General features: G+C 42.4%; 110 protein-coding genes and 1 tRNA gene (1 of these 111 running past the window's edge). 51 read left to right on the top strand and 60 right to left on the bottom strand.

Annotated elements, in window-relative coordinates; all coding sequences use genetic code 11:
* The 13 genes from M3P07_RS08965 to M3P07_RS08905 form a co-directional block, all read right to left on the bottom strand.
* A protein-coding gene (locus tag M3P07_RS08965) for an amidohydrolase family protein (protein ID WP_249969569.1) crosses the window boundary here: on the bottom strand, positions 1-1127 show its 5' portion. Its footprint begins 223 nt before the window's first position; 1127 of the gene's 1350 nt are visible here — the first part of the coding sequence; its start codon is at positions 1125-1127; the stop codon falls past the left edge of the window.
* A gap of 27 nt (positions 1128-1154) precedes the next feature.
* On the bottom strand, positions 1155-1643 hold the full coding sequence (locus M3P07_RS08960; protein ID WP_249969568.1) for a GDYXXLXY domain-containing protein: 489 nt from the start codon (positions 1641-1643) through the stop codon (positions 1155-1157).
* Positions 1640-2698, bottom strand: coding sequence for a DUF4401 domain-containing protein (locus tag M3P07_RS08955; protein WP_249969567.1), 1059 nt, complete (start codon positions 2696-2698; stop codon positions 1640-1642). The genes M3P07_RS08960 and M3P07_RS08955 overlap by 4 nt, the downstream gene beginning before the upstream one ends.
* The gene (locus M3P07_RS08950; protein ID WP_249969566.1) at positions 2677-3636 is read right to left on the bottom strand and encodes a DUF2157 domain-containing protein; all 960 of its coding nucleotides are present in this window, start codon (positions 3634-3636) and stop codon (positions 2677-2679) included. Before M3P07_RS08950 ends, M3P07_RS08955 begins: the two co-directional genes overlap by 22 nt.
* A 157-nt stretch (positions 3637-3793) precedes the next feature.
* Positions 3794-4129, bottom strand: a complete 336-nt coding sequence (locus tag M3P07_RS08945) for a 7(1) septoil knot domain-containing protein (protein WP_249969565.1) — start codon at positions 4127-4129, stop codon at positions 3794-3796.
* Between the two features lie 39 nt (positions 4130-4168).
* Positions 4169-5356 carry a hypothetical protein gene (locus M3P07_RS08940; protein ID WP_249969564.1) on the bottom strand — a complete coding sequence of 396 codons (1188 nt, stop codon included), beginning with the start codon at positions 5354-5356 and terminating at the stop codon, positions 4169-4171.
* Positions 5357-5359: 3 nt separating this feature from the next.
* Positions 5360-6985 carry a S41 family peptidase gene (locus tag M3P07_RS08935; RefSeq protein ID WP_249969563.1) on the bottom strand — a complete coding sequence of 542 codons (1626 nt, stop codon included), beginning with the start codon at positions 6983-6985 and terminating at the stop codon, positions 5360-5362.
* On the bottom strand, positions 6966-7352 hold the full coding sequence (gene rnpA / locus M3P07_RS08930; protein WP_249969562.1) for a ribonuclease P protein component: 387 nt from the start codon (positions 7350-7352) through the stop codon (positions 6966-6968). The genes M3P07_RS08935 and rnpA overlap by 20 nt, the downstream gene beginning before the upstream one ends.
* A gap of 53 nt (positions 7353-7405) precedes the next feature.
* Entirely contained in the window at positions 7406-9256 is a 1851-nt protein-coding gene (locus tag M3P07_RS08925; protein ID WP_249969561.1) for a M1 family metallopeptidase, read from the bottom strand.
* Between the two features lie 4 nt (positions 9257-9260).
* A complete protein-coding gene (locus M3P07_RS08920) occupies positions 9261-10910 on the bottom strand; it encodes a S8 family peptidase (protein ID WP_249969560.1) in 1650 nt (549 codons plus the stop codon).
* A 28-nt stretch (positions 10911-10938) separates the two neighbouring features.
* Positions 10939-11805: an MBL fold metallo-hydrolase gene (locus M3P07_RS08915; RefSeq protein WP_249969559.1), complete on the bottom strand. Its 867-nt coding sequence runs from the start codon at positions 11803-11805 to the stop codon at positions 10939-10941.
* 87 nt (positions 11806-11892) lie between these two features.
* A complete protein-coding gene (locus M3P07_RS08910) occupies positions 11893-14082 on the bottom strand; it encodes a SulP family inorganic anion transporter (RefSeq protein ID WP_249969558.1) in 2190 nt (729 codons plus the stop codon).
* 29 nt (positions 14083-14111) lie between these two features.
* The gene (locus M3P07_RS08905) at positions 14112-14966 is read right to left on the bottom strand and encodes a universal stress protein (protein ID WP_249969557.1); all 855 of its coding nucleotides are present in this window, start codon (positions 14964-14966) and stop codon (positions 14112-14114) included.
* A 117-nt stretch (positions 14967-15083) separates the two neighbouring features.
* On the opposite strand from M3P07_RS08905, the gene M3P07_RS08900 reads away from it, so the two are divergent.
* Together M3P07_RS08900 and M3P07_RS08895 are read left to right on the top strand one after the other, a co-directional pair.
* Positions 15084-16910 (top strand): cation:proton antiporter, encoded by a 1827-nt coding sequence (locus M3P07_RS08900; RefSeq protein WP_249969556.1) that lies wholly within the window; start codon positions 15084-15086, stop codon positions 16908-16910.
* A gap of 152 nt (positions 16911-17062) precedes the next feature.
* Positions 17063-17377 carry a hypothetical protein gene (locus tag M3P07_RS08895; protein ID WP_249969555.1) on the top strand — a complete coding sequence of 105 codons (315 nt, stop codon included), beginning with the start codon at positions 17063-17065 and terminating at the stop codon, positions 17375-17377.
* A 5-nt stretch (positions 17378-17382) separates the two neighbouring features.
* Here M3P07_RS08895 and lepA read toward each other — a convergent pair whose 3' ends face one another.
* Positions 17383-19179 (bottom strand): translation elongation factor 4, encoded by a 1797-nt coding sequence (gene lepA, locus M3P07_RS08890; protein WP_249969554.1) that lies wholly within the window; start codon positions 19177-19179, stop codon positions 17383-17385.
* Positions 19180-19334: 155 nt separating this feature from the next.
* Here lepA and M3P07_RS08885 point away from each other — a divergent pair, with 155 nt between their 5' ends.
* The gene (locus tag M3P07_RS08885; protein WP_249969553.1) at positions 19335-21752 is read left to right on the top strand and encodes an outer membrane beta-barrel family protein; all 2418 of its coding nucleotides are present in this window, start codon (positions 19335-19337) and stop codon (positions 21750-21752) included.
* 51 nt (positions 21753-21803) lie between these two features.
* Entirely contained in the window at positions 21804-22796 is a 993-nt protein-coding gene (gene dusB, locus M3P07_RS08880; RefSeq protein ID WP_249969552.1) for a tRNA dihydrouridine synthase DusB, read from the top strand.
* Here dusB and M3P07_RS08875 read toward each other — a convergent pair.
* Together M3P07_RS08875 and rbfA are read right to left on the bottom strand one after the other, a co-directional pair.
* Complete coding sequence (locus M3P07_RS08875) at positions 22793-24001, bottom strand: ABC transporter permease (protein WP_249969551.1); 1209 nt, start codon at positions 23999-24001, stop codon at positions 22793-22795. The genes dusB and M3P07_RS08875 overlap by 4 nt on opposite strands.
* A 2-nt stretch (positions 24002-24003) precedes the next feature.
* Positions 24004-24396: a 30S ribosome-binding factor RbfA gene (rbfA, locus tag M3P07_RS08870; RefSeq protein ID WP_249969550.1), complete on the bottom strand. Its 393-nt coding sequence runs from the start codon at positions 24394-24396 to the stop codon at positions 24004-24006.
* 105 nt (positions 24397-24501) lie between these two features.
* On the opposite strand from rbfA, the gene mce reads away from it, so the two are divergent.
* Positions 24502-24909, top strand: a complete 408-nt coding sequence (gene mce / locus M3P07_RS08865; RefSeq protein ID WP_249969549.1) for a methylmalonyl-CoA epimerase — start codon at positions 24502-24504, stop codon at positions 24907-24909.
* Positions 24910-24969: 60 nt separating this feature from the next.
* Positions 24970-25043 (top strand) — tRNA-Ile (locus tag M3P07_RS08860).
* Positions 25044-25142: 99 nt separating this feature from the next.
* On the opposite strand, the gene M3P07_RS08855 is transcribed toward M3P07_RS08860, so the two are convergent.
* Together M3P07_RS08855 and M3P07_RS08850 are read right to left on the bottom strand one after the other, a co-directional pair.
* A complete protein-coding gene (locus M3P07_RS08855; protein WP_249969548.1) occupies positions 25143-25664 on the bottom strand; it encodes an ImmA/IrrE family metallo-endopeptidase in 522 nt (173 codons plus the stop codon).
* The gene (locus M3P07_RS08850) at positions 25657-26004 is read right to left on the bottom strand and encodes a helix-turn-helix transcriptional regulator (protein WP_249969547.1); all 348 of its coding nucleotides are present in this window, start codon (positions 26002-26004) and stop codon (positions 25657-25659) included. Before M3P07_RS08850 ends, M3P07_RS08855 begins: the two co-directional genes overlap by 8 nt.
* A 435-nt stretch (positions 26005-26439) precedes the next feature.
* Between M3P07_RS08850 and M3P07_RS08845 the strand changes: the two genes are divergently transcribed.
* From M3P07_RS08845 to M3P07_RS08835, 3 genes are read left to right on the top strand one after another with little or no spacing between them, the layout of a single operon-like run.
* Positions 26440-27102, top strand: a complete 663-nt coding sequence (locus tag M3P07_RS08845) for a multiubiquitin domain-containing protein (RefSeq protein WP_249969546.1) — start codon at positions 26440-26442, stop codon at positions 27100-27102.
* Complete coding sequence (locus M3P07_RS08840) at positions 27077-28234, top strand: ThiF family adenylyltransferase (protein ID WP_249969545.1); 1158 nt, start codon at positions 27077-27079, stop codon at positions 28232-28234. Before M3P07_RS08845 ends, M3P07_RS08840 begins: the two co-directional genes overlap by 26 nt.
* Positions 28224-28658 carry a ubiquitination-like system serine protease family protein gene (locus M3P07_RS08835; RefSeq protein ID WP_249969544.1) on the top strand — a complete coding sequence of 145 codons (435 nt, stop codon included), beginning with the start codon at positions 28224-28226 and terminating at the stop codon, positions 28656-28658. Before M3P07_RS08840 ends, M3P07_RS08835 begins: the two co-directional genes overlap by 11 nt.
* Before the next feature lie 41 nt (positions 28659-28699).
* Here the strand turns inward: M3P07_RS08835 and M3P07_RS08830 are convergent, their stop codons facing one another.
* Positions 28700-28936 (bottom strand): helix-turn-helix domain-containing protein, encoded by a 237-nt coding sequence (locus tag M3P07_RS08830; RefSeq protein WP_249969543.1) that lies wholly within the window; start codon positions 28934-28936, stop codon positions 28700-28702.
* A gap of 100 nt (positions 28937-29036) precedes the next feature.
* On the opposite strand from M3P07_RS08830, the gene M3P07_RS08825 reads away from it, so the two are divergent.
* Positions 29037-29429 carry a hypothetical protein gene (locus M3P07_RS08825; protein WP_249969542.1) on the top strand — a complete coding sequence of 131 codons (393 nt, stop codon included), beginning with the start codon at positions 29037-29039 and terminating at the stop codon, positions 29427-29429.
* Between the two features lie 251 nt (positions 29430-29680).
* Here M3P07_RS08825 and M3P07_RS08820 read toward each other — a convergent pair whose 3' ends face one another.
* From M3P07_RS08820 to M3P07_RS08810, 3 genes are read right to left on the bottom strand one after another with little or no spacing between them, the layout of a single operon-like run.
* Positions 29681-32143, bottom strand: a complete 2463-nt coding sequence (locus tag M3P07_RS08820) for a TonB-dependent receptor (RefSeq protein ID WP_249969541.1) — start codon at positions 32141-32143, stop codon at positions 29681-29683.
* Positions 32144-32183: 40 nt separating this feature from the next.
* Positions 32184-33095, bottom strand: a complete 912-nt coding sequence (locus M3P07_RS08815; RefSeq protein WP_249969540.1) for a FecR family protein — start codon at positions 33093-33095, stop codon at positions 32184-32186.
* Between the two features lie 47 nt (positions 33096-33142).
* Complete coding sequence (locus tag M3P07_RS08810; protein ID WP_249969539.1) at positions 33143-33667, bottom strand: RNA polymerase sigma factor; 525 nt, start codon at positions 33665-33667, stop codon at positions 33143-33145.
* A 117-nt stretch (positions 33668-33784) separates the two neighbouring features.
* Between M3P07_RS08810 and M3P07_RS08805 the strand changes: the two genes are divergently transcribed.
* From M3P07_RS08805 to M3P07_RS08775, 7 genes are all read left to right on the top strand, one after another.
* The gene (locus tag M3P07_RS08805) at positions 33785-34864 is read left to right on the top strand and encodes a DUF4847 domain-containing protein (RefSeq protein ID WP_249969538.1); all 1080 of its coding nucleotides are present in this window, start codon (positions 33785-33787) and stop codon (positions 34862-34864) included.
* 73 nt (positions 34865-34937) lie between these two features.
* Positions 34938-35828: a hypothetical protein gene (locus M3P07_RS08800; RefSeq protein WP_249969537.1), complete on the top strand. Its 891-nt coding sequence runs from the start codon at positions 34938-34940 to the stop codon at positions 35826-35828.
* Positions 35829-35974: 146 nt separating this feature from the next.
* The gene (locus M3P07_RS08795) at positions 35975-36592 is read left to right on the top strand and encodes a Crp/Fnr family transcriptional regulator (RefSeq protein WP_249969536.1); all 618 of its coding nucleotides are present in this window, start codon (positions 35975-35977) and stop codon (positions 36590-36592) included.
* A 169-nt stretch (positions 36593-36761) separates the two neighbouring features.
* A complete protein-coding gene (locus tag M3P07_RS08790) occupies positions 36762-36971 on the top strand; it encodes a YgaP family membrane protein (RefSeq protein ID WP_249969535.1) in 210 nt (69 codons plus the stop codon).
* 417 nt (positions 36972-37388) lie between these two features.
* Complete coding sequence (locus tag M3P07_RS08785) at positions 37389-37757, top strand: ArsR/SmtB family transcription factor (RefSeq protein ID WP_249969534.1); 369 nt, start codon at positions 37389-37391, stop codon at positions 37755-37757.
* A gap of 4 nt (positions 37758-37761) precedes the next feature.
* Positions 37762-39036: a mercuric transport protein MerTP gene (merTP, locus tag M3P07_RS17880; RefSeq protein ID WP_470299687.1), complete on the top strand. Its 1275-nt coding sequence runs from the start codon at positions 37762-37764 to the stop codon at positions 39034-39036.
* 4 nt (positions 39037-39040) lie between these two features.
* Positions 39041-39253, top strand: coding sequence for a GDCCVxC domain-containing (seleno)protein (locus tag M3P07_RS08775; protein ID WP_249969533.1), 213 nt, complete (start codon positions 39041-39043; stop codon positions 39251-39253).
* Positions 39254-39801: 548 nt separating this feature from the next.
* On the opposite strand, the gene M3P07_RS08770 is transcribed toward M3P07_RS08775, so the two are convergent.
* From M3P07_RS08770 to M3P07_RS08745, 6 genes are all read right to left on the bottom strand, one after another.
* Positions 39802-40464, bottom strand: coding sequence for a hypothetical protein (locus M3P07_RS08770; RefSeq protein WP_249969532.1), 663 nt, complete (start codon positions 40462-40464; stop codon positions 39802-39804).
* Between the two features lie 313 nt (positions 40465-40777).
* Positions 40778-42160 (bottom strand): hypothetical protein, encoded by a 1383-nt coding sequence (locus M3P07_RS08765; RefSeq protein ID WP_249969531.1) that lies wholly within the window; start codon positions 42158-42160, stop codon positions 40778-40780.
* Between the two features lie 4 nt (positions 42161-42164).
* Complete coding sequence (locus M3P07_RS08760) at positions 42165-42566, bottom strand: hypothetical protein (RefSeq protein WP_249969530.1); 402 nt, start codon at positions 42564-42566, stop codon at positions 42165-42167.
* A gap of 9 nt (positions 42567-42575) precedes the next feature.
* On the bottom strand, positions 42576-42860 hold the full coding sequence (locus M3P07_RS08755) for a helix-turn-helix domain-containing protein (protein ID WP_249969529.1): 285 nt from the start codon (positions 42858-42860) through the stop codon (positions 42576-42578).
* 74 nt (positions 42861-42934) lie between these two features.
* Positions 42935-43678, bottom strand: a complete 744-nt coding sequence (locus tag M3P07_RS08750) for a hypothetical protein (RefSeq protein ID WP_249969528.1) — start codon at positions 43676-43678, stop codon at positions 42935-42937.
* Positions 43678-44988 (bottom strand): phage integrase SAM-like domain-containing protein, encoded by a 1311-nt coding sequence (locus tag M3P07_RS08745; protein WP_249969527.1) that lies wholly within the window; start codon positions 44986-44988, stop codon positions 43678-43680. The genes M3P07_RS08750 and M3P07_RS08745 overlap by 1 nt, the downstream gene beginning before the upstream one ends.
* A gap of 340 nt (positions 44989-45328) precedes the next feature.
* Between M3P07_RS08745 and M3P07_RS08740 the strand changes: the two genes are divergently transcribed.
* From M3P07_RS08740 to M3P07_RS08715, 6 genes are read left to right on the top strand one after another with little or no spacing between them, the layout of a single operon-like run.
* Positions 45329-46096: a DUF6597 domain-containing transcriptional factor gene (locus M3P07_RS08740; RefSeq protein ID WP_249969526.1), complete on the top strand. Its 768-nt coding sequence runs from the start codon at positions 45329-45331 to the stop codon at positions 46094-46096.
* 22 nt (positions 46097-46118) lie between these two features.
* Positions 46119-47423: a ferredoxin reductase family protein gene (locus tag M3P07_RS08735; protein ID WP_249969525.1), complete on the top strand. Its 1305-nt coding sequence runs from the start codon at positions 46119-46121 to the stop codon at positions 47421-47423.
* 12 nt (positions 47424-47435) lie between these two features.
* Positions 47436-48170 (top strand): hypothetical protein, encoded by a 735-nt coding sequence (locus tag M3P07_RS08730; protein WP_249969524.1) that lies wholly within the window; start codon positions 47436-47438, stop codon positions 48168-48170.
* A 27-nt stretch (positions 48171-48197) separates the two neighbouring features.
* Complete coding sequence (locus M3P07_RS08725) at positions 48198-48728, top strand: hypothetical protein (RefSeq protein ID WP_249969523.1); 531 nt, start codon at positions 48198-48200, stop codon at positions 48726-48728.
* Between the two features lie 18 nt (positions 48729-48746).
* The gene (locus M3P07_RS08720; RefSeq protein ID WP_249969522.1) at positions 48747-49499 is read left to right on the top strand and encodes a hypothetical protein; all 753 of its coding nucleotides are present in this window, start codon (positions 48747-48749) and stop codon (positions 49497-49499) included.
* Between the two features lie 3 nt (positions 49500-49502).
* Complete coding sequence (locus tag M3P07_RS08715) at positions 49503-49997, top strand: enoyl-CoA hydratase (RefSeq protein WP_249969521.1); 495 nt, start codon at positions 49503-49505, stop codon at positions 49995-49997.
* Positions 49998-50142: 145 nt separating this feature from the next.
* On the opposite strand, the gene M3P07_RS17860 is transcribed toward M3P07_RS08715, so the two are convergent.
* Positions 50143-50220, bottom strand: coding sequence for a plasmid mobilization protein (locus tag M3P07_RS17860; protein WP_417952744.1), 78 nt, complete (start codon positions 50218-50220; stop codon positions 50143-50145).
* A 259-nt stretch (positions 50221-50479) separates the two neighbouring features.
* Here M3P07_RS17860 and M3P07_RS08710 point away from each other — a divergent pair, with 259 nt between their 5' ends.
* A complete protein-coding gene (locus tag M3P07_RS08710; RefSeq protein ID WP_249969520.1) occupies positions 50480-51688 on the top strand; it encodes a DUF4249 domain-containing protein in 1209 nt (402 codons plus the stop codon).
* Between the two features lie 12 nt (positions 51689-51700).
* Here M3P07_RS08710 and M3P07_RS08705 read toward each other — a convergent pair whose 3' ends face one another.
* Complete coding sequence (locus tag M3P07_RS08705) at positions 51701-52876, bottom strand: heparan-alpha-glucosaminide N-acetyltransferase domain-containing protein (RefSeq protein WP_249969519.1); 1176 nt, start codon at positions 52874-52876, stop codon at positions 51701-51703.
* A 100-nt stretch (positions 52877-52976) separates the two neighbouring features.
* The gene (locus M3P07_RS08700; RefSeq protein WP_249969518.1) at positions 52977-53732 is read right to left on the bottom strand and encodes a sulfite exporter TauE/SafE family protein; all 756 of its coding nucleotides are present in this window, start codon (positions 53730-53732) and stop codon (positions 52977-52979) included.
* 75 nt (positions 53733-53807) lie between these two features.
* Here M3P07_RS08700 and M3P07_RS08695 point away from each other — a divergent pair, with 75 nt between their 5' ends.
* Together M3P07_RS08695 and M3P07_RS08690 are read left to right on the top strand one after the other, a co-directional pair.
* Positions 53808-55616: a sodium:solute symporter family protein gene (locus M3P07_RS08695; RefSeq protein WP_249969517.1), complete on the top strand. Its 1809-nt coding sequence runs from the start codon at positions 53808-53810 to the stop codon at positions 55614-55616.
* A gap of 6 nt (positions 55617-55622) precedes the next feature.
* The gene (locus M3P07_RS08690; RefSeq protein WP_249969516.1) at positions 55623-56711 is read left to right on the top strand and encodes an acyltransferase family protein; all 1089 of its coding nucleotides are present in this window, start codon (positions 55623-55625) and stop codon (positions 56709-56711) included.
* Positions 56712-56769: 58 nt separating this feature from the next.
* On the opposite strand, the gene M3P07_RS08685 is transcribed toward M3P07_RS08690, so the two are convergent.
* The gene (locus tag M3P07_RS08685; RefSeq protein ID WP_249969515.1) at positions 56770-57360 is read right to left on the bottom strand and encodes a riboflavin synthase; all 591 of its coding nucleotides are present in this window, start codon (positions 57358-57360) and stop codon (positions 56770-56772) included.
* 59 nt (positions 57361-57419) lie between these two features.
* Between M3P07_RS08685 and pdxA the strand changes: the two genes are divergently transcribed.
* The 7 genes from pdxA (at position 57420) to M3P07_RS08650 (ending at position 63692) form a co-directional block, all read left to right on the top strand.
* Positions 57420-58472, top strand: coding sequence for a 4-hydroxythreonine-4-phosphate dehydrogenase PdxA (gene pdxA / locus M3P07_RS08680; protein ID WP_249969514.1), 1053 nt, complete (start codon positions 57420-57422; stop codon positions 58470-58472).
* Positions 58473-58581: 109 nt separating this feature from the next.
* The gene (locus M3P07_RS08675; protein ID WP_249969513.1) at positions 58582-59115 is read left to right on the top strand and encodes a YceD family protein; all 534 of its coding nucleotides are present in this window, start codon (positions 58582-58584) and stop codon (positions 59113-59115) included.
* An 8-nt stretch (positions 59116-59123) separates the two neighbouring features.
* Entirely contained in the window at positions 59124-59324 is a 201-nt protein-coding gene (gene rpmF, locus M3P07_RS08670) for a 50S ribosomal protein L32 (protein ID WP_249969512.1), read from the top strand.
* A gap of 176 nt (positions 59325-59500) precedes the next feature.
* On the top strand, positions 59501-60496 hold the full coding sequence (locus M3P07_RS08665) for a beta-ketoacyl-ACP synthase III (RefSeq protein ID WP_249969511.1): 996 nt from the start codon (positions 59501-59503) through the stop codon (positions 60494-60496).
* A gap of 28 nt (positions 60497-60524) precedes the next feature.
* Positions 60525-61016 (top strand): acetyl-CoA carboxylase biotin carboxyl carrier protein, encoded by a 492-nt coding sequence (gene accB, locus M3P07_RS08660; protein ID WP_249969510.1) that lies wholly within the window; start codon positions 60525-60527, stop codon positions 61014-61016.
* Positions 61017-61096: 80 nt separating this feature from the next.
* Positions 61097-62449: an acetyl-CoA carboxylase biotin carboxylase subunit gene (gene accC, locus M3P07_RS08655; protein ID WP_249969509.1), complete on the top strand. Its 1353-nt coding sequence runs from the start codon at positions 61097-61099 to the stop codon at positions 62447-62449.
* A gap of 127 nt (positions 62450-62576) precedes the next feature.
* Positions 62577-63692 carry an NAD(P)/FAD-dependent oxidoreductase gene (locus tag M3P07_RS08650; protein ID WP_249969508.1) on the top strand — a complete coding sequence of 372 codons (1116 nt, stop codon included), beginning with the start codon at positions 62577-62579 and terminating at the stop codon, positions 63690-63692.
* 59 nt (positions 63693-63751) lie between these two features.
* On the opposite strand, the gene M3P07_RS08645 is transcribed toward M3P07_RS08650, so the two are convergent.
* From M3P07_RS08645 to M3P07_RS08595, 11 genes are all read right to left on the bottom strand, one after another.
* Complete coding sequence (locus M3P07_RS08645; protein WP_249969507.1) at positions 63752-64414, bottom strand: ABC transporter ATP-binding protein; 663 nt, start codon at positions 64412-64414, stop codon at positions 63752-63754.
* A 17-nt stretch (positions 64415-64431) separates the two neighbouring features.
* Positions 64432-66801 (bottom strand): ABC transporter permease, encoded by a 2370-nt coding sequence (locus M3P07_RS08640; RefSeq protein WP_249969506.1) that lies wholly within the window; start codon positions 66799-66801, stop codon positions 64432-64434.
* A 51-nt stretch (positions 66802-66852) separates the two neighbouring features.
* Positions 66853-69249: an FtsX-like permease family protein gene (locus M3P07_RS08635; RefSeq protein WP_249969505.1), complete on the bottom strand. Its 2397-nt coding sequence runs from the start codon at positions 69247-69249 to the stop codon at positions 66853-66855.
* Between the two features lie 59 nt (positions 69250-69308).
* Positions 69309-71708, bottom strand: coding sequence for an ABC transporter permease (locus tag M3P07_RS08630; RefSeq protein WP_249969504.1), 2400 nt, complete (start codon positions 71706-71708; stop codon positions 69309-69311).
* A gap of 66 nt (positions 71709-71774) precedes the next feature.
* The gene (locus M3P07_RS08625) at positions 71775-74147 is read right to left on the bottom strand and encodes an FtsX-like permease family protein (RefSeq protein ID WP_249969503.1); all 2373 of its coding nucleotides are present in this window, start codon (positions 74145-74147) and stop codon (positions 71775-71777) included.
* A gap of 35 nt (positions 74148-74182) precedes the next feature.
* Positions 74183-76618 (bottom strand): ABC transporter permease, encoded by a 2436-nt coding sequence (locus M3P07_RS08620; RefSeq protein WP_249969502.1) that lies wholly within the window; start codon positions 76616-76618, stop codon positions 74183-74185.
* A 21-nt stretch (positions 76619-76639) separates the two neighbouring features.
* Positions 76640-79039 (bottom strand): ABC transporter permease, encoded by a 2400-nt coding sequence (locus tag M3P07_RS08615; protein ID WP_249969501.1) that lies wholly within the window; start codon positions 79037-79039, stop codon positions 76640-76642.
* A gap of 23 nt (positions 79040-79062) precedes the next feature.
* Positions 79063-81447, bottom strand: coding sequence for an ABC transporter permease (locus M3P07_RS08610; RefSeq protein WP_249969500.1), 2385 nt, complete (start codon positions 81445-81447; stop codon positions 79063-79065).
* A gap of 94 nt (positions 81448-81541) precedes the next feature.
* A complete protein-coding gene (locus tag M3P07_RS08605) occupies positions 81542-82237 on the bottom strand; it encodes an ABC transporter ATP-binding protein (RefSeq protein ID WP_249969499.1) in 696 nt (231 codons plus the stop codon).
* 105 nt (positions 82238-82342) lie between these two features.
* Positions 82343-83593 carry an efflux RND transporter periplasmic adaptor subunit gene (locus tag M3P07_RS08600; protein ID WP_249969498.1) on the bottom strand — a complete coding sequence of 417 codons (1251 nt, stop codon included), beginning with the start codon at positions 83591-83593 and terminating at the stop codon, positions 82343-82345.
* An 8-nt stretch (positions 83594-83601) separates the two neighbouring features.
* The gene (locus M3P07_RS08595) at positions 83602-84945 is read right to left on the bottom strand and encodes a TolC family protein (protein WP_249969497.1); all 1344 of its coding nucleotides are present in this window, start codon (positions 84943-84945) and stop codon (positions 83602-83604) included.
* Positions 84946-85147: 202 nt separating this feature from the next.
* Here M3P07_RS08595 and M3P07_RS08590 point away from each other — a divergent pair, with 202 nt between their 5' ends.
* Genes M3P07_RS08590 through M3P07_RS08580 form a run of 3 tightly spaced genes read left to right on the top strand, consistent with a single transcriptional unit; the run spans position 85148 to position 88324 of the window.
* Positions 85148-86512, top strand: coding sequence for a sigma-54-dependent transcriptional regulator (locus tag M3P07_RS08590; RefSeq protein ID WP_249969496.1), 1365 nt, complete (start codon positions 85148-85150; stop codon positions 86510-86512).
* Positions 86512-87861, top strand: a complete 1350-nt coding sequence (locus M3P07_RS08585; RefSeq protein WP_249969495.1) for a sensor histidine kinase — start codon at positions 86512-86514, stop codon at positions 87859-87861. The genes M3P07_RS08590 and M3P07_RS08585 overlap by 1 nt, the downstream gene beginning before the upstream one ends.
* 10 nt (positions 87862-87871) lie before the next feature.
* On the top strand, positions 87872-88324 hold the full coding sequence (locus M3P07_RS08580) for a 3-oxoacyl-ACP synthase (RefSeq protein ID WP_249969494.1): 453 nt from the start codon (positions 87872-87874) through the stop codon (positions 88322-88324).
* A gap of 46 nt (positions 88325-88370) precedes the next feature.
* Here the strand turns inward: M3P07_RS08580 and arfB are convergent, their stop codons facing one another.
* From arfB to M3P07_RS08545, 7 genes are all read right to left on the bottom strand, one after another.
* Positions 88371-88775 carry an alternative ribosome rescue aminoacyl-tRNA hydrolase ArfB gene (gene arfB, locus M3P07_RS08575; RefSeq protein WP_249969493.1) on the bottom strand — a complete coding sequence of 135 codons (405 nt, stop codon included), beginning with the start codon at positions 88773-88775 and terminating at the stop codon, positions 88371-88373.
* Positions 88738-89751, bottom strand: a complete 1014-nt coding sequence (locus M3P07_RS08570; RefSeq protein ID WP_249969492.1) for a sulfate/molybdate ABC transporter ATP-binding protein — start codon at positions 89749-89751, stop codon at positions 88738-88740. Before M3P07_RS08570 ends, arfB begins: the two co-directional genes overlap by 38 nt.
* A gap of 58 nt (positions 89752-89809) precedes the next feature.
* Positions 89810-91963, bottom strand: coding sequence for a prolyl oligopeptidase family serine peptidase (locus M3P07_RS08565; RefSeq protein WP_249969491.1), 2154 nt, complete (start codon positions 91961-91963; stop codon positions 89810-89812).
* Between the two features lie 82 nt (positions 91964-92045).
* Positions 92046-93059, bottom strand: coding sequence for an aspartate-semialdehyde dehydrogenase (locus M3P07_RS08560; RefSeq protein ID WP_249969490.1), 1014 nt, complete (start codon positions 93057-93059; stop codon positions 92046-92048).
* A 190-nt stretch (positions 93060-93249) separates the two neighbouring features.
* Complete coding sequence (gene mscL, locus M3P07_RS08555) at positions 93250-93651, bottom strand: large conductance mechanosensitive channel protein MscL (protein WP_249969489.1); 402 nt, start codon at positions 93649-93651, stop codon at positions 93250-93252.
* 77 nt (positions 93652-93728) lie between these two features.
* A complete protein-coding gene (gene alr, locus M3P07_RS08550) occupies positions 93729-94838 on the bottom strand; it encodes an alanine racemase (protein ID WP_249969488.1) in 1110 nt (369 codons plus the stop codon).
* Positions 94831-95475 (bottom strand): thymidine kinase, encoded by a 645-nt coding sequence (locus tag M3P07_RS08545; protein ID WP_249969487.1) that lies wholly within the window; start codon positions 95473-95475, stop codon positions 94831-94833. Before M3P07_RS08545 ends, alr begins: the two co-directional genes overlap by 8 nt.
* Before the next feature lie 159 nt (positions 95476-95634).
* On the opposite strand from M3P07_RS08545, the gene M3P07_RS08540 reads away from it, so the two are divergent.
* The 8 genes from M3P07_RS08540 to M3P07_RS08505 all read left to right on the top strand — a co-directional run bounded on the left by M3P07_RS08540 (position 95635) and on the right by M3P07_RS08505 (position 100470).
* Positions 95635-96309, top strand: coding sequence for a hypothetical protein (locus M3P07_RS08540; protein ID WP_249969486.1), 675 nt, complete (start codon positions 95635-95637; stop codon positions 96307-96309).
* A 61-nt stretch (positions 96310-96370) separates the two neighbouring features.
* Complete coding sequence (locus M3P07_RS08535) at positions 96371-96727, top strand: DoxX family protein (protein WP_249969485.1); 357 nt, start codon at positions 96371-96373, stop codon at positions 96725-96727.
* 9 nt (positions 96728-96736) lie between these two features.
* Positions 96737-97408 (top strand): 16S rRNA (cytidine(1402)-2'-O)-methyltransferase, encoded by a 672-nt coding sequence (rsmI, locus tag M3P07_RS08530; RefSeq protein WP_249969484.1) that lies wholly within the window; start codon positions 96737-96739, stop codon positions 97406-97408.
* Positions 97409-97459: 51 nt separating this feature from the next.
* Positions 97460-98527, top strand: a complete 1068-nt coding sequence (locus M3P07_RS08525; protein ID WP_249969483.1) for a helix-turn-helix domain-containing protein — start codon at positions 97460-97462, stop codon at positions 98525-98527.
* 77 nt (positions 98528-98604) lie between these two features.
* On the top strand, positions 98605-98955 hold the full coding sequence (locus M3P07_RS08520) for a hypothetical protein (RefSeq protein ID WP_249969482.1): 351 nt from the start codon (positions 98605-98607) through the stop codon (positions 98953-98955).
* Positions 98956-98964: 9 nt separating this feature from the next.
* Positions 98965-99315, top strand: coding sequence for an SPW repeat domain-containing protein (locus tag M3P07_RS08515; protein ID WP_249969481.1), 351 nt, complete (start codon positions 98965-98967; stop codon positions 99313-99315).
* A gap of 26 nt (positions 99316-99341) precedes the next feature.
* The gene (locus M3P07_RS08510) at positions 99342-99815 is read left to right on the top strand and encodes a YHS domain-containing (seleno)protein (protein WP_249969480.1); all 474 of its coding nucleotides are present in this window, start codon (positions 99342-99344) and stop codon (positions 99813-99815) included.
* Between the two features lie 79 nt (positions 99816-99894).
* Positions 99895-100470, top strand: a complete 576-nt coding sequence (locus tag M3P07_RS08505) for a uracil-DNA glycosylase family protein (protein ID WP_249969479.1) — start codon at positions 99895-99897, stop codon at positions 100468-100470.
* Between the two features lie 221 nt (positions 100471-100691).
* Here the strand turns inward: M3P07_RS08505 and M3P07_RS08500 are convergent, their stop codons facing one another.
* Positions 100692-101276, bottom strand: coding sequence for a Crp/Fnr family transcriptional regulator (locus tag M3P07_RS08500; protein ID WP_249969478.1), 585 nt, complete (start codon positions 101274-101276; stop codon positions 100692-100694).
* A 202-nt stretch (positions 101277-101478) separates the two neighbouring features.
* Here M3P07_RS08500 and M3P07_RS08495 point away from each other — a divergent pair, with 202 nt between their 5' ends.
* Positions 101479-102243, top strand: coding sequence for a hypothetical protein (locus M3P07_RS08495; protein WP_249969477.1), 765 nt, complete (start codon positions 101479-101481; stop codon positions 102241-102243).
* A 117-nt stretch (positions 102244-102360) separates the two neighbouring features.
* Here M3P07_RS08495 and M3P07_RS08490 read toward each other — a convergent pair whose 3' ends face one another.
* Positions 102361-102639 carry a hypothetical protein gene (locus tag M3P07_RS08490; protein WP_249969476.1) on the bottom strand — a complete coding sequence of 93 codons (279 nt, stop codon included), beginning with the start codon at positions 102637-102639 and terminating at the stop codon, positions 102361-102363.
* A gap of 380 nt (positions 102640-103019) precedes the next feature.
* Here M3P07_RS08490 and M3P07_RS08485 point away from each other — a divergent pair, with 380 nt between their 5' ends.
* Positions 103020-103673, top strand: a complete 654-nt coding sequence (locus M3P07_RS08485; protein WP_249969475.1) for a hypothetical protein — start codon at positions 103020-103022, stop codon at positions 103671-103673.
* A 171-nt stretch (positions 103674-103844) separates the two neighbouring features.
* Here the strand turns inward: M3P07_RS08485 and M3P07_RS08480 are convergent, their stop codons facing one another.
* Entirely contained in the window at positions 103845-104411 is a 567-nt protein-coding gene (locus tag M3P07_RS08480) for a DinB family protein (protein WP_249969474.1), read from the bottom strand.
* A gap of 422 nt (positions 104412-104833) precedes the next feature.
* Positions 104834-105436 (bottom strand): carboxymuconolactone decarboxylase family protein, encoded by a 603-nt coding sequence (locus M3P07_RS08475; protein WP_249969473.1) that lies wholly within the window; start codon positions 105434-105436, stop codon positions 104834-104836.
* A gap of 55 nt (positions 105437-105491) precedes the next feature.
* Here M3P07_RS08475 and M3P07_RS08470 point away from each other — a divergent pair, with 55 nt between their 5' ends.
* From M3P07_RS08470 to recJ, 3 genes are all read left to right on the top strand, one after another.
* Complete coding sequence (locus M3P07_RS08470) at positions 105492-105914, top strand: OsmC family protein (protein ID WP_249969472.1); 423 nt, start codon at positions 105492-105494, stop codon at positions 105912-105914.
* An 88-nt stretch (positions 105915-106002) separates the two neighbouring features.
* Positions 106003-106356 (top strand): four helix bundle protein, encoded by a 354-nt coding sequence (locus M3P07_RS08465; RefSeq protein WP_249969471.1) that lies wholly within the window; start codon positions 106003-106005, stop codon positions 106354-106356.
* Positions 106357-106393: 37 nt separating this feature from the next.
* Positions 106394-108082: a single-stranded-DNA-specific exonuclease RecJ gene (gene recJ / locus M3P07_RS08460; protein ID WP_249969470.1), complete on the top strand. Its 1689-nt coding sequence runs from the start codon at positions 106394-106396 to the stop codon at positions 108080-108082.
* A gap of 25 nt (positions 108083-108107) precedes the next feature.
* On the opposite strand, the gene M3P07_RS08455 is transcribed toward recJ, so the two are convergent.
* Positions 108108-108980, bottom strand: coding sequence for a 3-keto-disaccharide hydrolase (locus tag M3P07_RS08455; RefSeq protein WP_249969469.1), 873 nt, complete (start codon positions 108978-108980; stop codon positions 108108-108110).
* A gap of 78 nt (positions 108981-109058) precedes the next feature.
* On the opposite strand from M3P07_RS08455, the gene M3P07_RS08450 reads away from it, so the two are divergent.
* Positions 109059-110315, top strand: coding sequence for an MFS transporter (locus tag M3P07_RS08450; protein ID WP_249969468.1), 1257 nt, complete (start codon positions 109059-109061; stop codon positions 110313-110315).
* Here the strand turns inward: M3P07_RS08450 and M3P07_RS08445 are convergent, their stop codons facing one another.
* From M3P07_RS08445 to M3P07_RS08425, 5 genes are all read right to left on the bottom strand, one after another.
* Positions 110316-111083: a UDP-2,3-diacylglucosamine diphosphatase gene (locus M3P07_RS08445; protein ID WP_249969467.1), complete on the bottom strand. Its 768-nt coding sequence runs from the start codon at positions 111081-111083 to the stop codon at positions 110316-110318.
* Positions 111084-111118: 35 nt separating this feature from the next.
* On the bottom strand, positions 111119-111547 hold the full coding sequence (locus M3P07_RS08440) for a DUF3592 domain-containing protein (RefSeq protein WP_249969466.1): 429 nt from the start codon (positions 111545-111547) through the stop codon (positions 111119-111121).
* A gap of 122 nt (positions 111548-111669) precedes the next feature.
* The gene (locus M3P07_RS08435) at positions 111670-112437 is read right to left on the bottom strand and encodes an enoyl-CoA hydratase/isomerase family protein (RefSeq protein ID WP_249969465.1); all 768 of its coding nucleotides are present in this window, start codon (positions 112435-112437) and stop codon (positions 111670-111672) included.
* Between the two features lie 80 nt (positions 112438-112517).
* Positions 112518-113852, bottom strand: a complete 1335-nt coding sequence (locus M3P07_RS08430; protein WP_249969464.1) for an MATE family efflux transporter — start codon at positions 113850-113852, stop codon at positions 112518-112520.
* 12 nt (positions 113853-113864) lie between these two features.
* Entirely contained in the window at positions 113865-114365 is a 501-nt protein-coding gene (locus tag M3P07_RS08425; protein WP_249969463.1) for a GNAT family N-acetyltransferase, read from the bottom strand.
* Between the two features lie 53 nt (positions 114366-114418).
* On the opposite strand from M3P07_RS08425, the gene M3P07_RS08420 reads away from it, so the two are divergent.
* Positions 114419-115216, top strand: a complete 798-nt coding sequence (locus tag M3P07_RS08420; RefSeq protein WP_249969462.1) for a universal stress protein — start codon at positions 114419-114421, stop codon at positions 115214-115216.
* Positions 115217-115343 lie beyond the last annotated feature (127 nt).

Below are 115343 nucleotides of genomic sequence, written 5' to 3'. Positions count from 1 at the left end.
TGCATTTCTTCATGAAGGCTGTATCCCGCAAAGTTGAAATCATTACCAGCATCAGTGCCCAGCACCATGTTAAATCCTTGTTCAGATAAAAATTGAATATCGTTCACTTGAGGAACCATAAAGGCTTTTAGGGTACTTTCCGTTAATCCATATTCTTCCATTAAAACAGCAATGTAGATTTTTGCCCGCTCCGCTAATTCTGGGGTTAGTTCTTTTACTTCGTATCTGTAAGCTGGGAGCATGGATTTATTTTCGAACCACTCTGGATGCAAGGGATAAAGGAAGGATTTGTCAATCATTAAGGTAGTAACCCAATAGGGATCTCTTTGTTTGAACTCTTCCAAAAGCTGCATTTGGTGTGGATCCTCTTGATCAATGTTCACCCCGGTAAAATGAACCAAATTCTGGACTCCTCCATGGATGGCCATTTCCAACTCCTTATTGTCACTAACATGGGCAAAAACTTCCATTCCGTATTTTGAGGCCTCTTTGGTGACCTTGTTGATGAATTCTTGCGGGATGCGTTCAACAAAAGGAGGAGCAGGGCCGTCTTCAATGGTCAATTTGATGCCCTGAATAGGATATTTCGCTACTTGGTTCACGAGTTTTTCAACCTGTACAGTGTCCCTTAAATAGAAAATGGTCTCACCATCTTTCCAATCTGGGCTGGGATACGTCTTGGAGGGATGACGACCTTCCATTGAAAAATGCTGGCTTGTATGGAACACATAGGGTGCTGGAATGGTGTCCTGATTGCCCCTTTCCCGCATGGCCTTATAATACCGGTTTGTACAAGCGCCCCCGCCGGGAATAAATATAGAGGTTACTCCATAATGAACCAGTCTTGGAAAATCCGTTTCAAAGTCCTTGGTGTGCACATGGCAATCAAACAATCCTGGGATAAGATATTTTCCTGAACCGTCAATGGTTCTTGCGCTTGCACTGGATATTGAAGGTTCAATTGCGCTTATTTCCCCATTCTTTATTCCAATTGAAACGGTTTGTGCTGGCTTTCCAGTACCATCAATCAAGTTTACGTTGAAGATGATTAAATCCAGTTGGTCTGTAGACGTGGAATTACAGGCAAGTAGAACCGGGAAAAGAATCCACCTAAGTAAATTTTTCATTGTCTTGATTTTTATAAAGGGGAAACTTTATTCAATCAAATTCTTGTCTTCATCATACAAGCCAACCAAAAGACTATTGCCATTCCCATCTACTTTTACACCACCGTATTTGGCATTTTCATATTTCTCACCTTCGCCCTCTTGGAAGAAATAGGACTCAGCACCTATGTTGATATCGTTCCATCGCTTTTTGGTGTAATTGATGAGGTGTTCATTGGCTTCGAGTGGGCTTTTCTTTTCCTGAATCCGAAATTGATCCACCGTGTTATCAGCGTTAAGGGTAACTACACAGAAACCGGTTTTGGTGATACTATCGTAGTCAATGTCACCCGAAATCCCATAGCGCAGTCGCATATAATCACCCTGGATCAAGGAACGAGGGTCAACAGGGGCCAGTTCCAGTAAAATCATGGTTCCGTCCGAAAGCAATTGTTCCTTTTTAAACACGGAATTTCCCAATAGCCCAAGAACGATCAGCAAATTGACGAGTATGATCACCTTCTGAATCCGATTCATTTCTTTGTCATTTTAAGGGTAAACAAGTAGAACAACAGGAAAACCACTCCGGAAGCAAACAGGATAATGGACTTTATTAAAAGGGTCAGGTTCAAGTCGTAATAATACTGTGACACAAAATAGGCCAGGGCAATAATCCCGATTGCCAAACCTGTTTTATAATTTACCCTGAAGCATAGAAGTATAATTAAAATGGCACCGCAAATAGCTGGGGCCAAAATAGTGGGCAATAATACGGCGATGCTCAAAATATAAATGAACATTTTTGTTCTTTCCGCATGGACCCCAATCACTTTGATGAGGTCCCAAACCAAGTATAAAATGGCTATGATTATTGCAATGGAAGCCAGCCAGATATAGTTTTGGTCAAGAGGGAACACGCCTCGCTTTCCCAAGGTGATCAACCCCAAGATGAAGGAGAAAACCAAACCAATCCGTAATGGACCATATAGCTTGGACAATTTGCCTCCTGCAGCGTAGAATTTTGCCTCATTCAGGAAGCAAACTACGAGTAGCAGCGTATAGCCCAACAGGTATAGATGGATCAAGCCGTATTGATCGTTGGAAATAATCAACGTCATCAAACAGCCTCCAACGGCAACAATGGAAAGGAAGGACATAATGTAGGACTGTACCACAAATAGACTACAAAAGGCCATGACCAATACCAAAAGCGTTACCACATCATCATCTATATCCATATTAAAAAGCGCAATTATGAACATGGCAAATCCAATAAGGTAAATGGAGATGCTGAAGGTATCGATGATAAGCCGATTGAAAACTTTATTAAGAACCAACGCACCTACGATAAACAATAGGCCCAAGATTATCATTCCCACTTCCGAATCGTAGATTCCAAACATGAACAGAAAACCCAAAAAGGCCAAGGAAGCCAGAAATCCTCCAAAAATGGAAAGCACCTTAATGGCCAAACTGGAGTCCTCTGCACCACTTTGTTGCAGTTCCTGGAGAATGGCGCTATCGTCGCACTGAAGCTCTCCTTCCGTTGGGATGCTATTTAGCAACGATTTTATCCGGTTTGCTGGTTCCATTTTTTATGAAGTTTTATGAGCATCATAATTAAAGCGGTAACGCTCGCAATGATAAATAGGCTAAGGAAAAGAAACATTCCCGCATCTTCGGACAATTTGATGAGAAACGCCGAACAGATAATGATCAAACTAAATCCAATGATGGAAAGGTAAAAGGCACTTTGGGCCTGTAACCCATACCAAGCCCCAGCGGCATAGAGCATAGTACCCGTAAACATTAGCAGGTAGAACGATGTCTCAGGGGTATCAAAAATACCGACACAGGTGCCCATGGTGGCATAAATAACGGCGGCCAAAGCAATTAAATGTGTAAACCAAGATGGAGCTCCTGCCTTTTTTATCCATACAGGACCCAAAATAAATAGTATCAAAATCAAGCTATTGACCCAAAACAGCAAGGTGTGCAGAAACACATCCGACCACCCATGTGCCACTTGCTCCGAATATAGTATGATCGTAATGTTTATAAGGGTTACAAAAACCGTCCAGAGTGGGGCGAAATTTATCACGACCACCCAAAGGGCCACCAACAATGTCCAATTGAGGAACAGGTCATAAGCATTGGCACCGGTCTGGTAGACCTGGCCAAACACGGCCAAGAAAACCCCGACTAATATGGCGCTTGCCGTAAGTAAGGCCTTTTTAACCAAAGGATTTAACGCTATCAATACTGCGGTCAATGTCGTAGCCACAAAAAGAGCGCCGATCAAGCCAAGTTTGACAAACTTGTGAAGGGCATCCCAATTATAGGAAAAGAAAAAGATGATTCCGGCAACGGTGAAGGTTACTCCGAGGCCCAAAAAGAAGACTTTCAAAAATTTTAGCCAGTCCTCCGACTTGCTATAAACTTTCTCCTGCAATGTCTGGGAAATTGAAGATGCGGACCAGTTGCTGTTTTTGGCAATGATTCGGATTTCCTCGCGGCGGATTTTTTCCATACCCAGAAATATAACAAAATAGCCGCAGTGTTGGTGCAATTATTTGATAGTTGGGTCCAATGGTTTTATGAATGTAGGGAAAAGCATCAATTAAGCTCGTTTCCAATTGCTAACAATTTGGCTCACTTGATTGCGTATAAGTGAGATCAAAGAATGGCTACTGCATTAAGTAAATTTTGGATTTTTTTCTCCACTGTGCCTTATATTCCACATCAACGAAGAAAATGATCAAATCGGCCTGATAATCCCTATCGGTGAAGAAGACCTTTGTATCTGCTTGATAATCCCTTTCAGTGAAGAACCAACGGCCTTCATTTCCATTGGCCTTGTTATCGGCACTTACTTTATGGACCAATAGATCGGCTTTATAATCCCTGTCAGCCACAAAGACCTTTACATCAGCCTTGTAATCCCGGTCCACAGCGAATATTTTTTGGGCGCTGACGGAGGAAATACAAAAAAGCAGACAGATGGAAAGGAAGATGGTTTTCATGGCATCAGGTTTCAGCATCAAAATCCAAAACCATGCCAATTACTTAGGATTGAGCAGTTCCAGAAGGGTGTCGATCCATTTGGATTGTGCAGTGGATTGTTGATGGAGAAGCTCATTTTTGCGGGAATAGGCCCGTACAAACAAATCGAATCGAATACGAAACACCATTTTCTGCATTTCTTGCCCCCCTTTGTCTTTTAGCTTTTCCAATTTCCCAAGCTCTTTCTTCCACCAATTCCAATTTGTTTTATCCGGAATCATCAAATCCCTTTGCAATTGGGTGTCCAGTTTGCCCACCCATTCCCTTTCTTTTTCCAAAGCCGTCTCTACCGCCTCCAATTGTTGTTTCAATACTTTGGAATTTAATAAGGCCGCATATTGGACTTTTAAGCTGTCCACCTCCAAGATTCCCGCATAGTCCTTGACCATCCGCTCGTGTTGTTCCGCCTCAAATAGTAGGCTGCCTTCCTCTCTGAATTGCATCAGCAGCTCAGAATCTCTTTGATATGCTCGTTGAATTTGGGCCATGGGTACAGGCCGTTCCTTTTTCAATTTTTGAAGCTGAAGCCAGTCGAATGCCCTTAAAATTTGAGTTTCTGGTGGCCATCGGTGTTCCCCATCGTAGGTGACTAGGGTGCCGTTGAACTGGATTAGGTTGAGGTAGCCTTTATTTTCCAACATTTCCTTGTAGTTCATGTCTCTATCCCCACATAGGCCCACGTATGCATACCGCTGTGCTCCTGGCATATATTCCCGTATCCCTGAAAAACCGGCACCACAACCAATAACCCCGGCAAACTTATCGGTAAGGGAAGCGATTGCTGTGGCTAATCGTGCCCCACCGGAAAAACCAGTCGCGTAAATGGAGTCTTCGTCAATATTGAAATGTGCAAAAATGTGGTTGAAGAGACGATTGGCAATTTCGAAGTTCCGCTCGTATGGGGCGTTTCGGGAATTGTTGGAACACACTAAAATATGCCCGTATTTCTCGGCTGCTGGTATAAATGTCTGAACCCCAACAGCTCCCCGCGCGGCGGGATCAAAAACAAAAACAATGGAACTGGGTATTTTCTTGGAAAAGGAATTGGGTAGATAAAGGGCAAAAGTCTCGTTGGGATCCCCATCAACTACGATGGAATCATGTACTTTTCCAATTGCAGGCAATTCCTGGCCATGGAGCGACCAACCTAGGAACAAAATCAAGATGAACCAAGGCCAGCCCCGCATAACTTAGTTAAGAATGCTGTGGTACTTGGGCGAATCGCTCAGCAAAGTGGAAGCAGTCAAAATGGCTTCGTCTTGCTTTAGATAGTATTGATATAGCCCCTCTCGGTAGAAATAGCGTTTTACAATCTCATCCTCCAGCGTTTTTTGGATTTCTTTTTGGAAGGTGTCCAAAGCGGAAATTTTACCCTTGTTGACGGCCAATAGCAAATCCTTGTATTTTTCTTGGACCTCAGAACCCAATAGATGTTCCTCGGAGTTCATGGTTTGCTCCAAAAGTTCCTCCGTTTCTGTTTGAAAAGAAAAATCCTGGGTTTGGGCATACTTTTTAAAGGCATTAAAATCAGCGGCGGTAAAATTAAAATCATCCACATTCCCAAACGAATGATCGTAATAAAAGTCCGTGGCAAAGTCGAAAATGATATTGTTTTGGTCCAACGCATCGATAAGGCTATTGGATTTGATGGAAGCAATCTCGATATCGGGCATTACGCCGCCGCCGTCCTGTACTTTCCGGCCATTTCTCGTTGTAAATTCCTTGAATTGGGTATTACGTACGGCATTGCCATCTTCATCCCGATTCCAATAATCCAAAGATTGAATGCATCGGCCCGAAGGGGTGTAATATCTGGAGATGGTCACTTTTAATTGGGTGCCATAGGTGAGTTTGAGCGGACGCTGGACCAGTCCTTTTCCAAAACTCCGCGCCCCCATGACCACGGCCCTATCCAAATCTTGCAGACCGCCAGACACAATTTCACTGGCAGAGGCGCTTCTTCCATCCACCAGAACCACAAGGGGGATATCCAAATCCTCTGGCTGGTTTTTGGTCTTATATTCCTGGTTAAACTTTTTTACCTTGGATTTTGTGGTCACGATAAGCTCTCCTTTTGGCACAAAAAGATTGGTAACATTGATGGCCTCTGAAAGAAGCCCACCGGGATTGCCGCGAAGGTCCAATACCAATTGCTGGGCACCTCTTCCCTTTAAATCCTGTAAGGCCGATTTGGTTTGACTGGATGCTTTTCTGTTGAACCGTGCAAGCACAATATAGCCGGTTTTGTCATCGACCATGTCGTAAAACGGAACAGCATCCACTTCTACACCTTCCCGGTTCAATGTGGCTGTTTTGGTCTCTCCCTGTCTAACAAAAGTAACTTCAACCGAAGTGTTATTGGCCCCTTTGAGCAGCTCACTGGCATTATCGTCAAAGTCGGCCACCTTGATGTCCCCAATTTTAATGATCTCATCTCCGGCTTTTAACCCAGCCTTGTCTGCGGGATAACCCTTGTAGGGTTCAACAATCAGCAATTTGCTTTCATAAGAACGGACCAGGGCTCCAATTCCGGAATACTCCCCTGCATTATTTATTTTGAAGGCCTCAACATCCTGTTCATTCAAAAAACGGGTATAGGGGTCCAAACCCTCCAACATGTTCTTGATGGCCGTGTCCATGAGTTCTGCAGGATTGGTTTCATCCACGTAATTCATGTTGAGCTCCTTAAAGAGCGTAGTGAAGATTTCTAGTTGCTTCGCAATCTCAAAAAAATCACTTTTAAATCCGGAGGTAGCCACTAGGATGGTGACCGCCAAAACGGGAACCCAAATTCTTTTATTGATCGATTTTTTCATGGGACTCTTTTTTTAGAAAGGTTTCCAATAGCTGAACCACAGCCTTGTCCACTTCTTTTGCCTTGGGCATCTTGTTCCCAAGGTATAAAAATAGAAACGCAAAGTTTCCCTCCACATTGTTAAAAAGGAGCTGCTTATTAAGCCTGTACGATTCTCGAAGCAGGCGTTTGATCCTATTTCGTTTTACCGCACTTCTGAATTTTTTCTTGGGGGCGACCACCCCAACTTTAAAAAGAACATCCTCGAATTCACATTCGGAATACAGCAGTTTTACGGGAAAAGCGCTAATGCTTTTTCCCTCCACAAAAAGTTGCTCAAACAGCTTTTTGCTCTTGAGCTTTTCGTTTTTGCCAAGTGAAGCTTTCATGGGAATTCTACGGCCCAGCGGGCATTGGTTCACCTAAAGATAGAAATCAGGCTTCATTCTTTGGGTTGGTACACATTGTTTTCTCCATTTATATCGGCCATAAGTTGCGAAGGGTCAATGACCAAAGCTTGGATTTCATCCAAAGGAACCTCAATGATCAACTCATAAACGGAATGCGCCCACATCCAATCCTTGGCCACAGTCCTATTTAAACTTGGATACGGATTTTCCTTTTCGCCACGCATTATTTGAAGCGGGATATAATAGGTTTCTTGGGTACCATCGCTCTTGGCTAGTAATAGGTCAATAGGCATGGGCATGTCCCCAATTCTTTCCAAGGCAACTTTGGTTTTATTGCCTTCGGCCACAACACTTTTGATGCCGTAGTCGATGGTGTTGGTGGTTTGCGTCCAATCTACCAAATACCAGTCGAGCTCCATGCCCGAGATTTTTTCCGCACTGCGCTTAACATCATTGGGAACTGGGTGCTTAAACTTAAAGTCTTCATAGTATTTCCGCACTGTCTCCATGAGCTTGTCCTGGCCGATAATATAGCCCAATTGCGATAAGAATATCGCGCCCTTACTGTAGGCGGCAATTCCGTAGGCAAAATTAGTGGCATAACGGTCCGCATGGGTTGCCTGAGGTTTTTCCAATCCGGAATTGACCAAGGCGTAGTAGCCCTTATAGGAACCTTCAAAGGGGTTGTCCTTGCCCTGTTCCATAATCTCGTTCATGCACAAACTACTTATAAAAGTGGTAAAGCCTTCATCCATCCATTCATGCTTGGATTCATTTGTGGCCAACACATGTTGAAACCAGGAATGTGCCAATTCATGGACCATGACCCCAACAAGGCTTTCAAAGGAGCGCTTTCCTGTAATCAAGGTGCTCATGGCATATTCCATACCTCCGTCGCCACCTTGGACCACGGAATATTGCTTGTATGGATATTCACCAATGTTTTTGTTGAAGAATCGCATTGCATCCGCTGTTTTGGACTGTAATTTTTTCCAGTTGTCCAAAATCTCAGGGTCGTTCTTATAGTAGAAATGAAGCGCGGGGCCATCTTCCATTTGCAAAGTATCATGAATATACTCTGGGTCGGCACCCCACATAAAATCATGGACATTGGGTGCTTTAAAATGCCATGTCAGGGTTTTGCCCTTAGTTTTTACCTTGGTGCCGGGTGTTTCATAACCATGACCGACTTCCTGTGGGTTTTGAAGATATCCTGTACCCCCCACCACATAGTCTTTGTCCAGGGTCAATTTCACATCAAAATCTCCCCAAACCCCATGAAATTCCCGGGCGATATAGGGATTGGCGTGCCAACCCTCAAAGTCGTACTCGGACAATTTGGGATACCATTGGCTCATGGAAAGGGCTACACCCTCACTGCTGTTTCGCCCAGATCTTCTGATTTGTGCCGGTACCTGTCCCTTAAATTCCATTTCCAAAGTGGTTTTCCCTCCAGAAGGAAGCGGAGTTGCCAAGTCGACCACCAATATGGTCCCTTCTTCCACAAAAGTTACCGGTTTACCGTCCTGAGTCAACGACTGGACATGCAGATAACCCATGTCGGTTTCAGAGAGAGAAGCGATTCTACTTTTTCCATTTTCCATCATCCGCCCATCGGGATCTTTAATGCTCTGTAGGCGGGCATCCATTTGGCTCCCAGGTTGAAAGGCATTGAAGAACAAATGATAATATACCCTGTTCAGAACGTCGGGAGAATTATTGGTATAGATCAATTTTTGGGTTCCTCCATATTGAAAGGTCTTCACGTCCATTTCAACATCCATGGTATAGTCTACATGTTGTTGCCAATACGAGGTGTTCTGTGCGGAAAGGGATAACAATCCGCTGAATATGGAAAGCAGAAAAACTTGGGATTTTCTCATGGTTTTATTTGGTATTGTACGTTAGTGTGGCTCTTCCTTTGGAAATGCTTTCGGCCAACAGAAGGGCATTAAACGCGTTCACAATTTTTCCAGATTTGGAAATTTTATCGAAGGTGGAAGCATTGGAAGGATCCCCGGCGACTATTACGGAAGCCTTGGAACTCAACCCAGATTCAATTATAATCTGTTTTACCTGCACAGCCGACAGTCGCGGGTAATAGGATCGTATCAAAGCGGCTACACCAGCCACTGCGGGAGCGGCCATAGAGGTGCCTCCCATAAAGTCATATTCATTGTTGGGTAAAGTGGAATAAATGGCAGCACCTGGCGCAAAAACATCCACATTTTGATTGCCATAATTGGAGAAGTTAGCTACCATTTCGGACCCGTAACTGCTGGTCAATGCTCCAACGGTGATTACATTGTTGGCAATTTCTGTGGAGCCAAACTTGTGGTCATTTGGATAATTGGGGTTTTCTGGATTGTCCAGGTCATTCCCATCGTTTCCTGCAGCGTGTACAATTAAAACATCTTTGGAAGCGGCATACCTGATGGCATCATAAACCCACTGGGCATTGGGAGAAAACGACTTCCCAAAACTACAGTTGATGATCTTGGCCCCGTTATCCACGGCATACCTGATGGCCAAGGCGATATCCTTATCGTACTCGTCGCCATTGGGCACCGCCCGCAAGCTCATGATTTTTACATTTTTGGCAACACCGTTGACTCCTTTGCCGTTATTGCGCTCTGCTGCGATAATTCCGGCAACATGGGTGCCGTGGCTTTCCGTGTCCACCCTGTTTTTAGGGTTGCCATTGCCGTATGTTTTGTCGTTAAAATCGTAAGGATTATCACCGAGGGGCTGTCTACCATCAAAATCCTTGTTGAGGTTGTAGTTGACCTGATCCGTAAAGTAGGTAATGCCCTCGTTAAGCTCCTCCAATACACTTGAAATGCTCTCCCCGTAAGAATACATTTGGGAAATAACGGCAATGTTCTGCTTCATTTCCTCCGATTTGGGCTCAATGGACAGCAGGTCCTTTTTAGTATAATTGTCTTTTCCGAGTTCTTTTTTAACCGCGGCATCAGCAGTTTTTACCACTTGGTAAATTTGCTCGTATTGTTGTTTGTTTTGCAGGGCTTTTGGATAGGCTTCATCCAACTTTAATCGAGCTTTGGCCCTAGCGGAGGCATCACCGACACCCAAACGTAGCATGCGCACATATTCCAACTGCTCGTTGTAAGCCTCGCCCAAAAAGTTGTAGCCATGAATATCATCGATATACCCATTTCCGTCGTCGTCGCGACCGTTGTTCGGACGTTCGCCCTTATTGGTCCAAAGCACCCCATCCAAATCCTCATGGTCTATATCAATACCTGAATCCACTACGGCCACGACCACAGTTTTTCCATGTTTGTTCTTGATGATTTCCTTGTAGGCCTTGTCCACGCTCATGCCAGGGATAGTATCGGTAACAAGGTCTGCATGACCCCAGGTTTTTTTCTGATACTCTGTTAGGTCTGACACTTTTAATGGGATGGCGTCGATATTTTCAACTGGAGTTGAGACCAAGGTGGTAGAGCCACACCCCATTAGAAAAAGGGAAGCAGAAGCCAAAGCGAAGGAAAGTCTGAAATAGCTGTGATTCATATATATGATTTTATAAGAATTGTAAAATTTATTGTGGTTTGAATATTTCTTCAAAAGTAAACGATTCGTCCAATCGTGCACCTTTTTCTGTTTTTTTCAAAGTGCAAAGTTGGTTGTGTGCGTCATGCTCAAAAAAGAGCAGATAACCATTATCAGCAACAGTATCCAAAAACCTTGCTTTTTCGTTTAAGGTCAGAAGAGGGCGGGTATCGTATCCCATAACATAAGGAACGGGAATGTGGCCCACTGTAGGGATCAGGTCCGCCACGAAAACAACCGTCTTATCCTTATAGGTAATATGGGGAAGCATCTGTTTTTCTGTATGTCCATCCGCAAAAAGAATGCCGAAGCCTAGCTCGGACCCCTCTTGAAAAGCTCCCTGCTTTCGATCTATAAAATGCAGCTGCCCGCTCTCTTGCATGGGCAAAAGGTTTTCCTTTAAAAAGGACGCCTTTTCACGGGCATTGGGATGGGTCGCCCATTCCCAATGGTCCTTATTGGACCAAAACCGTGCATTTTTAAAAGCCGGTTCGTAGCCTGTCCTGTTCTTGTTCCATTGAATGCTGCCACCGCAATGATCAAAATGGAGGTGGGTCAAAAATACGTCCGTAACGTCGTCCCTATGAAAACCCAAGGCTTCCAGTGAAGCGTCCAAACTATGATTTCCCCAACGGTAGTAGTAACTGAAGAATTTTTCAGATTGCTTGTTCCCCAGACCATTATCAATCAAAATTAGCCTATCGCTATCTTCAATTAACAGACAACGGGCGGCCAAGTCGATCATGTTGTTGTTATCTGCCGGGTTGGTTCTGCTCCAGATGGACTTGGGAACCACCCCAAACATGGCCCCACCATCCAATTTAAAATTTCCGGTCTCAATGGGATAAATAGTCATTCAGAAAAGCAAATGGCGTGCAAAATAAGAAAAGCAGGCCTTAAATGGCTAAAAAACATAGGTTTATTGGCCCTATTTTAACAAAAATCAAACAGGCACGGATTGTCTCAAAAGTTTGGTGAGCTGCTGTCCAAAATAGATCATGGCCTTGGTTTCCTGAACACTCAGCAATCGTTCTTTTTTAAGAATCAAAAGGGAATGCCCGTTGGATTCTACATGATAATACGGATTACTTTCCAAAAAGAGGATAAGTTCATGATGGAATAAATGCTGGATTTCCCTGGTTTTCTCTCCGCTCAAGAAAAAGCGACGGTTAAAATCGGGATGGTTTTCTATGGAAATATCCTGAAACCCTGCCAATTTGTATAACCGCTCCAATAGCCCTTCTTTATCCAAGGTAAAAATGGGTGTTGCCTCAGGGAGAGCAATGTACATTACCGTAGATTTGATTACCTCCTTGGCCACAAAGGCCCCCTCGGTAAATTCCAGATCAAAAACAGAGCAGTTTCCATTTTCTTCTGAGAGATGGTTGTACAAATAACTTATCTCACGTGTTCTGAAGAAGATAAAGTCGTTGAGGAAATGGGTGCGGGCATTTTTCTTGGCATCATAGGCCCAATCAAACTCTAGGGCAGTTTCCTTTAGCCGCGCCTGTCTTTTTGTAAAGTATTTTTCAATGGGCTTTAGCGTTTCCAGCGGCAATATTTTGCGAATGGCAAAGGGATGTTTGGAATCGGCTCCATGCTTGTCCAGACCTACAATTTCCATACTTCCCCCTTTTTTGGCAAAAGTGTCCATGTAGGTTTCCAATCCTTCCATAACCGTATGGTCTACAAAGCCACACATAGATAGGTCTACCACCACATGTTGGTCTTCTGGAATAGCATCCAGCTTGTTTTTGAGCTTGTAAAAATTCAGGAAACTGCAGAAGTATTTAACGCTAACATAGTAATTCTTGTCCTCTGGCTCCTGAAACATAAGAACATTGGGTTTGAACACATTGCCCAAAAACAATACAACACTTTTGTTTATGACAATATGCAATATCAAGGTGGTTAATATACCAATGCTGATTCCGGTAATGAGGTTGGTGAACAAGGTGGTGAGTAAGGTGGTCAGGAAAATCACAATTTGTTCATTTCCAATTTTGGCCACTTTTCTAAAGGTTTTTGGAGTGGCCAATTTATAGCCTGTATAGACCAAGATAGCCGCTAATGCCGCCAACGGAATCTTCTTTAACTGCTCCTGGAACAATAATATGAACACTACTAAAAATGCGGCATGGAAAAAATTGGCGGATCGATTGGTGGCCCCATTGTTCACATTTACGGAGCTACGAGCAATTACGGTGACCACATTTAACCCCCCAACCAAACCACTTAAAGATGTTGCAAGGCCAAGAGCTTTTAGGTCTTTATTTACATTGGACCTCCTACTTTGAGGGTCTAGTTTGTCCACGGCCTTTATGCTGAGCAGGGATTCGATGCTAGCGATAAGCGTTATGGCAAAAACACTGATTATGAATTCTTTGTGATGGATCTTGGAAAAATCCGGGAAGGCCAAATTGGAAATCACGTTTTCCGGAATGGAAATCAAGTATGAAGGGTCTAACGGAAATGGCAAATCCAACCAACCAAAGGAATAGCTAAATCCAACAGACAGAATTAGTATCCACATAGGAGCTGGAATCAGCTGGAAAAAGCGATTCCTGATTTTGGAATAAAAAACCATGATCAAGAGGCTTATGATTCCAATTCCGGCCGCAACCATCTCTTCAGTTGTTGAGTTTTGAACCAAGTCTGTAAGCCCGGCGGGTATTTGTGCCAGTAATTTTACGATACTACCATGTTCGTTGTTGTGGCCAATCATGATATGGAATTGTTTTGCAAAAATGCCCCATCCAATGGCCGCTAACATCCCTTCTATGGCAGAGGCCGGAAAAAAATCGGCCAAGCGCCCCATTTTTAGGAAACCTAGCAGCAACATCAAGATGCCGGAAACCACAATGGCCGCCAAAGTAAAAAGGTAGCCTTGATATAGGTCTCCTGCGCCAAGAGTGGTTATAGCTCCAAGCAAAACAATTACCAGACCATTGCCCGGTCCGGTTATGGTTACATTGGACCCTCCCAACAAGGCAACAACCGTTCCCCCTACAATAGCGGCAATAATCCCAGATATGGGAGGAGCATCACTTGCAATGGCCAGGCCCAGCCCAAGAGGAAGGGCGATCAAGGACACCACAAAACCCGAAAACAAGTTTTTGGGCAAGTCCTTCATAAAGCTATTTGTATTGCTGGTCTTTGGCGTCAATTGGTTTTTCTAACAATTAGGAGGTCGGTTGGTAAATCAGATAAAATATGTTCAATGTCATGAGGAAAAATGCGATCCAGCAACCCAATTTTCTTAGGGGCGTTCATTACCAAAAGGTCAGCGCGAACCACTTCGGCATAATGCCCGATGGAATACCCGCTTTTTCCAAAAATACTTTGGGTTTTCACCTTTAGGTTTTTTAAATGCCCTTCTGGAACGGACTTCAGGATTTTTCGAACGCGTGAATCCTCCCGATGCTTCAAGCGTTCTTTCTGTATAGTGGCCTTTTTCAAGGATTTGTCATCAGTAATTTCAACTGCCACCTCTTTTTGTCCAATTTCCTCAACGATGGTCAATCTTTTTGCTCCTAGCGCGTGCGAGACATAGCAGGCGTTTGAAATGGCCAAAGGAGTATCTTCATCCTCCTGGCCGTTGACAACCACATGTTGGCAAGGCACCCGCTCTTCGGATGGCTTTATCAACAACAAAACCGAGCAACATACTTTTCTAGTTAGCTTTCTTGCAATGGAGCCCACATAAAACTGATATAAATTCTCATGCTGAAGCGCCCCCAAAATCAATAAATCTATATTGGATTCTTGGCAAGTAGCCAATAAGACCTCATCCGGCTTTCCTGTTTTCCATTGAATGGAAATTTCCAAACCCCGGTTTTCCACCGCTGATAGAATGCCCTTGATTTGAGCTTCTTTTGTTGCGGTCTTCTCACCCACATGTAACAAAATCAATTTCGCCTCAAAGAAATAAGCTATCCTGGAAGTTTCAAGAATATTGGTCCTCAAAGTTGGAGAGAAGGCAAACCCGAACAAAACGGTTTTAAAAGGTGCGTTCAATAAAGCTTTTTTAAGAATGGGACGTCAATATAACACAATATGAAGAAAGAAGTACTCAATGTCAGAAGTTTGACAAAATTCTAAAAGAAAAACGTTAAATTTCAAGAAAACTAACTCATGGTAGAGCTTGCGGGCATCATAATTTTGGGGATCATTGCACAATGGGTGGCATGGCGCTTTAAACTTCCCGCAATTTTACCGTTGATTCTGATTGGACTTTTGGTGGGTCCCATCGCCACACTGTACACGGAGGATGGAGGCAAACTAATAGAGCCCATTTGGAATGGACAAAAGGGACTTTTCCCCGGGGAGGGCCTATACTATTTTGTGTCTTTGGCAATCAGCATCATCCTGTTTGAAGGAGGACTTACCCTTAAAAGGGCCGAAATTAAGAATGTGGGCCCGGTCATCACCAAATTGATAACGGTAGGAACTGTGGTAACCTTTTTTGGAGCCGGTGTGGCTGCACATTACATCTTTGAACTTCCTTGGCAAATTTCGTTCCTGTTTTCTGCATTGATTATTGTTACGGGGCCAACGGTAATAACACCAATTCTAAGAAACATTCCCTTAAAGAAAGATGTATCCGCGGTACTTAAGTGGGAAGGTATTTTAATAGACCCCATTGGGGCCTTGGTAGCCGTTTTGGTCTTTGAGTTCATCAGTGTGGGAGAGGGTCAGGCGTTTACCAAAACTGCTTTAATCGAGTTTGGAAAGATCCTATTGTTCGGGACTACCTTTGGATTTACATTTGCCCATGCCTTGGGATTTGTAATCAAGAAGAACCTGGTGCCACACTATCTTCTCAACGTGGTTTCGCTTTCTGTAGTATTGTTGGTGTATGTAGAATCGGATGTGTTTGCACATGAATCCGGATTGCTGGCGGTGGTGGTCATGGGGATGGTCATGGGAAATATGAATTTGCCCAATTTGAAGGAGCTTCTTTATTTTAAGGAGTCGCTCAGCGTTTTGTTGATTTCTATCCTATTTATCTTGTTGGCGGCCAACATTAATATTAGTGACCTGGAACTCATTTTTAATTGGAACACCGCCATTCTGTTTGCTGTTGTTGTATTTGTGATACGACCATTGGGTGTTTTTTTAAGTTCGATGGGATCCGATCTAAAACTCAATGAAAAGCTTTTTATTGGTTGGGTTGGCCCCAGGGGTATTGTTGCTGCGGGTATTGCTTCGCTATTTGGCTCCAAGTTGCTGAGCAAAGGAGAACCAGGAGCAGAATATATTACGCCTTTGGTGTTCATGATAGTGCTGGGTACCGTATTATTAAATGCGACCACCGCACGTTTTGTGGCCAAAATTGTTGGGGTGTTCTTAAAGAAATCAGAAGGAGTACTGATCATTGGCGCTTCCAAAGTATCACGTCTCATAGGGAACTATCTTAAGAACAACAACCGGCACGTGGTACTGATAGATAACAATCAGGCCAATATTGAAAAGGCTCAACGTTTAGGTCTTGAAGCCATGACTGCCGATATTTTTTCGGACTCACTAACGGATAATATTGAGCTGAACGACATGGGTTTTTTACTGGCCTTAACAGGAAATTCTGATATTAATGAATTTGCGATTGAAAAATTCCAACGGCAATTTGGAGAAAACGGGGCGTTCAGATTGGTAAACTCCGATGAGATGAACAATCCCAACGACAATCCCAAAGAGGGTGTGTTCTCCCACACCGATGATTTTATCAAATTGATAGAGGTGGTGCGAAAATACCCGGCCATACAAGAGGTTGACCTGAGGGACAAACAACATTATGACGACCTCATAGATCTCACCAAAAAGGACAGTGACATCATTCCGGTCTTCACCAAAGCCCCTACAGGCGTCATCGATATTATCCCCGCCAACAGCAAGGACTTTTCTCCCAACGGGGAAGGGTATAAGCTGGTTTATATGGGAAAAACCATCGATATTGACTAAAATCCCAGCCACGGGATTCCTCTTAAAACCCAACTTTTTAGCACAAACACCCTCATCCGTCAATTGAAAACGGGCATCCGTCAATTGGGAACAAGATTTAGGGCCAACAGCAGTTAGATTGCCTCTGTTTTAATAACCTAAATCTTTTCCAAATGAAAAAATCAGTACTTGTTTCATTGTGGGTAATAACATTGGCCAGGGGTTGTTCAGTGGATGCCATAAAGATGGCTGATCTTCTTGAAGATGCCAATGAAAACCCCGAGGTTGCCAAATCATCTGAGTGCTTTGCATGTACGACAAAGGATGGTTATAAACTTGAAATTTGCGATAATATGAATGACACCTATACCCTGTACTTAGCCGGAGTTAATATGAAGACTATGGGACCAGAAGAGTTGGAAGGCAAAACCCCTAAGGAATTCGTAGCAGAAGGTTGCCAACTGGACAGGTTAGACTTTGCAGAATAAAACCCTTAATCGTTCAGTTTCAGCACCGCCATAAAAGCTTGCTGTGGAATCTCCACGTTACCTACTTGGCGCATCCGCTTTTTACCCTTTTTCTGCTTTTCCAAGAGTTTTCGCTTTCTCGAAATATCACCTCCATAACATTTGGCGGTCACATCTTTTCTCAGGGCCTTGATGGTTTCTCTGGAAATGATCTTGGAACCGATGGCCGCTTGGATTGGTATGTCAAATTGCTGCCTTGGGATAAGCTCCTTCAGCTTTTCACACATTTTTTTACCAATGTGATGGGCATTATCAAAATGAACCAATGCAGATAAGGCGTCCACGGGTTGTGAGTTCAACAGGATATCCACTCGGACCAATTTGGAGGTTCGCATACCTATTGGGGTATAATCGAAGGAGGCGTACCCCTTTGAAACGGTTTTCAACCGGTCGTAAAAATCAAACACGATTTCGGCTAAGGGCATATCAAAAGTGAGCTCCACCCTTTCGGTGGTCAAATAAGTTTGATTGGTGATTTGACCGCGCTTTTCGATACATAAGGACATTACATTGCCCACAAAATCGGCCTTGGTAATAATGGTGGCTTTAATATAAGGCTCCTCCACACGGTCCACGGTTGAGGGATCTGGCAAATCCGAAGGATTATTAACAATGATTGCTGTTTCCCTGTCCTTGGTAGAGTATGCGTGATAGCTCACATTTGGCACCGTGGTGATAACGGTCATGTTGAACTCACGCTCCAAGCGCTCCTGAATGATTTCCATGTGAAGCATTCCCAGAAACCCACACCTGAATCCAAAACCTAGCGCGGCACTACTTTCCGGAGTAAAGACTAAAGAGGCATCATTCAACTGTAATTTTTCCATGGAGGAACGAAGCTCCTCAAAATCTTCAGTATCCACCGGATAGATTCCCGCAAAAACCATGGGCTTAACGTCCTCAAAACCTTCAATGGCATTTTGGGTTGGTTTGGCAGCGTCTGTTATGGTGTCCCCTACCTTAACCTCCCGGGCATCCTTGATTCCCGTAATGAGGTAACCCACATCCCCGGAGGAAATAACGGGTTTGGGAACCTGGTTTAATTTTAAGGTGCCGATCTCATCCGCAAAATAGTCCTTGTTGGTAGCCACAAACTTAATCTTTTGACCTTTCTTAATTTCCCCATTTATGACCCTAAAATACGTTTCCACACCACGAAACGGATTGTATACAGAATCAAAAACCAAAGCCTGTAGCGGTTCATTGGGATTTCCTTCCGGTGCGGGAATGCGGTCAATAATGGCGGTTAAAATAGCTTCGATTCCAATTCCAGTCTTGGCACTGGCAGGAATTACCTCCTCTGGGTCGCAGCCCAGGAGGTCAACTATATCGTCCGTAACTTCTTCGGGATTTGCACTGGGCAAGTCCACTTTATTAAGGACCGGAATAATTTCCAAATCATTTTCCAGGGCCAAGTATAAGTTTGATATGGTCTGGGCCTGGATACTTTGCGCAGCGTCAACTATTAAAAGCGCACCCTCACAGGCGGCAATAGATCGGGAAACCTCATACGAGAAATCCACGTGCCCGGGGGTGTCGATCAAATTTAGGATATAGGTCTCACCTTGGTGCTCATACTCCATTTGTATGGCGTGGCTCTTAATGGTGATGCCACGTTCCCGTTCCAGGTCCATATTGTCCAACAACTGGTCCTGTTTTTCACGATCGGTAACGGAACCGGTAAAGTCCAACAAACGATCTGCCAAGGTGCTTTTACCGTGGTCTATATGTGCAATGATGCAAAAATTCCTAATCTTCTCCATATCAACAACTGCCTGTAAAATCTAGGGCGTTAAAGCATCTGCAAATATAGCTCTTTTAGCCACCTAGCTCATTGTTTTTTACAAATATGACCAAGAGGCTCGATCTATCCCTCTAAAATATTTTCTTAGATTTGATATTCAACCCCGATGACTAAATGAAACACCTTGCCTATATTTTTTTATTGGCTTTTTTTGCCGTGATATCTTTGTCCGGGCAGACATACCAGATTACCGGGAAGGTTGTAGACCAGCAGAACAACATTATTCCATACGCCAACATTCTTCTTTTACAAGCAGTAGATTCCACATTTGTCATGGGGACCTCTGCCGATGAGGTCGGTTATTTTTCCTTGGAAGAGGTGGAACCGGACCTGTATCTTTTACAGGCCAGTTACGTGGGAAGGGGGTCCGAACCCAGGGCATTGGACATTGCCGGCAATGTGTCGTTGGGGGCCTTGATTATTCCTTTGGAAACAAATAATCTGGACGAGGTTGTGGTGACCGCAAAGCGGCCTACCCTACAAAGACTTGCAGACAGACTGGTCTTTTCTGTGGAAAACACGGTGGTTTCGCAGGGGAGTTCGTGGGATATTTTACGAAGTACCCCCGGGGTGATCGTCAACCAGGAAGATCTACAAATTAAGGGGCAAAGCGCCACGGTGTATTTGAATGACCGAAAGGTGCAACTCTCGGGCCAGGAGGTAAAGGAACTTTTGGAAGGCTTTTCCGGGAACAATATCAAATCTGTTGAGGTCATTGCCAATCCACCGGCCAGGTACGACGCGGAGGGGGGACCCATTTTGAACATTGTCACCTCCAAAAATATTGTTCCAGGGTATAAGGGAAGTGTAAATGGAAGTTATACACAGGCGACTTTACCAAAATTCAGTGCGGGGATGAGCCATTACTACAAAACGGACAAGCTGAACCTTTTTGCGAACTATTCCATCAATCCCAAAAAAGAACTTAGGAAGACCAAAAAGGGAACCAATTTTATTGATGATACCAACTCCATTTTTTCGAGATGGTCCACGATGTACAACGAAACCCATTCGTCCCAAGCACAGAATGCCAGTTTGATCTTGGATTACGATTTTGACGACCGAAACAGTTTGAATCTCACCTCAAATTTGGCGTTTAACCTTGGGCAGGAAAGAGAAACCAATCTAGACGCCGAAATCAGGAATGGACTTCAACAGTTGGATTCCTCTTTTGTGACTCGGAATGTGGCGGATCTCGACAACACCAACCTCGCATTTGATCTTTCTTATGTCCATAAGTTGAAGAAACCAGGGGCCAGCTTATCGTTTAATGGGCATTATACGCACTACGATGGGGAATCGTTCCAAAACCTGAACTCCAATTATTTTGACAATGGAGGGATGTTCATGCGGAATTTTGGATTTGATACAAGTACCGACCAGAACATTCAGATTGTGACGGGACAAACCGATTTTTCCACCCCCTTGGGAACAGCTTCCCTGGAAACAGGCCTGAAAGTGTCCTCAATCAACTCGGAGAGCAACGTGGTCTTTGGAAATTTTATAGGTTCCGACGATACCATCAACCCTTCTTTGTCGGATGTGTTCCTTTATGATGAGAATGTGTATGCTGGCTATTTGAGCTTGGTGAAAAGTTGGGAAAAATGGTCTATGAAGCTGGGTATTCGAGGAGAACTTACCGAAGCCAATGGTACTTCCGAAACCCTGAACCAAACCAACACCTTGGATTTTTTTGAGCCCTTTCCTTCCCTTTACGTACTGTACTCGCCTTCGGACAAGCACAGCTTTGCATTTGATTATGGCAGGGGTGTGGAACGGCCCAAGTACAACGACTTAAATCCGTTTCGCGTGTTTTTCAACGAAAGCGATTTTGAGGAGGGAAACCCCGGCCTAAGGCCAAGCTTCAGCAACAATTTCAATTTTAACTATACCCTGAACAGCGAGTATTTTTTCGACATTTATTATCGGGACAATGGGATGAAAATTGGGTACTTGGTCTTTCAGGACAACCAAGACCAGACCTTGGTAGAATTAAAACAGAACATGCTGGCCAGTAAGTCGTATGGGCTGGATGTTTCGGTAAGTAAAGGAATAGCCCCATTTTGGTTTATCTATGCCTACACCTCGTTTTTTCATGAAGAGGACACTTTTTTGGCGGTGGAAAGCAACAACCAGGAATACACCAACGAGGTTGATGGTGTTTATGGGTATTTGGCCAACTACTTGACCCTTTCCAAAGATGGAACGTTTACGGGGGAACTCACCATGACATACACCTCCAAATTTTTATTTGGATCGTATGTCTCTGATGAGCAATTGAATTTGACGGTAGGCTTGAGAAAGTCCCTTTGGGACAAAAGGGCCACCATTTCCATTGCCGCAGAGGATATTTTGGAGCAATATGTACCTACCTATACCTCGCGTTACCTTAACCAGGATAACTTTTATAGGCGCAGGCCCGAAACCCAATTTGTGCGCCTTGGGTTCACGTACAACTTTGGAAACTTTAGGCTGCAGGACAACGAACGGGCCATTGAGAAAAAGGAGCGTGACCGCCTAGAAGAAGAATAAACCCTTGATTTTCCGGTATTTTGTATTTTTGCAATCCTAAAAAAGTAGGATTTGCCGAAGATTGGAAACATAGAACTCCCTGATTTTCCGTTGCTTCTAGCTCCGATGGAGGATGTAAGCGACCCCCCTTTTCGTGCACTTTGCAAGGAGCAGGGTGCCGATGTGGTCTATACCGAATTTATTTCTTCGGAAGGACTTATTCGGGACGCCGCCAAGAGTGTCATCAAGTTGGATATTTATGAAAAGGAGCGCCCAGTGGGCATCCAGATATTTGGTGCCGAGCTGGATTCCATGCTGCAGGCGGTGGATATTGTGGAAAAATCCAATCCGGATATCATTGACATCAACTTTGGGTGTCCAGTGAAAAAAGTGGTTTCCAAAAATGCCGGAGCGGGAATTTTAAGGGACATTCCCTTGATGGTAAAACTAACCGAGGAAATCGTAAAACGCACCTATTTACCGGTTACGGTAAAGACACGTTTGGGATGGGATTCAGACAGCATAAAAATTGTGGAGGTGGCGGAAAGGCTCCAGGATGTTGGCATCCAAGCAATCGCCATACATGGGCGTACCCGGGTGCAGATGTACAAAGGGAATGCAAACTGGAAACCCATTGCGGAGGTAAAGAACAATCAAAGAATGCACATTCCGGTGTTCGGAAATGGGGATGTGGATACGCCAGAGGCCGCAGTAAGGATGCGTGACGAATATGGATTGGATGGAGCGATGATTGGAAGGGCAAGCATTGGCAACCCTTGGTTCTTTAAAGAAGTAAAGCACTTTTTTGAAACGGGAACACATTTAGCGCCGCCCTCCATGGAAGAACGTGTGGAGGCCGCCCGTAGACACCTACAAATGTCCATCGATTGGAAAGGGGAAAAACTGGGTGTTTTCGAGACGCGCAGACACTATACCAACTATTTTAAGGGGATTCCGCACTTTAAGGAATACCGAATGAAAATGGTCACCAGCGATGAATCTGCCGATGTTTTTGCTGCCTTTGATGAGGTATTGCAAAAGTTTGGGGACTTTCAGTTTGTCTAAGCGGTAATCAACCTTTTGTTGATTCGGCTACTGGCAATTTTTGAGGAAATAAATCCTAGGACCACAATGGTTCCCAACACCACCAAAACATTCATCAGATTAAACTCTACCGGGTAGGCCAAGGACGGGGTGATTCTTAGCCACCCAAATGCCAATTGCGAACCGATCAATAGCGAACCGATCAAAACACCGATACACCCACCGAGTGATGTGACCAATAGGCCTTGGGTAAAATAGATGCGTCTCAATTCTTTGATGGTAGCCCCCAAACTAAACAGGGTTTTTGAGTTTTGTTGCTTATCCAGAATCATCATAATGATGGCCCCAACCACATTAAAAAGAGCTATGATCAACACCAAGGTGAAGATCAAATAGGTGGCTAGATTTTCTGTGTTCAGCATGCGGTACAGGCTACTGTACTGTTCTTGGCGGTTCAAGACCAGCACTTTCTTTCCAAGAACGGACCGTATCTCTTCCTGTACAGCTTCCAAAGGAACTTGGCCGTTCATTTTAAAATTGACACCTGAAATTTGCGTGCTATCCTTTTCCAAAAGGGACTGCACAAGTGGCAATTGGGCAAAAACATATTTTTTATCCAGATTTTCCTCCACGGCATATACCCCACTTACATATATGGGCATTTCATTATAGGGCTTGGTGTTCAACCCTTGGGGTGTAATGGAGCCTTTGCCTGGCTTCGGAACCAAAAGTGTCATGGGATTTTGGTAGTTGTCCAAGGGAACCCCAAGAAGGTTATAAATGCCTATTCCAACCACTCCGTTGAATTCCATAACTCCCCAGTTGCCAAAATACAGGGTGCTGTCAACCCCGGTTACGGAGCGGTAGTTGCCATCGATTCCCTTGATGTATGCAATGCAACTTTTTTCTCGAAATGTTAGGTAGGCCATTTCTTCCAGTTCCTTGGAAAAGTTGGCTAACCCATCTATATCTTGAAGTGCTATTTCTTCCTCCGGCGAAATGGAGAAGTGTTTTCCGACCGCGGCAATGGCCTTGAGGTCGGGGTCGAATGTGTTGGTAAAGGACAGGCTGAATGTCTTTAGTCCGGCAAAGGCAGAGAGTACAATAAAAAGCGCAGCCGAACCGATAACAATCACCAGAAAAGTGATGAAATTGATAATATTTACCGCATTTTGACTGCTTTTGGAACGCAGGTAGCGCTTTGCGATATAAAATGGAAAATTCAAAATCAGGACTTCTTACGTTTGGCCAACAAATCCCTATTTTCCATGGGATTTTCATCCCCTTTCAATGATTTTTCTATTTGGTCGATGTACTCCAAGGAATCGTCATGGTAAAAATTGAGCTCAGGCACCCTTCGCAATTGGTTTTTGGTACGCTGGGCAAGCTCGTGCCGAATCAATACATGGTTGGATCGCATCCCTTCCAGGAGTGTTTGGGCCTTGTCATTGGGAAATACACTTACATATACCTTGGCTATGGATAGGTCGGTGGTCACGTAGACTTTGGAAACAGAAATCAAGGTTCCCTTCAATCCACCATCAGTTGCGGCCCGCTGAAGGATATCCGCAATATCCTTCTGAATAATTCCCGCAATTTTCTTCTGTCGTTGTGTTTCCATAGTGCAAAATAACGGAATAAATGACGAACCTCATGAGCAGATACAAATACAGTGCTTAATTTTGAGCTTATATCAGGAAGCGTTTCGACTTAAAATTTAAAGGAAATGGACAAAATTGAACATATTGGAATCGCCGTAAACGACCTTCATGCCTCCAATGCCTTATTTACCAAATTGTTGGGGGTGGAACCTTATAAGATGGAAGAAGTGCTGTCGGAAGGGGTAAAAACGTCCTTTTTTATGTCGGGGCCCAATAAAGTGGAATTGTTGGAAGCCACCACTAAGGACAGTCCCATTGCCAAGTTTTTGGAGAAAAAGGGAGAAGGGATTCACCATATTGCCTTTGCCGTTGAGGATATTGAACATGAGATTGCAAGATTGAAGAAGGAAGGGTTTAGGGTTTTGAACGAGGAGCCCAAAAAAGGTGCGGACAACAAACTTGTTGCCTTTTTGCATCCGAAGGGAACAAATGGGGTTTTGGTGGAGCTTTGTCAGGAAATAAAAGGGGTGTAGCAGGGTTAAAACCTTGCGGTGTAGAAAAATAAACACTAATATTGCATCCGCAAAATTGCGGGTCCTATAGCTCAGTTGGTTAGAGCACCTGACTCATAATCAGGGGGTCCCTGGTTCGAGCCCAGGTGGGACCACATTAAAAATCCGTAACAAACTATTAATTAGTAAGTTGCGGATTTTTTCATTTATAAAATGTACGGTTTTTGTACGGTAAATTGGATTTTACATCTTATTTAGAAGCCGTAATCATAAAGTCCTAATGCCTTTAATCTGTAGTCCATTGCTTCTTTACTTACAATAAACTTTTTACTTAAAGAATACAGCTTGAGCTCATACTCTAACTCCTCGTCTAGTTTTGCAAGTTCATCTAGAATTAACCTTTTGGGCATCAAAAGACAAGCAGCAAAGGTATTAGCTTGTTTTTCCAATCTATAATTGCCCCCGGCATTCTTTCTATTTAGTTTTGAACCTTTGTAGTAGTCCACAAATAAAGGAACTTCCACATGTAATTTAAAATGTCCAATTTCGTGTGAGATTGTAAATCTTTTTCGCACTTCAGGGTGATATTTATTGACCCCAATAATGTCGGCTCCGTCCTTTCTTACTAAAAAACCCGAGACACCATCGTCTAAATCTTGCTCTTCTATTGTAATACCAATTTTTTCTGCAAGCTTAACAACATTGACGGGCGCTTTAAATAATCCAAACTCATTTAAGAGTTCAATGGATTTACTTTCAATCATGGTGCTAGTCATCCTTTTGCAATATTTTGTTGATTATCAAAAGACTCTTTTTACTTTCATCTTGCGGTAAAGAATCTAAAATAGATTGATATTTTTCATCTATGGTACCCAGAGAAGATTGATAGGTGTCCATAGAAGGAAGTAAATCAGTTATTTTACAACCCAATGCTATTGCTATTTCATAGATTGTAAATATAGAAGGTTGATGCTTGCCTATTTCGATGTTTGATATCGAAGACCTGCTCAAAGAGATAAGTTCAGCCAAATTTTCTTGACCTAGACCTTTGGCCTTTCGAAGTTCTTTAATGTTCTTCCGAATAGATTGATACAAGAATTCCCCTCTGTCGCTCATAGTTTTTTAACGCATCGAAGATAAACTTATTTTGCTTATTATACAAGCAAAATGAAAAATATTAACTATTTTGTTATCAATTTTCCAGTGTCAAAATAATTCGTATCTTTGAAGAAATTTGGTTCCAATATGGAACAAAAAAAATCAGGTGGAATGCACCTGATTTGATTTTAATTTAGAATATACTTGGGTTCGCGGCCCAAGAAATTCCTTGGTAATATCGTTCTACAAAGGTACATATTCTTCTTTAAACTACCAAACCACCCGCATTCCACCCGATTATCAAATAATTTAAATGTAGTTAGTCGCGGTATAACCCCTTAAAATTCCTCATTGAATTTAGGCCAGTTGGTCTATAATTTTTAGTCTCAATTGCTTGGGGATTAAAGAAAGGCTTTGGGACAAAGTTTTTACAATAACATAATACTTAGAAACATGTTTTTTTTTAAAATAAACAATAAGAAATTCGAGTCCAGCGAATCAAAACTTACTGGAAAGGACCTTCTGAACATAGCTGATTTAACACCTGTAGAAGAGTTTGAACTACTTTATAAAATCAATGAGAAGGGTTTTACACCTATTCAACTTGATGAAGAAGTCAACTTAAAAACAGCAGGAATCGAAGCTTATCGGGCTAGGCCATACAAGAAGCTTTTAATAAAAGTTGATGGCAAGCCTTACGAGGTAGAGGAATGCTTCATGACTCCCATCGAGATAATGAAGTTGTCAGGTATTAATTCTGACCGAAATTATTTAAAAGAAGTTCGCAAAGGGGATGTTGAGGTCACATATGAAGATGATGTGGAACATAAAATAGCCATAACTAAAAATTCTTGCTTTGTTTCTTGCGAAATTGAAGAGAGAATAGAATGTGTGATTGTTAATGGGAAACCGAAAGATTGGTCTAAGGAGACAATATCTTTCGAAGAAGTTGTGATACTTGCTTATGGTAAGGTTTCAACTGACCCTAATGTAATTTATACTGTAAATTATATTAATGGAGTACCGAGTAAACCAGAGGGCAGTATGCTCAAGGGTGATATTATTTCAGTAAAAAATAAAATGATATTCAATGTTACTGAAACAAATAAATCATAGTCTCGGTATTAAAGAGCTTCTTAATGATGATTACGAAGTAGAGATAGTTGGAAACTTTCTCTTAATACATAGTGTTCCTTATTTGAATGCTAAAAAGGAATTGGTTTATGGCACGTTGGTTTCCAACGTGTCAACTCCAAAACCTAATACCCATGTTGCTTACTTTATTGGAGAAAAACCATGTGATATTAATGGAACGCCAATGAATCAATTGATTAATAATAGTCAAAGGCAAGACTTGGGAAACGGGATTTTGGTTGACCATTTATTTTCTCATAAACCTAACCCAATGTATCCTACCTATTATGAAAAGATGAAGACTTATGTCAATATTCTCTCAGGACAAGCACAGCATTATTTCCCGGAAGTAACAGCTAGAACGGGTAGAGTAATTGAATCTCCACAATCAGATTCAGTGTTGCATTATAGTGATACTAATTCCTCGAGAGCTGAAATTGATGCTATCAATGAAAAGCTTTCAGGGCTAAAAATTGGAATTATTGGTTTGGGCGGTACCGGTTCGTATATATTGGATAAAGTAGCTAAGACCTTGGTAGGGGAGATTCATTTATTCGATGGTGATAAATACAAGCAACATAACGCTTTTAGAGCACCTGGTGCCGCTACTAAGGAAAGGATAGACATAAATACGTTCAAGGTTGAATATTTCAAGGAGGTTTACTCTCAAATGCACAAACATATTATACCTCATCCGATTTATATAAATGAGACTAATATGAGCTTGTTAAATGATTTGGATTTTGTTTTTATCGCTATTGATGTTGGGCAAATCAAAAAGAAAATATTTAGTAAGCTTGAGGCAATAGATATTCCGTTTATTGATTGTGGACTTGGCGTCGAAAGAGAAGGTAATGAGCTAATGGGTATCGTAAGAACAACATTAAGCACTCCGGATAAACGAGCGCATGTATATGATGGATTAGTAAGTTTCTCTGACGGGGAAAATGATGACTACAAAACCAATATACAGATTGCTGATTTGAATGATTTAAATGCTGTTTTTGCTGTAATAAAGTGGAAGAAATATTATGGTTTCTTCAATGACCAAAGGTTAGAGCTTAATAGTAGTTATTCGGTTAATGTAAATACTATTTTCAACAATGAAGCTTAAGCATCAATTCGTTGGGTTTATACCCGATGATATTCAAGAAGGTGTAATATATATTTCTTTGGAATATAAATCTGTCATTCATAAATGTGCTTGTGGATGTGGTAGAGAGGTTAATACGCCATTGCATCCTACGGGATGGAAATTGTTATATGACGGCGAAACCATTTCCCTTAAGCCTTCGGTTGGAAATTGGAGCTTTGATTGTAAATCCCATTATTGGATTACTAAAAGTGAAATAAAATGGTCATCGGAATGGTCTGATGAAGTAATTCATGAGGCTAGGAAAAATGAAGAATCCGAAAGACGAGAATATTATAGAAATAAAGACTCTTTAAAATTCAAGGAAGAAACAAAAATCCAAGTTGTTTCGCAAGCGGAAACTAAGAATAGGGGTTGGGTCCAAAAAATATTTTTTTGGAAGTAAGTATGTTTTGCCCCGGTCTTAAGACCGAGGTTAGATTTATGTTAGAAGTTCATTAATTCAGAAACCGTAATTTCGAAAGCATCTGCAATCCTTTTGAGCATTGATATTTTCATTTCTTGCTTTCCCAATTCATATTTTCTTAAATTTTGTGCGTCAATACCAGCCTTAAAAGCTATCTCTTCTATACTAAGACCATTGTTTATACGCAATGCTCTAATGTGTTTTCCGAATGCAATGCAAAATATTGGTATTTCCTTTTTTCGTTCACGCTTTGACATAACTCAAAGTTGCAAACGATAGGGTTTATTCAACGAATTGTTTACAACAGGTTGTATATAACCTATTTTTGATATTTTTGTCTTGAATAATAACTATAGCATGACTGAAAAATCAAAAAAACAAGACATTAAAAAAGGATGCATTTACCTAATCGCCATAGTTTTTGGCGTATCCATATTTTTCTATTTTACTTGTGACGGCGAACCTGAAAAACCATTGACAAAAGAAGAGCAGCACCAACAGAATATACAGAAGCTGTTTAGCGCCTGGGATGGCTCCCATATTAAGTTGACGGAATACATAAAACAATCTCTTAATGACTCTGAAAGCTATAAACATTTGGAAACTTCATACATAGACAGGGATTCGTTTCTTATTGTTACTACAAAGTTTACTGCCAAGAATGGTTTTGGGGGCACTGTGCGTAATGAAGTGGTAATTGCATGTGACACCCTTGGTAATATAATAGAGGTGCTTAAGGATATGGAATAAGGTTACAAAAAAACTTGAGATGCCTGCCGTGCTGTGATTTTAAACTCACACACAATGTACTAAGAATGGAAGCTGACCATGCGGCAGGCCCTGATGTAATTTCATCTCGAAAAAGGTTAATAAACAAAACTGCTACAAGAGACCACGAATGAGACTCTAGCAGTATATCTTTAAATTTTAAAAGGCTGTCTCATAAACGGCCCATTTTTAGGTCAAATCAAGTTTAATGGTAGCCTTAGTGGTTATTTAAATTAGTTGAATAAAAGTCTCAAACTTGCATTGGGGGTAATCCCTAAGGACTGCTGAAGAATTTGTTGGGCATCGTTTTGTGGGTTTACCCTAAAAAAAGTGTTTATCGGATTCTCGCGATTCAGTAGGTTCCAAATGGAAATTCCTGTTCGCAGCTTGGTCTTTTTTCCAATTTTGACCTTATAGATTGCAGAGAAATCCAAACGTAAGTAATCCTCCAGTTCATCCGAATTGGCCACCCCGTAATTGATGTCCCCGTCAACGATTTCATCCCCAGCAACCGTAGGGGTAAACGGTTTTCCCGTCCGCCAATTGGCTCCAAGTGCTAGGTTCAATTTTGACGTTGAAAAGGTTATGCCCGAAGTAAGTGAGTGGGTTGTATCAAAATTGCTTCTAAACTCAACTTCTGTCAACTCCTCAAAATTGTAAGTGCTGTTCAAATACCCATAACTCAACCACAAGTTCCATTTTTGCAACTGCTTTCTAAGAAGAAAATCAAGTCCAAAAGCATCATATTTTCCTGATGTCCTGATAAATTCAAAACTATCTAGAAAACCTTGGCTCTGTGTGGTTATACCATCAACTTCCTTGTAAAATCCTACGGCATTGATCAACCAACCCGATTCTTGATAGCTCAGCCCCAAGGAACCTTGTTTGCTCTGTATTACAGGAATGTCCAGATTATTGGAAAGTTGCCATCGTCTTTTTTCGATACCTAGAAAATCGTTCTGAAAGTTGATAATTTGTGAGGTGTTTTGATGCTTGAACTCTCCCAGAACCTCCAAATTAAAGTGCCCCAAAAACCGCTGGTTGAAACTCAATCGAGGTTCCCAAAGCTGCCTATTGAATTTATCCAGATAGTTAAAGCGGACCCCTGCGTTAAGGGATGTGTTTCCATTCGTACTGGACCAGTCAACTTCTGTGAAAATCCCGTGGGTCCTAAGTACCTCGCCCTCCAATCGACGAAAAATCGGGTCGTCAACATCGTCCAGATTGGTGACCTTGGTTTCCACAAAGTGATAGCCATTTCGCAAAACCAGATTCTCGTACAATTCATTTTGAGCTACGAAGCGTGCACCCGTTTCAGAAACGATGTTCTCCTGTAAAAAGCGTTGGTCTTGTAATACGTTCGCGTTTATGGCCCTCAACTTATAATCAGTTTCGTAGACATCAATATAAGTCTCAAATCTGTCGTTCCATTTTCGTTCATAGTAAATACCGCCAGCAATACTGGTTTGGTCAAGACTGCTTTCCCGGACCTCTTCATCATTGGCGATAACGGCACTTTCGTTGAAAACGACTTCGTTGGCAGTATGTATGAAGTTCAGTCTCAAAAAATCCTTATCACTGGGTCTGTACAAGAACCGCAGGGAGACATCATAGAAATCAAATTCGATATCCGAGTTGGTGACCAGAGCATCGTTGGATTCAATCTCTGTGTCTTGGGCGATACGGTCAAAATATTCAGAATAGGTCGGGGTCTCAAAAAAATCGCTTATCGCCTTTCTTGCCCCAACCTGAACGGACATATTTTCTCCTATCGGTGCATCTATGAAGCCATTCGCATCGATTAGATTGATGCCCAGACTTCCCTTAAAACTTGGATTGATGTTCTTATCAGTGCTCATGGCAATAGTTCCTGAAACTCCATCGGTGAATGCCGGAGATGTGCCATTTTTTTGCAAGGCTACCGTTTGGGTGATTTGGGGATTGTACATGGAAATCAATCCGAAGAAATGACCGGATTGGTACATTTTGATATTATCCCAAAGAATCAAGTTCTGGTCGTTGCTGCCTCCTCTAATATTGATATTCGAAACCGTTTCATCAATACTGGTTATACCTGGCAATGCCTGAACTGACTGAAGTACGTCTTTCTCTACAAGTCCGGGTAAAATTGAAAATTGGTCAAAATCCAATTGAAAGGAGCCGTTGTCCAATTTATCCATCCCCCGAATCAAATAATGGGACAGTACTATTTCTGGTAATTTTTGCTGATCCGATACCATATGGATAACCCCACAGTTGGCGGTATTGAAAAAACGTGCTTCCCTTCGGATGGTCCTATGCCCGATATGCCTGATAAGAACTATTTGGGAAGCATCATTGATGGATAATTCAAAAAAACCTTCTTCGTTGGTCACAGTGCCCTTGCCATCGAACTGTACCGTAGTGTAGGACAGTGGCTCATTAGTGTCCTTATCGCGGATGTAGCCGCAAAGTACTGTTGATTTTGCTTTAATTGAAACTACATTATCAGATAGAAAGACAAAATCAAGTCCCGTACTTTCATTTAGAAAGTTAATGACATCTCTCAAATTGGTAAAATCGTCAATGTTTTTGACCCCTATATCCTCAATCAAATCAGAGGCATAATTGAAGCGAACCTCGAAACGATCTTGAAGCTCATTCAAAATGATGGTCAGAGGTTTAGTTTCACGGGTTTCCTGGGCCGTCAACGGCATACAGCTCAGTATGGTTAAGAGAAAAAATATAAAAGTTAGTCTACTTTTCACGTGGCTTCACCCTGACTTTTTTGTTTTCCAAAATGACATAGTCCAAATTCAACGGGACCGTAATCGATTTCAGGGCGTTATCCAAGTTGTCATGCACAAATCCACCTGTAAACAAGCGTTGACCGTCTACTTTTTCCAAAGTGACCTTCACCCCGTATTGTCTTTCTAATTCTGAAAATACTTGGGATATGGCAACCCTTTGGAAATCACTGACGTTTTTCGTCCATTGGGGAATTGAATAGGTGTTTTTGCCTTGTTCTATTTCCCCCATGGACCAGCGTATATTGTCCCCCTGATTAAGTATAGTTTCGCGCTGTTCTAAAGTGACCCTTACGGTACCTTCAAAACACTTTACCTCGAAAAAACTTCCCCTCTGTTTTACATTGAACTCTGTTCCTAAAACCGTGACCTCTCCCTTCGGTGTACTGACTACAAACTGTTTTCCCTTGGCCACATCAAAAAAGGCTTCCCCTTCCAATGTTATCGTCCTATCATCGTTCCATTTCGTTTCGTTATAAGCAATTTCAGATAGCGCATTTACCGAAACTATGGAATTGTCGGGAAGCTCTACGGTAGTCTTTTGCCCAAATTGGGTCTCAACACGGGTCAAATTTTCATAGAAAAAGAAATAATACCCAGCAAGTCCAACAATAAAGATGCTAGCGATCCGCATCATGGGCCGTACCCAGTTCAATTTCTTTACAGGTCTTCTATGGGCATCAAGGGTTTCTTTGAATTCCTTATAAGTTTTGGCCTTTGAGAATTGTGAGGCACGGAAATTCTTGGCATCATCTGCAATACCCTTCAAAAAAGCTACATCTTCAAGGGCCTCAAATGCCTTTTCTTCCTCGGGAGTCAGCTCCCGGGCAAGCCATTTTTGTGTCAAGTAATCTTTGTCCATGCGCATCTTACTTTATTATGGAACAACTGAGTTGCCTTTTTTCCTGATTATTTTATGTTAAAACCTTTCAGTTCCGACTTTAGCACTTTAAAAGCTGAGTAGATCCTATATTCAACGACCTTTCTTGTGACCCCCAATAATTCTGCTATTTCCCCATGTTTTTTGCCTTCCGCTTTATTTAAAAGAAAGGCTGTTCGCTGCTCCTCGGTCAAGCTTGCAAGTACTTCCTGGTATTTTTTAAAGTACTCCTCTTTCTCCAAAAGAAACTCGGGCGACTCATGGGTCACTTCATTGGGCTTTTCGTTTTGGTACTTTAATACCACTTTTTGATGCTTGACCTCGTTCAGCATCAAATTATTGGCAACCGTATATAAAAAGGACTTCGCCTTTGCGGGAGTCACCTTTTTGCAATTTTCCCAAAGTTTAATGAATGCCTCTTGTGTTTTATCAGTGGGATCAAGTCTTTCCCCATACTTATAGTAGAGATAGTCGTGCAAGCCATCGGCCAATCGTTCATAGAGTCCCCTGAAAATGGAATCCTCACAAATATCCGTGCGCAAATCTTTCTTCAAACTGTTCGGTTGGGTTCAGGTTAAAAGTAAACAAATAAAAATCTTTGTTTTTCTTCAGGAGTTTTTGGGTTTGGGTTGTTTTAGTACTGAATACTACAATCATAAAATACAAATGCTATGAAAAACACTTTGAAAACATTGAGCCTTATGATTCTTGCTCTGGCCCTGACCTTGGTCTCCTGCCGTGAGGAAGAATCCGTTTTTATTGAAGGCCCCCAAGAGGAGACCCTTGAGGCCAATTCCAACATTGCAGGTTTATTGCAGAACACAGCTACCAAGGATGGTTCTGATGACAATATCATTGACAACGCGAGTTGTATTTCCATTGCACTTCCTGTGACCGTTGTTGCTGATGGCATTGAAATCATTGTGGATTCCCCCAGGGATTTAGAGACGATTGAGGACATTTTTGATGAGTTTGACGATGACGAGGATATCCTTGAGATCATATTCCCCATCACTATAGTCTTAAGTGACTTTACTGAACTGGTCATTAACGATTTGGATGAATTGGACGACTTCACGGATGATTGCGATGGGGAGAATGAATTCGATGATGACATTGAATGTGCGGACATCAAATATCCTGTGACCGCATCGGTATTCAATTCCAATAACGAGGTAATTGATACCATAACCTTTAATAACGATAAGGACCTATATGAATTCATAGATGAACTGGATGAGGACGATATCGTGCAAGTCAACTTCCCGGTAACGGTCATATTATTTGATGGTACAGAACTCCAAGCCTCAAATCTTGATGAACTAGAGGATATTTTGGACAACGCCAAGGATGACTGCGATGAGGACGATGACAACGACTTCAATGATGATGATTGTGATAATTGTACCACAGACCAACTTTCAGAGGTTTTGGTTGGCTGCTCCGATTGGGGCGTGGATAAATTGGAACGCAACGACCAGGATTTGGAAGACCTGTATGCTTCCTACCGTTTTAATTTTGAAAGTGATGGCACATTGACGGCTGATTCAAGTTCCGATTCATTTTCGGGCACCTGGGAGACCAATGGGGAGGGGAACAATATATCCGTGGTCATCAATATTCCCAATTTGACCGATTTCAATGCCACCTGGAACCTGCATGAAATTGAGCAGGACCCAAGCGAAAGCGAGGTCGACCTTAGAATGGGTGATGACCGCCTCCGTTTCGAAGGTGACTGCCCCGGTATTTAAGAAACAATGATAACTGAAACGGTAAAGTGAACTTACCGATTTTCAAATAATTATAACCCAAAACAAGAATACTATGAAAAAGTACATTTTCAAACTAACATTTGTTTCACTAGCAGCATTGGCAATAGCCTGTACCAACGATAGTGAAAGCGATGAAATGGCAAATTTGGCCCAATTGCAGGCTGATGTAGAGGAAATCAGCAATGCGGCAATGGCCGGCCCATGGACGATAACGAACTTTGTGGATTCAGGCACCAACGAAACCTCGGACTTTGAGGGTTATGGCTTTAGTTTTAATGAAGATGGAAGTTTGGTGGCTGATAATGGTAGTGTCACCATTACAGGCACATGGTCAGTAACCATCGATGACGATTCGGACGATGATTCCGACGATGATAACTCAAGTGAAGATGATGGGGATGACGATTGTGACAGCTGTACTGTCGACCAACTTACAGAAGTACTCACGGCATGTGAGGATTGGTTCGTGGACAAATTGGAACGTAATGATACTGATTTGGAGGGTAATTTCACTGGGTATGATTTTAATTTTACAGCGGATGGTACGGTTACTGTTACCTCGGGCATGGATAGCTTTTCTGGTACCTGGGAAGCCTCGGGCAGTGGAAACAACATTCAAGTGGTCCTGTCGATTTCCGATTTGTCCGATATCCCTGATACGTGGACACTTCACGAAATTGAACTGGAGAACGGGGAATCCAAAGTGGACTTACGAATCAACGGAGAAGATAGGCTTCGCTTTAAGAACGGTTGTACCATAGGTAATTTCAATGGAGGCCAGACCACAGGGGAAATCGATTTCAATATCTTTTTTGCCACGCCTGAGGATTTCAATGAACTATCGGAAGATTGGAACATCGTATCCTATTCGGTCACAAAGATTGAACTGATAGATGAGAGCAGCGACGGGGAAACCGATCTGTTAACATTTGAAAGACAATAAACCCCTTTTATATACACCCCAAACCTTTCTGAAAGTATCGACATACCCCCCTATGAAAAAGAAAGGCTGGCAAACCGTCCCAAAGTTCACTCTGGGGCGGTTTTTTTATATTTACTATGGATGAATTCTTCTTCCAAATCTGAACAATGAAACCCGAACACAAAAGCGTATCGACCCACAAAATGCTGTTCCAGAAATTGGCAGAAGTGGGCACTACCAAGAAAATCGCAAAGGGCACCGAAATTCTAAGGGAGGGGCAATTTGTAAAACTCATCCCATTTGTTCAAGAAGGACTTATTAAGGTATTTACCCGATACGAGAATAGGGAGCTTTTGCTCTATTACATTCAACCCGACCAAAGTTGCATTATGTCATTTTCGGCAAGTATCAATAATGAGCCTAGCCAAGTTTTTGCAGTTACCGAAGAAGATACTCAGGTGCTTCTTCTTCCGGTTCGGGAATTACATACGTTGACCAGTGCCCATCCTGATATCAATAGATTTTTCTTTCAGCAATACCAAGGCCGCTATGCCGAGCTTTTGGATACGATACACCACGTACTGTTCGATAAGGTTCATATACGCCTTTACCAACATTTAAAGGAAAAGACAGTGTTGAAAAAAGAAAATCCACTTCAGATGTCCCATCAACAGATTGCGGATGAGCTTGGAACGGTTCGTGAAGTTATCAGCCGTGCTCTCAAAAAATTGGAGGGAGAAGGCTTGGTAAAGCAATTAGGCAATAAAATTAAGGTATACAAGTAGTGACTACAGTCACTGCCCATATCGATTCTCTAATCTAATTTTGAAATAACCAAGTGAAGATTATGGCAAAAAAGGTGATCAAGCTTCTTTTCGTTTGCCTCATCTGTATTGCCTTGATTACTGGTCTTGTGTGGTTATTAAAAATTTTGTTCAATTAAATTCAAATGTGATGAAAAAAAATATGGGGTCGGCAGACCGAATTGTCCGATTTATAATTGCTGCAATTATTGGAGTGCTATATTACACCGGTAACATTGGCGGTACTTTGGGGATAGTGCTACTTGTATTGGCTGGGGTGTTTGTACTTACTAGCTTTATCAGTTTTTGCCCGTTATATGCCCCTTTTGGGATAAGCACTTGTGCCGTAAAGCAGAAATGATCATTAACTATTTGTTGAGTTAAAAGAGGGCGGTAAATCGCTCTCTTTTTTTGGAACGGTAGTAATGGAGACAAGCCTGGTTTTTTCAGGAGTTTTTTGAACTTCAATGAACTTGGACGACAATTTTAAGAAAACTGCTGATTTGGTAGATAAATAATGGTTCCATATTGCTAAGAGCACGAAAACATCCCCAGATATTGGGGATGTTTTTTATTCAAATTTCCGATGTTATTACGGTTTACTTCTTGCATATAGGCGGATGAAGAAGGAGATGCCCCATACTTGTTCCTAAAAACGAACAATTTTTAAGACTACATAGATTTTCTAACCCAGATTTATAAAACGGCCGTTTTATGGAGGTAATGATTTAACGTATTCTTTTATTTAAGCAAATGCTAAAATACATATCTTTGGTTCATGGGAAAACAAATATGTATACGGTTAGAAGCAGATGCAAAACAGATAATGGACTGTCGTGCTTCAATCGAGGAATTAGATAGTTCATTAAGCCTTGTCGCCGAAGTTCTAAACTTGGCCGGAAACAAGGTTCGACTTCAGATTCTTTTTTTGTTGCAAAAAGAGGGAAGACTTTGCGTTTGTGACCTGAGTGATATTTTGCAAATGAACGTTTCTGCAATTTCCCAACATTTGAGGAAGTTAAAGGATAGAGATCTTATTTATGCCACGAAAGAGGCACAGACCATTTTTTACGCACTAAACAAAGACAAATCGTTCATATTAGGTCCTCTTTTTGAACTGGTAAAGGATAAAAACGTATTGGTATAGAATTATGAACAACAATAAAAAATTGATCGGGACTTCTGTTCTTGCGGCGATTACGGCTTCCCTATGTTGTATCACCCCTGTATTGGCGCTAATGGCTGGAACAGGTGGAATTGCATCGACTTTTTCGTGGATCGAACCTTTTAGACCTTATTTAATCGGTCTTACTATTTTGGTATTGGCTTTTGCATGGTATCAGCAGTTACGTCCAAGAACCGAAGAGGAGTTGGAATGTGCCTGTGACGAGGATGAAAAAACCTCGTTCTGGCATTCCAAGAAATTTCTGGGTATTGTCACTATGTTTTCCGCAATAATGCTTGCATTTCCCTACTATTCCTCCATATTCTATCCAGAGAGTGAATCAAATGACACTTTTGCGATGTCCGATAACATAAAAGAAATAACGGTGGATGTAAAAGGAATGACATGCGCTGGTTGTGAGCAACATATCGAGCATGCGGTAGCCCAATTGGAAGGGGTGCAATCGGTTAATGCTTCATATGATGCAGGCACTGCAATTATAAGTTTTTTACCTTCTCAGGTAAATGATGAAAATATAAAAGCCGCGATTAACGAAACAGGATATCAAGTAATCCAAAAAAAGCCGGGCAATCAAACGGCTATGAACGGGGATAAAAACATAAGTTTTTATAAAGTTCCATTGGTTTGCAATGCTGCACCTGCCATTGGGTGTGGTAGCAGGGCCAAACCGATCCTAAAGAACTTTGAAAAATCCAACCAGGTATCAGAGGCATGGTTGAACAGGGGCGGAACGGTTATCGCCGTGGTCTGGCAGGAAGGAGCAGGTAATAGTTCAAAAGAAAGCACATCTGAAAACATTTTTGCAAAGCATCAAGTAAATGCAATAGAACTGTACAAAGATGAGCAAACCGATGTCTACAGATCATTTAGCAAAGGTGAAAATTGGCTTAAAGGTTCTGAGGTGGACGAGTTAAGTAAAGAAGAGGCTTCCATTATTGCGGACCAAATTATTAGCACAGTTAAAGAAAAAACCGTGTTATCTACCGAGAACGAGGATAAATTGCATGATAAGATTACGGATACATTCTATGAGTTTTTCCTGAATTATGAAACACTTGCCCAGCTTGGAGATCCGGAAGTTTATAAATCAAAGTTGGTGGACATCAGAGCATATGGAGAAGAGCTACTCGGTGAAGGAAAAATGCCTTCCGTGGAGGAGCTTTGGAGTTCCTGCTCCAATGCGGCCAAAAGCTGTGATCATGAAAGCTGTTCTTCCTCCTGTAAAGCACCTAAAAACTAAATTCATGACCCAAGAAACAATCCTAAAATCAACTATTAGTTGCCCCAATTGCGGTCATAAAAAAGAAGAGGAAATGCCAATGGAGGCATGTCAGTTCTTTTACGAATGTGAGCAGTGCAAGGAGCTGATAAAACCCAAGCAAGGAGATTGCTGTGTGTATTGTTCCTATGGAACGGTAGAATGCCCCCCGGTTCAGGAAGGTTCATGTAATTGCTAGGGAATGTGAATTCGGCAAATATCAAATCCAAAGCCCTGCCAATAGGTCGAATACTCCGATTTGCCTTGGGAGTGTTTTTCGTGACCGAAATCTGGCCGATTTATATGTATGTTACCACTTAGGGAGCGATAATAAGTTTAAGTAAAGCTCTTCGATACGTGACCCAAATCCTATAAAATGAATGTTTTTTGGAACTATGCTAAGCATCCAAACACGATTCATCAAATGTCCGTTTAAAGGCAAGCTATTACCTAAATATCTTGAGTTACTCTGGGGAAATCTATTTTTGATTGCCATACGGTCCGCACGGTAGCACGCTATTACTTTCCCCAGATTTCTTTTTTTGTGGCCATTGTTGTCATCTGTCTTACATCACTTTAAATCCTTTTATTTTCAGTGGATTAAACAAAATATGACACCTAAAGTGTAGTTTTTTTGTTATCTGCGCAGAAAAACAATGAAAAAGGCCGCCTATAATGTGACGGCCTTTCAAGATAACAGGAAAAAATATACCAACTAAAAACAATTTACAAGCCCTGTTATATATCCTAACCAACCAGCCTCAACAGCTCGTGATGGTTAATATTATAATTAGCAAGGTCATGGGTTAAGTGGTTTAGCCAACACCCTACTGCCTTTTTTACCAAGTCATATGGTATTTCCATTCTTTGACTGGCTGAGATAAAGCTATCTATATCCTCAATTTTTTGAATTTGCAAATCGGAAGTTGCATATAATTCAAAGTAATGTCTTGGCAATGTAACCTCAATTTTATCTTCCGAGAGCCATTTGAAAAGTTTGGCTATAGGCAGTGAGATTTTCTTCCCTGCTTTTGCGTGTATCTCGGGAGCAGGTCTATGCTCAAAGAACGAATAGTACTGATGGTTTTCGGGATAAAAGCCGAAAACAATAACCAACTGGTCTTGGATTTCTTTATCCATAATTTTTAAGGGTTCAATATCTACCTCTTTCAAGTCCATGTATTTGGCAAAGCTTATGCCCTCTTCAAAAAAAGTGGAGTTTTTGTATTTCCCTTGGTAATGTTTAAAGGCTCTACCGTAAACGTTTCCGTCCATCAAGGACTTGGGCGATGCTTTCACGCCATGGCGACTTAATTTCCCGGATGCGTCCTTTAAGACAGTCAGCGTTTTTTGGATAGTGTGCACTTGGTTATTGTAGGCATCCTCATTGAACTTTAAAAGTTTTTTCATAATAAAAAATTTAAAATGTTATTAATAAGCTTTCCGTGCTTCTTCTTTTTCTACGGTCATTAATTTTAGCTAATTGCTTGTAGGGTCTGTAGGGTTGTTTTGCATAAAAACTTTTTATATACATACACATACACGTACTATTTTTAATAATTACCCTACTAACTCTACAATTCCATTGTCATGCGGCTTATTATAGGGCTTGACAAGAATGATAGTTACTCTACACAGGTGTAGGGTTGTGTAGGGTTAAATAAATCGCTTGTAGGGTCTGTAGGGTTGCTTTGTATAAAACTCCTTGGAAACCCTCTCATGCCTATGGCCTGAAACAAATCTTAACTACCCCTCCACTTATCCTTCTTTCAACCTGATGGCCTTTATAGGCGGCATATAAATCAATCCACTTGCCGACAACCCTACTCTTGGAACTTGCATCCTCTGTCCCAACATCCAATACTTTGGCGATTTCCTTAATCTTGAAATATTGGTTAAGCAAACAGTATTGGCTCTCAATAAGTTCTACAAATTCTTCCGATGTTTGGTTAATCAATTTTTGACGTTCGAACTGTTTGTCAACAAAACTCACCAGCCCCTTTTCCAAAAACAAGCGTACGCATTCTGCCATATAATTATCGAATTTTGCCCACTCCTTTTCGTTCCAATCAAAGAGCATTCTTTTGAAATGCTTTTCAGGTTTGTTCCCAGCATTGAAAAAGTTATTGAGCATAACAAGGTGTTTTCTATCCTTATAACTATCAGAATCTTGTGGAATGGTGTAATTGGTGGTCAATGCAATTTTTGGGCTGTCAGAGAAAGGAATAGCGATTTTGGATTGGTACTTGCGTTCAATGCTCATGCTATCGGTTAGGGTACTAAACAAACTTTCAAAAACAAAATCTTTGGATACATCTTGCAGTACCATTAGCGAGGTTAGGGAATCAACATTTTGATAAACAAATTTGTCGTGCTTTAAGTCCGTTGCCTTTCCATTGTATTCGGCAATTTGCAGCATATGGGAAAGACTTTTAATGAAAATCCCTTTACCAGACCTACCAAATGCTTCATTCTCAATTTGACTTTGCATATCGGAGACGATGACCGCTCTTGCTATTGACGGGTTCTTATAAGTTGATATTAAATAACCCAAGGTAGTTCGATAGCTTAAAAGATGTTTTTTGTCATTGGTAACAACGCTACTGAATTTTGCAAAATCCCCATTCTCGTTAATATCGCTATGGAAATTCCTTTGGATTATTTGTTCACCAAAAATGAACTGACCACTTTTTTTAAACTTTTTATATGATTCAAATCGGCTCCCCTTCGGTGTAATCACCGCGATTGTGTTTCGATAAAAAATGCGGACTTCTTCTTTTGTATCCATATACCTTTCGCGGTTGAGTTCAGGCAAGCTTCCGAGAATGGCTTTTCGTTTGATAAGCATATCCTCGCCCTGCTTCATCCAACAAGTTCTTAAAGCATCATCATTTTGCTTCTTAATGAACACCAGAGTATCATTAAAGACATCTTGCGGAGTTTTTATGAATGCAACTCCCTTGATTAACCTGACGGTTACATAAACACCAAAGGCACTAAACCGATTATACCCATGCAACTCTAAAAAATCATAAAACAATGCTTCCTTAAATACTAATTCATTTTTGGGGCCAAGTCCCCAAAATTCTCTGACTTTCTTTCCCATAGTCCTATTGTTCTATGTTGATTTTGGGCAGGCTAAGAAGTGTGCCCTTCCGTTCAACCAGAATATCTTCGCACTGCCTCAAAGCGCAACTCATGAACTTATTGCGAAGGGGTTTTTTAAGGGAAGAAGATTGGCTTTCAACAAAATCAATTGTGTGGGCAAAGACATCCAACCGATTTTGCTTTTTCATGTTTCCGTCATGCACTCTGTAAATGTGGAACTGATTTGTTCGTCGAAACCCCTGTTGAATAAGCCACGTGCGGAGCAAAGCTTCCTCTATTACAAAGTGCGGATCGTTTTCCTTTGAACCGGGAATCCAAAAGCTACTTATTTTTTTTACAGAAAAATTCTTCTTACGTTTACCTTGCTTGCCCAAAGCTTTAAGGCTATTTGTATTCTTTCCCATACGATAGCCTTATTTTTTTACAAGCTGCAATGCTTCCAACAGCTCACTTCTTTTGTAGTACCTCCTGTGACCAGATATTCCGTAGGCTTTAATCTTTCCAGCATTTGTCCAATGCCACAAGGTTGAAAGGTTTATCTGCAAAAACTCGGCAGCTTGTTCCCTAGTTAACAGATCATCATTCGCATCTTTAGCCAGTAATTCTTTTTTAAACTGTTCCAAAGATTTAGATACCCGAGCGTCAACCTTGTTGACTACATCATTAATAATGGGTTGAAAAAATTGTGGTGATTCCATATTATCCTGTCTTTAATTATTCAGCAGGACAAAGTTGGGAGGTAGTGGTTTAAAACCTTAGCACAAAAATGTGCTTAAATTGTGCTTTTATAGCTTTGTTTTAATAAATTCTCTTTAATGCTGTTGTACAAAGCTGTTTTCAATTGGTCATCTTTAGCGTTACTCACGACTCTTTCTATTCTAATATCAAATTGTTCAATTAAGAATTTAACATAATCATTTTGACGACAGACTAAGTGCTGATCCTCTAACATGTTATACCAAAGATTACTGAAATTCCTTTGTTCTCCTTTTTTTACATATACCCTTTTCATTTCAAGAAACAAGGAGTAAGCAAATGAATCCCTAAAAATATGCGGAAATTCGTTTTCAATTTCTTCTTTAGGAGCAGTTAATAAACCATCATAAACCCTGGCTTTAAATTCATCGAGTTGTTTCGAATACTTCCTTTTAGTTGCAATTAACTTATCATCGACACCTCGGTAAAACAAATAGGCAGCATCATATGTTATTTCGCCAATTTGAGTATTCAGTAATTCAAAACATCTATAAAGCGCTCTTGCTTCTTCGCAAAATCTATTTAGTTCACGACTATTTAGCGTAGTGGTATAAACGTAGTCCTCAGCTCTGTTTAAAGTTTCTTTTATGGTTTTTGCTAAAGTATTGATTTCACTCTCACTTAGTTTACTTTCAGGCTCTTCAGATAACCATTCATTAAGTGAAATGATAGTGTTTTTAATATTTCCGTTAAGATTAACAGGAACATTAAATTTGGCGCCCTCCGAATTTGAAAAATAGTCCTCTTTCTTTTCCTCCATTATTCAAAATATTTATAAGCCTCCAAAGCCAAATCCTTATTGCTCTTTTTTATATAGGACAGGAATTGTTTTTCCGTGCTGTGTCCAGTGATATATATTAAAAACGTAGTTGGGATTTTGCCGTAATGGTTTGTTGCAAAACTCCTGCGCCCAATATGGCTTGTAACTAATTCCCATTTTTCAAATTTACCCACAACGTCCCTATAATCATTTTTCGTTGGCGTTACTCCTTCAGCAGCAATGCTAACCCTTTTTTTACCCTCGCACAGTTCATTAATCTTAGCTTTTTCGCAGACTACTTTAATCCAGTCATTGTACCGCTGGTCGGAGATTGGCCTTGGAAATTCTCCGTTCCTTTTAGCCAGTATTCCCCTAACTTCTTTTGAAACTGGAATCACCATTCGTTTATTGGTTTTTACTTGCTTAAACTCCAGCAAGTGCTTATCATCTTCAAATCGAAGCATATCTTTTGTAAAGCGCATGAAGTCCGAAACCCTTTGCCCTGTATAACATGAAATCAATAGCCAATCACGGGCATTATCTAAATACTCCTGTTTAAGTACTAAGTCCTTTATAGCGTTTAGCTCATCATTGTTTAAATAGATACTCTTCGCAGATTCATGGGGCAACCTTATGCCTTCCATTTGCGGATGCACTTCCAAGCCCAAATATTTAGCATGACGGCAAACGGTCTTGATTATTTTTAAATCCTTTTGTAGAGTATTAATGGAGTACTGCTTTTCATTGGAGTAATCGGAAAACTCATTTTTAAAAGCATCATTTATGGAGTTCACTTTTACAACCTTTTTGCGTGCGGATTGAAATTTCTCCAACTTATGTTGTGTTACACGTAGTGTCTTGATGCGACCATCGCTAAGCTCCCCTTTCTTTTTGCCAATGTAGTATTCAAAAAAGGGAATTAAATCAACAGGTATGTCTTCATTTTCCTTAATTGGCCGGTAAAACAGTTCCAAGGTTTCCTTCAGCCAATTTTTGTTGCTTATGACATCCCGAACATCCGATTCTTTGAATGCGCCAAGCACACAGTTTTCAATGGCGTTTGTTTTGTTTTGGACTTCGACTTGTTTGTTGGCTAGGCTTATGTCCTTGGCCTTCTTTTTTCTATGCAGCTCGTTCCAATACTTTTTAGCACTTAATTTGTTGTTGTCCTGTAATTCATCATGGGAATAGATATACAGTTCACTCTTTGCCCCCAAAACATAATCCTTGTTTTCGTGCCTAAACAAAAACCTTACGTTGAGGGGTGAGTTCTCCCTGGTGGAGCGGTACATGAAGTTTACTGTTGCCATAAAATAGATGAATTATTCACCGTACAAAAGTGCTTATTTTTGTACGGCAATGTACGGTACAATACAATTTCATCCAACAGGAACAAACAATAATTTTATTCTATATCTCCACTAAGTGTTGATTTTACTGATAATTTTAAAGGTTTTCGCTGGATGATAAATTTTGGTTTATTGTAGCAAACTGGTTCAGGTGGGACCACATAAAACCCTTCTAAATAATTGGTTTAGAGGGGTTTTTTATTGAATAGGGGGCAAATAAGGGGGCAAAGAATAAATAATGACTATTTTATACAATTGAATTAAAACTAGGCAAGGTATGTTTGGGGAACCAAAAACCTTTATGTCAATAAGTAACAACCATGTCTATAATGAGATCTACCCGTCCAAGGACTTGGACGATTATGTCTCTCTTTATTTCAAAGCCGAGAACCCTTCCGATGAACCTCAGGAGATGACCATTTGTCCCGATGGGTATTTCAAACTGATTATCCAACTCCTCGATGGTAAGATCAAGGCATATTTTTTGACTGGGATTTGGGCAAATGAAATAGACATCGTAATACCCCCACGAGTAACTACCTATGGGATAAAGTTCAAGATAATTTCTGCAGAGTTAATCTTTAAAAGGGAAATCCGTTCAATACTTAATAGTGTGGCGCAAAAGGAGACGGATTTTTTCGGTATAGACGCTATTGACTTTAATGGGTTTGAGTCCGTTGTGCAGCAATTAGAGGATATACTCCAGAAAAAACTACCACCTAAAGAACAAATTAGGGCCAACAGGCTACGATTGAGCCAATACCTATATAGTAATTATGAAAGTGTTCTGGCAAAGGATGTCGCAAAACAGATATATTGGCCACAAAGGGACATCAATAGGTATTTGAATAAGTATATCGGTATCTCACTTAAAAAATACCTGAACATCCAAAAGTGTTACCGAGCCTATTTCAAGATAACCGAAGGAGAGTTTTTCCCACCTAAAGGTTTCTTTGATCAGGCCCATTTCATACGTGAGGTAAAGAAACATACGGGGCAGACACCCACAGCACTCTTCAAGAGCCAAAATGACCAATTTATACAATTGAGGAATATCAAGAAGCTATAGGTTTGTCAAAACAACCATAGCCATGAGACGACTTAAGCAGGAAATCTATTTTCCTATCATTGTTGGTATCCACTTTATTTTTTGGGCCATAGACCTTTACTTCTATCAAGGATCTTTCAAAGAGGTATCCTCCGATACCATGTTCTTTGGAGAGTTGACCGATGTAACTTGGAAGAATCCCCACCGTATCCTTGGTGAAGTTTTTTCATCTTGGGTTGTTACGGTCTTTGCATTTAACTTCCTTATGGCCACACGAGCCCGATGGGTAGAGAACCTTTTCGGTGGTCTTGACAAGATGTACCTTATCCATCGTAGGTCAGGAGTAATTGCCGTGTTCCTTTTGTTGGCACATTTCTTTGTCGTACCAAGGGACTTAGTGGAATTCAATCCAGGCAAACCATTGGGATTCTATGCATTTGCACTTATCCTTATTGGTGTTATCCTTTCGGCAGCCCCAATTTTCAAAAGAAAGATACCATACCATAAATGGATAAACTTCCACAAATTGATGGGCGTGTTCTATGTAATGGGTGTAGTGCACGGTATTATGGTATTGAGTCTTATTAAGGAGCTTCCGATTACAAGAATCTATGTTTTCGGAATGGCCTTTGTCGGTATTGTAGCATGGTTCTACCGGGCCTTTCTTTTTGGCCTTTTCAACAAGAAGCTTTACTATACCGTGAATACGGTCAAGGATTTGGGCAATGGGATTTCGGAAATAGGACTTGTGCCCAAAGCAAAAGAACTTGGTTTCAGGGCAGGACAGTTCGCCTTTTTCACTTTTCCAACAATTAGCAAAAGGGAGCAGCACCCCTTCACTATCAGCAGTCACCCCAATGATAAAAGCCACCTACAAATTACCGTCAAAGGTCTAGGCGATTTTACGGATGGATTGGCGGATAAGCTCAATGGGGGGGACGAAGTACGGGTAGAGGGACCTTATGGAAAGTTCACCACCGCCCACTCCAAAGAAAAGGAACAGATTTGGGTTGCAGGAGGTATCGGCATTACACCGTTCCTATCGCTGATAAAGGATTATTATACCAATAAAATCACTCTTTTTTGGTGTGTTGCCAATGAGGATGAGGCTCCATACAGAAAGCGTTTGGAAGAGACTGCAAAGAACAATCCTTTATTAGATTTTATTCTTTGGCCATCCGACAAGCGAGGGCATATCAATGTTGATGATATGAGCATCCGTGACCCAAAAGAGAAGTCCTATTTCGTCTGCGGGCCTGAACCCTTGAAAAAAAGCCTTTTCAAACAGCTCAAGGCGGAGGGCGTTAAACAACAGGACATCCACGACGAAGAATTTTCATTCAGATAACAACTTAACAATATGGAACAAAAAGAATTCAACCCAATTATCGAAGCCGTAGTGTCCATACGGCAATATGCTTTATCAATTTCCGAAAACTGGACATCAATGAAATCCATGGGAGCGGTCCTAAAAGAAGATATGGACAAGGCAACGGGAATGGTCAATATGTATGGCTCCGAAACCACGAAACAACAATGGGCCAGTGAAATTATTGATTTCAACGCCACAAAATCACATCTTGAGGAAATCATGCGGTTTGTCATTTCAAGGATAAAGGAAAAATCAACCGAGGGCCTTTCTGCCAGATGGAACGATTATCCGGGGCATGTTTCCAAGATGGAGGCTTCCTATGAAAAAATGAAGAGCCTTGGTCAATCAAGCCTTCCGGAAAACAAAAAAGATGATTGGGGCGAACTATGGAACAGTTTAATGCAATCCCACGGGTTCATGGGCAAAGAGGCCAATGCCATAGGAATCCAATTGGGGCTTATGGAAAAGTGCACTCCGGATGAAATAGACGAACTGAGCGACACCATATTAAAACACATACCTTCTGGCTACTCCATTGAGGAAGCGCACAAATACACAGACGAATACATGGATGCCTATGAGCAATTAAAAACAGAGGCTTATAAGAAGAAAAACCTTTGGGACAGGTTCCTAGATGTGTTGGCAGGTGGAACCCAACAGACCCCCGCCCAAAGGGTGATGATGCAACGATGGGTCGATGGGGAAAAGGGGGACGCCCATTAAATTGAACAATAATCACAAAATAGAATTATGAACAAACCAATTTACCTTACCCTGAGCGGCATATCTATGCTCGCAGCGGGCATAACCTTATTACTATCAACCTCTATCGGGGTGGGAACCTCCAAGATATTGGTGCCACTTTTCCTTTTAGTTTCCGGAATAATGGCATTTATCTTTTCCCAGGTAAACGGACAACATAAGGTTGCAAAAACATTCCATTTTTTACAGGGAGCAGGACTGATGACCTTTGCAATATTGATTGCAATTTGGCCCGACACCTTGGATATGTTCCTGAAGATGGCCACCTATTTCATTATGGTCTATGGTCTATTCGAGATAATGTTCGCCTTTTCCGTATTGCGAAGCAGCTTTAAAGTGGACAAGTCCATTTTGATGACCAGGCTAATGGTCGGTGCCATCAATTTTATAGGTTCGTTCGTCCTTTTTATGTCGCTGCTGAAAAGTACGTCCTCCGGCCTTTCCGTTGCAGGCTTTCTTATAGTACTCGGTGGACTGGGGTTTATCATTTTTGCCAATCGCATCAAGAAAATAGATTAGTCATACTAAACACAAACCATGAAAAAAATCATCACACTATCACTGATTGCCCTTTTCCTTACCAACTGTAAGGATCAGGGCAAAAAACAGGCTACGGAACTGGACGACAGAACTGAAGCCATTGAGGAAGAACAGCAAACCCGAAGAATTACCCAGAACTATGCGGTTGTATTCAATTGGGCGACAAAAAATGAAAAATTGGTTATGGAAAACTCCATGCTCCAGTCCGACCAGTTACGTAAACTTTGGGAAGACGGCATTGTCGAAAACGTCTATTACGATGCCGAGGCCAAATACGATAAATTTTCCTATTTCCCGAACATTACATTCACCCTGAAAGCAACGGACGAGACCGAGGCAAAGACCATTTTGGACGGTCTGGTAGTGGTAGAAAAAGGCATTGCGACCTACACCACATATCCCGTTGGGACACTTTGGCTGAAAAGGAACGAAGAGGCCATAAAGGAAAGGGGAGGAACAAGCTCGTTCGTAGCGGTTTGGAACACCGACTATAAACCTGAAAGGACCATGGTGGTCGGCCAGAATGAAAAGTTGATGGAACTTTGGAACTCCGGACAGATAGAGAACGTATATTTCGATATCGAGGGTACGCAAAAAGAGAATGACAAGACGGATTTTGTCTTCTTTGTCAACGCCAATACGGAAGAGGAGGCCAAGTCCATCATAGACCCATTACCGTTCGTGAGAAATGCGGTTGCCTCGTATAAGTTATATCCAGTGGGCATATTTTGGATGGGAACCAAAGAGTAAGTTGTGAACAACGAGAAACTTCACAAAACTCTTGACTTTATACAGGAGATAGGAACTATCATGTACGTTGGTGGTATCCTATCCCATATTGTTATAGGTATCATTTTTAGTGATGCAGATGCTAATACTGTATATAACGTCTATGTCTATAAGGAAAAGAGCGCCTATATCTTGATATTGCCAGGGCTTGCCTTGAAAATTCTTTCTGATATGGTACTTTACTTTTCATTTAACGAGAAACCCAATTGGCTAAAGCTAAAATTCGTTGCCGTCGCTTTCTTGACAATAAATGCCTTTTTCTTTTTGGTGCCCATGATGCCCGAGCTAGTAGCTTTGGCCAAGGAGTCCATACCAGCAGGTAGATTGAGTCAGGAGTTTATTGACAATGAACATACTGAGCAGTTCATCGGTCAATTGAATGTTGTACCATTGTTGGCTGAATTGATGTTGGGCTCATTTAAACCTAAAGTAGGCAGTAGAGAAAGAGAAAATATGTGAGACTTTAAAGTTAGATTTGTTTCAAGTTATCCAGTATTCTCGTTTTTTCTTCCAATTAATGCCCTTGCTATTTCGACATTTGCACTGGCGAGGTTGAATTTTAGCAACTCACTAAGATTATCCCACTGAATCTCATCATACTCTCTTAATTTGATAGTCCACATAGCTTTGCTTTAGCCGTCAACAACTTTTTCTCATAGGTGCTACAGCGGAATTTTACCAATTGGCTTTTCCCCTTAAATTGCTCCTTTTTTTCCTGCAACCTTCGGGAGCAGGCGAGATTGTGTCAACAGACACACATCTCACTGGGGCTTTTTTGCGCCCAAAACCTTCTTCGAGTTTGGGAGCTTCCTAAAAAGTAATTCAGTAGTTTTTCGTAAGTTAGATATAGTCTCCCAGCATTTCGTGAATTTGATGTGTCCAAATGGTTCTTCGAAGAATCCATATGAACTCTCAGGATTACAACAAAGAATGTGTGAACTATGGAACACCCGAAATTTATAAAAGGTATTTGTGCCACGATGGTCATACTGTCCCTAGCGGGCTGTATAGAACCATTTGACGCAACCATTGAGGAGTTTGAAAGTGCTTTGGTGATTGACGCATTTATTACGGATGAGCTCAAGGACCAACAAATTGTCCTGAGCCGGGCATACCGGTTTGAACAAGATAGCGCAGCAGCCGAAACGAATGCTCAAGTAAAGATTGTCACCAACGATAATCGTACCCTCAACTTTTCTGAAGTAAGCCCTGGAAAATACATGTCGGACGCACCATTTAAAGCGGAACCAAACACAGCCTACACCCTTTCCGTTCAAACAAACAATGGTAGATCCTATACCTCCAACCCGGCACAACTTCAAAGCGAGGCCAAAATAGACAGTGTATACGCCGTAAGGACCACTAACGAATTTGGAGAGGAGGGCATGGCCATTTTTCTTGACAGTTTTGACCCATCAGGGACTTCTAGATTCTATCGTTTTGAATATGAGGAAACCTATCGCGTAATCGCTCCAAGGTGGAATCCGATGGAGTTTAAAATTGTGAATAACAACAATGTGCCCGCAGGGGCCATCACCCATGCCATCACCGATACCGAAACTTTGATACGGGTACCAAGAACCGAGGAGGCCCGTGTATGTTACGGTTCGGATCATTCCAGGAATATTATTATCACTAGAACCGATGATTCAGAAGAGGACCGATTGGTTCGGTTCAATGTTCATTTTATTAACCGGAACAACTATATTCTTACCCATAGATACAGCATTTTGGTTAGGCAGTTTACAATGTCCGAAAAAGCATATAATTACTACGAGACCCTGAAGGAACTGTCAAGTTTGGAAAGTGTTTTTTCTGAAAATCAGCCAGGGTATTTCGAAGGCAATGTGTTTTCGGATTTAAGCCAGGCAGAACATGTTCTTGGTTATTTTGATGTCTCCTCCATTTCTGAAAAACGAATTTTCTTCGACTATGAAGACTTCTTCCACAATGAACGCAAACCTTCCTATGCCATCCCTTGTAAGCCCATTAAGCCACTTACTTTAATGGAAAGTGTTCGCCTTGGCCATGTCACGTATAACGATCCCAGCGCTTATGGGGAAGAACCCGAGTTTATTGCCATTGAACGGGCCTGCGGGGATTGTAGGGTATTGGGAAGCAATGTAGCACCCTCCTTTTGGGTGGATTAATCCAGTAAACCCTTAAATTTTTAGGGTGAGGTTTCTTTTCTCCAAGAACCCGACAAAAAGGATAATCAAGAAGGAAAACAACAGCGATTTTACAATGCCAACGATTCCATGGGAAAGGAATTCTGGCCATTGAAAACCAATCAAGATAATTACCGGATAAATAAAATAGGGCATTAAATAACAGGTCAAGGTGCTGGTGCCTGCAGGTTTTATGGGTTTTGCCCATTTGCTGTAGCCAAGAATGTCCACCAATAGGTATAGCAGCACATAGCTCAAAAGCCCTATGCCGATGCAAATAGCGGTCCAAGAAGGTGTGGCTAGGATTTTTGAGATTGGAAATTCGGGCCGGATAAGAAATCCGTATGCCAGAAAGACCATTCCCATCACTGAAATTATGCCCAGAAACGAAATGATTCCCCTTCCTTGTTCCTTGAATTTTAGGTAAAGCACGGTACACAAAACACCGCCCATCACCAATACATGGTTTGAGGCGCTGATAACGATCTTAAAAGAAGGAAGCATCTCAAAATAGCCGCTTTCCTGAACGTTCATAAATAGCAAAATCACAAAAGCCACGAGTAAGAGCACCCCCCTTTTCCGCAGGAATAGGTACAAGAAACTATTGAGCAAATAGGCCCACCCGATCAACCCAAGAATTCCCCACCAATGGGTTCTCATCCAAATGGTTTCCTCTGCCGAACCGCCTTTGTAGATCCATGCTAAAAAGATGAGCAGTAAGACCCCGACCCCTTTCAACACGTTTTCATGAACCTTACTGATTTTCGGATTTCGTTTGTAATGCATCCAGATTAAAAAGATGGCCAATGCCATGATGATCTCCCAAATACTTTTATTCATGATCATGGCCTTATCGTAAATGGATTCAAAATTGACCATGAAAACGCCCATGACCAACAACGCCAAGGTTCTAACCAGGACATGCCAAGATATTTTGGCAACGGTCTCCTTTTTTTGAAATCTGATGTTTATGGCAAGAGGAATCGAAAGTCCCACGATAAATAGGAACAAAGGAAAAATGATATCGGAAAACCCCATTCCATCTTCATCGGCCGCTGTATGTTTTAGCCAGTCGGGCACCCCGGTCAAGGACCAAAGGTCGTTCACAAAAATCATAAGGAACATGGTCAGCGCCCTTAAAACGTCGATGGTTTGAATTCGATTTCCCATAAAGGTTGATTTGCACAAAAGCGACTGCCCAATTGCGGAGCGCTAAGTTTCAGCGCCTTAAGATAGGATTTTGATCAATGGGATAAAAACGGGTATTCCATCACCTGAACAACATGACTATGGCCCCAAAGGCCGTGACCACCAAAATGAATCGTTTATAGTTTTTCTCGTTGATCATTTTTACTATGGCCACACCACAGACCAATCCAAGAGCTATGGCCGGCAGCAATTTAACATCAATGAGCAGGGTTTCCCAAGTAATGGTCTTCCAAACAAAAATGTGGAAGGGAAGTTTAAACAGATTGGTAATAAAGAACAACCAGGCCGCTGTGCCAACAAATTCATTTTTTGGCAATCGCATTGCCAAAAAGAAAATGTTGGTAAATGCCCCGGCAAGATTGCCGATCATGGTACAGATTCCCGCCATGATCCCAATCGGTCCGGCAAAGAGCCAATGCGTGGGGATATGGCTTGATTTGCGTTTGTCCCACCAAATCAACAATCCCAAACTAATAAAGATAACGGCAACCATTCCAAGCTTAAACTCTTCTTCCGGCAAATCTTTACCTGTAACGACACCGATAAGGATTCCGCCCAACATCCAGGGCAAAAACCGCAAAATATACTTCCATTGAGCATGCCGATTATAGTAGATTACCGCAAAAATGTCCCCAACAATAAGTAGGGGCATGATCAAGCCGGTGGATTGCCTTGCGCCAAATGCCAACGCAAGTAAAGTGACGTTAAAAGTGGCGAGTCCCTTGAGACCGGCTTTGGAGGTTCCCATTAGAAAAGTAGCGGTAAACGCTAGCCCCCAGGCCATTAAAGAAGGCTCCAATGTTGTCGATAGGGTCAAATCGGGTGTTTAGCGAACAAAGGGCAAAGGTATCCCAAAAAATTATACCTTTAGCAGTTAACCAACGATAACCAAATGGACATTCAAACTTTAGATTATTTCATAATCTTCGGATTCTTCGCAATCGTACTTTTCATTGGGATTTACGTATCCAAAAAATCTGGGAAAGACTCAACAGAATACTTTTTATCGGGCCGTAGTATGCCTTGGTGGTTGTTGGGAATGTCTATGGTAGCTACCACCTTTTCTACCGACACCCCCAACTTGGTGACGGATTTGGTCCGTGACAAGGGTGTTTCAGGTAACTGGGGCTGGTGGTGTTTCTTGATAACTGGAATGTTAACGGTATTTGTTTATGCCAAACTTTGGCGTAAATCCAATGTTAAAACAGACCTTGAGTTTTATGAACTGCGTTATGGCGGAAAGCCCGCAAGCTTTCTTCGAAAATTCAGAGCGGTCTATCTTGGTCTGATCTTCAATGTAATCACCATGTCGGCAGTGACACTCGCCGCCATCAAGATTGGCGGGGTGATGCTGGACCTGGAACCATGGGTTACCGTGGTTGGGGCCGGATTGATTACGGTAGTCTTCAGTGCCTTGGGAGGATTTAAGGGGGTTGTCTATAGCGATTTCTTACTCTTTTTCGTGGCCATGGCGGGAGCCATCGGCGCCGCATTCTATTTGGTGAATCTTCCAGAAGTGGGCGGTATTCAAGCGATTGTTGAAAATGAAAACGTAAGGGACAAACTCAGCATTATACCCGATATGAGCGATACCAAAGCGGTTATTACCCTTTTGGTTATTCCATTGGCGGTACAATGGTGGAGCTCTTGGTATCCAGGTGGGGAGCCTGGGGGTGGAGGATATATTGCGCAACGAATGTTGGCTGCAAAAAACGAAAATCATGCCATTGCAGCGACCTTCTTTTTTAACATTATGCATTATGCCCTAAGACCATGGCCTTGGATCTTGGTTGCTTTAGCGTCCTTGGTGGTTTATCCGGATATAGCAAGTATTTCAGAAGCCTTTCCAAATGTTGGTGCGGATAAACTGGGTCATGATTTGGCCTATTCCGCCATGCTGACCAAATTGCCAAGTGGATTGCTCGGCATTGTTTTGGCCTCCTTGGTCGCGGCTTATATGAGTACAATTTCCACCCAATTGAATTGGGGGTCTTCTTATATTGTTTTTGACTTTTATAAAAAGCAGGTCAATCCCGATGCAACAGAAAAACAAATGGTTAATGTAGGTCGTTTGTCCACAGTTGTACTAATGGTTTTAAGTGCATTTTTGGCCTTGGCCATGCAGAATGCAATGCAAATTTTTGATATGCTCTTGCTTTTCGGTGCGGGAACGGGGCTTATTTTTATTCTTCGGTGGTTCTGGTGGCGTATTAACGCCTGGACCGAAATTTCGGCCATGTTTGCATCCGGTATTTTGTCCATATTGCTAAAGGCAACTCCGTTGGGCCCAATGTTATTTGCCACCGATGGTGGGGTTTTCCCTGATTGGGGGGAAATACCATTTGTGATGATAGTTACAAGCATCATCTGGTTAGTGGCGACCTTTGTCACACAGCCAGAATCCAGTGATGTGCTACAGTCTTTTTACAAAAAAATACAGCCTGGAGGTCCTGGATGGGGCAAGGTGGTCAACGAAGCCAAAGCTTCAGGGATTGAAATTGATAACGGGGAAAAGTGGAGCGTTCCTTCAGGAATAGCAGCCATGCTTCTGGGTGTGGTTTTGATTTACTCACTCATGTTCTCAACAGGACATTGGATTTACGGCAAAACCACCTCTGCGCTGATCATGACCGCAATTGCATTGGTTTCCGGAATCTTACTCATAAGAGCTTGGGGCAAAATGAAAGACGATATTCTATAGGAAGCCATGAAGAATAGGATTGTAGCCGTAGACATTTTTAGAGGCTTGACCATAGTCTTGATGATTTTGGTAAATACCCCGGGCACATGGTCCAATGTATATGCTCCCCTATTGCATGCCTCATGGCACGGCTATACCCCTACAGATTTAGTATTCCCATTTTTCCTTTTTATTGTGGGTACCTCCATAGTGTTTGCTTATAAAAACAAGACGGCCGAAGCGGCCACGTATAAGAAAATTTCAATCAGAAGTCTCAAACTTATTGGTTTGGGATTGTTCCTAGGTGCGTTTACCATAAGCTTCCCATTTATTAAAGAGTTTTCTGCGATACGTTTTCCCGGAGTTTTACAACGTATCGGGGTCGTATTTTTCTTTGCGTCGATTCTATTTTTGAATTTTGATTGGAAAAAACTGATTGCTATTGCCGCCGCCCTTTTATTGGGATACTGGGCCCTTATGACCTTAATTCCTGTTGAGGGAGTGGCATCTACCCTGGAAAGGGCACCAAACAATTTTGCCAACTATTTGGATGTGAAAATCTTCGGCTCGCATAATTATAAACCGGACTATGACCCAGAAGGATTGTTGAGTACTCTTCCGGCTATTGTTAGTTCGCTCTTGGGAATCTTCACAGGATTAGTTTTGGCCTCCGACCGCAAGGACAAACTAAAACTGATGGTGGTTTTGGGTGTAGCTTTTGTGGTACTTGGGCATATTTGGGATTTGGTTTTCCCAATCAACAAGGCGCTTTGGACCAGCAGCTTTGTATTGGTAACCGCAGGTTGGGCCAATTTGGTGTTGGCTTTGATTTATTTTATAACCGATGAAAAGAAAATTCAGTTTGGCAGTATTTTCAGATATGCTGGAGCCAATGCCATCGCCGTGTACTTCTTGTCCAGTTTTATCACCAAACTGTTTTATTTGATCAAGGTGGATGGGGAAAACTCCATTCATGGCTGGCTTTTCAATACGGTCTATGTCCACGATTTTATGTCCATGAAACTCTCGTCCATGCTCTATGGATTGTCCGTGGCCGCGTTTTATTGCCTGTTGGCGTACATCATGTACAAGCGGAAGATATTCATTAAGGTATAGCCCCAAGTATTGGGGAGTTTGCTTTTAGACCCAAGACCCAACATCTAGTGCCTCCCGCTTAACTTCTATTTTCCATCAAGCGGGCCACGTATTTCCCGATTACATCAAATTCCAAATTGACCGTTGTCCCTAACTTATAAGAATAAAAGCGGGTATGCTCATAGGTATAGGGTATGATCGCCACACTAAAACCATCTTTTTTGGAATCCACTACGGTTAAACTTACCCCATCAACGGTAATGGAGCCTTTCTCAATGGTCACATTGTTTAAACTAGAATCGTATGCGAAACTAAAAATCCAACTACCGTCCTTTTCTTCAATAGATATGCAAGAAGCAGTTTGATCCACATGTCCTTGCACAATATGTCCATCCAACCGGGCCCCGAGCACCATGGCGCGTTCCAGATTTACATGCTGCCCCTCCTTCAAATCCCTGAGATTGGTCTTTAGTAGGGTTTCCTCGATGGCAGTAACCGTATAGTTGTTCCCTTCAATGGCGACTACGGTAAGGCATACCCCGTTATGGGCCACACTTTGGTCTATTTTTAGTTCAGAAGTTATTTCCGAAGAAAGGGTCAAATGAAGATTTTCACCTTCTTTTTCTAATTTTTCAACCCTTCCTAAAGTCTCAATAATTCCAGTAAACATGAATCTTTTTAATTGAGTAGTTTTGTAGTGTAAATGTACGCTATATCGGTATAGATTATATGAAGGAAAAGGGAAAAATAAAATTGGGGATTTCCATTGGCGATCTAAACGGAATTGGCTGTGAAGTGGCCTTAAAGACTTTTTTGGACTCCCGAATGATGGAGTTTTGCACTCCGGTAATTTTCGCATCCAACAAGACCGTCTCGCAACAGAAAAACGATTTGGGTTTGAATATTAGCTTTCATGGAATAAGGGATGCTGCCCAAGCGGTTGAAGGCAAAGTCAATATTGTAAATGTCTGGAAGGAGGTTCCGAAGATTGAATTTGGGAAAGCAACCGAAGAAGGGGGCAAATATGCCATCAAATCCCTCCGGGCAGCCGTAAACGCACTTAAGACCGATAAAATAGATGTCTTGGTCACTGCACCCATCAACAAGAACAACATACAAGCGGACGATTTCAAGTTTCCGGGCCATACCGATTTTCTGGCCCAGGAGTTACAGGGAGAAAGCCTAATGTTTATGGTCGCGAATTCGCTAAGGGTTGGTTTGCTAACAGATCATATTGCAGTAAAGGATGTGGCCGAAGCCATTACCCCAAAACTCGTTCGGGACAAGGTTGAGACCATGGTAAAATCCCTGAAAATGGATTTTGGTATCAGGCGACCGAAAATTGCTTTACTGGGAATAAACCCGCATAGTGGCGATAACGGCACAATTGGGGAGGAGGATGACAAAATCCTTAAACCGACAGTACAAGAACTATTTAACAAGGGAATTTTGGCTTATGGCCCTTATTCGGCCGATAGTTTTTTTGGTTCCAACTCACATCAGAATTTCGATGCGGTCCTTGCGGCATACCACGACCAAGGATTGATTCCATTCAAGACGCTTTCCTTTGGAAAAGGAGTGAACTATACCGCAGGCCTGGCCAAAGTACGAACCTCACCGGACCATGGAACCGCGTACGAAATAGCAGGTAAAGGAGAAGCGGACGAAAGCTCTTTCAAAGAGGCAGTGTTTACGGCAATGCAGGTTTTGCGCAACAGATCGGAGTATGAGGAACTGAATAAGAACCCGCTGCAAAAACAAAAAACAAAGAAGGCAAGTTAAATTTTACAGAACAGGGTCATAAATATGGTTTTGGAATTGTAGATTTACAAATAAGTAGTATCTTTGCCCCCGCCTTTATGGGGCTGGTACACAAACCTTAAGTGTATAAATGATGGAGCTAAAGGAGTTTTTTATTCCTTTTTCGGGATTGAAGTTGGGAAAGCACACGTTTGAGTACAAGATTGACAACACGTTCTTTGAGTCTTTTGAATACCAAGAATTTAATGATGCAGCAGTGCAGCTGACCGCCATTTTGGACAAGCTGAACAATATGATGGAACTTGAACTGACAGCATCAGGAACGGTAAACGTGGATTGTGACCTAACAGGCGAACCTTTTGATTTGCCCATAGCGTCCGATTTAAAGCTTGTTATCAAGTTTGGGGATGAATTCAATGATGAAAACGATGAGATTTTGATCATTCCCCATGGTGAGTACCGCATCAACATAGCACAGTATGTGTATGAAATGTTGGCGCTTGCTGTTCCGCCCAAACGGGTTCACCCTGGCGTACAGGATGGGTCGTTAAAATCAGAGATCTTGGATAAGCTGGAAGAATTACAGCCAAAAGAAATCAAGGAAGAATCAGAAAATACAGATCCCAGATGGGACGATTTAAAGAAGTTACTAACGGATAAATAGGTTATATAATGGCACATCCTAAAAGAAAAATATCAAGAACCAGAAGGGACAAAAGAAGAACCCACTATAAGGCCACCGCACCTACAATTGCCAAGGATTCCGTAACCGGAGAAATGCACCTGTATCACAGGGCACACTGGCATGAAGGTAAATTGTACTACCGTGGTCAGGTATTGATTGACAAAACTGAAGAGGAAACTGCTGCTTAATGGCGGACATTTTCTAATAAAACTACGACTCCCGTTGTGCTATTCAACGGGAGTTTTTTTATGGATGCAGGTTAAATCCAAAAAAACTCAATTTTACCCAATAAGTCATATAAAATGACTAATTTTCACAGCTTTTGGGTCAAATTTGAACGTTTTTGACAAAAAAAGACACTAATATGAAAAAAACAAGAGCTGCCATCACAGCTGTGGGAGGATATGTTCCCGATTTTGTTTTGTCCAACAAGGTGTTGGAAACCATGGTGGACACCAACGACGAATGGATTACCACCAGAACAGGTATCAAAGAGCGCAGGATTCTAAAAGAGGAGAACCAAGGCACTTCATTCATGGCCATAAAAGCAGCTCAGGATTTGATGAATAAAAGTGGTTTGGACCCCAAGGAAATAGATTTTGTCTTGGTCGCCACTGCCACCCCGGATCTACCTGTAGCGGCCACTGCAGCTTTCGTGGCTTCCGAGATTGGTGCAACCAACGCTTTCTCCTACGACCTTCAGGCGGCCTGTTCCAGTTTTCTTTATGGGATGTCCACAGCATCCAGCTATATAGAGTCTGGGAAATATAAAAAAGTTCTGTTGATAGGGGCGGATAAAATGTCCTCTATTATTGACTATACCGACCGAACAACCTGTATAATTTTTGGCGATGGAGCCGGAGCGGTGCTGTTTGAGCCCAACGAAGATGGTCTTGGACTACAAGATGAATACCTACGAACAGACGGGGTTGGGCGTCAGTTTTTGAAAATTGAAGCAGGGGGCTCTATTTTGCCCGCATCGGAAGAAACCGTCAAGAACAAACAACATTTTGTGTTCCAAGATGGGAAATCCGTATTCAAGTTTGCAGTATCTAACATGGCCGATGTTTCGGCCCTGATCATGGATCGCAACGGGCTTACCCATGAGGACGTGAACTGGTTGGTGCCCCATCAGGCCAACAAGCGGATTATTGACGCGACGGCCAATAGAATGGGCTTGGAACGGGACAAAGTAATGATCAACATTCATAAATACGGTAATACCACCTCAGCCACCTTACCACTCTTGTTACACGATTACGAAAAGCAATTGAAGAAAGGCGACAATTTGATATTTGCCGCTTTTGGAGGCGGGTTTACCTGGGGGTCCATTTACCTAAAATGGGCGTATAATTCATAAAATAGCACAACTAACTAAATCATATTCCATGGACATTAAGGAAATTCAAAGTTTAATCAAGTTCGTAGCCAAGTCCGGCGCCAGCGAAGTAAAGTTGGAGATGGAAGACGTAAAAATCACCATCAGGACCGGAAGCAGCAGTGCTACACCAGAGACCACCATTGTTCAACAGATACCTATGGCGCAGGCCCCTGCCATGCCTGTGGCCCCTGCACCAGCAGCACCCGAAGCTCCGGCTCCGGCAGCTAGTTCACCAGAGTCTGCAGCTGACGATTCGAAGTACATCACCATAAAGTCTCCAATTATTGGAACATTCTATAGAAAACCTGCTCCGGACAAACCTGCCTTTGTTGAGGTGGGTAGTACCATTAGCCAAGGCGATGTACTATGTGTGATCGAGGCTATGAAGCTATTCAATGATATTGAATCTGAAGTATCCGGTAAAATTGTCAAGGTATTGGTGGAAGATTCTTCACCTGTCGAATTTGACCAGCCTTTGTTCTTGGTCGACCCATCTTAGTTTAAATCACAATACCCAAGCTCCAAATACCAATAAACGCTTTGGCATTTGGAATTTGAGCATTGAAAATTCAAGGTATTATGTTTAAAAAGGTATTGATTGCAAATAGGGGAGAAATTGCCCTTCGAATTATACGAACCTGCAAGGAAATGGGGATTAAGACCGTAGCAGTCTATTCTAAGGCAGATGAGGAAAGCCTCCACGTTCGGTTTGCAGATGAGGCCGTTTGTATAGGTCCGGCACCCAGCCATGAATCATATTTGAAAATCCCAAACATTATTGCTGCTGCGGAGATTACCAATGCCGATGCGATTCATCCAGGTTACGGATTCCTTTCAGAAAACTCCAAGTTCTCAAAGATTTGTGCAGAGCACGAGATTAAATTTATCGGTGCTTCTGGAGACCAAATTGATAGAATGGGGGACAAGGCCACGGCCAAGGAAACCATGAAAAAAGCGGGAGTACCCACCATTCCAGGTTCGGAGGGTCTGTTGAAAGATGTGGATGAGGCCAAGAAGATTGCCAAGAAAATGGGGTATCCGGTAATGATCAAAGCCACCGCTGGTGGTGGAGGTAAGGGAATGCGTGCCATTTGGTCCGAAGAAGAAATGGAGCCCAACTTTGAAAGTGCGGTACAAGAGGCAACAGCAGCTTTTGGTAATGGCGGAATGTACATGGAGAAGCTTATCGAGGAGCCTCGCCATATCGAAATTCAGGTAGTCGGAGACCAATTTGGCAAAGCCTGTCACCTATCTGAGCGGGACTGTTCCGTGCAACGTCGACACCAAAAGTTGACGGAAGAGACACCATCTCCATTTATGACAGACTCCCTTCGGGAAGAAATGGGGAAAGCAGCAGTTAAAGCCGCTGAGTTCATCAAATATGAGGGCGCGGGAACCGTGGAATTTTTGGTGGATAAGCACCGAAATTTTTACTTCATGGAAATGAACACCCGTATCCAGGTGGAGCATCCCATTACCGAACAAGTTGTCGATTACGATTTGATCAGGGAGCAGATTTTGGTTGCTGGTGGGGTTCCAATTTCGGGAAAGAACTACTTTCCAAAATTGCATTCCATCGAGTGTAGGATCAATGCAGAAGATCCATATAACGACTTTAGACCATCACCGGGGGTTATTACCACCTTACACACTCCGGGAGGCCATGGAATTCGTTTGGACACCCATGTATACAGTGGTTATAAAATTCCGCCGAATTACGATTCCATGATCGCAAAGTTGATAACCACGGCCCAAACTAGGGAAGAGGCCATTAACAAAATGCGAAGGGCATTGGACGAATTTGTGATAGAGGGAGTAAAGACCACAATCCCATTCCATAGACAGCTTATGGAGCATCCAGATTACTTGGCGGGGAATTACACCACCAAGTTCATGGAGGATTTTGAGATAGACCCAAAATATCAAGATTAAGATAAACCCCGATGTACATCGGGGTTTATTATTTACATCAAGGTTTGGTGTTTTTCCGATTAACCCAGAAAAACAGATAGAAACGATTCGAGAAAATTTGTGAAATTCGCATCAAACAGTAGGGGCCGTGCAACTTAGTTATTGGGAATATAAATCGTGGTTTTCCAAGGTGGATTTTACCATTGTGGGGAGTGGGATTGTGGGACTTAATTGTGCCCTGTCCCTAAGGGAAAAATATCCCAAAAGTAAAATCTTGGTTTTGGAAAAAGGAACATTGCCCCAGGGAGCTAGCACAAAAAATGCTGGATTTGCATGTTTTGGTAGCATTTCCGAAGTGCTGTCCGATCTAAAATCACATACCGAGGACGAAGTCTTTGCCTTGGTTAAAAAGAGATATCAGGGCATTCAGTTACTTCGTAAAACCATTGGGGACGACGCCCTTGGATTTGAAATTCATGGGGGGCACGAGCTTTTTTTGGAAAACAATCTTCCCTTGTTCCAGAACTGTGTGGATGCCATGAAAAGCATGAACGAACTGCTAGCGCCTATTTTTGGCCAGGAACCATTCGTTAGGACGAACAATACATTTGGTTTTGGGCAAATTAAATCAGAGTACATTTCGCACCGTTTTGAAGGGCAGTTGGATACTGGGAAAATGATGAACGCCCTGCTGCAAAAGTGCCTGAAAAAAAGCATTCACGTTTTAAACGGGATTGCCGTTGAAGGATTATCGGAACAGATTTCGGGAGTAGCCATTAAAACAGCAGATTTTGAGTTCAGCAGCAACAAAGTTTTTGTGGCCACCAATGGCTTTGCCTCAAAACTCTTACCTGAAGAAAAAGTAACTCCGGCCCGCGCCCAAGTACTGATTACGAAGCCCATAAAAAACCTTAACATCCAAGGGACATTTCATTTTGACGAGGGGTACTACTATTTTAGAAATATCGATGACCGCATACTTTTTGGGGGAGGCAGAAACTTGGACGTGAAGGCTGAAGAAACCACTGCATTTGGTCAAACCAAAAACATACAAGACCAACTTGAGAAACTGCTCACCACAGTTATTCTCCCGGATAAAAAAGTGGAAATTGCACAACGGTGGAGCGGTATCATGGGCGTAGGGAAGCAGAAATCCCCCATTGTTAAACCAGTTTCCAACAATATCTATTGTGGAGTTCGATTAGGCGGAATGGGCGTTGCTTTGGGTAGCTTGGTCGGAAAAGATCTTGCGGAATTGGCATAGGACTCTTGTTTTTTCCGTGCTTTCCCAGATAGATAAGTGTATTCTGCCTGTTTCTATTTTCAAATCATCCGGCCATCCAATAAGTTGATGATTCTGGAACCATAAGCTGCATTTTTCTCGGAATGTGTCACCTGAATTATCGTAACGCCCTCGTCATTCAATTGTTTGAACAATGCCATGATTTCCTCCCCTTGTGAAGAGTTCAAATTTCCGGTTGGCTCATCGGCCAAGATCAGTTTAGGACTTGAAATAAGTGCCCGGGCAATACCCACCAGCTGTTGTTGACCTCCGCTCAATTGTGCTGGGAATAAATCCTTTTTCCCAACAATATTAAAGCGATCTAGCATATCGGCCACCATAGCTTTTCGTTCCGTACCCTTGATTTTTTTATACAATAAGGGCATTTCCAAATTTTCCTGGACGGTTAGATCATCCAATAAATGGTATTGTTGGAACACAAACCCAATGTATTCCTTGTACAGATTGGCCCGATGCTTTTCTTTTAGGCTGTGAACAGGTTCATCCAAGAAGGTATATTCGCCCTCCTCAAAACCATCCAACATGCCAATAACGTTGAGCAAGGTGGATTTACCAGAGCCTGAGGGCCCCATCACCGAGATAAATTCACCCTCCTGGACCTCAAGATTAATGTCCTTTAACAAAAAAATCCGCTGGCCTCCCGAGTTGACCCATTTAAAAATATTGTTGAGTTGTAAAAGCATGTCTTTGTTTTTAATTTCTATTCTGTTCGTAAACTTTTTATCGGACTGGATAAAGAGGCTCTTAGACTTTGATAGCTCACCGTGGACAAGGCCACGACCAGCACGATCATCCCAGCGGCCACAAACATCCACCATTGTATCTCAATATGAAAGGCGAATTCTTGGAGCCAGCGGTCCATTCCATACCAAGCTAGTGGAATGGCGACAATAAACGCGATGAAAACAAGCTTAAGAAAATCCTTGGAAAGCATGTTCACCATTCTTAGGGCACTTGCGCCCAAGACTTTTCGGATTCCAATTTCCTTAAAACGCTGTTCCGCCATAAAAGCCGACAGCCCATAAAGACCCATACACGAAATAAAAATTGCCAATAAGGCAAATACATTGAAAATGGCCCCCATTTGCTGTTCCCCCCTATATTGGGCATCCAAATTGGCATCCATAAAATTATAGACCAAGGGATAGGCCGGGTTCAAGGTGCTATAAATTTCCTCTAGGGCCGCTATGGTTTGTTCGGTGTCTTGGGGAGTGGTCCTTACCACTGTAATGGCGCCTCTTTCGCTATGCCAAACAATTAATGGCTCAATGGCATATTGCAAGGGCTTAAAATTAAAGTCCTGAATAACCCCAATTACAGTTCCACTTTTGCCCCGGAAGGAGAGTTTTTGTCCCACAATGTTCCTAAGATCCATTCCCATGAGCTTCGCAGCGGTTTCGTTTACCAGATAGTCATTGTTTTCAAATGAATTTTTGGAAAAACCCCTTCCATTTTTTAGTGTCATTTGAAAAACATCCAAGAAATTTTCATCGGTGGCAATATTTGGAAATAGGACTTGCTGTTCGGGATCCTTACCCTCCCAGCTTATGTCGAAATCACCCGTGACCAAACTCGCTGGAAGATCCGATACTATGGAAAAATCGTTCGTGAACCTATTTTCGGCCAAGGCAGCTTGTAAGGCCTCTTGCTTGCCCCACATTTCTCCCTCCATTGGGATGTAAATAAGGTTGGATTTGTTATAACCAAGATTCTTGTCCTTAATAAAGTTCAATTGTTTAAAAATTACAATGGTCCCAACCAAGAGGAGCACAGAAACTGCAAACTGTGAAACAACCAAGCCATTTCGGAAGTAGAGATTGTGTTTAGAGAGCTTTAAGCGGCCCTTTAAAACTTTTACCGGCTTGAAGCCCGATAAAAACAGGGCAGGATAACTGCCCGAAACAAGCCCACTGGCAAGTGCAATGGCAATCAGGGTTGTCCAAACCATGGGGTTTCCTATCCGAAAGACCAACTCCTTTTGAGCAAGATCATTGAACAAGGGCAGCAATACATAAACCAATCCAACGGCAAGGATCAAGGAAAAAAAGGAAACGATAAGGGACTCGCTCAAAAACTGAAAGACCAGCTGCCGACGATCGGCCCCAATTACTTTACGGAGCCCCACTTCCCTGGCCCTTCTAGAGGATCGGGCCGTAGCCAAATTCATATAATTAATGCAGGCAACGACCAAAATAATAAAGGCCACGAGAAGAAAGATACTCACGTACTGACTGTTCCCATGCCCTGGGATATCGATTTGCAAATTGGAGGAATGTAAATGGATATCCGTTAACGCCTGCAAACTGAAATCAATTTCAAATTCTGGCATGCGCTCAGCATAAATATTATTGATTTTGTCTTCGGTGTTCGCTAGGGCCTCTACGGATGCAACGGCATCTTTTTCAAAATGGAAATAGCCATAATAATCAAAACTATCCCACACCTTGTTGATCAGGTCTTGGTCTGTTTTGGCAATGTGGCCGATCGGTAAGATAGCCTTAAACTGCAAGTGTGAGTTGGATGGAACGTCTGCCAATACTCCCGTAACCTGAAAAGTCTCTTCGTTGTTGATCTTCATGGTTTTGCCCAAAGCTTGATCGTTGCCAAAGTACTTTTTTGCCATGGTCTCTGTTATCAAGATCCCATTAGGTTGTTCCATGGCCGTTTTGGAGTCCCCGGCGATTAATGGAAAGGTGAAGAAATCCAAGAAATTTTCCTCCGCGAAATAAAAGGCGCCTTCTTTGAATTTTTGACCGTTAACCTCCACCAGGGCGTCAAAGGGCTTCGTCATCAAAAGGCCGGATTCTATTTCAGGCATTTCCTCTGGAAGTTCCAAGATCATACCTGCTGGACTCACAGCAGCGTGAAAGTCCTCGTTGGCCTTTGCGGTGAGCCGGAATATTTCGTTGGCATTGGCGTGAAAGGAATCATAGCTGGATTCATTCTGGACCCATAATAGGATAAGAATGCTACAGGCCATACCCGTGGCCAGGCCACCAATGTTCAAAAAGGAGTACCACTTGTGCTGGACAAAGTTCCTCCAGGCGATTTTCACATAGTTCTTAATCATGATGAGTGTTCTTTTTTTGATTAATGATGAGTTATATCACGGCATTGGTAGCTATTCGGTTCTTAAACTTTTTATGGGATTAGATCTTGCCGCCTTTATGGCCTGAAAACTAATGGTGAGTATAGTAATCACTATGGCGCCGAGCATCGCTAAGGCAAAAATCCACCATTTCAGGATAATGCGATAGGTAAATTCCTGTAGCCATCCATCCATAATGTAATACGAAATGGGAATTGCAATTAGGCTGGACAAAACGATTAGTTTTAGAAAGCCATTTGAGAGCATTTTCCATACATTGAATACTGATGCCCCCAATACTTTTCTAATGCCGATTTCCTTGGTGCGCTGTTCCGCTACATAGGAAGCTAGGCCAAATAATCCGAGGCAGCTTATTAAAATGGCCAATCCGGTAAAAACTCCAGATAGCATCCCGATGCGTTCTTCGGACGCAAATTTTTTCCCATATTCCTCATCAACGAATTGATATTCAAAGGGCAGTTGAGGAAAATGTTGTTTGAAAACCATTTCAATACTGGCCAAATTCTCAGCAGTGCTATGGGCTGGATTAAGCCTAAGATTGTAAAAACTCGCATTATTGGCCCGATCATAAGCATAAATGCTCTGTTTCACTGGTTCATACGGAGATTGCGCTATGACATCTTCCACCACCCCGATGATTTTCATTTTAAATTGTGGACCGTTGTCCGTAGGAAACCAAATATGCTTGCCCACGGGATCGGGAAGGCCCATATAATCCATGGCAGTCCTATTGATCAAGATTGTCATGGAATCCGTGGCCATTGTCCTGGAAAAATCCCGCCCATGGACGATATCCAGATTTAGGGATTCCACATATTCAGGGGAAACCCAGGTCCAAGCCATATCCACTTGGAAATTATCCGGTTGCCCTTCCCAAACAAAACCTCCCCAGGTGGACCAAACCCCTGTAGTGGGACTACTTGAAGTTGACATCTCGGTTATACCTCCTGAAGCGAGTAGTTCATCCCGAAACAAATCTTGTTTTCCAGCAAACTCTTTGCTCATTACCGGTAATTGAACCAATCCCTTCTTGTCATACCCAGAGGGTCGGTTTTTGGCGTGGTTTATTTGTTGTGCGACGATAACCGTTCCAATGATGAAAGCCATGGATACAGAAAATTGAAATACCACCAACACCTTTCTTGGGGTGGTAGCATTTTTCCCGGCCCTGAAGGTGCCTTTAAGGACCTCGACTGGCTTAAACGACGACAAGTACATTGCGGGATAACTTCCGGCCAACAAGGCTGTCAGTAAAATGAACATTGATGAGGCAACCCAAAATAGCGGTTCGTGCCATGGGAATGATATTTCCTTTTGGGCCAGGTCGTTAAAGCTGTCCAACGAAAGATGTACAAGCAACAATGCACTCGCAAATGCGAACATGACCACCAAAAAGGATTCCCCCAAAAACTGTTTAATGAGCTGGCTACGATGGGAGCCAATGGATTTTCGTATACCCACTTCTTTGGATCGCTTTTCGGAGCGTGCCGTGCTGAGGTTCATGAAATTGATACAGGCCAAAAGCAATACAAAAACTCCGATAATCCCAAAAAGCCATACATAGGTTATTCTGCCTCCGGCCTGCTTTCCCCCTTTAAATTGACTGCGCAAATGCCAGTCCTTCATCGGAAACAGGAACAATTCAGGGTTGAACTGCGCTTCGGTGTGTTGGTCCTTTTCAACATTCTTAATCTTGGATGACACGTTGGAAAATGTGGTATTGTCCGCAATCTGCACAAAGAGACTAAAAGAATGATTTCCCCAATCGCTAATAACGTTCCGCGCCCACTCCCTAGAGGCAATAAACCGTTCCAAAGGCATTAAAAAACGCATGCCATGAAAGGAACTGTTATAGGGCAAATCCGAATAAACCCCGGAAACCCTAACACCGAATTCTCCATTGATCTCTATGGTTTTGCCAATTGGATTTTCCGACCCAAAAAGCGCATGTGCCGTAGATTCATCGAGCATTATGGAGTTCATATCGCGCAATCCATCTTTTTCTCCCCCAACCATTGTTAGGCTGAGCATTTCAGGCGCTCCCCTTTGCATGAAATTTCCCGTTTTGGAAATTTTCTTTCCGTTGTATTCCAAGTATTGGGGGACCCAGTTTTTGCACATGACGATATGATCGAAGTTGTCGGAGTATTGATCTCGCAAAACAAATTCCAGCGGCCTGGCCATGGTCCAATTTGTATCGGTTTGACCATTAAAGGTCCTGTTTGCCAACACCTGGGCGATTCTATCCGAATGCTCAAAACCATCGTTGAAGGTAAGCTCATCCTCAATCCAAAGGGCTATCATTAGGGTCACAGCCATACCCAAAGCCAAACCTCCGATATTGATAATCGTAAAGGATTTGTTTTTTGAGAGGTTCCGCCAAGCGATTTTTAAATAACTCCTTAACATGGTTCGTCATTTTTTGATTGACCCTTCGACTTCGGAAGCAAGAAGCTCAAGGCAAGTTTTTATTCCGTTCTCAAACTTTTAATAGGGTTGGAACGTGCAGCTTTTATGGCTTGAAAACTAACTGTTAGCATGGTGATACCAAGGGCACCGATCATGGCCAAGGCGAATATCCACCATTTGAGGATGACCCGATAGGGGTACTCCTGCAGCCACCCGTTCATTACATAGTAGGATATGGGCACGGCTATAAAACAGGATATGGTGACCAGTTTTAAAAAGTCTTTGGAAAGCATATTCCAAACATTAAAGACCGAGGCACCCAACACCTTTCGCACTCCAATTTCCTTGGTACGCTGTTCAGCCACGAAGGAGGTGAGTCCAAACAAGCCAAGACAGCTTATCAGAATCGCCAAGGCAGTAAAAATACCCGATAGGGTACCCACGCGTTCTTCGGCGGCAAATTTTTCTGCATATTCCGCATCAACAAAATCATATTCGAACGGGATATCTGGAAAATGCTCCTTGAATACTTGTTCTATTACCGCAATATTCCGGCTAGCACTCTGGTTAGGATTCAATCGCATATTGTAATAGCTGAAATTGTCAAAGCGATCAAATACATACATGCCTTGCTTTACAGGCTCATACGGAGATTGGGCAATCATATCTTCCACCACCCCAATAATTTTTAATGGTGGGTCGGGATCTTCTGTGTCATCGTCTTTTAAAAGCATACCTACGGGGTTTTCCATACCCAAGTATCTTTTTGCGGTTTCATTGATCAGGACCGCCATTGAATCAGAGGCAAATTCCCTTGAGAAATCCCTGCCCTCGACAATTTTAAGATTGAGGGATTTTGCATATTCGGGCGATACCTCGGTCCAGGCAAGATCTTCTTGAAAACCTTCAGGTTTGCCCTCCCAGGTATATCCGCTTCTGTTGGACCAAATTCTTGTTGTGGGACTACTGGAGGTTGACATTTCTACGATTGCACCAGAGTTTAGAAATTCGGTTCGCATTAAATCTGTTTTTCCCGAGAAATCTTGACTAAATGTTGGAATTTGGATCAATCCTTCCCGATCATAACCCACAGGTCTGTTTTTGGCAAAGTTGATTTGCTGCATTACAATTACGGTTCCAATGATAAAGGCCACAGAGACGGTAAATTGAAGTACCACCAATATTTTTCTTGGCAAACCGGAATATTTGCCAGACTGATAGGTGCCCTTTAATACATCAACAGGCCTGAAGGATGATAGGTACAGGGCTGGATAACTGCCCGCCAAAAGCGATGTGAATAGTACAAAGCCCAAGGAGACCAACCAGAATTTTGTTGACGCCCATGGGAAGTCAATTTCCTTACGAGCCAATTCGTTAAACCCGGTGAGCGACAAAACCACAATGAATATGGCCATTAGAAAGGCAAAAAGGACCACTAGGAAAGATTCGCTCAAAAATTGATTGATCAATTGGTTGCGCTGCGAGCCGATAGATTTTCGTATCCCTACTTCCTTGGCCCGTTTTTCCGATCTGGCGGTGCTGAGGTTCATAAAGTTTATACAAGCCAACAGGAGCACGAAGGCCCCGATGACACCAAACAACCAAACATACTTGATCCTGCCGCCTACTTGTTTGCCATTTTCAAAATTGCTCCTCAGGTACCAATCCTTCATCGGCAACAAAAAGAGTTGTGGGTTAAACTCAGCGGTATCCTCATTCAAGTCCTTCTTTACATCTTTGATGATGCTGGACACTTGGTCCATGCTTACATTATCGGCCAGTTGAACAAACATCTGAAAAGAGTTGTTTCCCCAGTTATCCTCAGCATTTTTGACCCATTCCTGAATGGAAACGTATTTGTCCCATGGGATTAGATAGTCAATATCCCTAAACGAGTTGTTATACGGAAGGTCCTTGAAGACCCCAGTGACCATTAAATCGTACTGATTACTTGCTTTAACCACTTTACCAATGGGGTCTTGCTTGCCAAAAAGGGCTTCAGCGGTTGATTCGGAAAGCATGATGGAATTTATCTCCCGAAGACCATCCTTTTCACCCTTCAAGATTTCCAGTTCCAAATATTCCGGGGCTTCACGTTGCATAAAATTCCCTGGTCTAGAAATACTGGTCTCATTGAACTTTAGATATAGATCGTTGGTCCAAGAGGACATAATCAAGTATTTGAAATTGTCCATGTAACCATCGCGCAGCGCTTTTTCCAATGGACGCGGAATAGCAGGCCCCGTTCCCACATTTTGATTAAAGGTCTGGGATTGGAGCACCTGGGCCATCCTATCTTTTTGGGAGAAATAGTTGTCGTGTGAGAGCTCATCCGCCAACCAGAGGCCAATAATCAAGGTAACCGCCATTCCAAGAGCCAATCCACCAACGTTGATTATCGAATAGGCCTTGTTCTTTACAAGGTTTCTCCAGGCGATTTTTAAATAATTCTTTATCATGATATTCGTTTTTTGACCCCTTTACTTCGTCTAGGCTCAGCATAAACTAGACTAGGGTTTATTTGTTTATTCTGTTCTAAGACTGTCCACGGGATTTGATGTTGCTGATTTAATAGCCTGAAAACTTATCGTAATCAGGGACACCAACAAGGTGAGTGCACCAGCGAGAACAAATGCAAGCACCGGAATGTTGATTCTGTACGCAAAATCTCCAAGCCAATTGCCCATAAAATAATAAGCCAAAGGCGAAGCAATAAGGATGGCAATCCCGATCAGTTTGAAAAAATCCTTCGAGACCAATACGGTAATATTTTGTACAGAGGCTCCCAATACCTTTCGAATCCCAATTTCCTTGGTCCGTTCCTTGGCGGTAAAAGTTGCCAAGCCAAAAAGGCCAAGACAGGATAGCAAAACAGAGATTATGGCAAAGTATCGGGCAAGGGCTCCGGTGAGCAGCTCCGCACTGTAATTGGCCGCATACTCTTGATCTACAAAGTCATAATGCAACGGATGGTTTGGCAACACTTTATCAAAAACGGCCTGTACGGAGGCCAAGGCGGCCTTGGTTTGGTTTCCATTTAGTTTTACGATCATGGCCCCGGCATTATTGGGTTCCAATAAAAACACGGTGGGCTGGATGGGTTCGTACAGGGAACGGTTATGAAAATCCTTTAGCACCCCAATAATTTCCCGTTTGCCACCCCAAAAGTCCACAGCTTTGCCCACAGGGTCATCACCCAAGCCCATAATGTTAGCCGCAGTTTTGTTGATTACCAAATTCAAGGTGTCTTGGGTCCCCTCCCTATAATAGTTGCCGTGTTCTAGTGGAATCTCGAAGGTTTCCGGAAAGTTATGCGCAGTCCATAACAGGGCAAATTCGATGTTTTCCTGTTCTTGGGTTTTCCCTGGCCAACTTACACCACTACTGGATGCAGGGGTTGATAACGGCGAGGGCCCCACCAAGGTTACACCTTCTATGCCCTCTGAAACCAATAGCTCGTTGCGCAATGCCTCATACTTTTGGGTGAGCACCTGGTCTTGGTGAATGGATATGATATGGTTTTTGGCTATTCCAAGGTCCTTCTGATTTACATAGTCTATCTGTTTTTGGATAACAAATGCAGAAATGATCAGTAACAATGCCAAGGAAAATTGGAGTACCACCAAACCTTTGCGAAGTGTACCCGTACTTTTTTGTTCCTTGCCCAAGCCTTTTAGAGCAGTAACAGGTTTGAAGGACGAGATTACGAATGAAGGATAGGCTCCGGATAACAAGGTTGTAAGCACAAAAACGCCCAACAGCATAAACCACAGGGAGGATTGGGATATATCCAACCCTAGATTTTTATTTGTGAGGGTGTTTACAAACGGCAGGAGTAATAAAGTAAGACCTATTCCCACCAAGAATGACAAGGAAGTAATCAAGGAAGTTTCGGTAAAAAACTGCCCAACCAGGGTGTTCTTTTGGGCACCAATGGCCTTTCGCACCCCTATTTCGCTTGCCCGTTTGGTTGCATAGGCGGTGGAAAGGTTAATGAAATTGATACAGGAAATTACCAAGAGAAAAATGGCCGCTAGCGCAAAAATTCGAACGTATTCTATTCGCCCTCCAGAAACTTCTGCGCGTTCGTCAAATTGATTATATAGGTAATTATCGGAGAATTTTTGAAACAAAATACCCTCTTTAAATTCTCCTGTGATGTTTTCATGAAACAGGGCCTCCACTTTTTGGGACAGTTGTGAAACGTTGGCATCCTCGCGAAGTAAAAAAGCCCCCTGCATACCGTTGTTGCCCCATTCCAACATCCAGTCGTTCTGGCTTAAATGCCTTTGGAATCCGTAGTAGAAATCATTTTGAATGGAGGATTGCGAGGGAAAATCAGCATAGACCAGGGATACGGCAAAATCGCCATTGTCGTAAATATGCACTGGGCTGCCCAAGGCTTTAGAGGCCCAATCCTCTCCCCAAAATCTTTGGGCCAAACTTTCAGAGATGGCTAATGCCTCCGGTTTATTGTCGAGATCTTCAACATTGCCCAAGAGCACCGGAACGGTAAAACTCTTGAAAAATGCGGAGTTGGTGAAGGCTCCGGGAGCCCTAAAATCCGTGTCCCCTATTCTAAGGTTATCTTCAAAAGTGGCTCCCAAAGTGATGTAATCCTCAATTTCGGCAAATTGTTTTTTGGCTTCATCCAATAAGGGATAGGAAACACCCTCGTACACATCCAGAACTTCATGTTCCAATGGAACGGTTCTTTTAACCAGATAAAGCTGATCGTCCTTTTCGTGGTATTTGTTTATGTTGTATTCATCAAAAACCCATAACAACATCAACAAGGAAACCGCAATGGCAATGGATAGGCCAATGGTATTGATAAGAAAGTAGACCTTATTTTTTAAGAGGGTCCGCCAGGCGGTTTTTAGATAGTTCTTAAACATGTTCTCGTTTTTTGATTGCTATTTTTTCTCTTCATTTATTCCGTCCGCAAGCTTTTAACCGGATTTACAATAGCTGCCTTGATGCTCTGATAGCTTACGGTGAGCAGTGAAATTACCACGGCAACCACAGCTGCAAGCAGCAGCACCCACCATTTTACCTCAATACGGTACGAGAAGTCCTCGAGCCACTTGTTCATCGCATACCAACCAATGGGCAGGGAAATAAAAATGGCAACCCCGACAAGCTTCAAAAAGTCTGCGGACAATTTGTAGGTGATTTGGCCAACACTGGCACCCAACACCTTTCTTACCCCAATTTCCTTGGTACGTTTTTCGGCATTGAAGGCGGCCAAACCGAAGAGTCCCAAACAGGCAATTAAAATAGATAGGGTGGTAAATATGAAAAAGATGCGACCCAAACGCTGCTCTGCCTTATACGTATTATTAAAGGAATCTTCCATAAAATAATAGTCAAATGGCTGACCTGGAGCCAATCTGTTCCAGATATCCTTTACGCTGGCCAATGCCCTCTGAAAATCTGTGGTTTCCAACTTTATGGCCATGGAACCCCTATCGTCGCCCAGAAAAAGGCTTAAAGCTTCAATGTCCTCACGGAATGGGGAGAAATGAAAATCCTTAACCACTCCAATGACGGAATAGAACTTTGGATTTTCCAATCCCCAATCACTTGTGAAACGCTTCCCTAAAACTTCTTGAGGGGAAAGATCCATAGTGGCCAATGCAGATTCATTTATGATAATACTGGTGGAATCATTTTTAAATCGTCTGTCAAAATCCCGACCTGCGATCAATTCAAATCCCATGGTGTTGACGTAGTCTTGGTCCACATACCAGGTTTGCATGCTTACGGCACGTTCCTGGTCGGTAACCCCATCTTCAGGGGCAAAAGTGCTATCACTACGGGAAGAGGGAGTGGGAAAAAAACCGGTTATGGTGGCATTCTTTACAAACCCCAACTTTTTCACCTCTTCCTTGAAGGACTCTGCTTGACTACTTATTGTATACACATCGTTTACGATGAGCACCTGTTCTTTGGAGAAACCCAGATCTTTGTTTTGTATGTATTCCAACTGCTGATATACCACAAGGGTTCCAATAATCAGGAAGACGGATATCGCAAACTGGAAAATTACCAGCCCATTGCGCACTTTACTTCCGCCCAAGCTGTTACTGTTGGATCCTTTTAGCACTTTTACAGGAACAAATTTGGACATAAAGAATGCCGGGTAACTTCCTGAGAAAATACCAAGCAAAACACCAGCAGCCACAAGCCCCAACCAAAAAACAGGGCTATCGTATGGGAACGCAATGGCCTTGTCTGCCAAATCATTGAAAAAGGGCAAGGCAAAAATGGCCAGCAAAATGGCCAATAGCAATGCTCCAAATGAAACCAGTCCAGATTCGACCAAAAATTGACGGACTAGATCTAGCTTGTTGGACCCCAAAGTTTTTCGAACACCCACCTCTTTAGCTCTTTTTAGAGATTGTGCGGTGGATAGATTCATAAAATTCACACAGGCCAAAACCAAAAGGAAAATGGCTATAAAGGATAGGATATAAATACTCTGGATATCGTTGTTAGGACTTATTTCTGCAACCCGGTCCGAATTCAAATGAATATCTGTCAAGGGAATGGAATGATAGAACAGATGATTGCCAGCGGCCAAGAACTGTTCTTCCGTAATTCCCGGCATAAATTGTTGGACCCCAGGGATAACATATTTGCCCAAAAATCCACGAAGGGGTGCCTCCAAATCAGAAGCCTTGGCTGAAGGAATCAGTTTAAAAAAGGTCTGATAATTGTTGCTTCCCCAGTTTACCACCCGGGAATCCTCGTAGCCCGACATGGCCATAAACACGGAATGATCCCTTAGGAAAGAGTTTTTTGGCATGTCCTCAACCACACCGACCACGGTAAAGGTTTGGGTGTTGTTCAGTTCCAAGGTCTGCCCCACGGCTTCCTTAATTTTAAAGTGCTTTTCGGCAGCGGTTTTGGTCAATAACAAGGTATTGGGCAATTTTAAGGCGGTATTGGGATCACCCGCCAATAGTTTTAGCCCAAACATTTTAAGAAAGGTGGAATCTACAAATGTGGCTTGTTGTTCCTTCACATTCACTTCCGTCCCCGTGCGCTTGATCAGTAAGCTTCCCCTTGTCCGAAATCTTGTGGTCAGTTCTACTTCGGCAAAGTCGTTGTCCAGCGCCTCTGCCAAAGGTGCAGGGGCCACGGCAAACTTGCGATCTTCGCCACCAAATTTGATATCTGCATTTATGCGATGAATGCGATCGGCATCGGCAAATGTGGCATCGTAGCTCAGTTCATCTTGAATGTAAAGGGCAATTAGGAGAGCACCTGCAATTCCAATGGCGAGTCCGAACAAGTTTAGAAAGGTGAAAAAGGGTTGCTTTTTCAAACTTCTCCAGGCAATTTTGATATGATTTTTGAACATGACTATTCGTTTTTTGATGGGTTATTCCGTTCTTAAACTCTTGATCGGATTGGCCACGGCAGCTTTATAGCTATGCCAGCTGACCGTTAGTAATGCTATAATTAAAGTGAATGCTCCAGCAGATAAAAATACCTGCCAGCTAATAGTGGTCTTATACGCAAAGCTATTGAGCCATTTTCCCATGAAATAATATCCTAGGGGGAATGCCAATAGAAATGAAATACCAATGAGTTTTAAAAAATCTTTCGAGAGCATGGCCACAATCTGCGAAACTGTAGAACCTAATACCTTTCGTATACCGATTTCCTTGAACCTCTGTTCGGTGGAAAAGGTGACCAGACCAAAAAGCCCCAGACAGGCAACCAAAACAGTAAGTAATGCAAAAATGTTGAGCACTGTTCCCATTTTCTGTTCGGTGATATAGGTTTGATCATAAGATTCATTGAGAAGTGTGTATCCGAAGGTTTCTTTGGAATTGAAACTATTCCATAGCCTTTGGGTATCGGCGATCAAGCCTGCCATATCACTCGTTTTAGATCGCACAATAAGTCCGCCATAGGTTCGATATCGGATCAACAAAGGCTCGATGGATTGATGAAATGTGTTAAAATGAAAATCCTTGACAACACCAATTACGGTAAGCTTATTATGTCCGTCATTTATTGTCCTTCCAACAGCATCATTACCAAAACCGAATATTTTGGCATATGTTTGATTAATGATAACGTTTGTTGAATCAGCACCAAATTCCTTTGAAAAATTACGTCCTGCGACCAACTTCATACCCATGGTGGACAAATAGTTTTCATCAATATTATATTCCGGCATTCTTCTGTTTACTTCTCCGTTGAGGTAAATCAATGCCTGGTTTTTATCGGAAGGTCCAGCTGGCACAAAGGCAGATTGGGTGAGGTTAGCTACTTTAGGATTTTTAAGCAATTCATTTTTAAAAGCAGTTTGGTTGGAGCCCAAAAGATAGGAATCCCTTATGACCAAAATCTGATCTTTTTCATAGCCCAGGTTTTTATTCTGGATATAATCCATTTGTTGGTTTACAATCAGGGTGGATAGGATCAACCCCGAGGAAATTACAAACTGGAACACCACCAGGCCATTGCGGATATTTTTATTGTCGCCACTCCCAAGAAACTTAGTTTTTAATGCGGAAATGGGTTTAAAGGATGAAAGAAAAAATGCAGGATATCCTCCGGCTAAAAGACTAATAATGAAGGTCAACAAGAGTAGCGAAGACAAGAAGGAAGGTTGCAATAGGTATGTAAATTGTAATTCCTTACCAGATAGTTCATTGTAAACAGGCAAGAACAGAACTACCAATATAACAGCTAGCAGCATCGCCAAAAGAGTAGCTATGAAAGATTCCGCCAAGAATTGATATAACAATTGATTTTTGTTGGACCCCATAACCTTGCGGATGCCAACTTCCTTTGCTCTTTTGCTAGCTGCAGCAGTTGCAAGGTTCACAAAATTGGTGCAGGCAATCAACAACATAAAGAGTGCAACAACACTAAAAATGTAAACATATTTAATATCCCCCCCTTGCTCTAGTTCACTATAGGAGGAGTTGTCCGAATGCAGATGGATATCCGTAAGGGGCTGTAGCGCGAAGCCTAGTTCATTGTCTTTGGTAAATTCCTCAAAAGGCACACCCATTTCTTCTTGCATCCCGGGTCCCATATATTTCTCAATAACCTGTGGCAATTTTGCTTGTAAACCCTTATAGTTGCTTCCTTCTTGCAAAAGAAGATATGTGAAGAAATCTCCCCTGAACCATGAGTCGCTTTTAGCTTCTTCAAACCCGTTCATGGACAAAAAAATATCGAAATGGAAATGCGAGTTTTTTGGCACTTCTTCAATGATTCCGGTAACTGTTATCGGTTCTTCATGTCCTTCGACATAAAAGATTCTACCGATTGCATTTGTAGACCCGAAGAACTTTAGGGCTTCCGCCTTGGTAATAACTGCGGTATCAGGCTTTTCCAAGGGAGATTTGGAATTACCTTCAATAATGGGTAGGGTAAAGACATCAAAAAAATTGGCATCCACAAAGGCGAATCTATTTTCCCTGTACGTGTTATGTTCAACACTGATTTTTTGGGCTCCCAAATCTCTGATTCGAGTGGCATCCAATACTTCAGGGAAATCCTGTATTAATGTCTGCGCTACAGGCGCCATGACACCACCTTCTTTTATGACTTCATCCCCTATTTCGGCCCTGAAAACAATCCGAACAATTCGATCGGCATTTTCATTGAATTTATCATAGCTGATTTCATCGATTACAAAAAGTGCAATGAGTAGGCACGAAGCGATACCAAATGAGAGACCAATAATATTAATAGAAGAAATGCCCCTGTTCTTAAGGATACTTCTCCAAGCAATTTTTAAATGGTTCTTAAACATGGCTTCTCATTTTTTTATTGGTGTTACTCCGTTCTTAAACTCTTGATCGGATTGGCCACGGCAGCTTTTAAGGTCTGGTAACTTATCGTAATCAAGGTGATGATCATAATGGACAGGATGGCCAAGGCAAAAATCCACCAATGTATTTCGGTTCTATAGGTATAGCCCTGGAGCCATTGTTCCATCAAGTACCATGAGATGGGGGTTGCCAACAAACCTGCAATTAGGATCAGCCTGAAAAAATCTACGGTAAACAAGGCCAAAATGTGGGCAACACCGCTGCCCAAAACCTTGCGAATACCAATTTCTTTGGTTCGCTGACCTACATAAAACAGGATAAGGCCATAAATACCAAGGCACCCTATTAAAATGGCAAGGCCAGAGAAAACTTTGGAAAGGGAGAGATAGCGTTGTTCTTCCTCATATTGTTCGGCCACACGATCATCCAAAAAGTTGTATTCATAGATGTAACCTTTAAAGGTATCCAACCATGTGTCCTCTATTTGTGCTAAGGTCGCTGAGACCTCCTTGACGTTTATTTTTAAGGCAATTTCGTCATACCAATCACTATTTTGAGCAAAAAATATTGGACTGATTTCGTGGGTGAAATCCCCATCGTGGAAATCTTGGACCACACCTACAATCGTTGCTTTGATATATCCACCGTTGGCCTCAAATTTCTTGCCGAGCAGTTCCTCAGGATCTATTACCCCTACTTTTTTCCCAAACTGTTCGTTGACCAGTACCTCGGCAATAGAATCATTTTCAAAATAGTTTCGACCCGCAACCAAGTTAAGGTCAAAGGTGTTTATGTAATTGAGGTCCGCCAATTTAACTTGGATACCAAATTCTTCGTATTCTGGCCTGTTGTGGTACTTCACCCCGGTGCCCCATCTGTTTTCGGAACCTCCCGGACTGCTCAAACAGGCGCTTACATTCTGTACCCCAGGGATTCGCCCCATCCTTTGGGTAAGCGATTCCAATTGCACCTTGTCCAATTCCTTGGGAATGTTTACCATTACGATGGACTCTTTGTCGAAACCAAGATCCGTGTTGATGGCATAGTCTATTTGTCTAGAGATAATCAAGGTGGCTGCAATAAGGATGATGGATATGGCAAATTGGGCCACAACCAAAACCTTCCGAGTCGATGAACCACCGGTATCGTTATGATTGAGTTTTCCCTTTAAGGCCAGAACCGGGACGATGCGCGACATCAATATTCCAGGGTAACTTCCAGACAGAAAGGAAATCAGCATTAAAAGCAGGCCCACAAATGCAAAAAACCGAAGGGACAAAAGGCTGTCCAAGGACAGCTCGGTTTTAAAAAGGTCATTGAAGGCAGGCAGCGAAATTGATGCGAAAACCACGCCTATGGCCAGGGCAAAAATGCTGATCACAAAAGTTTCGGAAAGAAATTGCCAGAACAGATGATTTTTGAAACTTCCCAGCACTTTTCGAATCCCGATTTCCTTGGAACGATAAAATGCCTGGGCCGTGGAGATGTTGATGAAATTGATGCAGGCAATGGAAATAAGGAACAAGCCGATAATGCCAAAGGCCCATAAAAGGGTTGGGTCCAGTCCCCCATAGTTGGGATTAAAATGGATGTCGGACAAGGGTTGCAATTTGTATTCATGCCTATTTTTACTATTTGGCCTATGCTTTTTGGGAAGTTCCAAGAGTGCAGTTTCAATGGCACTTACATCTTGATTAGGATGTAGAAGGGCAAAACACTCCAGGCTACTGGTCATTCCGGACCAGACCTCCAAACCTGCAAAATCATCCAACTTCTTTAAGGTCTCAAAAGAGACAAAAATACCTTCCTTGATCATGGTGGCCTTGGGAAGATTCTCCAAAATACCGATGACCTCCAAGGTTTCCTGATTATCAAAAAGCATGGTTTCCCCAAGTGCGTTTGCATCGCCAAACAACTTATTGGCCATCTCTTGGGTCAAATAGGCCGTATTGGGCTCAGCCAATGTCCTGGCACCCAATTGCTCTTGCAAGGGATAGTTGAAAATTTCGAAGAAATCCGCTTCTGCAAATAGAAGGTCTTCCTTTACTTGGACCTCATTATCTGATAGTCCAACGTTCAACTGGATGTTTTCCCAGTGGGCTATTTTGGCAACTTTTTCCGCATACCCATAGTTTTCCCTAAACTCGTTCGCAAAAGCCGGAGGAACTGTCGCCTCAAATTCGACATAATCCCGGTGTTCCTCAGTTACAAATCGATAAATGCGCTCCGGGCTGGCATGAAAATTATCGAAAGAAAGATGATGGTTTAAGAACAGATAAATTAAAACACTACTGCCAAATCCTATGGCCAGACCAAGGACATTGATGGCTGTAAACACCTTGCGTTTTACAAGATTTCTCCAAGCAATTTTTAAATGGTTCTTAAACATAGTTCTCGTTTTTTGATTTTCCCTGGGCTTACGCTCGGGGCAAGTTTTGATACTGAATCAAGTTCAGCATAGATTGATGAATAAACTCCTTTCGCTATGCCATGGCACCCATAGGTTTATTTTGACTTTGGGTGACAATTTGCCCGTCGAACAGGTTGATGATCCTGTGGGCGTAGTGCGAATCGCGGTCCGAGTGGGTTACCATCACAATGGTGGTTCCCTCTTGGTTCAGTTCAGTAAGTAGGCTCATAACCTCAATCCCGTTTTTGGAATCAAGATTACCTGTTGGCTCATCCGCCAAGATCAATTTGGGATTTGTGACCACGGCACGGGCTATGGCCACCCTTTGTTGCTGCCCTCCGGACAATTGCTGCGGAAAATGCTTTTCCCTATGTGCAATTTTCATGCGCTCCAGTACCGCTTTTACTTTTTGTCTGCGCTCAGCCTTACTCATTTTTAAATAGATAAGGGGAAGCTCCACATTTTCATAAACGGTTAGCTCGTCGATCAGATTAAAACTCTGGAAGACAAAACCTAAGTTGCCTTTGCGCAACTGGGTGCGTTGACTTTCCCGTAACCCTCCCACTTGATGGCCGGCAAATTGATAGTTGCCCTCGGAGGGATTATCCAACATGCCAATGATATTTAGCAGGGTTGATTTTCCACATCCGGAAGGCCCCATGATGGCAACAAATTCCCCCTCAGCTACGTTGAGATTCACGCCATTAAGAGCCAAGGTTTCCACTTCTTCGGTTCTAAAACTTTTTTTAAGGTTCTCTATCTGTATCATTTTTTGATTGTTATCTGTTTTTCCATTTGTTTAAAGACATCTGTGCTGTATATGATGTGACACTTTATTGTTTTCTTTTTTGCTCCTCACCTTAGCGGAAGGAATCTATTTTAGGACTATTCTTTCCGCGGTTCCAAAACTGTCATAGTTGCTCGTAATAACCTGGTCCCCCGGTTGAAGCCCATCCAACACCTCAAAATATCTTGAATTTTGTTTTCCTATTCTTATATCGCGCTTCAAGGCTTCATCGCCATTGTTGTTTACCACAAACACCCATTGTCCACCGGTACTTTGGAAAAAGCCTCCTTTTGGGAGTAACAGGGCATCGCTGGAGGCCCCTAACTGTAATCGGATATTATAACTCTGCCCCGCTCGGATGGTTTCCGGTTTTTCCCCGGTGAAAACAAGATCTACATTGAACCGGCCATTGCGTACTTCCGGATAAACCTTTCGTAACCGCAACCCGAATTCCTTTCCGTTTCGTTCCAAGGAGGCGGACAATTCGCGTTTTACCCGGTCGATATAATGTTCGTCTATTTCGGCTTCAATTTTAAAGTCTGTGAGTACATTCACTTGCCCTATACGCTGCCCTTGGGAAATGTTCTGTCCAATTTCGGCATCCAAGAATCCGAGTTGGCCATCTGCAGGCGCCCTCACATTAAGGTGATCCAATCGCTCGTATACCATGGAAAGGGTTTTTTTCATTCGAGTAAGATCTGCGTCCAAGCCGGTTAAGGAAGTCGTTCGCATTTTATCATCATTTTCCGTTTGGATCTTCACGATTTCGTATTGTTTTTGAGAAAGCTCATAATTTTCTTTGGAGGTAAGATATACCTCCCTGGAAATGAGTTCATCTTGATAGAGCGCTTCGTTCTGTTCGTAGTTCCGTTTTAGCCGCTGCAGCTCATTGGACGCCGTAGCTAAAGCTCTGCGGCCATCATACTGGCGTGAATCGAAATCAAGGCGTGTCTGGCGCAGGTTATTTTCCTTTAACGCCATATTGCTTTCGCTGGAAAGAATCTGCTCGTAAAGGTTGGTGTTCTCCAGTTTTAGGATAATGTCCCCCTTTTTCACCATCGTTCCTTCCTCAATCAGCTTTTCGGAAACCCTCCCGCCTTCGTAGGCATCCATATATATGGTAGCGATGGGAGCTACGTTGCCATTAATGGTAATATAATCGTCAAATTTGCCTTCGTTCACTTGGGCTATGGTGAGCCGTTCCTTTTCTGTTCGATATGTGGAAACGGAATTGGAGAAAACCAACTTCCACAAAACAAATAAGAGCAAGAGACCTATGCCAATGTAGCCATAGTGTTTTGGTCGAAGTCCTTTCTTTTTTTCAAGTTGTATATCCATGTTCCTTTTTAATTGATGTTAAATATGGGAAGGCCGTTGTAAAAGTCAATCGTGCTTTTGTTCACTTTTAACCGAAGGCCTACCTGTAGGTTTTCATTTTGCGCCACACCGAATAAATTCTTCGCCTGAAAAAGGTCTAGCGCATTGATCAATCCTTTTTCATAGCGTTTTTGTGCAATGGCAAAGGCCAATTCTTGTGCCTGTACCCGTTTATTGCTTTGTTCAAACTCCGCCAATAGGGCATTGTGCGTTTGAACCAATTGTTGAATGAGCTGAAACAGCTCCTGCTCTTGTATTTTCAAATTGTTCTTGGCTTGTAGGTAGGCAATCTTCTGTTGCTTTACCCGAGATCGGTTGGACCAACCATTACTTATCGGAATACTAAGTTCAGCCCCGACAAATTTTGAAGTGTTGTCCTTGATCTGCGTTCTAAAAGGAATAAGGTTACCATCGTTGTCCACATTGGTTTCAAAATAACTGGTTCCGTATCCCGCCAACAAGGAAAGGGAGGGAAACAGAAACCCACGGGTGGATTGCAATTGCTTTTTGGCCGCCTGCATTCTAAATTCCTGTGATTTTACCAGGGGAACAAAACCTCTGGCAGAGGTATATAGGGAATCCACCAAAACCTCCTCGGTCAAAGCGTTTTCAATCAGGGGGTCAATGGTAGGCTCCAACACTATTTCTTCTGTTTCGGCATAGTTCATTTCCTGAATTAAAACGAGTTTGGCATTGGCCAACAAGTTTTGATTTTGAGTTACCAACAACTTATCGCCCAACAAATTGGATTCTGCTTCGTACAGGTCGGCCCCGGCCATTAGGCCGAGATCCACTTGTTTGTTGACCAAATCGTAGTTCGATTGGGAAATCTCCTGTTGTTCCAACGAATTGGCCACCAACCCTTCGAAGAACTTTATGTCGTAATAGGCCCGCATGACCCTGAATGCCAAAAGAAATTTTTGTTGTTGGACATCTTCCTGGGCTGCCTTGTAAATAAACTTGCTGGCTTTGATGGCATTCAATTTTTGAAAACCACGGAACACATCCAAGTTGGCATTGAGGGCATAATTGTTTCTAAAAAACTCTGTATTTACAAAGTCGTTGGTGTTTGGATCTTCCGATCTACCAAATTGGATTCTATAGTCGGCAAAACCATTGACGTTTGGCAAAAGGTCCCTAACGGATTGACGATAGCTCTCGCGACTGGAACTTTCTGTATAGGATGTGTTCCGTACTTGAAGGTTATGCTCTATGGCATAGGAAACACATTCGTCCAAAGACCAAACATTTTGGCTAAGACCGGTTGCTGAAACCAGAAGAAAAAGAAGGATAATATGGAATTTTATGGTCATTTTTAATATACTGTGCCAAAATGGTTGCTATTCTTGTGCCAAAACAGCAATGATTTGAAAATCAACGGTATAGACAATTTTTTAATTATTGATTTATATAAAGGTGTAAAATTTTTGTACAAAATTTGTCCAAATATTTTACACTCATTGGAATTTCCCGTTGTCAAATTGTAGTTTAGTACCAAAGCCATAAATCCAACTCATGGTAGATGCCAAAATCTTAGTGATTGACGATAACAAAAGTGTATTGAGCGCACTGGAGATACTCTTACAGTTTGAATATAAGAGTGTGGAGACGCTTTTTAATCCCAATCAAATTTCGTCCTATCCCAATATGGAACAGCTAGACATTGTTCTTTTGGACATGAATTTTTCCGCTGGGGTAAACACCGGAAATGAAGGGCTGTACTGGCTCAATGAAATAAAAAAGAAATCCCCAGACACTTCCGTGATCATGATGACCGCCTATGGCGCGGTTGATCTTGCTGTTAAAGCATTAAAGCAAGGAGCCTCCGACTTTGTATTGAAACCTTGGAACAATGAACGCTTGTTGACTACGGTAAAGTCTGCCTACGAATTGCGAAAGTCCAAATTGGAAATCCATCAACTTAAACAAAAAGAGAACAAGCTTAAGCAGGTTATCAACGAGGACAAGAATTTTATAATTGGCAATTCGAAGGCCTTGAACGAAGTTTTGAATTTGGTTCGCAAAGTGGCCAAGACCGATGTAAATGTGCTGATTACAGGGGAAAATGGTACCGGAAAAGAACTAATAGCTAGAGAGTTGCATAGACTTTCAGTCAGAAAAAATGAACTTTTTATTGGAGTGGATATGGGTTCCATTGCAGAAAATTTGTTCGAAAGCGAACTCTTTGGCCATACCAAAGGCTCCTTCACCGATGCCAAGGAGGATCGGGCCGGTAAATTTGAAGCTGCCCATAAGGGCACTCTTTTTCTTGATGAAATGGGAAACCTTTCCCTCCAAATGCAGGCTAAGCTATTGTCTGCCATCCAGAATAAGTCTGTGGTTCGATTGGGAAGTAACCGAACCATTGCCGTGGATATTCGGTTGATTAGCGCAACCAATTGTAATCTGGAGCAAATGGTGGAAGAAGGTCTGTTTCGGGAAGATTTGCTCTATCGTATAAATACCATTAACATAGAGGTTCCACCCCTTCGGGAACGCGAAGGCGATATTTTGGTACTAGCGGATTTCTTTCTCAAAAAATTTGCATCAAAATATGATAAGCCAGGACTCCGAATGAACAATTTGGCGCAAGAGAAATTGATGGATTATCCTTGGCCCGGAAATGTGAGGGAATTGCAGCACACCATGGAACGGGCCGTAATTCTGTCCGAAGGAAACGTCCTGAAACCCACAGACTTTTTGCTCCACTCCAAAACTTCCCAATCCTTTGAGAATAGCCCGGCAACTTTGGATGAGATGGAGCAACAAATGATCGCAAAGGCCTTGGAGCAGCATGACGGTAATTATAGCGCAGCAGCAGAACAATTGGGAGTTTCCCGGCAGACGTTGTACAACAAAATCAAGAAAAAGAACAAATAATGGCCAGTCGTAACTTTTACATTCAATTGATCTTCAACGTGCTGCTGATTGCATTGACTGCCCTGTTGATGGCATGGTCCGTGGTACAGGAATGGTATTTTACCTTTGGAATATCCCTGGTTCTTTTAGTGTCACAGGTCTATGCCTTGATTCGGTTTGTAAATCGGACAAATCGTAAGATTGCCTATTTTTTTGACGCCATTCGCAACGAGGATTTTACACTTAGATTCCCGGAACGGGTCAACATAAAGTCTTTTAAGGAACTCAACCAAAGCTTGAATAGGGTCAACGGTCTAATTCAGGAAGTCCATCTGCAATTGCAGATTAGGGAACAGTACTATCAAGAAATTTTGAAACAGGCCAGCATAGGGATCATGACCTTTAATGAAAAAGGACATATCCTTTTTTCCAATCCTACCTTGGAAAACTTACTAAACTACAAACCGTTGAATCATATTAAACAACTGGCACAGATTGATGAAAACCTCTATGAGGTCATAAAGGCCTTTAAACCTTTTGAAAGGCGTTTGTTTCAGTTGAGCAATGAGCGTGAGCAATACCAGTTGGCCCTTAAATCCACTCCGCTCAACTTGGATGGTCAGTCCTTATTGCTGGTTGTGGTGCAAGATATTAGGCAGGAATTGGATGAAAAGGAAACGGAGTCCTGGGTGCGTTTGATAAGAGTGCTCACGCACGAGATCATGAATACCATAACCCCTATCGCTTCAATCTCCGATTCCATTAGTAAGTACTATAGGAAAGGAGGGCAGATGGTAGCCTTGGAAGATTTGGACCAAACCCAGATTAAAAATACGCTGAAAGGTTTGGAAGTCATTAAAGAACAGGGTGGCAATCTTATGGAATTTGTCCAGTCCTATAGAAGTCTGTTGAACGTGCCAGAGCCCAATAGGGCCATCGTAAGAGCCATGGACCTCTTGGAGAAAATCAATGTGTTGATGGCAAGCAGAACGGAAGACAGTCCAGGGAGTTTCAAAATAATTTGCGAGCCAAGCGAACTGGAATTGTTTATCGATGAAAAACAAATCTCCCAAGTTTTGATCAATTTGTGCAAAAACGCCCTTCAGTCCGTCAAGGGCAATACTGATGGCAAGGTTTTATTGATTGCTGGGCAGGAAGAAAAAACCAAATTCATTGAAGTTGTGGATAATGGCCCGGGTATACCCCCGGATTTGATCGACGAGATATTTGTTCCTTTTTTCACCACGAAATCCGAGGGCACCGGAATAGGATTAAGTCTTTCAAAAAGGGTGATGCAACTGCACGGAGGTAGTTTGAAGGTGCTTTCCGTTCCCAACCAAAAGACTGTTTTTCGATTGACTTTTGCCTAAGTTATAACCTATGGAACCAAAGGAACTATTGCTCAAATTTTGTTGGGGTTTCATCCAACAAAAAAAGGAAACGCTCAGTAAAAGAAGAGCACTCTTGCAAGAGTCGTTGGATTCTGAATCCAAAAGCAGTGCTGGTGACAAACATGAGACCGGAAGGGCAATGGTCCAGTTGGAACAAGAAAAATTGGGACAACAGCAAATGGAGCTTGATAAGATGCAAAAGGTTCTGCAGCAGGTAAATTTGGATGCTCCAACGTCGAAGGTCGGTTTGGGAAACTTGGTACAGACCTCTTCGGCCAGTTATTTTATAGCCATTTCTGCGGGAGTTGGCAAAACCGATGGTTTTGGCCCCGTATACTGTATCTCAGCCGGTACCCCCATAGCAAAACTACTGTTGGGCAAATCCCAAGGAGATACTTTTCTGTTCAAGGGAAAGGAACATGACATTCTTCAAGTGCTGTGAAATTTGACAGTCCCTGTACATGTTTAGTAAATGAAAAGCTTTCAGCTTAATCCCATTTGGGCTTCTGCCGATCTGTTTTTTTACGCGAATCCAATTTTTTGGATTTCAATCTTTTTTCCACGGATGATTTTGACGGTTTGGTCGGTCTTCTTTTTTTAGGAACGTGAAGTCCGTTCTTCAGTAGGGCAAAGAATCGTTCTACAACCAAGGCCTTGTTTTTGTGTTGACTCCTGCTCTCGCCGCATTGCAAAACCAACATTCCCTCCTTGGTCAACCTCGACCCTAATTTGGTCAACAACCGTTCTTTTTCATGTTCGGTAAGCGCAACGGAATCCTTAATAGAAAAGACAAGCTCAACTTTGGAGGACACCTTGTTTACATGTTGGCCTCCGGCTCCGCTACTGCGTATGGCCTTAAATTGAAGTTCCCTTCTTATCTGCTCCTTGTTCAACCTGTAATCTGTTATTGATGGTTTCCAAAGATACATTAAGGAAAACTGTGTCCCCTGGTTTGAGTTTTTTTGGGGCATTAAAGTACAGCATGTTCCCTTCCTGTACCTCCTCACTTTCAATAAGGTAATGGCTTCCCTTAAAAAAGGAATTTTTGACCGTTACCTCCAATCCAGACTTCTTGGACATTTGAAATTCATGTGGATAAACGAGGACCGATCTGTTTATTTCGGCATAGGACTTCAATAATCTAATAGGGACTTCATTGACTTCACCAAAAAGGGAGGCGGTATAATAGTTGGGCGGATTTCGGAACATCTTTTTTGTACGCTGATGGGAAAGCATTCGCCCGTTTTCCAGAATTAAGGTGTTGTCCGCAAAGGGAAGCACATCATTGGGATCATGACTGGCAGTAATAACCGTGATGCCCTTTTCCCTTAAATAAGAAAATAGGTTTCGGCGCAGGGAGTTGCGTTTAAAGTTGTCAATGTGCCCAAAGGGTTCATCCAATAACAACAGTTCGGGTTCTTGGGCCAAAACACGGGCAAGGGCAACGCGCTGTTGCTGTCCGCCGCTTAGATTTTTCACTTTTACGTTTGCATAATCCTCCAATTCTATCAACATCAACAGTTCAAGAATGCGCTGGGCATGGGTTTCCTGTTCAAAAACGGACAGATACTGCCCCACATTTTCTTCTACTGTGGTGTAGGGCATTAGGTCAAAATCCTGGGAGAGGTACTTCATATAAGGTTCACCCGGCACTAAATTGAAATTGGGACCCAATGCCTCCTGCTTTCCCCAAAAAACGGAACCTTGTTCCACATGAAGGATTCCGTAGACAATTTTTAGAAGCGTGCTTTTTCCGGACCCGCTCTCACCCATCAAGGCCAAATGTTCCCCCTTTTCCACCTGGAACGAGATACCCTCCAAAATGGCTTGGTTTTGATAGCTGAAAGTATCTATTTGGACGTTGAGCATGGGGATAAAAGTAAAAATCCGTCTCTATAGAAACGGATTTATGCCTTGTTACGGTATTCTAATCTTTAAATTCTTTTAGCACGGCCTGGTTGGGGAGCTCGTCATATCCCATATTGAAAAGGGTAAATCCAAAGATATCTGCATATTGCTCTATGGTTTTACTAACAGGTGTGCCAGCGCCATGGCCAGCATTCTCTTCAATTCTGATCAAGGTTGGATTATCCCCATTTTGTTTTTCCTGAAGCTCTGCTGCAAACTTAAAACTATGTGCGGGAACCACGCGGTCATCATGATCGGCCGTGGTTACCAAAGTGGCCGGGTATGCTGTTCCTTCCTTAATATTGTGTAAGGGTGAATAGTTTTTAAGGTAGCTGAACATTGCCTCACTTTCTTCGGAAGTACCATAATCATAGGCCCATCCAGCACCGGCGGTAAATGTATGGTAGCGGAGCATATCCAAAACGCCAACTGCTGGAAGTGCCACTTGCATCAGGTCGGGTCGTTGGGTCATGGTAGCACCTACCAAAAGCCCACCATTGGAGCCGCCTCGAATGGCAAGGTATTCCTTGGAAGTATATTGCTCGGTAATGAGATATTCTGCTGCGGCAATAAAATCGTCGAACACATTTTGTTTTTGTTGTTTCGTTCCGGCAATATGCCATTCTTTCCCATATTCACCACCACCTCTAAGGTTGGGTACGGCATATACCCCTCCTTGTTCCATCCAAATGGCGTTGCCAATACTAAAGTAGGGGGTAAGGCTCACATTGAATCCACCATAGCCGTATAATATCGTAGGATTTTTGCCATTGAGCTCCAGACCTTTCTTATAGGTAATGATCATGGGCACTTTTGTGCCATCTTTGGACGTATAAAAAACTTGGGTGGATTCGTAATCATTGGGATCAAAATCAATTTCAGGCTCCCAATACTGGGTATATTCCCCGGTTTCAACATTGTAGCGAAAAGAAGAACTGGGAGTGTTGTAATTGGTGAAGGAAAAATAAAATTCCTTTTCTTCTTTTTTTCCGCCAAAACCATTGGCACTTCCCACGCCAGGGAGTTTAACCTCCCTGATCAGCTTGCCCTCATAATCGTACTGAAGCACCTTGGAAATGGCATCCACCATGTATTCGGCGAAGAAATATCCTCCTCCAGTGCCAGCAGTCAACACATTTTTGGTTTCAGGGATTAGGTCGGTCCAATGCTCAGGTGTAGGGTTCGCGGCATCCACGACCACCACTTTTTTGTTGGGCGCATTCCTATTGGTGACCAAGAACAGTTTGGACCCTTCATTATCTATCACGTAGGTATCGGATTCTGTGTCATCCAAAATAGTCACCAAAGGATTCTCCAATGATGAAAGGTCTTTTATATAAAGCTTGTTCCCCGAGGTCGAGGTGGAGGCGGTTATGATCAGGTACTTCCCATCTTCCGAAACATAGCCATATACGTACCGGTGTTTTTCTTCAGCTGTTCCACCGAAAACAACCTTGTCCTCCGACTGGGGGGTGCCCAGTTGGTGGTAATATAATTTGTGCTGATCTGTTTTTGCAGAAAGTTCGCTGCCTTTGGGTTTGTCATAACTGGAATAGAAAAATCCTTCGTTCCCTTTCCAGGAAATTCCGCTGAATTTAATATCCACCAAGGTGTCTTCTACGATTTCCTTGTGTTCAGGATCAATAACGATACCCTTTCTCCAGTCGCTGCCCGCTTCAGAAATTAGGTAAGCCGCTTTGGAACCATCTTTCGTAAAACTAAGCGAGGTTAGGGAGGTAGTCCCATCCTCGGAGAACCTATTGGGATCCAAAAACACTTCTTCTTCTTCGCCCTCCTTTTTTCTGTAGACTACACTTTGGTCTTGAAGCCCATTGTTTTTGTAAAAATAGGTATAGCTGCCCTCCTTAAATGGGGAGCCCACTTTTTCATAGTTCCACAACTTTTCGAGACGGTTTTTAAGGTCTTCCCGGAACGGTATCTTATCCAAATAACCGAAGGTTACGGCATTCTGCTTCTTTACCCAGGCCTCTGTTTCCTGGCTTCGGTCATCTTCAAGCCAACGATAGGGATCTTGGATCTGTGTTCCAAAATAGGTGTCCACAGTATCCACTTTTTTGGTGTTCGGATAGGTCACGGCGATAGGTTCTCTTTGGGGTGTGTTTTGACATGCTGCCATTGCGATTACAACAGTTAATAGACAGATTTTTTTCATTTTTTATCAGATTGATGACGATAAAAATACGCAAATCCGTACTTCCCTTAAAAGAATGCCATAAAGGGCCTAAACCCAAGTTTTAGGAAACAGCCTCAGAGGTATTGGCCACCAAATTGTTTTGTACCAAATATTCCGCAATTTGAACCGCATTGGTCGCAGCCCCTTTTCTAAGGTTGTCGGAGACAATCCACATATTTAGGGTGTTGCGCTGCGTTTCATCCCGTCTGATCCTGCCCACAAACACATCGTCTTTGTCGTGCGCGTAGATGGGCATGGGATAGGAATTGGTTTCTGGGTTATCTTGGACCACAATGCCTGGGGTTTCGCTGAGTAGTTTTCTTACTTCGGATAGGTCAAAATCCTCATGAAACTCCACGTTTACCGATTCCGAATGTCCCCCTGCAGTTGGAATACGCACGGCAGTAGCGGTAACGGAAAAGGTTCTATCGTCCATTATTTTTTGAGGTTCCCGGGCCAACTTCATCTCTTCTTTGGTATATCCGTTTTCCAAGAAAACATCGCAATGTGGAAGGGCGTTTCTACTGATGGGATATGGGTAGGCCATCTCGCCTTCCACTCCATTGATTTCGTTTTCCAATTGCTGAACAGCTTTAACACCAGTTCCTGAAACAGATTGATAGGTGGACACGACCACCCGTTTCATTTTATATTTTTTGTGCAATGGGTTCAAAGCCATCACCATTTGAATGGTAGAGCAGTTGGGATTGGCTATGATTTTGTCCTCTGCGGTAAGCTCGTTGGCATTGATTTCCGGAACCACCAATTTTTTGTCAGGATCCATACGCCAAGCCGAGGAATTGTCGATGACCGTGGTACCTACTTGAGCAAATTTTGGAGCCCATTCCAGGGAAGTTCCACCTCCAGCCGAGAAGATGGCGATATCAGGTTGGGCGGCCACAGCATCATCCAAACCGATCACGGTATACTCCTCGCCCTTATAGCTCAATTTTTTGCCTACAGAACGCTCAGAGGCTACCAACAATAATTCCGAAATAGGGAAATTGCGCTCGGCCAATACTTTCAACATTACTTCGCCGACCATTCCGGTGGCTCCCACAACTGCTACTTTCATTTTTGATAAAATTTTAAGGAACAAATTTAGGACAGAATCCGTTCTAAACAAGCATTTTGGCAAAGACCAATTAAAAAATAACAAAATGTTGTAAATAAAACAACCGTCAAGCTGTTTGCGATTCAACTTGACGGCTTAATGATTACAACAGTGGTGTAGCGGTCGTCCGGAAATTCCAGACAACGATTTTTTATTTCTTCAGCGCATCCCGGATTTCGATGAGCAGTTCTTCCGTGGTTGGGCCTTTTGGTGCCTCCGGAGCCGGTTCTTCTTTCTTCTTCATCTTGTTGACGCCCTTTACAATCATAAACATCACAAAAGCCACAATGATAAAGTCGATTACATTGGTAGCAAACTCTCCAATAAGAATTGCAACTTCTCCAACAACTTCACCTGCATCATTAGCTGTACCTTCTTGGATTATCCATTTTACATCCTTAAAGTCTGCATTGAACAGCAAACCGATCAATGGTGATACAATTCCGCCTGTAAAAGAGGCCACTACTTTGTTAAAGGCGGCACCCATAACGAAACCTACGGCAATATCCACCAGGTTTCCTTTCATGGCAAAATCCTTAAATTCTTTCAACATAATTTTATAGTTTAAGAGGTTAATTAAGTTACAATGTAACCAAAAAAGAGGGTTTCTGCCAATTTAGAACGCAAGATTTAGGGGTTGATAATGACCCGTTTAACCCTAGGCGAAATGGCTGTCAATATTTCATAGGAAATGGTTTGGGCAGAAGAAGCGAATGCTTCCGCAGAACGGTTAGGGCCAAAAACCAACACCTCATCTCCTTCCTTGCAATCAATCCCTGAAATGTCAACCATGATCATGTCCATACACACATTACCAATAATGGGCGCTTTTTCACCTTTGATCAGCACATGTGATTTTCCATTTCCGTAGTGTCGTCCAATCCCATCCGCATGGCCTAAGGGTAGGGTAGCTGTTGTTATAAATCCTTCGGATTTAAATGCCCGATTGTACCCTACGCTTTCGTTGGGTTCAATACGATGAATTTGGGAAATAACGGTTTTTAGACTAGCAACAGGTTTCAGGTTTTGATCCACTTTTTCTTCATTGCCATATCCGTACAAACCAATACCACTTCGAACCATCTCAAACTGAGCTTCCGGATAGTTTACGATTCCCGAAGTGTTGAGCATATGTCTAAATGGAGTATATCCCAATTTGCCGTTAAGGTTCTCGCAAATTTTTTGGAACGTTTGAATCTGCCTTTGGCTAAACTCCTTTTCTTTAGGGTCCTCCGAGGCCGCCAAATGTGAAAAAACCGAGACCACTTTTATTTCGTTTAGCTTCTTAAGCTGCTCCACTATAAAATCCACATCGTTCTCCCAAAACCCCAATCGATTCAACCCCGTATTAAATTTGATATGAATGGGATATTCCCGGATTCCTGCACTTTCAGCAAACTTTAAAAAATCCTTTAGGATTCTTGGGGAATATATACTTGGTTCCAGGTGGTGCTTGATCAAGCGATCAAAATTTATGGGCTGTGGATGAAATACCAAAATGGGAATCGAAATCCCGGCATCCCTTAACAGCACCCCTTCATTTACATAGGCCACTGCTAAATAATCTGCGCCCAAACTTTCCAGTTTTTTGGCAATAGTGACTATGTCACTTCCGTAGGCAAATGCCTTTACAACACCCAAAAATTTGGTTTCGGCAGCTATTTTGGATTTTAAAAACCTGAAATTATGCTCTAGTGCGCCCAGGTCTATTTCCAAGGTGGTTTCACCAACTTTACCCATTGGCGGTCTTCTTTTTGGGATTCACCTCCTCGGCTTCCACGTCCATTTGGCTCACTTTTTCTTTGAGCATGGCCTTGTAAAAAGCCGCTCTGCTCAAAGGCTCATATTCCCCGGTCTCCCCCAACAAAACCAGATTTTCATCATTGGTTTTTCTAAAGCTATAGTTGGCCAAATTTCCGGTTCGGGTGCATACGGCGTGTACCTTGGTCACGTATTCTGCCGTTGCCATTAGCGCGGGCATGGGTCCAAATGGATTGCCTTTAAAGTCCATGTCCAGGCCGGCCACCACCACACGGATTCCCCGGTTGGCCAAATCGTTGCATACGGTCACGATTTCATCATCAAAAAATTGGGCCTCGTCAATTCCCACAACATCGCAACCATCGGCCAATAAGCGGATGTTCGCGGCAGCGGGCACAGGGGTAGAGCGGATTTCATTGGCGTCGTGAGAGACCACCATGTCTTCATCATATCGGGTGTCCACAATTGGCTTGAAGATTTCTACCTTTTGCTTTGCAAATTGGGCACGGCGTAAGCGACGGATGAGTTCTTCGGTCTTTCCAGAAAACATGGAACCGCAGATGACTTCTATCCATCCAAATTGTTCTTTAGGGTTGACCGTATTTTCGAGAAACATACCGTACTTTTAAACGAAATTGGGAAGTTTTTTCGTTTTATTCAAGGAAACACAAAAGTACTTATTAAAATATGCCCAAGTGCTGAGGAAAAATTTTAACCTTTTGTTCGTAAGGACATAAATAAAATCAGATTAAATTTATAGTAAAGATTTGTAGCGATGATAAGGAAATTAAGGGAAGATTTGATAAAGTTGTCCACGGACATCATCACCTCAAGAGAGGATAAGGAGCTTACCGAGTTGTATGATAAAGCCAAGGAAATTTACGAGAAGTTGGCGGTATTGCGCTTTATAGATGAAAAGCTAAGCGATATTGAGGTTGACGCCTCTAAAAATGTAATTGCCACCCGCTTCGAGAAAATGGCTAACATGGTGCTCAGCGGGAATATTGCAGTACCGGAAAGCAATCCACATGAGGAGGACATTATAACCAGAGGGATGGAGACCATTAAGGGCATGGTTTCAGAAATGCCCTCGGATACAGCGGTGGAACACGTGTTTACAGAGTTTGTTGCCAAGCCTGAGCTGATGAAGGAGGAGAAGGAAATCCTGACTGCAAAGGACCAAGAAGGAAATGGTAAAAAATCACTGAACGATTCCTTCGTGAAAGAATTACAAATTGGACTGAACGACAAACTAGCTTTTGTAAAGCATTTGTTCAATGACAATATGGAAGATTACAAACGTGTGCTTTCCCAACTTAATACCATTAATACCGAAGAAAGATCTATTTCGTTCATCAACAATATGGTAAAGCCGGAGTACAACAACTGGGAGGGCAAGGAAGATTACGAGGCCCGGTTTATAGCGTTGATTGAGCGAAGGTTCGCATAAAAATCCATTTTCCAATTACTTTTTTTATTTTTAGGAAGACTTCAATCCTAAAAATCCTCCTATGAAATTTAAAAAGATTGCCTTTTGGTTGTCAACTGCTTTGTTGACAGCGTTCATGCTTTTTTCGGTTTACAATTATTTTTTCAATCATGAAACCATTGCCGGATTTTTTGAGGCCATGGGATATCCTACTTACGTAATTTATCCATTAGCCATTGCCAAGCTGTTGGGTCTTTTGGCTATCTGGGGCAACTTCTCGAAGTGGTTGAAAGAATGGGCTTATGCTGGATTTTTCTTCAACTTTACCCTAGCCTTTTTTGCACATTACATGATAAGTGATGGACAACAGATGGGAGCTGCCATGGCACTGATTTTTCTTTTAATATCTTATTTCACCGGAAAGCAAGTAAGGCCTTAACTTTGGCCTATGGGAAAATTATTTTTGGTTCCTACCCCTATTGGAAATTTGGATGACATCACCCTCAGGGCCATCAAGGTGTTGAAAGAGGTAGATGTGATTCTGGCTGAGGACACCCGAACCAGCGGGAAGTTACTCAAGCATTATGAAATTAATACCCCATTGCAGAGTCATCATATGCACAATGAGCATAAACAGGTAGAATCCTTGGTTACAAAACTAAAGGGTGAAACCCAAATGGCGTTGATTTCGGATGCGGGTACCCCAGCTATTTCCGATCCTGGATTTTTGTTGACACGGGCCTGTGTTGAAAATGAAATTGAGGTAGAATGTTTGCCAGGTGCTACGGCCTTTGTTCCCGCTTTGGTGAACAGCGGTTTGCCCAACGACCGATTTGTTTTTGAAGGCTTCCTCCCTGTAAAAAAGGGTAGGCAAACCCGATTGAAACTCTTGGCAGAAGAATCGAGGACCATGGTATTTTACGAATCCCCCCATAAACTGGTAAAGACATTGACCCACTTCCTTGAATACTTCGGAAGTGAAAGACCTGTTTCAGTTTCTCGAGAGCTGACCAAAATGTACGAAGAAACTATCCGCGGAAGTCTTGAAGAGGTGTTGGAGCACTTCACTGCCAAGCCCCCTAAAGGTGAGCTGGTTGTGGTTGTGGGCGGAAAGAAATAAGGAAAGGGTTAGTGTTTTTTTGCGACCAAAAGTGGGCGACAACTAGCCAACATGGTCCAAAAACTAATTCCCGAAATAAACAAGGTATATTTTACCAACCAGTATACCCTATTCCATATTTTATCCGGTTCCGGTAGCATTCAGGTTGACTTTAAAAACTATACCAACTGGCAGGACAAAGCCATCTATCTGGAAAAAGGCCAATACATAAAATTTCTTTCTGGGGATTTTGTAGTGAGAACCATAGAATTCCCCAATCAAGAAATTTTTGCGAACCAGGATGTAAGGGTGCTCTTTAAACATCTCATCTCCTTGGGATATATCAACTTTGATGAATGTGCCGAATGTCAAAAGTATCTTTCCAATACCGTTTTTGCGGAAAACACCAAAGGAATCATAGATGTTTCGTTAAAGCAATGGTACTGGCAAAATCCGTTTAACGCCAGCCAGAATGAATACCAGGTTATTTTTGACATTAAAGAGGTCGTGGATCAGGAATTTCAGAACCATCTAACCAATCAGGATTTGGTGGCTCTAATTCAAGATAATGGTTTCAATGCTCAATCTTTGGTCCGGGATAAACTGGGTATCACCATTAAAACACTCTTGGGTAACAAAAGACTTACCGAGAGTAAAAAAGACATTGCCTTCACCGAAAAGAGCATTCAAGAGGTCTCCTATGATATGGGGTTCAAGGATCCTGCTTACTTTAATCGTGTATTCAAAAAAAATACCGGTCAAAGCCCATCCGACTTTAGGGAACAGTTTGATTACTACAGAAAAGATACGTTCATAGAAGACCTTACCCACCTCTTGCACCTTCACCACAAAGAAGAAAGGTCTTTAGGGTTTTACGCGGACAAGATGCACCTTTCCGTCAAGGCCCTTTCCAAAAAGACAAGGGACAAAATGAACGATTCCTTGGGGAGATTAATTCGAAATGAACTGATCAACAGTTCCAAAAAATTGCTGGTCGAAGGAGAATCCATAAAGGAAGTTTCACTTCAACTGGGCTTTGAGGAACCCAACCACTTCTCCACCTTCTTTAAACTTCACACCGGACTCAATCCATCCGAATTCAAAAACCAAAAAGTACAAGTAAATGCGCCTTTTTTGTAGCTCCTAGGGACGTTTATCGCCAGACATTTGCCATGTAATTACAACTTAAAATTTTGTTTAATACTAAAACATAGCAAATGGATATTAAAACCTTAGCTGCCGAAATGGACAGCATTGTTGCACAAGGTGCAATTGTTGAAGCTGTGGAGAAGTTCTTTGCGGATGATGCAAATACTTCGGACTACAATCAGGTGACCACCACCGGCAAAGCACAAATGGTGGAGAAGATGAAGGGTTTTGCGGATGCTATTGCCCAAGTTAATGGCATAACGCACCACAGGACCATCGTAGACGGAAACGTTACTGCATCAGAATTTACTTTTGACTTTTTGATGAAGGACGACAGCTCAATTTACTGGCATGAGATCATTCGAAGAATTTGGAATGACGAAGGCCAGGTAATCGAGGAAGAATACTTTAACGCTTAAATCACCATTATGAATCTCAGGTTTATCACGCCCACGCTTCATGGTGTGGCCGATTATACGGCCGGATTGGGATTGATGGTAGTTCCGTTTATCATTGGTTTGGGCGCCTCTTCGGAAATTGCAGTCTGGTTTTCAGTACTTACTGGAGTAGCCGTATTTGCTGCCAGCTTGCTGACCGATTACAAACTGAGTGCCTATAGACTTATCCCTTTTCAAGGGCATTTGGCGATAGACCTTGTGGTGGCCGTGACCTTTATGCTGGCACCCTTTATGTTCGGTTTTTCCGGCTTGGATGCTGCCTATTATTGGTTCAACGCAACAGTGGTCTTTTTAGTGGTCTCGCTTAGTGCGAGCAATTAATTCAAAACAATTCAAAAACAAAAACAATGAAAATTCTAAAAAACATCTCATTACTAATGCTTGCAATGGTTACGGTTAACACGGCCGTTGCACAAGACAAAAAATCAAACAACATTGACAACAGCAACATCGCCCTTCAAGGGTACAGTCCGGTCTCCTATTTGGATTTGGGGATCGCGCAAAAGGGACTTAAAGAGTTTAAGTCGGAACACGAAAAGGTGGTTTATTACTTCACCACGGCGGATCAGAAAAAGAAGTTCGATAGCAACCCAAGCAAATATTTGCCACAATACGGAGGGTACTGCGCCTTTGGAGTATATGCAGGTGCCAAGTTTAGACCAGACCCCAACAAGTTTATTGTAAAGGATGGGAAGTACTTTTTGTACCTCTACAATATTGAGTTGGATGCCCAACAATTGTGGCTTGCCGAAAACAACCATGGCAAATTGGTAAATAAGGCCAATGCAAACTGGAACAAACTAAAGAGTACGTACAACTAGTTTTTCATGATGTGTTGATGGGAAATACCCTGACAAAATTGTTGGGGTGTTTCTCTTTTTTGGTAAATTTTGGAGACTTATGAAAGCATTGCTACAGGACATTAGAAACTGCGAAATCTGTAAATCCCACCTCCCTTTGGGGCCGAGGCCCATTGTTGCTGCGCACCCCAATGCCAAAATATTGATTATTGGCCATGCCCCGGGTACCAAAGTGCATGCAACGGGAATTCCCTGGGATGATCCAAGTGGCAAACAACTTCGAAAATGGATGGGTGTTACCGATGAAACTTTTTATGATGCAACCCAAATAGCCCAAATGCCCATGGGCTTCTGTTATCCCGGAAAGGGAAAATCAGGGGACTTACCCCCACGACTCGAATGTGCTCCTCAATGGCACCAACAGCTTTTGGATAAGATGCCCAACTTAAAGTTGACCATTTTAATCGGGCAACACTCCCAACGGTATTATTTGGGTAACCGGATGGAAAAAAATTTGACCGAAACCGTTAGAAATTATAACAACTACGCACCTGAATATTTTGTATTGCCACATCCATCTCCCAGAAACCGATTTTGGTTGAGCAAGAACCCTTGGTTTGAATCGGAGGTTATCCCAAAATTTCAGGAACAGATAGCAAAGCAGCTAAATTCATAGGTCGTCACTTCGAGTTAAATTCTTGGCTACTGAGCGAAGCCGAAGTAACAAGAATTTAGTATCGAGAAGTCATTTGAGTCAACAACTTCCTTGTTTTCGATACATCCCGGAACATGCTTCGACTTCGCTCAGCATCCGTTCGTGACACTCAAACTGACGGAAGCTTTCTTTAGGTCGTCACTTCGAGTTTCCCGAAGCAAGTTCGGGAAGTATCGAGAAGTTCAATAGGAAGTACACGACCGCAACCGACTAAAAGTCTCCGGTTTCATGTTGAGGTAGGAGGCCAAATATTTTTGTGGAATCACCTTCAACTCATCCGGACAGCGTTGCATAAAGGTTTTATAACGCTGCTCCGCCGAAAGTGTCAAAAGTTCCACTTCCCGATGCAATCGCCCAAACAGAATATTTTGAAAAAACTGATGTCCCCAAATGTAAAACTCCTGATGTTTTTCAAACAAGCATTGGTAATCTTCATAGGAAATGGCCAACATTTTTGAAGGTTTCAAGGCTTCCAGAAACGTATCCGATGCTTGTTTTTTGATAAACGAATCAAACGCTCCCGACGGACTTCCCGAATATGAAAAGCCCAAAACCACCTTTTCTCCTTTTTCGTTCAAAATGTAGATGGCTTGTACCCCTTCCAAAACAAAATAGAAATAGCGCTCAATATTACCAGCTTCGGTGATGAGGTCGTATTGGTTAAACGTCTTTTCCGACCAGAGGGATTTAAACTGATTTTCTTCTTGCTCGGTCAGCGTGACCTGTGGGAAAAATGCCTTTAGGCGAAGAAAAGTTTCATCATCCATACAAGAAGAAATTTACGTTAAAAATAATCCAAAATATTTCTTGTCCTTCCTCTTTGAAACTAGTCAGGATTGACCATTTATAAACCCAATGGATCCATCCATAAGTTAGTGTTGGCTTTTTCAACCCCAAACCTATAACTTAAATGTCAGTGGTTGAGCCAATTGCCAACCACTGAAAACTCGATAACCAAAAAATAGCCTTATGAAATTACAGTCAAGATTACTCCTTGCTTTCAGTTTTGTTTTATGTATCAATTTCCAAGCGTTTGCTCAAGATGGGAATGCTCCAGCCAAACTTCTTAAAACATGGTATGCGGTAAAAGTTGGAGAGCCGGAAGGAGGCGAGATGTTTCCCACCAAAAACAAAGAAATATTAACGATTAACGCGGATGGAACAATGAATATCAGCGATAGTGGTTTTGATATAAGTGCGAATTGGGAATATCTTAAAGAATCTGAAGCACTTAAGGTTACTCCAAATTTGCAAGGGAATGAAAAAGTTGTGGATCTTACCATTCGTGATTTGAATGATAATACCCTGGTTTTGGTTTCTCCGCAAAAAGCCACGGAATATGCCCTTTCTCCTCCGGATCCAAATGCTGAAAAACCTAGAACCGCCCCTTTGTACGTTAACTCCGATAGTACCATTGATGTTGCCAATTGGTCTGGAGTGCATCCTTTTAATTATAAAGTGGCCACACTTTCGGATGGGGGCACAAAGAGTGAGGAAGCCATTGGGGTATTGATCCTTTTAAAAATAGATGGCAAGAACATTGTGCGATTCAACGAAAATGGATTGACCACAGACATCAATGTGTCTGCAGGCCAAGAGATTGATGGCGAGATGCATTTTGATCTCCTCACCACTACGCCTGAATTTTCGGGAAAAATTGTATTTCGCACCGACAATAGCAGTTATTTGCTCCTTGAACAGGATAAGTCCACCGTGGAATACATGAAACAATGAAATCTATTAGGGAAAGGTGTCCACTTTAGTGGACGGAAAGGGTAAAACTATCCCTTCCGCCTCCCAACCTTGGGTTGAAAGCCCCCTTCCCTTCACTCATTTTTCATTGAACGTTGCTCATTGCTCATTGTTCAATGTCTCTTCGATTAGTTGCCAAAGCACCTTTACTTGGTACAGCGCCTCTTTTTCTTTGCAGTACAAGGGTTCGTTGGAGTCGTAGACCACCACATCGTGAACCCATTTTAGGGCTTTAACCCTGTTGGGCCCATCCAGGGCGTCTACATACTGTAATAGTTTTGCTTGTGCGGGGGTAAGTTTTGATGCGTGTTGTGCATCATCCGTTGTCATGGGCGCATTACAATGCGGGCAAGATTTGTAACCTTCTGTGTTTCGCATAAGAAAGTGATAAAAAAGTGAATAAATGAGGATAGGTCACCGCGAAACACATCAAAGCTACGCCTTGATTGGTCTAGGGACTTGCACCCATTTGCCTATCCTATTTTATCTGTTACGACACGAGAGGTTGCAGGCGTTAGAATAAAGATGTGTTTCGCAGTTTAAAGATAGGACTTAAAATAGAATGGTGGATGCAGTGCAATGGAGATATTGATCAATTCAAAAAGAGCGTCCATCAATTTGTATTGGAAATTCACCAAAAAATTCCCGAACTTCACTTATAGGTCGATATAGCTCATTAAAACGAGCAAAATCTTAAACGTTGGCAGCAACCTAGATAGACCGCATAAATATAAATAAGCATATTAATAATTGGACTAATGAGTATTCTTTCAAATCTATTCTCACAAGAAACTACAATTTCAGGAAAGCTTGACAAGATTGGATATTTTGATTTGATTACAGATACTATAAAAAAAGAGCTGATTAAGAAAAAAATTGACCTCGAATTCGATAATGATGACAATCCTTATATCGGAAAAGAATGGTTAATAATACCAAATGATTATTATATATCAAGTGTTAATGACTTGGAAGAGAACAATAATGGTTCGTCAACTTCAGATTTTAGAGCATTTGAGGTATGGGGTAGCAGTCTTTTTCAAGGAGAATTTCAAGATTACTTAAAGTCAGCAAGTGTTGTTTTCCAAAAAAATGGACTAAAGCTTGAATGGAAAGATGAGATTTTTGATGAAAACACAACAGAACGAATTCATCACAGAATTACAGTTAATGAGAAAGAATATATTATTTATTCAGGTGCGGTAAGTCGTGATTTATTAGGAAAAGTAATGTATGCCTATTTGAACTCTTTCAAAGACATCTTGAATGATGTAATACAAAGACAGAAAAGTGATTTAAAAGTCGTGATACTGACCCAGCCAGAATGTGTTATGTTTGTTTTATTGTCACCTGATAAATTAAACGGATTTAAGAAAATTATTAGTGGAACAAAAAACAAATTAGAGGAATAAAGGCAGCTGCCAACAATAAATATACGTAATGCGGGGCGATTTAGTAAATTTGAACGTTAATACTTTTAATAAACAACATAGCGGTTTGACAGTGAAGTGCCTTGAAATCCCGCACTACGCATATTTGAGCCGATAAGTGTAACTAAAAAATGCACTAACTTTTTTAGGGGATCACCCCAAAATCTCCTCAATCTGTACCATATGCCGTTCCAAATGGCAGAGTAAAAACTCAAAGCACTCAGGCAAATAAAAATTCACAATAGGGCCAATGGCCGAGTTCATCTTTACTTGGGTCACATCCTTGTTTCTACTTTTAAGAATGGCCTCTTTTAAATGCGCGTGACGCGTAAAAAAGGTTTCAAAAACAGCATCTATTTTTTCTTGGGCCAATGGGTTGTCCAACAAAGGTTCAAAACGCTTTAAGGTCTTCATTTTCCATTTTCGCTTTCCATTTTTGGGTCGTTGCCCCGCAATCACAATTTTCTGCCATGTTCTGGCCTTAAATTCGTTTGGGGCAGCATCCAAGGCGGGTATTTTGGAAAAAACTTCATCCAGTTTGGGCATATAAATGCCATATGCGATGTTCAAATGTTCAATGACCTCAACCACATTCCATGATTTTGAATGGGGCGGAGAGGTCAATTCGGCAACATCCAATGCTTGGAGCTCTTTTACCTTGCTGACCATATGGTTTAAACGCTGAATCTGGTTTTCGGAAGTGATTAGCAAGCTTGCCATAACTGTTCGTTTTTTGATATCAACAAAGTTCAGGCAAGTTGGGCCAATAAATGTTGATGCAAATCAAGAAATAGCGCTTTTAGAAATCTGAGGTCAGATTCCAGTACCAGCATTGCATTCTAACCCAAAACGTCAGTTCGAGTGATTTTTGTTGGCTGAGCGAAGTCGAAGTCAAAAAAATGCCCGCCCATCGGATCGGCAGTTATCGAGAACTGTGGTTGAATTGAAATTCTTGTTTTCGATACATCCCGGAACATGCTTCGACTATGCTTACGCTAAAGCTTCAGCGATACGCGTACGTTCAGCATCCGTTCGGGACACTCAAACTGACGAATTTCATTAAACTAGACAGGAGCTGTAATATCAAAAAGCGAAGCGGTCTGGTATCTAAAATCTAACGTCTAGTATCTCAAGTCTAACGTCTAGTATCGCGACCCGTCGTGCTTCCCTTTTTCCCATCCAATTCCTCCTAAATATTGTTCCGCACTTTCCACGGCGCCGTCCTCTATGGAAGTACCCATGGAATCGTTCCAACGGTTGAGGTATCCGAAGAGCGAGATGACTCCCAACATTTCCACAATTTCCCCTTCATTCCAATGCTCGTACAAACGTTCTTTGATATCAGCATTCACGGTATTGGGCACTTGCGAAGCTGCCAAGGAAAAGTCCAAAGCGGCCCGTTCTGCATCCGAAAAAGCGGGATGGGAGCGGTATTCCCAAATATTGTCCAACTGTTCTTGTTCAGCACCATAACGTTCCGCAGCTCTAATGGCATGGGCTTGGCAGTATCTACACCCTGTGGCGTTGCTGCTTACCCAGGCAATCATCCGTTTCAATGCCGAAGTCACCCTACCCTCATTGGCCATAACCGCTTTATTCAAGTTGATAAAGGCCTTAGAAATAGCCGGTCTGTGCTGCATGGTCAATACCGAATTGGGGCAAAAACCCAAGGTTTCATTAAAGAATTCTGCAAGCTTTTTGGTTTCTGCGTCGTGGTTCGGGTCAAGGGGGGTTACTAATGCCATAAGTGCGGTTTTTAATCGTATTTTTGAAGGCTACAAGAAACAAAAAAATGACTTCATGACAAATCATATCACTACCAAATGGTTGGGCGAAATGGCCTTCGAAAGTAACAATCCATCAGGCCATACTTTTAAAATTGATGCAGGGCCGGATGATGGCGGACAAGGAGAGGGTTTTAGACCCAAAGCGCTGATGTTATCCTCTTTAGCTGGTTGCTCCGGATTGGATGTAGCCTCCTTAATCAAAAAAATGAAATTGGAGGTGGATGATTTTCAAATTGAGACCATTGCCAATCTAACAGATGAGCATCCCAAGTACTATGACAAAGTGGTCATTGAATATCATTTTCATGGAGGCAATTTGAACGAGAAAAAATTGCAAAGGGCCATTGATCTGTCCATTGAGAAGTATTGTGGCGTTATGGAGATGTTCAGGCAATTTGCAAAGTTGGAGATTAAGCCGGTGTATCACCATAAATAAGATCAAGTTCAAACCTCAAGTTCAAGTTCAAAAAATTGTTTTACATTTAATTTCATAAAGTCAACCTCAAAATTGAATCTATGGAATTATGGTTCACGGAAAATTTGATTTAGAGGAAAGATTTGTTAGCCTAGCAGCGAACATTGCCCTTTTTTGCAAAGATTTACCTTCGGATTTTACTGGCCAGTATTATGGCAATCAATTACTTCGTTCGGGAGGAAGTGCTGCATTGAATTTTGGGGAAGCTCAAGGAACTTACACAAATAGGGATTATTGCTATAAGGCATCGTTGATTTTGAAAGAGCTAAAAGAGTCCAGGGTTAACCTAAAAATCTTGAAAAGAATAAATTATGGTTCGATGTCTGTTAAGAGTTCTCTCTTGGATGAAATCGAACAGTTGATAAAAATTACCTCCACCCTTATTCGTAATAAGACACCTTGAGCTTGAACTTAATTTTTGAACTTGAACTTACCCAAATATGCGCTGGACCCTAAAACCTACACCTGATCCCGAAACCATCGAACGCCTTTCCAATGACCTAAAGGTAGAACCATTGGTGGCACACCTTCTGGCACAAAGAGGCATTACCACCTACAACGAGGCCAAGGCATTTTTCCGTCCGGAGTTATCCCATATACATAACCCTTTTCTTATGAAGGATATGGAAAAAGCTGTGGAACGCATTGAAACCGCAATGGACAATAATGAGAACATCCTTGTCTATGGTGATTACGATGTGGACGGCACGACATCGGTGGCCCTTGTGGCTTCCTATCTATTGGAATCTTATACCAATGTTGCCACCTATATTCCTGATAGATATTCTGAAGGCTATGGAGTGTCAATTGAAGGGATAGATTTTGCCTCGGACAACGAGTTTTCTTTAATCATTGCTTTGGATTGTGGCGTGAAGGCAGTTGACCAGGTTGTATATGCAACAGGTAAAGGCATCGACTTTATTATTTGTGATCATCACCGTCCGGGAGAAGTGCTTCCCGAAGCTGTTGCAATTTTGGATCCAAAACGAGAGGATTGCGAATACCCTTATAAGGAACTTTGCGGTTGTGGAGTGGGATTTAAGCTCATTCAGGCTTTGGCATCAAAACAAGGGTTGGGCATTGAAACCTTGGTTCCTTATTTGGATTTGGTTGCCACGGCCATCGGGGCGGACATTGTTCCCATAACAGGAGAAAACAGGGTGTTGGCTTACTATGGGCTCCAAGTGATCAATCAAAATCCTAGAATTGGTTTTAAGGCCATTATTGAACATGTCAAAAAGAAAAATCTCACGATTACGGATGTCGTTTTTATTATAGCCCCTAGGATCAATGCTGCCGGAAGGATGAAACACGGACAACATGCCGTAAACCTTTTAATGGAATCCGATTTGGGTACCGCGCAGGCGTTTGCCCAAGAAATTGAGCAGTACAATGCGGACCGAAAGAGTATGGATAAACTGATTACGGAAGAAGCCTTGGCCCAAATTCAGGAGAAGGGAGAGGAAGATAGGTTTACCTCTGTGGTGTACAAAGAGAATTGGCATAAGGGCGTGATTGGGATTGTTGCCTCCCGCCTAACAGAGACCTACTATAGACCTACCCTGGTATTTACCAAAAGTGGGGATAAATTGGCAGCTTCGGCCCGTTCCGTTAAAGGATTTGATGTGTACAATGCCCTCGAAGCATGCTCAGACCATTTGGAGCAGTTTGGGGGCCACAAATATGCGGCTGGTCTCACTTTGCTCGAGGATCAGTACGAAGCATTTAAGGAGCAATTTGAACAGGTGGTGGCAAGCTCAATAAATCCAAGCCTGTTAACTCCGGAAATCTCCATTGATGCCCCAATGAAACTAGAACAAATCAACCCAAAATTGATGCGTATTCTTAAACAATTTGCCCCGTTTGGGCCGGGAAATATGACACCGATTTTTATGTCCGAAAAGCTGAAGGATACGGGTTATGGCCGAGGGGTGGGCGAAGGAGAAAAACACCTTAAACTCTCCATTGCACAAAGGGGAGTAAAACCTATTGGTGCCATTGGTTTCAATCTGGGCCCCAAATGGGATAAGATCAAAGCCCAAAACACTTTTGATGCCGTTTTTTCCTTGGATGAAAATGAATGGAACGGACAAATCAACTTGCAATTGAAGCTTAGGGATATAAAATAACGGTTCTCTTGTAGCTGAAGAAAGGCTATTCGTAGATGCAAGCTTTTGGGTCGTTCTTTATATAGTACGATTTATAATTTTTGGCCTTTTCATCCTTGCACCCACATAAATCCAAAACCTCGATGGATTTGAATTCGGTATCATGACTTTCTCCTTGAATGGCAATATAGCCTTCGGTAATTGGTGTGCCGTCTTTAAAAAGTTCTTTGTTTAAACCATCTAAATGGCCTCCAATTATTGGGTTTGTGTATGTGATTACAGTATCACCTTCAACAATATGATGAACAATTGAATCTCCTAACACTAAAGCTTCGATATTGACCCATTTTTCCCTGGGAAATGTAGCTCCCTTGGTTTTTGGGATACAGTGATTTTCCACAAGTTTTCCTTCCATGTGCACATGACAACCTGGTGTACATAGATTTCCAGTGGGGCGCTCACCTTCATCTTTTCCCGCCAAAAGCTGAAACTCAAAAGACATTGGAAAAGATTGATCCAAAGTCATGGTTTTCGGATCTTGGCAGTGCAACATGAATCCGTTGTTGGCAAAGGCCCAACCAGGTCCGCCCTCCACTTGTTCCCCGACCATTCTATATTTGGCTTTTAGCTTGTAATAGGAAAACTTCTTTTTATAGAATAGATGGGCAAATTTGCTGTCAAAAGAATCATATTCCTGATAGGTGACCATAAGGATGCTATCCCTTACCCTAAAGGTGTTATTGTGATTTTCTCCCAAGGCAAATCCTTTTACTTTTGGAGTCCATCCCTTCAAATCTTTACCATTAAAAAGAGAGATCCATTCCTCGTTGGATGCATCAGGATTTTTTTTGGAGTCACAACTCAAAAACAAAAAGCCAGCGCAAACAATAGTGAAAAAAGGAATAATCAGTGTTTTCATGGGCGATTTTTATTTAATGGTATGAATCTATAAAAAGATTCTATCATAACGGTACCTTTGAACTTTTAAAAGCCATTTATGGACCCATATGCGGCGCTCCGATTTAAAGAATTCAACATTTTTTTGGTGGTGCGGTTCGCTATGGTATTTGCATGGTCCATGCAGTTCATAGTAATCGAGTGGCAAGTGTACTCGTTGACCAAGGACCCATTGTCCTTGGGAATCATAGGTTTAATGGAGATAATTCCGGCTGTTTGCATGGCACTCTTTGCGGGGCATTATGTGGACCAATCCGAAAAGAGGAACCTCTTGATCAAATGTATCATCGGATTTTCGGTGGTCAGTTTGGGATTATTTGTGATCAGTGACCCTACCTTGGAAACCACGCTTTCCCCAAATACAATCTTGTACAGTATTTACGCCCTTGTTTTTCTAGGAGGATTGGTACGGGCCTTTATTGGACCCACGGTTTTTTCTTTGATAGCATTGATTGTTCCCAAGAAAATATATCCAAACGCTGCAACCTGGAGCAGTTCTACTTGGCAATTAGCCTCTGTAATGGGTCCAGCCCTTGCAGGGTTCAGTATTGGCTGGATTGGGGTGCATTGGTCCATGTGCGTAATTTTTGGGTTTTCCATGATGGCTTTGGCGTTTTTGCTCAAGATTGGTAGAAAGCCGATTTTAAATCCCAAAATTGGGGAGCCTGTACTTCAAAGTTTAAAGGATGGGCTAAGGTTCGTGTACAATAGCAAAGCTATTTTTGGGGCCTTGACTTTGGATATGGTAGCCGTCCTCTTTGGTGGAGCCGTGGCCTTATTGCCAATTTACGCCCAGGATATTTTGCAGGTAGGTTCGGAAGGCTTTGGAATTCTACGTGCGGCCCCTGCGGTTGGAGCCTCTATAACCATGTTGGGCTCCACAAGGTTTCCATTGCACAAAAACGCTGGGAGTAAATTGCTATGGGCCGTATTTGCCTTTGGTATTTGTATTATCGTTTTTGGGGTGTCCACTTCCTTTTGGTTGTCCGTCGCAGCTTTGTTTTTAAGTGGAGCCGTTGACGGGGTTTCCATGATCATAAGACAAACCATTTTGCAATTGAAAACACCGGACAATATGAGAGGCCGGGTAGCTTCCGTCAACTCCATCTTTGTGGGATCATCTAACGAGTTGGGAGCTTTTGAAAGTGGATTGGCAGCTAAGGTATTGGGCACAGTGACTGCAGTTGTTTTTGGCGGTTGCATGACCATACTAACTGCGGGTACCACCGCCATTGCATCACCGAGTTTTAGAAAGTTGGACTTGTCCAGGGATGTTGAGGAGCACGGAAAGGAATGATTATTCCTCCAACTTTTCCAGCCTTAGCTTCTCGCCATCAAAAACGGCATAGGTGAAATAGGAAATCCAATCCCCAAGGTTGGTGTAAACGGACTTTTCATTCAGTTGGATTTCCATTGGGAGATGGCGGTGTCCAAAAATAAAATGATCATAGTGCTCCGTCTCCAATTTGCGCTTGGCATAAAGCACCAACCATTCTTTGTCTTCCCCTAGAAACTTGGCATCGGCATCCCCTGAGATTATTTTATTGTTTACCGATAGATGTTGGCCCAATCGAACCCCAAGGTCGGGGTGTAACCATTTAAAGAACCATTTGGCAATAGGGTTGGTAAACACTTTTTTCATTCGTTTGAAGCCTTTGTCGTCCGGTCCGAGGCCATCACCATGACCAATAAAAAATGAAGTATCGTTGATTAATAACTGTTGGGGTTTGTGGTACACCGGAATGTTCAGTTCCTCTTCAAAGTATCCGTTCATCCATAGATCGTGGTTGCCCACAAAATAGGTGATTTGGATTCCCATGTCTGAAAGTTCTGCCAATTTTCCCAGGGTTCGGGTGAATCCCTTGGGAACGACGGTCTTGTATTCAAACCAAAAATCGAAGAGGTCACCCATTAAAAAGATTGCACCCGCGTCTTGTTTGATGGAATCCAACCAGGCAACAAACTTCTTCTCCCTGGGCAGACTAGCTTTTGAAGTAGGGGCGCCCAAGTGGTTGTCACTGGCAAAATAGACCTTCTTTCCTTTTTGTAATGTTAGGTTCTTCATTTGGGTTTAAAGATAACCAATAAGTGGACGGAAATTTATTGATACGTATAAAGCAGGTAGCTGCCGCCAAGCACCAAAAGGGGAGAGGCAACCATCAACAAGATTACACTTACACGGTATAGCCCCCAGAATGTCACCGTTTTTACGACAGAACTATCCTTACGGTCATAGATGATTTTAACCTTGTCCCCCACCCGGTATGCGGGCGGACTGGAGCTGATTGGACTTTTATAGGTTTGTACCTTGTTGGAGCGATCCTTGAACTCAAAAATGGGAGTATAGGTATCCCCATCGCTATCGTAGTTGGTAAGAAGCTGGGTCACCACTGCCGTTGTCCGTATACCTTCCAAGAGCAGTTTTTGCGTTTTCTGGTATTGCTGCACGGCAACATAGGCCAGCGCAAGGCCTATAAAGAGAAAGGAAGCATATAACCATAACCACATAGTGTATTTTTTGGCTGCCATGTCGGCTATCTTTTGAACTTTCTTCTATTGCGTACCCTTGTTACGATATATACTACGATTACCAATAGCGCAACAATGGGAAAAACCAAGTCGCTATTTAAATATGATAGGATATCCATGTTCTATTTTTTAAACTTTTCCAATGCTTGTTTAGTGTTTGGGGATAAAGCCAATTCACCGGAAGCCTCCGCCCGTTCCAGAAGCAGTTTGTCCCAATGTTCGGTTCCTTCCCAAAGTACCTGCTTCATTTTTGCCAAGGCCTCGGGATTAGAGGCAGCCAATTTTTGCACATGAAACTCCAGTTCTTTATCCAATTGGGTAATGGAATCAAAAACCTTGGAATACAATCCTTTTTCCTTGGCCCAATATGCATTTTTCCATTCGGTGGGGGCCAATGCGAGTTCTGATAGCCCGGATTTTCCCATTTTACGTTCTACAACTGGAGCGATGACCAGGGGAGCAATTCCTATGGAAATCTCCGAAAGTTTAATGGAAGCGGCTTCCGATGCATAAACATAGTCACAGGCAGCGGCCAAACCAACGCCTCCGCCAACAGCTTTCCCCTGAACCCTTCCAAAAATGGGTTTAGTGCATTTACGCATAGCGTTGATCACGTTGGCAAATCCACTAAAAAATGCCTTGCCCTCTTCCAAATTGGATATCGCTACCAATTCGTCAAAAGAAGCGCCAGCGCAAAATGCACGGTCTCCTTCCGATTTGAGCACGATAAGGGCAACCTCCTTATTCAGGGATAACGTATCAAATTCCTTAGCTAACCGGGCCAAAAGTTCGGATACAAATGAATTGCTTGCCGGATGGCCAAATTCGACCCAGGCAACATTATCTTTTATGTTGGTATATAAACTTCCGTTTGCTCTTGTTGTTGTCATTGCTGATTTTGGGTTCACGGTTGACAGTTGTCTGATTCAAGGACTTTGGACCTTCCTACTTTCAACTAATCAACACTAATTTACTCGTTTTGTACCAACGGCTTGAACTTTCTGCGGAATTTCCAAACCAGGGCCAGACCACGGATGAACATCCAGACCACAAAGGCAATCCAGATGGCATAAAACTCCCAGCCTAAAAATTTCCCAAAATAGAGTGTTGGGATAAAGCCCAAGAAGGTGGCAGAAAGCAGGACGTTTCTTAGGTATTTCATTTCACCCAAGCCCTTAAAAAGTCCATCAAAAACAAATGCCAGCGTGTTCATGGGCAACCCTAGGATCACAATGAAGAAGATGCTTGAAAATGTTTGCAGAACGATAGCATCGTTGGAAAAGATTTGCCCAATGGAATTATAGAATACGAAGCCAAGCAACATGAGTACCAAGCTGACTACCATCCCATATTTGATAATTTTTTTTGCCAGCTTCCAGAGTCCTGAATAATCTTTTGCTCCCAGTAGTTTCCCACCCATACTGTTGCCAGCAGCACCGTAGCCATCAATAAAAAAGGCCGCAAACAACCAGAGATTTATAGCAATGGTGTGCGCCCCAATATAGCGGTCCCCCAACGCGGTTGCCTCCCGCACGGCCACCATTAAAGCAACATTTAGGGCAATGGCCCGGACAAATAGGTTTAGACTCATGAAAATCAACCGTTTCAATTCCTTGTTTAAGGGGAATACCAATTTTAGACTGATGTCCGTCTTTTTAAGGAGGAGGATGAAAACCAACAAGGCCATCACGGCTTGGGAAATTAGACTGGCCCAGGCAGCGCCATCCAAATACATGGCCGGGATTAATCCGTCTATGCCATAGACAAAAGCAAAATCAAGCAAGATGTTCAAGGCCGCCCCAATAATGGCAATTATCATGGGATAAAAGGTGTTTTGAAGTCCCCTGAAAATTCCGAAGATGGCAAAGGTGAACAGTGTCAATGGAAAGCCCCAGACCCGTATTGAATAATACGAGACACAGTATTCTAGGATTTTTCCCGAGGCCTCAAACAAGGAAAAAATCTCTTCGATAATAAAAATGGTGGAAACCAAGACCACGATACTCAGTAGGATGTTGAAGAATATGGCCTGGGCGGGAAGGTTTTTAACCTCGTCCAACCTTCCTGCTCCCAAGTATTGGGAAATTATGGCGGAAATGGAGCTTCGGGTCTGGCCTAAAACCCATATCAGCATGGACAAAAAAGAACCAACAATACCTGCCGCGGCCAAAGATTCGAGTCCATCCACAGGTATATTGCCCACAATGGCCGTATCCGTGATGGATAGAATAGGTTCTGCAATACCCGAAATGGTAGCGGGAATTGCTAGTTGGTTTATGGATTTTAAATTGATTATTGTAGCCAAAGTCAGTGCAAGTTACAGCACTAGTTCGTAACAATGAAAAGGATGGCTACTTTGTTTGGGATAGAAAATATCTTCAAGTTTTTCATATCCTCTTTGTTCATAAAACCTTTGATTCCGTTGGTTTTGGGAGAAGGTATCCAATCTAACGGAGGTGAAACCATTTTTTCGGGAATGGGCTTCCGCAAATTCCATGAGTCTTTGGGCATATCCTTGCCCTTGGAGCTCAGGGGCTACACAAAGCCTGTGAATATAGGTGCTGTTACCGTTGGGGACCAACCATTTGACAGGAACATATTCTTCATCCATCTTAGTGGAAACCACGATCGCCCCAATTACTTTATCATTTTTTAAGGCAACAAACAGCTCATTGCGGTCAATATCATTTAGGAAGGCCTGTTCGGAAGGGTAATGCTCGTTCCATTGGAATATGCCCATACTTTCCATTTTTAATGCACAGGCCCTGGCAATACTGAGGATATGTTCAATATCTATTATCTTTCCTTGTCTTATCATGGATTCGTTTCAATTAAATCGTAAATTTAAGCTATAATCATAACCACCAACCTATGAACAATATACTGGTACCCATTGGCACATCGCCCAACTCATCGGATACGCTTCAATATGCAATTGATTTTGCCTCCAATTTTGGGGCAAAGGTATTTGTTATGGATGTTTTTACTGTGATGTCGGCGGCCGGCAGCCTGGCTAATGTTGAGCAAAAGGTGGCACAAAGCAGTAAAGAGCGATTAAAAGAAATTATAGATTCCGTAAATACGAACTCGGTTGAAATTAAAATTGCGACCTATAATGGGGATATTGTTGATGGATTGAAGAGTATCCATAAAGAATTGGGAATCGACTTGATTATTATGGCGCCTAGGAGCAATGATATTAAAGAGGAGCTTTATTTGGGAAACACTTCGGGAAGAATTGTGAAGCAGACCAATATTCCAACTTTGTTGGTGCCCAAGGGAACAGTTTTCAAACCCGTTGGAACCATTATGACCGCCTTTGGTTCTGGAATCCTGAAAAGAAGTAGGGTTTTAAATCCATTGGTTGCCATCAAGGATAAATTCAGGTCCAACATTTCGCTACTTCTAGTAAAAAGACCAGGGTATTCGGAAGACGACCTTCAAATAAATACTGCCCTTTTGGACCTAAGCCAAAAGGTAAACATAACGGAGCAGGCCAGCACCTATTTAGGGGTATTGGAGTACTTCCAGAAAGAAGAACCGGATATGTTATGTGTGTTCCGTAGAAAGCGGGGATTCTTTAAAAAATTATGGGAAAAGAACACAGTACCCAAGTCTGAATTTTTTGTGCCCATTCCCGTATTGGTTTTGAGCGTAAAAAAAGAGTAGAGATACGCTTTCCAATTTTGAAACTTTCATAAAAAGTCTTTCCTTTGCCCTCTGCGGGGGATTAGCTCAGTTGGCTAGAGCGCTTGCCTGGCAGGCAAGAGGCCACCGGTTCGAATCCGGTATTCTC

The sequence above is a fragment of the Flagellimonas myxillae genome (genome assembly GCF_023502235.1).
Taxonomy (GTDB): domain Bacteria; phylum Bacteroidota; class Bacteroidia; order Flavobacteriales; family Flavobacteriaceae; genus Flagellimonas; species Flagellimonas myxillae.
The sequence above is the reverse complement of the archived record's forward strand: the minus strand, read 5'-3'. Positions and strand labels throughout refer to the sequence as shown.

Excerpts from the sequence above, each read along its gene's own strand:
- M3P07_RS08960 (WP_249969568.1), bottom strand. The coding sequence starts at position 1,643 with ATGAATCGGATTCAGAAGGTGATCATACTCGTCAATTTGCTGATCGTT.
- M3P07_RS08955 (WP_249969567.1), bottom strand. The coding sequence starts at position 2,698 with ATGGAACCAGCAAACCGGATAAAATCGTTGCTAAATAGCATCCCAACG.
- M3P07_RS08950 (WP_249969566.1), bottom strand. The coding sequence starts at position 3,636 with ATGGAAAAAATCCGCCGCGAGGAAATCCGAATCATTGCCAAAAACAGC.
- M3P07_RS08945 (WP_249969565.1), bottom strand. The coding sequence starts at position 4,129 with ATGAAAACCATCTTCCTTTCCATCTGTCTGCTTTTTTGTATTTCCTCC.
- M3P07_RS08940 (WP_249969564.1), bottom strand. The coding sequence starts at position 5,356 with ATGCGGGGCTGGCCTTGGTTCATCTTGATTTTGTTCCTAGGTTGGTCG.
- M3P07_RS08935 (WP_249969563.1), bottom strand. The coding sequence starts at position 6,985 with ATGAAAAAATCGATCAATAAAAGAATTTGGGTTCCCGTTTTGGCGGTC.
- rnpA (WP_249969562.1), bottom strand. The coding sequence starts at position 7,352 with ATGAAAGCTTCACTTGGCAAAAACGAAAAGCTCAAGAGCAAAAAGCTG.
- M3P07_RS08925 (WP_249969561.1), bottom strand. The coding sequence starts at position 9,256 with ATGAGAAAATCCCAAGTTTTTCTGCTTTCCATATTCAGCGGATTGTTA.
- M3P07_RS08920 (WP_249969560.1), bottom strand. The coding sequence starts at position 10,910 with ATGAATCACAGCTATTTCAGACTTTCCTTCGCTTTGGCTTCTGCTTCC.
- M3P07_RS08915 (WP_249969559.1), bottom strand. The coding sequence starts at position 11,805 with ATGACTATTTATCCCATTGAGACCGGAAATTTTAAATTGGATGGTGGG.
- M3P07_RS08910 (WP_249969558.1), bottom strand. The coding sequence starts at position 14,082 with ATGAAGGACTTGCCCAAAAACTTGTTTTCGGGTTTTGTGGTGTCCTTG.
- M3P07_RS08900 (WP_249969556.1), top strand. The coding sequence starts at position 15,084 with ATGGTAGAGCTTGCGGGCATCATAATTTTGGGGATCATTGCACAATGG.
- M3P07_RS08895 (WP_249969555.1), top strand. The coding sequence starts at position 17,063 with ATGAAAAAATCAGTACTTGTTTCATTGTGGGTAATAACATTGGCCAGG.
- lepA (WP_249969554.1), bottom strand. The coding sequence starts at position 19,179 with ATGGAGAAGATTAGGAATTTTTGCATCATTGCACATATAGACCACGGT.
- M3P07_RS08885 (WP_249969553.1), top strand. The coding sequence starts at position 19,335 with ATGAAACACCTTGCCTATATTTTTTTATTGGCTTTTTTTGCCGTGATA.
- rbfA (WP_249969550.1), bottom strand. The coding sequence starts at position 24,396 with ATGGAAACACAACGACAGAAGAAAATTGCGGGAATTATTCAGAAGGAT.
- mce (WP_249969549.1), top strand. The coding sequence starts at position 24,502 with ATGGACAAAATTGAACATATTGGAATCGCCGTAAACGACCTTCATGCC.
- M3P07_RS08855 (WP_249969548.1), bottom strand. The coding sequence starts at position 25,664 with ATGACTAGCACCATGATTGAAAGTAAATCCATTGAACTCTTAAATGAG.
- M3P07_RS08850 (WP_249969547.1), bottom strand. The coding sequence starts at position 26,004 with ATGAGCGACAGAGGGGAATTCTTGTATCAATCTATTCGGAAGAACATT.
- M3P07_RS08845 (WP_249969546.1), top strand. The coding sequence starts at position 26,440 with ATGTTTTTTTTTAAAATAAACAATAAGAAATTCGAGTCCAGCGAATCA.
- M3P07_RS08840 (WP_249969545.1), top strand. The coding sequence starts at position 27,077 with ATGTTACTGAAACAAATAAATCATAGTCTCGGTATTAAAGAGCTTCTT.
- M3P07_RS08835 (WP_249969544.1), top strand. The coding sequence starts at position 28,224 with ATGAAGCTTAAGCATCAATTCGTTGGGTTTATACCCGATGATATTCAA.
- M3P07_RS08830 (WP_249969543.1), bottom strand. The coding sequence starts at position 28,936 with ATGTCAAAGCGTGAACGAAAAAAGGAAATACCAATATTTTGCATTGCA.
- M3P07_RS08825 (WP_249969542.1), top strand. The coding sequence starts at position 29,037 with ATGACTGAAAAATCAAAAAAACAAGACATTAAAAAAGGATGCATTTAC.
- M3P07_RS08820 (WP_249969541.1), bottom strand. The coding sequence starts at position 32,143 with ATGCCGTTGACGGCCCAGGAAACCCGTGAAACTAAACCTCTGACCATC.
- M3P07_RS08815 (WP_249969540.1), bottom strand. The coding sequence starts at position 33,095 with ATGGACAAAGATTACTTGACACAAAAATGGCTTGCCCGGGAGCTGACT.
- M3P07_RS08805 (WP_249969538.1), top strand. The coding sequence starts at position 33,785 with ATGAAAAACACTTTGAAAACATTGAGCCTTATGATTCTTGCTCTGGCC.
- M3P07_RS08800 (WP_249969537.1), top strand. The coding sequence starts at position 34,938 with ATGAAAAAGTACATTTTCAAACTAACATTTGTTTCACTAGCAGCATTG.
- M3P07_RS08795 (WP_249969536.1), top strand. The coding sequence starts at position 35,975 with ATGAAACCCGAACACAAAAGCGTATCGACCCACAAAATGCTGTTCCAG.
- M3P07_RS08790 (WP_249969535.1), top strand. The coding sequence starts at position 36,762 with ATGAAAAAAAATATGGGGTCGGCAGACCGAATTGTCCGATTTATAATT.
- M3P07_RS08785 (WP_249969534.1), top strand. The coding sequence starts at position 37,389 with ATGGGAAAACAAATATGTATACGGTTAGAAGCAGATGCAAAACAGATA.
- merTP (WP_470299687.1), top strand. The coding sequence starts at position 37,762 with ATGAACAACAATAAAAAATTGATCGGGACTTCTGTTCTTGCGGCGATT.
- M3P07_RS08775 (WP_249969533.1), top strand. The coding sequence starts at position 39,041 with ATGACCCAAGAAACAATCCTAAAATCAACTATTAGTTGCCCCAATTGC.
- M3P07_RS08770 (WP_249969532.1), bottom strand. The coding sequence starts at position 40,464 with ATGAAAAAACTTTTAAAGTTCAATGAGGATGCCTACAATAACCAAGTG.
- M3P07_RS08765 (WP_249969531.1), bottom strand. The coding sequence starts at position 42,160 with ATGGGAAAGAAAGTCAGAGAATTTTGGGGACTTGGCCCCAAAAATGAA.
- M3P07_RS08760 (WP_249969530.1), bottom strand. The coding sequence starts at position 42,566 with ATGGGAAAGAATACAAATAGCCTTAAAGCTTTGGGCAAGCAAGGTAAA.
- M3P07_RS08755 (WP_249969529.1), bottom strand. The coding sequence starts at position 42,860 with ATGGAATCACCACAATTTTTTCAACCCATTATTAATGATGTAGTCAAC.
- M3P07_RS08750 (WP_249969528.1), bottom strand. The coding sequence starts at position 43,678 with ATGGAGGAAAAGAAAGAGGACTATTTTTCAAATTCGGAGGGCGCCAAA.
- M3P07_RS08745 (WP_249969527.1), bottom strand. The coding sequence starts at position 44,988 with ATGGCAACAGTAAACTTCATGTACCGCTCCACCAGGGAGAACTCACCC.
- M3P07_RS08740 (WP_249969526.1), top strand. The coding sequence starts at position 45,329 with ATGTCAATAAGTAACAACCATGTCTATAATGAGATCTACCCGTCCAAG.
- M3P07_RS08735 (WP_249969525.1), top strand. The coding sequence starts at position 46,119 with ATGAGACGACTTAAGCAGGAAATCTATTTTCCTATCATTGTTGGTATC.
- M3P07_RS08730 (WP_249969524.1), top strand. The coding sequence starts at position 47,436 with ATGGAACAAAAAGAATTCAACCCAATTATCGAAGCCGTAGTGTCCATA.
- M3P07_RS08725 (WP_249969523.1), top strand. The coding sequence starts at position 48,198 with ATGAACAAACCAATTTACCTTACCCTGAGCGGCATATCTATGCTCGCA.
- M3P07_RS08720 (WP_249969522.1), top strand. The coding sequence starts at position 48,747 with ATGAAAAAAATCATCACACTATCACTGATTGCCCTTTTCCTTACCAAC.
- M3P07_RS08710 (WP_249969520.1), top strand. The coding sequence starts at position 50,480 with ATGGAACACCCGAAATTTATAAAAGGTATTTGTGCCACGATGGTCATA.
- M3P07_RS08705 (WP_249969519.1), bottom strand. The coding sequence starts at position 52,876 with ATGGGAAATCGAATTCAAACCATCGACGTTTTAAGGGCGCTGACCATG.
- M3P07_RS08695 (WP_249969517.1), top strand. The coding sequence starts at position 53,808 with ATGGACATTCAAACTTTAGATTATTTCATAATCTTCGGATTCTTCGCA.
- M3P07_RS08690 (WP_249969516.1), top strand. The coding sequence starts at position 55,623 with ATGAAGAATAGGATTGTAGCCGTAGACATTTTTAGAGGCTTGACCATA.
- M3P07_RS08685 (WP_249969515.1), bottom strand. The coding sequence starts at position 57,360 with ATGTTTACTGGAATTATTGAGACTTTAGGAAGGGTTGAAAAATTAGAA.
- pdxA (WP_249969514.1), top strand. The coding sequence starts at position 57,420 with ATGAAGGAAAAGGGAAAAATAAAATTGGGGATTTCCATTGGCGATCTA.
- M3P07_RS08675 (WP_249969513.1), top strand. The coding sequence starts at position 58,582 with ATGATGGAGCTAAAGGAGTTTTTTATTCCTTTTTCGGGATTGAAGTTG.
- rpmF (WP_249969512.1), top strand. The coding sequence starts at position 59,124 with ATGGCACATCCTAAAAGAAAAATATCAAGAACCAGAAGGGACAAAAGA.
- M3P07_RS08665 (WP_249969511.1), top strand. The coding sequence starts at position 59,501 with ATGAAAAAAACAAGAGCTGCCATCACAGCTGTGGGAGGATATGTTCCC.
- accB (WP_249969510.1), top strand. The coding sequence starts at position 60,525 with ATGGACATTAAGGAAATTCAAAGTTTAATCAAGTTCGTAGCCAAGTCC.
- accC (WP_249969509.1), top strand. The coding sequence starts at position 61,097 with ATGTTTAAAAAGGTATTGATTGCAAATAGGGGAGAAATTGCCCTTCGA.
- M3P07_RS08645 (WP_249969507.1), bottom strand. The coding sequence starts at position 64,414 with ATGCTTTTACAACTCAACAATATTTTTAAATGGGTCAACTCGGGAGGC.
- M3P07_RS08640 (WP_249969506.1), bottom strand. The coding sequence starts at position 66,801 with ATGATTAAGAACTATGTGAAAATCGCCTGGAGGAACTTTGTCCAGCAC.
- M3P07_RS08635 (WP_249969505.1), bottom strand. The coding sequence starts at position 69,249 with ATGTTAAGGAGTTATTTAAAAATCGCTTGGCGGAACCTCTCAAAAAAC.
- M3P07_RS08630 (WP_249969504.1), bottom strand. The coding sequence starts at position 71,708 with ATGATAAAGAATTATTTAAAAATCGCCTGGAGAAACCTTGTAAAGAAC.
- M3P07_RS08625 (WP_249969503.1), bottom strand. The coding sequence starts at position 74,147 with ATGTTTAAGAACTATCTAAAAACCGCCTGGCGGACCCTCTTAAAAAAT.
- M3P07_RS08620 (WP_249969502.1), bottom strand. The coding sequence starts at position 76,618 with ATGTTCAAAAATCATATCAAAATTGCCTGGAGAAGTTTGAAAAAGCAA.
- M3P07_RS08615 (WP_249969501.1), bottom strand. The coding sequence starts at position 79,039 with ATGTTTAAGAACCATTTAAAAATTGCTTGGAGAAGTATCCTTAAGAAC.
- M3P07_RS08610 (WP_249969500.1), bottom strand. The coding sequence starts at position 81,447 with ATGTTTAAGAACCATTTAAAAATTGCTTGGAGAAATCTTGTAAAACGC.
- M3P07_RS08605 (WP_249969499.1), bottom strand. The coding sequence starts at position 82,237 with ATGATACAGATAGAGAACCTTAAAAAAAGTTTTAGAACCGAAGAAGTG.
- M3P07_RS08600 (WP_249969498.1), bottom strand. The coding sequence starts at position 83,593 with ATGGATATACAACTTGAAAAAAAGAAAGGACTTCGACCAAAACACTAT.
- M3P07_RS08595 (WP_249969497.1), bottom strand. The coding sequence starts at position 84,945 with ATGACCATAAAATTCCATATTATCCTTCTTTTTCTTCTGGTTTCAGCA.
- M3P07_RS08590 (WP_249969496.1), top strand. The coding sequence starts at position 85,148 with ATGGTAGATGCCAAAATCTTAGTGATTGACGATAACAAAAGTGTATTG.
- M3P07_RS08585 (WP_249969495.1), top strand. The coding sequence starts at position 86,512 with ATGGCCAGTCGTAACTTTTACATTCAATTGATCTTCAACGTGCTGCTG.
- M3P07_RS08580 (WP_249969494.1), top strand. The coding sequence starts at position 87,872 with ATGGAACCAAAGGAACTATTGCTCAAATTTTGTTGGGGTTTCATCCAA.
- M3P07_RS08570 (WP_249969492.1), bottom strand. The coding sequence starts at position 89,751 with ATGCTCAACGTCCAAATAGATACTTTCAGCTATCAAAACCAAGCCATT.
- M3P07_RS08565 (WP_249969491.1), bottom strand. The coding sequence starts at position 91,963 with ATGAAAAAAATCTGTCTATTAACTGTTGTAATCGCAATGGCAGCATGT.
- M3P07_RS08560 (WP_249969490.1), bottom strand. The coding sequence starts at position 93,059 with ATGAAAGTAGCAGTTGTGGGAGCCACCGGAATGGTCGGCGAAGTAATG.
- mscL (WP_249969489.1), bottom strand. The coding sequence starts at position 93,651 with ATGTTGAAAGAATTTAAGGATTTTGCCATGAAAGGAAACCTGGTGGAT.
- alr (WP_249969488.1), bottom strand. The coding sequence starts at position 94,838 with ATGGGTAAAGTTGGTGAAACCACCTTGGAAATAGACCTGGGCGCACTA.
- M3P07_RS08545 (WP_249969487.1), bottom strand. The coding sequence starts at position 95,475 with ATGTTTCTCGAAAATACGGTCAACCCTAAAGAACAATTTGGATGGATA.
- M3P07_RS08540 (WP_249969486.1), top strand. The coding sequence starts at position 95,635 with ATGATAAGGAAATTAAGGGAAGATTTGATAAAGTTGTCCACGGACATC.
- M3P07_RS08535 (WP_249969485.1), top strand. The coding sequence starts at position 96,371 with ATGAAATTTAAAAAGATTGCCTTTTGGTTGTCAACTGCTTTGTTGACA.
- rsmI (WP_249969484.1), top strand. The coding sequence starts at position 96,737 with ATGGGAAAATTATTTTTGGTTCCTACCCCTATTGGAAATTTGGATGAC.
- M3P07_RS08525 (WP_249969483.1), top strand. The coding sequence starts at position 97,460 with ATGGTCCAAAAACTAATTCCCGAAATAAACAAGGTATATTTTACCAAC.
- M3P07_RS08520 (WP_249969482.1), top strand. The coding sequence starts at position 98,605 with ATGGATATTAAAACCTTAGCTGCCGAAATGGACAGCATTGTTGCACAA.
- M3P07_RS08515 (WP_249969481.1), top strand. The coding sequence starts at position 98,965 with ATGAATCTCAGGTTTATCACGCCCACGCTTCATGGTGTGGCCGATTAT.
- M3P07_RS08510 (WP_249969480.1), top strand. The coding sequence starts at position 99,342 with ATGAAAATTCTAAAAAACATCTCATTACTAATGCTTGCAATGGTTACG.
- M3P07_RS08505 (WP_249969479.1), top strand. The coding sequence starts at position 99,895 with ATGAAAGCATTGCTACAGGACATTAGAAACTGCGAAATCTGTAAATCC.
- M3P07_RS08500 (WP_249969478.1), bottom strand. The coding sequence starts at position 101,276 with ATGGATGATGAAACTTTTCTTCGCCTAAAGGCATTTTTCCCACAGGTC.
- M3P07_RS08495 (WP_249969477.1), top strand. The coding sequence starts at position 101,479 with ATGAAATTACAGTCAAGATTACTCCTTGCTTTCAGTTTTGTTTTATGT.
- M3P07_RS08490 (WP_249969476.1), bottom strand. The coding sequence starts at position 102,639 with ATGCGAAACACAGAAGGTTACAAATCTTGCCCGCATTGTAATGCGCCC.
- M3P07_RS08485 (WP_249969475.1), top strand. The coding sequence starts at position 103,020 with ATGAGTATTCTTTCAAATCTATTCTCACAAGAAACTACAATTTCAGGA.
- M3P07_RS08480 (WP_249969474.1), bottom strand. The coding sequence starts at position 104,411 with ATGGCAAGCTTGCTAATCACTTCCGAAAACCAGATTCAGCGTTTAAAC.
- M3P07_RS08475 (WP_249969473.1), bottom strand. The coding sequence starts at position 105,436 with ATGGCATTAGTAACCCCCCTTGACCCGAACCACGACGCAGAAACCAAA.
- M3P07_RS08470 (WP_249969472.1), top strand. The coding sequence starts at position 105,492 with ATGACAAATCATATCACTACCAAATGGTTGGGCGAAATGGCCTTCGAA.
- M3P07_RS08465 (WP_249969471.1), top strand. The coding sequence starts at position 106,003 with ATGGTTCACGGAAAATTTGATTTAGAGGAAAGATTTGTTAGCCTAGCA.
- recJ (WP_249969470.1), top strand. The coding sequence starts at position 106,394 with ATGCGCTGGACCCTAAAACCTACACCTGATCCCGAAACCATCGAACGC.
- M3P07_RS08455 (WP_249969469.1), bottom strand. The coding sequence starts at position 108,980 with ATGAAAACACTGATTATTCCTTTTTTCACTATTGTTTGCGCTGGCTTT.
- M3P07_RS08450 (WP_249969468.1), top strand. The coding sequence starts at position 109,059 with ATGGACCCATATGCGGCGCTCCGATTTAAAGAATTCAACATTTTTTTG.
- M3P07_RS08445 (WP_249969467.1), bottom strand. The coding sequence starts at position 111,083 with ATGAAGAACCTAACATTACAAAAAGGAAAGAAGGTCTATTTTGCCAGT.
- M3P07_RS08440 (WP_249969466.1), bottom strand. The coding sequence starts at position 111,547 with ATGGCAGCCAAAAAATACACTATGTGGTTATGGTTATATGCTTCCTTT.
- M3P07_RS08435 (WP_249969465.1), bottom strand. The coding sequence starts at position 112,437 with ATGACAACAACAAGAGCAAACGGAAGTTTATATACCAACATAAAAGAT.
- M3P07_RS08425 (WP_249969463.1), bottom strand. The coding sequence starts at position 114,365 with ATGATAAGACAAGGAAAGATAATAGATATTGAACATATCCTCAGTATT.
- M3P07_RS08420 (WP_249969462.1), top strand. The coding sequence starts at position 114,419 with ATGAACAATATACTGGTACCCATTGGCACATCGCCCAACTCATCGGAT.